Source organism: Bacillus sp. MMSF_3353 (genome assembly GCF_030733445.1).
GTDB classification, from domain to species: Bacteria; Bacillota; Bacilli; order Bacillales; family Bacillaceae_G; genus Bacillus_A; species Bacillus_A wiedmannii.
This window is the reverse complement of sequence record NZ_JASHJA010000010.1, coordinates 1-115,343: the sequence shown is the minus strand read 5'-3', so window position 1 is coordinate 115,343 and position 115,343 is coordinate 1. Positions and strand designations below refer to the sequence as shown.

104 protein-coding genes, 3 pseudogenes, 6 riboswitches and 1 other annotated feature (1 of these 114 running past the window's edge) are annotated in these 115,343 nt (G+C 36.0%); of the genes and pseudogenes, 72 read left to right on the top strand and 35 right to left on the bottom strand.

Going from position 1 to position 115,343, the window contains the following annotated elements:
* The 6 genes from purL to purD form a co-directional block, all read left to right on the top strand.
* Positions 1 to 249, top strand: partial view of a phosphoribosylformylglycinamidine synthase II gene (gene purL / locus RBB48_RS20320; RefSeq protein ID WP_046958904.1) — the end only. 1,971 nt of this gene lie to the left of the window's left edge; the window shows 249 of its 2,220 coding nt (coding positions 1,972-2,220); its start codon lies off the left edge, out of view; its stop codon occupies positions 247 to 249.
* Positions 234 to 1,649, top strand: a complete 1,416-nt coding sequence (gene purF / locus RBB48_RS20315) for an amidophosphoribosyltransferase (RefSeq protein WP_000879030.1) — start codon at positions 234 to 236, stop codon at positions 1,647 to 1,649. Before purL ends, purF begins: the two co-directional genes overlap by 16 nt.
* Positions 1,650 to 1,750: 101 nt before the next feature.
* Positions 1,751 to 2,791, top strand: coding sequence for a phosphoribosylformylglycinamidine cyclo-ligase (purM, locus tag RBB48_RS20310; RefSeq protein WP_001262447.1), 1,041 nt, complete (start codon positions 1,751 to 1,753; stop codon positions 2,789 to 2,791).
* A complete protein-coding gene (purN, locus tag RBB48_RS20305; protein ID WP_000088583.1) occupies positions 2,788 to 3,375 on the top strand; it encodes a phosphoribosylglycinamide formyltransferase in 588 nt (195 codons plus the stop codon). The genes purM and purN overlap by 4 nt, the downstream gene beginning before the upstream one ends.
* A gap of 24 nt (positions 3,376 to 3,399) precedes the next feature.
* Entirely contained in the window at positions 3,400 to 4,935 is a 1,536-nt protein-coding gene (gene purH, locus RBB48_RS20300; RefSeq protein ID WP_000745429.1) for a bifunctional phosphoribosylaminoimidazolecarboxamide formyltransferase/IMP cyclohydrolase, read from the top strand.
* Positions 4,936 to 5,080: 145 nt separating this feature from the next.
* Positions 5,081 to 6,352, top strand: coding sequence for a phosphoribosylamine--glycine ligase (gene purD / locus RBB48_RS20295; protein WP_306008003.1), 1,272 nt, complete (start codon positions 5,081 to 5,083; stop codon positions 6,350 to 6,352).
* A gap of 70 nt (positions 6,353 to 6,422) precedes the next feature.
* Here the strand turns inward: purD and RBB48_RS20290 are convergent, their stop codons facing one another.
* From RBB48_RS20290 to RBB48_RS20275, 4 genes are all read right to left on the bottom strand, one after another.
* Positions 6,423 to 6,905: a DUF4362 domain-containing protein gene (locus tag RBB48_RS20290; RefSeq protein WP_097889263.1), complete on the bottom strand. Its 483-nt coding sequence runs from the start codon at positions 6,903 to 6,905 to the stop codon at positions 6,423 to 6,425.
* Between the two features lie 107 nt (positions 6,906 to 7,012).
* Positions 7,013 to 7,177, bottom strand: coding sequence for a type II toxin-antitoxin system antitoxin (locus tag RBB48_RS20285; RefSeq protein ID WP_001085171.1), 165 nt, complete (start codon positions 7,175 to 7,177; stop codon positions 7,013 to 7,015).
* A 16-nt stretch (positions 7,178 to 7,193) separates the two neighbouring features.
* The gene (locus RBB48_RS20280; RefSeq protein ID WP_199695756.1) at positions 7,194 to 8,039 is read right to left on the bottom strand and encodes an SPFH domain-containing protein; all 846 of its coding nucleotides are present in this window, start codon (positions 8,037 to 8,039) and stop codon (positions 7,194 to 7,196) included.
* A 219-nt stretch (positions 8,040 to 8,258) separates the two neighbouring features.
* Entirely contained in the window at positions 8,259 to 8,636 is a 378-nt protein-coding gene (locus tag RBB48_RS20275; protein WP_000812332.1) for a YgaP family membrane protein, read from the bottom strand.
* Between the two features lie 338 nt (positions 8,637 to 8,974).
* On the opposite strand from RBB48_RS20275, the gene pcrB reads away from it, so the two are divergent.
* From pcrB to RBB48_RS20240, 7 genes are all read left to right on the top strand, one after another.
* Positions 8,975 to 9,664: a heptaprenylglyceryl phosphate synthase gene (gene pcrB / locus RBB48_RS20270; RefSeq protein WP_000272092.1), complete on the top strand. Its 690-nt coding sequence runs from the start codon at positions 8,975 to 8,977 to the stop codon at positions 9,662 to 9,664.
* 12 nt (positions 9,665 to 9,676) lie between these two features.
* Positions 9,677 to 11,926, top strand: a complete 2,250-nt coding sequence (pcrA, locus tag RBB48_RS20265; protein ID WP_306008002.1) for a DNA helicase PcrA — start codon at positions 9,677 to 9,679, stop codon at positions 11,924 to 11,926.
* A 15-nt stretch (positions 11,927 to 11,941) separates the two neighbouring features.
* Positions 11,942 to 13,951, top strand: coding sequence for an NAD-dependent DNA ligase LigA (ligA, locus tag RBB48_RS20260; RefSeq protein ID WP_048560180.1), 2,010 nt, complete (start codon positions 11,942 to 11,944; stop codon positions 13,949 to 13,951).
* A 16-nt stretch (positions 13,952 to 13,967) separates the two neighbouring features.
* Positions 13,968 to 15,158, top strand: a complete 1,191-nt coding sequence (locus RBB48_RS20255; RefSeq protein WP_097889266.1) for a CamS family sex pheromone protein — start codon at positions 13,968 to 13,970, stop codon at positions 15,156 to 15,158.
* 95 nt (positions 15,159 to 15,253) lie between these two features.
* Positions 15,254 to 16,024 carry a TSUP family transporter gene (locus RBB48_RS20250; RefSeq protein ID WP_048567196.1) on the top strand — a complete coding sequence of 257 codons (771 nt, stop codon included), beginning with the start codon at positions 15,254 to 15,256 and terminating at the stop codon, positions 16,022 to 16,024.
* 153 nt (positions 16,025 to 16,177) lie between these two features.
* Complete coding sequence (gene pruA, locus RBB48_RS20245) at positions 16,178 to 17,725, top strand: L-glutamate gamma-semialdehyde dehydrogenase (RefSeq protein ID WP_087982225.1); 1,548 nt, start codon at positions 16,178 to 16,180, stop codon at positions 17,723 to 17,725.
* 191 nt (positions 17,726 to 17,916) lie between these two features.
* On the top strand, positions 17,917 to 18,066 hold the full coding sequence (locus tag RBB48_RS20240) for a hypothetical protein (RefSeq protein ID WP_000521654.1): 150 nt from the start codon (positions 17,917 to 17,919) through the stop codon (positions 18,064 to 18,066).
* Positions 18,067 to 18,298: 232 nt separating this feature from the next.
* Here RBB48_RS20240 and RBB48_RS20235 read toward each other — a convergent pair whose 3' ends face one another.
* The gene (locus RBB48_RS20235; protein WP_088061531.1) at positions 18,299 to 18,862 is read right to left on the bottom strand and encodes a cysteine hydrolase family protein; all 564 of its coding nucleotides are present in this window, start codon (positions 18,860 to 18,862) and stop codon (positions 18,299 to 18,301) included.
* A gap of 242 nt (positions 18,863 to 19,104) precedes the next feature.
* Positions 19,105 to 19,211: riboswitch (SAM riboswitch) on the top strand.
* A 123-nt stretch (positions 19,212 to 19,334) separates the two neighbouring features.
* Here RBB48_RS20235 and RBB48_RS20230 point away from each other — a divergent pair.
* From RBB48_RS20230 to RBB48_RS20220, 3 genes are read left to right on the top strand one after another with little or no spacing between them, the layout of a single operon-like run.
* Positions 19,335 to 20,354, top strand: coding sequence for a methionine ABC transporter ATP-binding protein (locus RBB48_RS20230; protein WP_046953719.1), 1,020 nt, complete (start codon positions 19,335 to 19,337; stop codon positions 20,352 to 20,354).
* Positions 20,344 to 21,009, top strand: a complete 666-nt coding sequence (locus RBB48_RS20225) for a methionine ABC transporter permease (protein WP_001261880.1) — start codon at positions 20,344 to 20,346, stop codon at positions 21,007 to 21,009. The genes RBB48_RS20230 and RBB48_RS20225 overlap by 11 nt, the downstream gene beginning before the upstream one ends.
* A gap of 21 nt (positions 21,010 to 21,030) precedes the next feature.
* Positions 21,031 to 21,885, top strand: a complete 855-nt coding sequence (locus RBB48_RS20220; protein ID WP_000721587.1) for a MetQ/NlpA family ABC transporter substrate-binding protein — start codon at positions 21,031 to 21,033, stop codon at positions 21,883 to 21,885.
* Between the two features lie 167 nt (positions 21,886 to 22,052).
* Here RBB48_RS20220 and RBB48_RS20215 read toward each other — a convergent pair whose 3' ends face one another.
* The 4 genes from RBB48_RS20215 to RBB48_RS20200 all read right to left on the bottom strand — a co-directional run bounded on the left by RBB48_RS20215 (position 22,053) and on the right by RBB48_RS20200 (position 24,505).
* Entirely contained in the window at positions 22,053 to 22,520 is a 468-nt protein-coding gene (locus tag RBB48_RS20215) for an HXXEE domain-containing protein (protein ID WP_142310770.1), read from the bottom strand.
* Positions 22,521 to 22,581: 61 nt separating this feature from the next.
* Positions 22,582 to 22,773: a DUF3926 domain-containing protein gene (locus RBB48_RS20210; protein ID WP_098133544.1), complete on the bottom strand. Its 192-nt coding sequence runs from the start codon at positions 22,771 to 22,773 to the stop codon at positions 22,582 to 22,584.
* Positions 22,766 to 23,947 (bottom strand): ArsA family ATPase, encoded by a 1,182-nt coding sequence (locus RBB48_RS20205; RefSeq protein WP_088061535.1) that lies wholly within the window; start codon positions 23,945 to 23,947, stop codon positions 22,766 to 22,768. The genes RBB48_RS20210 and RBB48_RS20205 overlap by 8 nt, the downstream gene beginning before the upstream one ends.
* A gap of 75 nt (positions 23,948 to 24,022) precedes the next feature.
* Complete coding sequence (locus RBB48_RS20200) at positions 24,023 to 24,505, bottom strand: MarR family winged helix-turn-helix transcriptional regulator (RefSeq protein ID WP_098133545.1); 483 nt, start codon at positions 24,503 to 24,505, stop codon at positions 24,023 to 24,025.
* Between the two features lie 231 nt (positions 24,506 to 24,736).
* Here RBB48_RS20200 and RBB48_RS20195 point away from each other — a divergent pair, with 231 nt between their 5' ends.
* From RBB48_RS20195 to RBB48_RS20150, 10 genes are all read left to right on the top strand, one after another.
* A complete protein-coding gene (locus RBB48_RS20195; RefSeq protein ID WP_001254393.1) occupies positions 24,737 to 24,973 on the top strand; it encodes a YiaA/YiaB family inner membrane protein in 237 nt (78 codons plus the stop codon).
* Positions 24,974 to 25,114: 141 nt separating this feature from the next.
* Positions 25,115 to 25,405: an Asp-tRNA(Asn)/Glu-tRNA(Gln) amidotransferase subunit GatC gene (gene gatC, locus RBB48_RS20190; protein ID WP_000086999.1), complete on the top strand. Its 291-nt coding sequence runs from the start codon at positions 25,115 to 25,117 to the stop codon at positions 25,403 to 25,405.
* A 15-nt stretch (positions 25,406 to 25,420) separates the two neighbouring features.
* Positions 25,421 to 26,878 carry an Asp-tRNA(Asn)/Glu-tRNA(Gln) amidotransferase subunit GatA gene (gene gatA / locus RBB48_RS20185; RefSeq protein ID WP_306008001.1) on the top strand — a complete coding sequence of 486 codons (1,458 nt, stop codon included), beginning with the start codon at positions 25,421 to 25,423 and terminating at the stop codon, positions 26,876 to 26,878.
* Positions 26,879 to 26,892: 14 nt separating this feature from the next.
* The gene (gatB, locus tag RBB48_RS20180) at positions 26,893 to 28,320 is read left to right on the top strand and encodes an Asp-tRNA(Asn)/Glu-tRNA(Gln) amidotransferase subunit GatB (RefSeq protein ID WP_001047688.1); all 1,428 of its coding nucleotides are present in this window, start codon (positions 26,893 to 26,895) and stop codon (positions 28,318 to 28,320) included.
* Between the two features lie 470 nt (positions 28,321 to 28,790).
* Positions 28,791 to 29,696: a diacylglycerol kinase gene (locus RBB48_RS20175; RefSeq protein ID WP_000977669.1), complete on the top strand. Its 906-nt coding sequence runs from the start codon at positions 28,791 to 28,793 to the stop codon at positions 29,694 to 29,696.
* Between the two features lie 137 nt (positions 29,697 to 29,833).
* Positions 29,834 to 30,580 carry an HAD family hydrolase gene (locus RBB48_RS20170; protein ID WP_306008000.1) on the top strand — a complete coding sequence of 249 codons (747 nt, stop codon included), beginning with the start codon at positions 29,834 to 29,836 and terminating at the stop codon, positions 30,578 to 30,580.
* A 154-nt stretch (positions 30,581 to 30,734) separates the two neighbouring features.
* A complete protein-coding gene (gabT, locus tag RBB48_RS20165; protein ID WP_199695215.1) occupies positions 30,735 to 32,099 on the top strand; it encodes a 4-aminobutyrate--2-oxoglutarate transaminase in 1,365 nt (454 codons plus the stop codon).
* Between the two features lie 115 nt (positions 32,100 to 32,214).
* Positions 32,215 to 33,582 carry a sigma-54 interaction domain-containing protein gene (locus tag RBB48_RS20160; protein ID WP_097889274.1) on the top strand — a complete coding sequence of 456 codons (1,368 nt, stop codon included), beginning with the start codon at positions 32,215 to 32,217 and terminating at the stop codon, positions 33,580 to 33,582.
* Positions 33,575 to 35,026, top strand: a complete 1,452-nt coding sequence (gene gabD / locus RBB48_RS20155; RefSeq protein ID WP_088061545.1) for an NADP-dependent succinate-semialdehyde dehydrogenase — start codon at positions 33,575 to 33,577, stop codon at positions 35,024 to 35,026. Before RBB48_RS20160 ends, gabD begins: the two co-directional genes overlap by 8 nt.
* Positions 35,027 to 35,073: 47 nt before the next feature.
* Positions 35,074 to 35,397, top strand: coding sequence for a DMT family transporter (locus RBB48_RS20150; RefSeq protein ID WP_000263259.1), 324 nt, complete (start codon positions 35,074 to 35,076; stop codon positions 35,395 to 35,397).
* Positions 35,398 to 35,437: 40 nt separating this feature from the next.
* On the opposite strand, the gene RBB48_RS20145 is transcribed toward RBB48_RS20150, so the two are convergent.
* From RBB48_RS20145 to RBB48_RS20130, 4 genes are all read right to left on the bottom strand, one after another.
* Positions 35,438 to 36,667: an aminopeptidase gene (locus tag RBB48_RS20145; protein ID WP_306007999.1), complete on the bottom strand. Its 1,230-nt coding sequence runs from the start codon at positions 36,665 to 36,667 to the stop codon at positions 35,438 to 35,440.
* A gap of 116 nt (positions 36,668 to 36,783) precedes the next feature.
* Positions 36,784 to 37,866: a polysaccharide deacetylase family protein gene (locus tag RBB48_RS20140; protein ID WP_097889276.1), complete on the bottom strand. Its 1,083-nt coding sequence runs from the start codon at positions 37,864 to 37,866 to the stop codon at positions 36,784 to 36,786.
* Between the two features lie 248 nt (positions 37,867 to 38,114).
* Positions 38,115 to 39,218, bottom strand: a complete 1,104-nt coding sequence (locus RBB48_RS20135) for a polysaccharide deacetylase family protein (protein WP_097889277.1) — start codon at positions 39,216 to 39,218, stop codon at positions 38,115 to 38,117.
* A gap of 280 nt (positions 39,219 to 39,498) precedes the next feature.
* Positions 39,499 to 40,695, bottom strand: coding sequence for a NupC/NupG family nucleoside CNT transporter (locus tag RBB48_RS20130; RefSeq protein WP_306007998.1), 1,197 nt, complete (start codon positions 40,693 to 40,695; stop codon positions 39,499 to 39,501).
* A 202-nt stretch (positions 40,696 to 40,897) separates the two neighbouring features.
* Positions 40,898 to 40,999, bottom strand: a riboswitch (purine riboswitch).
* Positions 41,000 to 41,120: 121 nt separating this feature from the next.
* Here RBB48_RS20130 and rlmD point away from each other — a divergent pair.
* The 5 genes from rlmD (at position 41,121) to RBB48_RS20105 (ending at position 47,748) form a co-directional block, all read left to right on the top strand.
* On the top strand, positions 41,121 to 42,497 hold the full coding sequence (gene rlmD / locus RBB48_RS20125) for a 23S rRNA (uracil(1939)-C(5))-methyltransferase RlmD (RefSeq protein ID WP_097889278.1): 1,377 nt from the start codon (positions 41,121 to 41,123) through the stop codon (positions 42,495 to 42,497).
* A gap of 248 nt (positions 42,498 to 42,745) precedes the next feature.
* Positions 42,746 to 43,735 (top strand): tRNA dihydrouridine synthase, encoded by a 990-nt coding sequence (locus RBB48_RS20120; RefSeq protein WP_098133548.1) that lies wholly within the window; start codon positions 42,746 to 42,748, stop codon positions 43,733 to 43,735.
* A 182-nt stretch (positions 43,736 to 43,917) separates the two neighbouring features.
* A complete protein-coding gene (locus RBB48_RS20115) occupies positions 43,918 to 45,936 on the top strand; it encodes a GAF domain-containing sensor histidine kinase (RefSeq protein ID WP_097889280.1) in 2,019 nt (672 codons plus the stop codon).
* A gap of 490 nt (positions 45,937 to 46,426) precedes the next feature.
* Complete coding sequence (locus RBB48_RS20110) at positions 46,427 to 46,945, top strand: YehS family protein (RefSeq protein ID WP_097889281.1); 519 nt, start codon at positions 46,427 to 46,429, stop codon at positions 46,943 to 46,945.
* Positions 46,946 to 47,040: 95 nt separating this feature from the next.
* Complete coding sequence (locus RBB48_RS20105) at positions 47,041 to 47,748, top strand: M48 family metallopeptidase (RefSeq protein ID WP_088609260.1); 708 nt, start codon at positions 47,041 to 47,043, stop codon at positions 47,746 to 47,748.
* A 161-nt stretch (positions 47,749 to 47,909) separates the two neighbouring features.
* On the opposite strand, the gene RBB48_RS20100 is transcribed toward RBB48_RS20105, so the two are convergent.
* Complete coding sequence (locus RBB48_RS20100; protein WP_088609259.1) at positions 47,910 to 48,605, bottom strand: GNAT family N-acetyltransferase; 696 nt, start codon at positions 48,603 to 48,605, stop codon at positions 47,910 to 47,912.
* Between the two features lie 14 nt (positions 48,606 to 48,619).
* On the bottom strand, positions 48,620 to 49,729 hold the full coding sequence (locus RBB48_RS20095; RefSeq protein ID WP_097889284.1) for a mandelate racemase/muconate lactonizing enzyme family protein: 1,110 nt from the start codon (positions 49,727 to 49,729) through the stop codon (positions 48,620 to 48,622).
* A gap of 92 nt (positions 49,730 to 49,821) precedes the next feature.
* Here RBB48_RS20095 and RBB48_RS20090 point away from each other — a divergent pair, with 92 nt between their 5' ends.
* On the top strand, positions 49,822 to 51,093 hold the full coding sequence (locus RBB48_RS20090) for a transcriptional regulator (RefSeq protein ID WP_306007997.1): 1,272 nt from the start codon (positions 49,822 to 49,824) through the stop codon (positions 51,091 to 51,093).
* On the opposite strand, the gene nhaC is transcribed toward RBB48_RS20090, so the two are convergent.
* Positions 51,082 to 52,503, bottom strand: coding sequence for a Na+/H+ antiporter NhaC (gene nhaC, locus RBB48_RS20085; protein ID WP_088061563.1), 1,422 nt, complete (start codon positions 52,501 to 52,503; stop codon positions 51,082 to 51,084). The genes RBB48_RS20090 and nhaC overlap by 12 nt on opposite strands.
* Positions 52,504 to 52,779: 276 nt before the next feature.
* Here nhaC and RBB48_RS20080 point away from each other — a divergent pair, with 276 nt between their 5' ends.
* Entirely contained in the window at positions 52,780 to 53,895 is a 1,116-nt protein-coding gene (locus tag RBB48_RS20080; RefSeq protein ID WP_088061565.1) for a M20 peptidase aminoacylase family protein, read from the top strand.
* A 193-nt stretch (positions 53,896 to 54,088) separates the two neighbouring features.
* Positions 54,089 to 54,697, top strand: a complete 609-nt coding sequence (locus RBB48_RS20075) for an SAM-dependent methyltransferase (protein ID WP_088061567.1) — start codon at positions 54,089 to 54,091, stop codon at positions 54,695 to 54,697.
* Positions 54,698 to 54,746: 49 nt separating this feature from the next.
* Here RBB48_RS20075 and ahpF read toward each other — a convergent pair whose 3' ends face one another.
* Positions 54,747 to 56,273: an alkyl hydroperoxide reductase subunit F gene (ahpF, locus tag RBB48_RS20070; RefSeq protein ID WP_000599491.1), complete on the bottom strand. Its 1,527-nt coding sequence runs from the start codon at positions 56,271 to 56,273 to the stop codon at positions 54,747 to 54,749.
* 14 nt (positions 56,274 to 56,287) lie between these two features.
* Positions 56,288 to 56,851, bottom strand: coding sequence for an alkyl hydroperoxide reductase subunit C (gene ahpC / locus RBB48_RS20065; RefSeq protein ID WP_000924420.1), 564 nt, complete (start codon positions 56,849 to 56,851; stop codon positions 56,288 to 56,290).
* A gap of 589 nt (positions 56,852 to 57,440) precedes the next feature.
* Here ahpC and mtnK point away from each other — a divergent pair.
* From mtnK to RBB48_RS20050, 3 genes are read left to right on the top strand one after another with little or no spacing between them, the layout of a single operon-like run.
* Positions 57,441 to 58,670: an S-methyl-5-thioribose kinase gene (gene mtnK / locus RBB48_RS20060; protein ID WP_306007995.1), complete on the top strand. Its 1,230-nt coding sequence runs from the start codon at positions 57,441 to 57,443 to the stop codon at positions 58,668 to 58,670.
* Positions 58,671 to 58,682: 12 nt separating this feature from the next.
* Positions 58,683 to 59,726 (top strand): S-methyl-5-thioribose-1-phosphate isomerase, encoded by a 1,044-nt coding sequence (gene mtnA, locus RBB48_RS20055; protein ID WP_141542812.1) that lies wholly within the window; start codon positions 58,683 to 58,685, stop codon positions 59,724 to 59,726.
* A gap of 54 nt (positions 59,727 to 59,780) precedes the next feature.
* Positions 59,781 to 60,422, top strand: coding sequence for an L-fuculose-phosphate aldolase (locus RBB48_RS20050; RefSeq protein ID WP_000926561.1), 642 nt, complete (start codon positions 59,781 to 59,783; stop codon positions 60,420 to 60,422).
* A gap of 40 nt (positions 60,423 to 60,462) precedes the next feature.
* On the opposite strand, the gene RBB48_RS20045 is transcribed toward RBB48_RS20050, so the two are convergent.
* From RBB48_RS20045 to RBB48_RS20035, 3 genes are read right to left on the bottom strand one after another with little or no spacing between them, the layout of a single operon-like run.
* Complete coding sequence (locus RBB48_RS20045; protein WP_088061572.1) at positions 60,463 to 61,470, bottom strand: FecCD family ABC transporter permease; 1,008 nt, start codon at positions 61,468 to 61,470, stop codon at positions 60,463 to 60,465.
* Positions 61,467 to 62,507, bottom strand: a complete 1,041-nt coding sequence (locus RBB48_RS20040) for a FecCD family ABC transporter permease (RefSeq protein WP_002096896.1) — start codon at positions 62,505 to 62,507, stop codon at positions 61,467 to 61,469. Before RBB48_RS20040 ends, RBB48_RS20045 begins: the two co-directional genes overlap by 4 nt.
* Positions 62,508 to 62,555: 48 nt before the next feature.
* Positions 62,556 to 63,473, bottom strand: a complete 918-nt coding sequence (locus RBB48_RS20035) for an iron-hydroxamate ABC transporter substrate-binding protein (RefSeq protein WP_000732569.1) — start codon at positions 63,471 to 63,473, stop codon at positions 62,556 to 62,558.
* Between the two features lie 331 nt (positions 63,474 to 63,804).
* Here RBB48_RS20035 and RBB48_RS20030 point away from each other — a divergent pair, with 331 nt between their 5' ends.
* Positions 63,805 to 64,854, top strand: coding sequence for an NAD(P)/FAD-dependent oxidoreductase (locus RBB48_RS20030; protein WP_001070939.1), 1,050 nt, complete (start codon positions 63,805 to 63,807; stop codon positions 64,852 to 64,854).
* A gap of 263 nt (positions 64,855 to 65,117) precedes the next feature.
* Here RBB48_RS20030 and RBB48_RS20025 read toward each other — a convergent pair whose 3' ends face one another.
* Positions 65,118 to 65,486: a hypothetical protein gene (locus tag RBB48_RS20025; protein WP_046953739.1), complete on the bottom strand. Its 369-nt coding sequence runs from the start codon at positions 65,484 to 65,486 to the stop codon at positions 65,118 to 65,120.
* A 179-nt stretch (positions 65,487 to 65,665) separates the two neighbouring features.
* Here RBB48_RS20025 and RBB48_RS20020 point away from each other — a divergent pair, with 179 nt between their 5' ends.
* From RBB48_RS20020 to RBB48_RS19990, 7 genes and pseudogenes are all read left to right on the top strand, one after another.
* Positions 65,666 to 65,905 (top strand): helix-turn-helix domain-containing protein, encoded by a 240-nt coding sequence (locus RBB48_RS20020; protein ID WP_002006755.1) that lies wholly within the window; start codon positions 65,666 to 65,668, stop codon positions 65,903 to 65,905.
* Positions 65,906 to 66,140: 235 nt separating this feature from the next.
* Positions 66,141 to 66,665, top strand: coding sequence for a spore coat protein (locus tag RBB48_RS20015; protein WP_088061576.1), 525 nt, complete (start codon positions 66,141 to 66,143; stop codon positions 66,663 to 66,665).
* A 20-nt stretch (positions 66,666 to 66,685) separates the two neighbouring features.
* Entirely contained in the window at positions 66,686 to 67,135 is a 450-nt protein-coding gene (locus RBB48_RS20010) for a spore coat protein (protein ID WP_088061577.1), read from the top strand.
* A 163-nt stretch (positions 67,136 to 67,298) separates the two neighbouring features.
* Positions 67,299 to 67,967, top strand: a complete 669-nt coding sequence (locus tag RBB48_RS20005; protein WP_001004279.1) for an LSm family protein — start codon at positions 67,299 to 67,301, stop codon at positions 67,965 to 67,967.
* Positions 67,968 to 68,203: 236 nt separating this feature from the next.
* Entirely contained in the window at positions 68,204 to 69,469 is a 1,266-nt protein-coding gene (locus RBB48_RS20000; RefSeq protein ID WP_088061581.1) for an S-adenosylmethionine decarboxylase related protein, read from the top strand.
* A 209-nt stretch (positions 69,470 to 69,678) separates the two neighbouring features.
* Positions 69,679 to 69,840: pseudogene (locus tag RBB48_RS19995) on the top strand (ATP-binding protein); the annotation flags it as partial.
* Positions 69,841 to 70,060: 220 nt separating this feature from the next.
* Positions 70,061 to 70,441 carry a hypothetical protein gene (locus RBB48_RS19990; RefSeq protein WP_000424111.1) on the top strand — a complete coding sequence of 127 codons (381 nt, stop codon included), beginning with the start codon at positions 70,061 to 70,063 and terminating at the stop codon, positions 70,439 to 70,441.
* A gap of 27 nt (positions 70,442 to 70,468) precedes the next feature.
* Here RBB48_RS19990 and RBB48_RS19985 read toward each other — a convergent pair whose 3' ends face one another.
* A complete protein-coding gene (locus RBB48_RS19985) occupies positions 70,469 to 71,101 on the bottom strand; it encodes a cyclase family protein (RefSeq protein ID WP_046958871.1) in 633 nt (210 codons plus the stop codon).
* A gap of 84 nt (positions 71,102 to 71,185) precedes the next feature.
* A riboswitch (SAM riboswitch) is annotated at positions 71,186 to 71,298 on the bottom strand.
* Between the two features lie 149 nt (positions 71,299 to 71,447).
* Between RBB48_RS19985 and RBB48_RS19980 the strand changes: the two genes are divergently transcribed.
* Together RBB48_RS19980 and RBB48_RS19975 are read left to right on the top strand one after the other, a co-directional pair.
* Positions 71,448 to 72,557, top strand: a complete 1,110-nt coding sequence (locus RBB48_RS19980; RefSeq protein ID WP_000147454.1) for a PRK06851 family protein — start codon at positions 71,448 to 71,450, stop codon at positions 72,555 to 72,557.
* 121 nt (positions 72,558 to 72,678) lie between these two features.
* On the top strand, positions 72,679 to 73,461 hold the full coding sequence (locus RBB48_RS19975) for a nucleotidyltransferase domain-containing protein (protein ID WP_088061585.1): 783 nt from the start codon (positions 72,679 to 72,681) through the stop codon (positions 73,459 to 73,461).
* Between the two features lie 15 nt (positions 73,462 to 73,476).
* Here RBB48_RS19975 and RBB48_RS19970 read toward each other — a convergent pair whose 3' ends face one another.
* Both RBB48_RS19970 and RBB48_RS19965 read right to left on the bottom strand, forming a co-directional pair.
* Positions 73,477 to 74,778: an MFS transporter gene (locus tag RBB48_RS19970; protein ID WP_097889287.1), complete on the bottom strand. Its 1,302-nt coding sequence runs from the start codon at positions 74,776 to 74,778 to the stop codon at positions 73,477 to 73,479.
* Between the two features lie 142 nt (positions 74,779 to 74,920).
* Complete coding sequence (locus RBB48_RS19965) at positions 74,921 to 76,447, bottom strand: FAD-dependent oxidoreductase (RefSeq protein WP_306007994.1); 1,527 nt, start codon at positions 76,445 to 76,447, stop codon at positions 74,921 to 74,923.
* 580 nt (positions 76,448 to 77,027) lie between these two features.
* On the opposite strand from RBB48_RS19965, the gene desB reads away from it, so the two are divergent.
* Positions 77,028 to 78,113 carry a Delta(10) desaturase DesB gene (gene desB / locus RBB48_RS19960; protein ID WP_064477210.1) on the top strand — a complete coding sequence of 362 codons (1,086 nt, stop codon included), beginning with the start codon at positions 77,028 to 77,030 and terminating at the stop codon, positions 78,111 to 78,113.
* A 53-nt stretch (positions 78,114 to 78,166) separates the two neighbouring features.
* On the opposite strand, the gene RBB48_RS19955 is transcribed toward desB, so the two are convergent.
* From RBB48_RS19955 to RBB48_RS19945, 3 genes are all read right to left on the bottom strand, one after another.
* Entirely contained in the window at positions 78,167 to 78,859 is a 693-nt protein-coding gene (locus RBB48_RS19955) for an amino acid ABC transporter permease (RefSeq protein ID WP_000461606.1), read from the bottom strand.
* Positions 78,860 to 78,952: 93 nt separating this feature from the next.
* Positions 78,953 to 79,747, bottom strand: a complete 795-nt coding sequence (locus RBB48_RS19950) for an ABC transporter substrate-binding protein (protein ID WP_046953749.1) — start codon at positions 79,745 to 79,747, stop codon at positions 78,953 to 78,955.
* Between the two features lie 121 nt (positions 79,748 to 79,868).
* A complete protein-coding gene (locus RBB48_RS19945; protein ID WP_064477213.1) occupies positions 79,869 to 80,591 on the bottom strand; it encodes an amino acid ABC transporter ATP-binding protein in 723 nt (240 codons plus the stop codon).
* Between the two features lie 179 nt (positions 80,592 to 80,770).
* On the opposite strand from RBB48_RS19945, the pseudogene RBB48_RS31870 reads away from it, so the two are divergent.
* A pseudogene (locus tag RBB48_RS31870) lies at positions 80,771 to 81,151 on the top strand (HAMP domain-containing protein); the annotation flags it as partial.
* Complete coding sequence (locus tag RBB48_RS19940; RefSeq protein WP_426934240.1) at positions 81,143 to 82,093, top strand: methyl-accepting chemotaxis protein; 951 nt, start codon at positions 81,143 to 81,145, stop codon at positions 82,091 to 82,093. The pseudogene RBB48_RS31870 and the gene RBB48_RS19940, both read left to right, overlap by 9 nt.
* 30 nt (positions 82,094 to 82,123) lie before the next feature.
* On the opposite strand, the pseudogene RBB48_RS19935 reads toward RBB48_RS19940, so the two are convergent.
* Positions 82,124 to 82,306: pseudogene (locus RBB48_RS19935) on the bottom strand (BBE domain-containing protein); the annotation flags it as partial.
* A gap of 181 nt (positions 82,307 to 82,487) precedes the next feature.
* Between RBB48_RS19935 and RBB48_RS19930 the strand changes: the two are divergent.
* The 4 genes from RBB48_RS19930 (at position 82,488) to RBB48_RS19915 (ending at position 90,073) form a co-directional block, all read left to right on the top strand.
* Positions 82,488 to 84,152 carry a glycoside hydrolase family 13 protein gene (locus RBB48_RS19930; RefSeq protein WP_060486900.1) on the top strand — a complete coding sequence of 555 codons (1,665 nt, stop codon included), beginning with the start codon at positions 82,488 to 82,490 and terminating at the stop codon, positions 84,150 to 84,152.
* 205 nt (positions 84,153 to 84,357) lie between these two features.
* A complete protein-coding gene (locus RBB48_RS19925; RefSeq protein ID WP_000705549.1) occupies positions 84,358 to 85,995 on the top strand; it encodes a PTS transporter subunit IIBC in 1,638 nt (545 codons plus the stop codon).
* A gap of 4 nt (positions 85,996 to 85,999) precedes the next feature.
* Complete coding sequence (locus RBB48_RS19920) at positions 86,000 to 86,791, top strand: endonuclease/exonuclease/phosphatase family protein (RefSeq protein WP_075311954.1); 792 nt, start codon at positions 86,000 to 86,002, stop codon at positions 86,789 to 86,791.
* Positions 86,792 to 87,097: 306 nt separating this feature from the next.
* Positions 87,098 to 90,073 (top strand): YhgE/Pip domain-containing protein, encoded by a 2,976-nt coding sequence (locus tag RBB48_RS19915; RefSeq protein ID WP_306007993.1) that lies wholly within the window; start codon positions 87,098 to 87,100, stop codon positions 90,071 to 90,073.
* Between the two features lie 41 nt (positions 90,074 to 90,114).
* On the opposite strand, the gene topB is transcribed toward RBB48_RS19915, so the two are convergent.
* Positions 90,115 to 92,304: a DNA topoisomerase III gene (gene topB / locus RBB48_RS19910; protein ID WP_097889291.1), complete on the bottom strand. Its 2,190-nt coding sequence runs from the start codon at positions 92,302 to 92,304 to the stop codon at positions 90,115 to 90,117.
* A gap of 424 nt (positions 92,305 to 92,728) precedes the next feature.
* A riboswitch (TPP riboswitch) is annotated at positions 92,729 to 92,838 on the top strand.
* Positions 92,839 to 92,901: 63 nt separating this feature from the next.
* Between topB and thiM the strand changes: the two genes are divergently transcribed.
* Both thiM and thiE read left to right on the top strand, forming a co-directional pair.
* Positions 92,902 to 93,717, top strand: coding sequence for a hydroxyethylthiazole kinase (gene thiM / locus RBB48_RS19905; RefSeq protein ID WP_097858171.1), 816 nt, complete (start codon positions 92,902 to 92,904; stop codon positions 93,715 to 93,717).
* Between the two features lie 16 nt (positions 93,718 to 93,733).
* Positions 93,734 to 94,393 carry a thiamine phosphate synthase gene (thiE, locus tag RBB48_RS19900; protein WP_097889292.1) on the top strand — a complete coding sequence of 220 codons (660 nt, stop codon included), beginning with the start codon at positions 93,734 to 93,736 and terminating at the stop codon, positions 94,391 to 94,393.
* Between the two features lie 115 nt (positions 94,394 to 94,508).
* On the opposite strand, the gene RBB48_RS19895 is transcribed toward thiE, so the two are convergent.
* Positions 94,509 to 95,822, bottom strand: a complete 1,314-nt coding sequence (locus tag RBB48_RS19895; protein ID WP_000498712.1) for an anaerobic C4-dicarboxylate transporter family protein — start codon at positions 95,820 to 95,822, stop codon at positions 94,509 to 94,511.
* A 283-nt stretch (positions 95,823 to 96,105) separates the two neighbouring features.
* A riboswitch (cyclic di-GMP riboswitch) is annotated at positions 96,106 to 96,190 on the top strand.
* A 143-nt stretch (positions 96,191 to 96,333) separates the two neighbouring features.
* Here RBB48_RS19895 and RBB48_RS19890 point away from each other — a divergent pair.
* The 6 genes from RBB48_RS19890 (at position 96,334) to RBB48_RS19865 (ending at position 103,083) form a co-directional block, all read left to right on the top strand.
* A complete protein-coding gene (locus RBB48_RS19890) occupies positions 96,334 to 98,073 on the top strand; it encodes a methyl-accepting chemotaxis protein (RefSeq protein ID WP_306007992.1) in 1,740 nt (579 codons plus the stop codon).
* A gap of 61 nt (positions 98,074 to 98,134) precedes the next feature.
* Positions 98,135 to 98,236, top strand: a riboswitch (TPP riboswitch).
* A 100-nt stretch (positions 98,237 to 98,336) separates the two neighbouring features.
* The gene (locus RBB48_RS19885; protein WP_000082897.1) at positions 98,337 to 98,657 is read left to right on the top strand and encodes an MTH1187 family thiamine-binding protein; all 321 of its coding nucleotides are present in this window, start codon (positions 98,337 to 98,339) and stop codon (positions 98,655 to 98,657) included.
* On the top strand, positions 98,629 to 99,402 hold the full coding sequence (locus tag RBB48_RS19880) for an ABC transporter permease (RefSeq protein WP_142310767.1): 774 nt from the start codon (positions 98,629 to 98,631) through the stop codon (positions 99,400 to 99,402). Before RBB48_RS19885 ends, RBB48_RS19880 begins: the two co-directional genes overlap by 29 nt.
* A complete protein-coding gene (locus RBB48_RS19875; protein ID WP_088061610.1) occupies positions 99,399 to 100,397 on the top strand; it encodes an ABC transporter substrate-binding protein in 999 nt (332 codons plus the stop codon). The genes RBB48_RS19880 and RBB48_RS19875 overlap by 4 nt, the downstream gene beginning before the upstream one ends.
* Positions 100,394 to 101,143: an ABC transporter ATP-binding protein gene (locus tag RBB48_RS19870; RefSeq protein ID WP_098133561.1), complete on the top strand. Its 750-nt coding sequence runs from the start codon at positions 100,394 to 100,396 to the stop codon at positions 101,141 to 101,143. Before RBB48_RS19875 ends, RBB48_RS19870 begins: the two co-directional genes overlap by 4 nt.
* Before the next feature lie 395 nt (positions 101,144 to 101,538).
* The gene (locus RBB48_RS19865) at positions 101,539 to 103,083 is read left to right on the top strand and encodes an ABC-F family ATP-binding cassette domain-containing protein (protein WP_060486909.1); all 1,545 of its coding nucleotides are present in this window, start codon (positions 101,539 to 101,541) and stop codon (positions 103,081 to 103,083) included.
* A gap of 446 nt (positions 103,084 to 103,529) precedes the next feature.
* Here RBB48_RS19865 and RBB48_RS19860 read toward each other — a convergent pair whose 3' ends face one another.
* Positions 103,530 to 105,554, bottom strand: coding sequence for a glycosyl hydrolase family 18 protein (locus RBB48_RS19860; protein ID WP_306007991.1), 2,025 nt, complete (start codon positions 105,552 to 105,554; stop codon positions 103,530 to 103,532).
* A gap of 521 nt (positions 105,555 to 106,075) precedes the next feature.
* On the opposite strand from RBB48_RS19860, the gene RBB48_RS19855 reads away from it, so the two are divergent.
* The 8 genes from RBB48_RS19855 to RBB48_RS19820 all read left to right on the top strand — a co-directional run bounded on the left by RBB48_RS19855 (position 106,076) and on the right by RBB48_RS19820 (position 109,980).
* Positions 106,076 to 106,447 (top strand): DnaJ family domain-containing protein, encoded by a 372-nt coding sequence (locus RBB48_RS19855; RefSeq protein ID WP_060486911.1) that lies wholly within the window; start codon positions 106,076 to 106,078, stop codon positions 106,445 to 106,447.
* 10 nt (positions 106,448 to 106,457) lie between these two features.
* The gene (locus RBB48_RS19850) at positions 106,458 to 106,772 is read left to right on the top strand and encodes a thioredoxin family protein (protein ID WP_088061614.1); all 315 of its coding nucleotides are present in this window, start codon (positions 106,458 to 106,460) and stop codon (positions 106,770 to 106,772) included.
* Positions 106,773 to 106,785: 13 nt separating this feature from the next.
* Positions 106,786 to 107,037: a hypothetical protein gene (locus RBB48_RS19845; protein WP_060486913.1), complete on the top strand. Its 252-nt coding sequence runs from the start codon at positions 106,786 to 106,788 to the stop codon at positions 107,035 to 107,037.
* 125 nt (positions 107,038 to 107,162) lie between these two features.
* On the top strand, positions 107,163 to 107,306 hold the full coding sequence (locus RBB48_RS19840) for a hypothetical protein (protein ID WP_000817984.1): 144 nt from the start codon (positions 107,163 to 107,165) through the stop codon (positions 107,304 to 107,306).
* Between the two features lie 80 nt (positions 107,307 to 107,386).
* Positions 107,387 to 107,968: a TetR/AcrR family transcriptional regulator gene (locus tag RBB48_RS19835; protein WP_048541915.1), complete on the top strand. Its 582-nt coding sequence runs from the start codon at positions 107,387 to 107,389 to the stop codon at positions 107,966 to 107,968.
* 66 nt (positions 107,969 to 108,034) lie between these two features.
* Positions 108,035 to 109,267 carry an MFS transporter gene (locus RBB48_RS19830; protein ID WP_097889298.1) on the top strand — a complete coding sequence of 411 codons (1,233 nt, stop codon included), beginning with the start codon at positions 108,035 to 108,037 and terminating at the stop codon, positions 109,265 to 109,267.
* A gap of 56 nt (positions 109,268 to 109,323) precedes the next feature.
* Entirely contained in the window at positions 109,324 to 109,575 is a 252-nt protein-coding gene (locus tag RBB48_RS19825) for a helix-turn-helix transcriptional regulator (protein WP_074651450.1), read from the top strand.
* Positions 109,576 to 109,587: 12 nt separating this feature from the next.
* Complete coding sequence (locus tag RBB48_RS19820; RefSeq protein ID WP_097907917.1) at positions 109,588 to 109,980, top strand: hypothetical protein; 393 nt, start codon at positions 109,588 to 109,590, stop codon at positions 109,978 to 109,980.
* 44 nt (positions 109,981 to 110,024) lie between these two features.
* On the opposite strand, the gene RBB48_RS19815 is transcribed toward RBB48_RS19820, so the two are convergent.
* Positions 110,025 to 111,308, bottom strand: coding sequence for an MFS transporter (locus RBB48_RS19815; protein ID WP_000738835.1), 1,284 nt, complete (start codon positions 111,306 to 111,308; stop codon positions 110,025 to 110,027).
* A 107-nt stretch (positions 111,309 to 111,415) separates the two neighbouring features.
* Positions 111,416 to 112,729, bottom strand: coding sequence for an alkaline phosphatase family protein (locus tag RBB48_RS19810; protein ID WP_306007990.1), 1,314 nt, complete (start codon positions 112,727 to 112,729; stop codon positions 111,416 to 111,418).
* Positions 112,730 to 112,883: 154 nt separating this feature from the next.
* Between RBB48_RS19810 and RBB48_RS19805 the strand changes: the two genes are divergently transcribed.
* Positions 112,884 to 113,177, top strand: coding sequence for a YesK-like family protein (locus tag RBB48_RS19805; protein WP_306007989.1), 294 nt, complete (start codon positions 112,884 to 112,886; stop codon positions 113,175 to 113,177).
* Positions 113,178 to 113,270: 93 nt separating this feature from the next.
* Positions 113,271 to 113,477: a binding site (T-box leader), on the top strand.
* 46 nt (positions 113,478 to 113,523) lie between these two features.
* On the top strand, positions 113,524 to 114,954 hold the full coding sequence (gene proS / locus RBB48_RS19800) for a proline--tRNA ligase (protein ID WP_088061622.1): 1,431 nt from the start codon (positions 113,524 to 113,526) through the stop codon (positions 114,952 to 114,954).
* Positions 114,955 to 115,068: 114 nt separating this feature from the next.
* On the opposite strand, the gene RBB48_RS19795 is transcribed toward proS, so the two are convergent.
* A partial coding sequence (locus RBB48_RS19795) for an LPXTG cell wall anchor domain-containing protein (protein WP_306007988.1) occupies positions 115,069 to 115,343 on the bottom strand: 275 nt, incomplete at its 5' end.

Here is a 115,343-nt window from a genome sequence, read left to right as displayed (position 1 = left end):
GCTACTGTGAAATTAGACGGAGAAGCAACAGCGGCATTATTTGCTGAATCACAATCTCGCTTCGTTATAACTGTAAAACGTGAAAATAAAGAAGCGTTTGAGACGGCGGTAGAAGCAATTCAAGTTGGAGAAGTGACAAATACAAATGAAGTAACAATTCATAATGAAGAAAATGAAGTATTACTTACAGCAAATGTAGATGAAATGAGAAAGGCTTGGAAAGGGGCAATCCCATGCTTGCTGAAATAAAGGGGTTAAATGAAGAATGTGGCGTTTTCGGAATTTGGGGGCATGAAAATGCAGCACAAGTTTCGTACTACGGATTGCATAGTTTACAGCACCGTGGACAAGAAGGCGCAGGCATCGTCGTAAATAATGGTGAGAAAATCGTCGGTCACAAGGGGTTAGGTTTAATATCGGAAGTATTTTCAAGAGGTGAGCTAGAAGGCTTAAACGGAAAATCAGCAATTGGACACGTACGATATGCGACAGCTGGCGGAAGTGAAGTTGCTAACGTTCAACCATTATTATTCCGTTTTTCTGATCATAGTATGGCATTAGCTCATAACGGAAATTTAATTAACGCAAAGATGCTTCGTCGTGAATTAGAGGCAGAGGGAAGTATTTTCCAAACAAGTTCAGATACAGAGGTACTTTTACATCTCATTAAACGTAGTACGAAAGATTCTTTAATTGAAAGTGTAAAAGAGGCTCTAAATAAAGTGAAAGGTGCGTTTGCATATCTTTTACTAACTGGAAATGAAATGATCGTTGCGCTAGACCCGAATGGATTCCGTCCTCTTTCAATTGGAAAGATGGGAGATGCTTACGTTGTAGCATCAGAAACATGTGCTTTCGATGTAGTAGGTGCAACATACATTCGTGATGTAGAACCAGGTGAATTACTTATCATCAATGATGAAGGAATTCATGTAGATCGTTTTACAAATGAAGTAGATCATGCAATTTGTAGTATGGAGTACATTTACTTTGCACGTCCGGATTCTAATATTGCAGGTATTAATGTCCATGCAGCACGTAAAAACATGGGAAAACGTTTGGCGGCAGAAGCTCCTATTGAAGCTGATGTTGTTACTGGTGTACCAGACTCTAGTATTTCAGCGGCAATTGGTTATGCGGAGGCGACAGGAATTCCATATGAGTTAGGATTAATTAAAAATCGTTACGTTGGACGTACGTTTATTCAACCTTCTCAAGAACTGCGTGAGCAAGGGGTTAAGATGAAGCTTTCAGCAGTAAGAGGCGTAGTTGAAGGAAAACGAGTTGTGATGATTGACGATTCTATCGTAAGAGGAACGACGAGTAAACGAATTGTTCGTATGCTTCGCGAGGCTGGAGCGACAGAAGTCCATGTAAGAATTGCTTCACCACCTCTTAAGTATCCATGTTTCTATGGCATTGATATTCAAACAAGAAAAGAATTAATCGCAGCAAATAATTCAATAGAAGAAATCCGTCAAATCATCGGAGCAGATTCTTTAACGTTTTTAAGTGAAGATGGATTAGTAGATGCAATTGGACGTCCATATGAAGGGAAATACGGCGGTCTATGTATGGCGTACTTCAATGGAGATTATCCAACAGCTCTTTATGATTATGAGCAAGAGCTTTTAGAAAGTATGAAATAAGAAGAAAAAAGCTTCTACTTCTTTTGATGTAGAAGCTAGCTTCTTTCTTAAAATGGCCCGCCCTGAATAGGGAGAAATTAAAAGACGAGGTGTAGATAACGATGGCGAATGCATATAAGCAAGCAGGAGTAGATATTGAAGCTGGATATGAAGCGGTATCTCGCATGAAAAAACACGTACAAACAACAATGAGAAAAGAAGTACTAGGCGGTCTAGGCGGTTTTGGAGGTATGTTTGATTTATCAAAATTTGCATTAGAAGAACCTGTATTAGTATCTGGAACAGATGGCGTGGGAACAAAATTGATGCTCGCTTTTATGGCAGATAAACATGACACAATTGGTATTGATGCAGTAGCAATGTGTGTAAATGATATTGTTGTCCAAGGAGCAGAGCCGCTTTTCTTCCTTGATTATATTGCTTGTGGTAAAGCTGAACCTAGTAAAATTGAAAACATCGTCAAAGGTATATCAGAGGGCTGTCGCCAAGCTGGTTGTGCATTAATTGGTGGAGAAACAGCTGAAATGCCAGGAATGTATTCTACGGAAGAATACGATTTAGCTGGTTTTACAGTTGGAATTGTTGATAAAAAGAAAATTGTAACAGGTGAAAAAATTGAAGCTGGTCAAGTATTAATTGGCTTAGCATCTAGCGGTATTCATAGTAATGGTTATTCTTTAGTACGAAAAGTATTACTAGAAGATGGAGAACTATCTTTAGATCGCATTTACGGACGCTTAGAACTACCTCTTGGTGAAGAATTATTAAAACCAACGAAAATTTATGTCAAACCTATTTTAGAACTATTGAAGAAATATGAAGTATACGGTATGGCGCATATTACAGGTGGCGGATTCATTGAAAATATTCCACGTATGTTACCAGAAGGAATCGGTGCAGAAATTGAATTAGGATCTTGGAAAATTCAACCGATCTTCAGTTTACTTCAAGAAGTGGGAAAACTAGAAGAGAAAGAAATGTTCAATATTTTTAACATGGGTATTGGTATGGTAGTAGCGGTGAAGGAAGAAGAGGCAAAAGATATCGTTCGTCTTCTTGAAGAGCAAGGAGAAACAGCTCGTATTATTGGACGTACTGTACAAGGAACTGGCGTTACCTTCAATGGGGGCACGGCACTATGAGTAGATTAGCAGTTTTTGCTTCTGGAAGCGGCTCTAACTTTCAATCTCTCGTTAATGCGGTAGAAGAAAAAAGATTGGATGCAGAAATTAGTTTATTAGTATGTGATAAACCAGAAGCACGTGCTGTTGGACGGGCACATTATCATCATATTCCGTGTTTCGCCTTTTCAGCGAAAGCATATGAGTCAAAAGAAGCATTTGAAAAAGAAATATTAAAGAAGCTAGAAGAGTATGAGATTGATTATGTTATTTTAGCTGGATATATGCGTTTAATTGGGCCGACTTTATTAGGAGCGTACGGTGGGAAGATTATTAATATTCATCCGTCACTATTACCGAGTTTTCCTGGTAAAGATGCTGTCGGTCAAGCGTTAGAAGCAGGTGTGAAAGTAACTGGAGTAACAATTCATTATGTAGATGCAGGTATGGATACAGGTCCAATTATTGCGCAAGAAGCAGTAGTTGTTTCTGAAGGGGATACGAGAGAAAGCTTACAAAAGAAAATTCAACAAGTTGAACATAAATTATACGTAAATACAGTGAATCAAATTGTTCAGTCTGCGAAAGAAACAACTGTTAACTAACATACAACCAGGGGTGAAGGATAAATGAAAAAGCGTGCATTAGTAAGTGTTTCAGATAAAACAGGAGTAGTAGAATTTGTTAAAGGTTTACTAGAACAAGGGATTGAAGTTATTTCAACAGGTGGTACGAAAAAATTACTAGAAGAAAACGGCTTACAAGTAATCGGTATTTCTGAAGTAACTGGTTTCCCGGAAATTATGGATGGACGTGTAAAAACATTACACCCAAATATTCATGGTGGTCTATTAGCGGTTCGTGATAATGAAACGCATGTAGCGCAAATGAATGAGTTAGGTATGCAGCCAATTGATTTTGTTGTTGTTAACTTATACCCATTTAAAGAAACAATCGCTAAGCCTGATGTAACATTTGCTGATGCAATTGAAAATATTGATATCGGTGGTCCAACAATGATTCGCTCTGCTGCGAAAAATCATAAATTTGTATCGGTAATTGTAGATCCAGTAGATTACGATGTTGTATTAGCAGAACTGAAAGAGAACGGTGAAGTAAAAGAAGAAACAAAACGTAAATTAGCAGCGAAAGTATTCCGTCATACAGCGGCATATGATGCGTTAATCTCTAACTACTTAACAGAGCAAATGGGTGAAGAAAGCCCAGAAACATTAACAGTGACATTTGAGAAAAAACAAGATTTACGCTATGGAGAAAATCCACATCAAAAAGCAACCTTCTATAAAGCACCATTCGCTGTAACTTCTTCTGTTGCATACGCAGAACAATTACACGGTAAAGAATTATCTTACAACAATATTAATGATGCAGATGCAGCACTTAGTATTGTAAAAGAATTTACAGAGCCAGCAGTAGTAGCAGTAAAACATATGAATCCATGTGGTGTTGGAGTGGGTACTGATATTCATGAAGCATACACACGCGCTTATGAAGCAGATCCAGTATCAATCTTTGGTGGAATTATTGCAGCAAATCGTGAAATTGATAAAGCTACAGCAGAAAAGTTACACGAAATTTTCTTAGAAATCATTATTGCACCTTCTTTCTCAAAAGAAGCTTTAGAAGTATTGCAAAGTAAGAAAAACTTACGTCTACTAACTGTAAATATTGAAAAAGCGACAAGTGCAAGCAAAAAACTAACTTCTGTACAAGGTGGTCTTCTCGTTCAAGAGGAAGATACGTTATCATTAGATGAAAGTACAATTTCAATTCCGACAAAACGTGAACCATCAGAGCAAGAGTGGAAAGATTTAAAACTAGCTTGGAAAGTTGTAAAACATGTGAAATCAAACGCAATTGTTTTAGCGAATGATAACATGACAGTTGGTGTAGGCGCGGGACAGATGAACCGTGTAGGTTCTGCAAAAATCGCAATTACACAAGCTGGCGAAAAAGCACAAGGTAGCGCACTTGCATCTGATGCTTTCTTCCCAATGCCAGATACAGTAGAAGAAGCAGCAAAAGCAGGGATTACAGCAATCATTCAACCAGGCGGATCAATCCGTGACGAAGATTCTATCAAAGTTGCGGATAAGTATGGGATTACGATGGTGTTCACTGGCGTACGTCATTTCAAACACTAATAGAGGATATTTAAAAGGTCCGGTCAAGATAACTGTCGCATGTCGTCGTTGCTCTTGATCCTCCCTTTTAAACTTTTATTGATATGAAAACAAACTAGGAGCAGAGCTTCTAGTTTGTACTTATTTAAGTATTGGGGGATGAAATATGAATGTTTTAGTAATTGGCCGCGGTGGGCGTGAGCATGCTTTAGCTTGGAAGTTTGCGCAATCTGAAAAGGTGGAAAAGGTATATGTAGCACCTGGTAATGAAGGTATGCGCGATGTTGCAACACCAGTTGATATTGATGAAAATGATTTTGATGCATTAGTTTTATTTGCTAAAGAGAATAAGGTTGAATTAACTTTCGTTGGACCAGAAATTCCGCTTATGAATGGAATTGTTGATCGATTTAACGAAGAGGGACTTCGTGTGTTTGGCCCAAATAAGGCGGCTGCTGTTATTGAAGGTAGTAAGGCTTTTACGAAAGAATTGATGAAAAAATATGATATTCCAACTGCGGCATATGAAACTTTTACAAACTATGAAGAAGCAGTACAGTATATTCAAAAAGTTGGTGCGCCAATCGTTATTAAAGCTGACGGCCTAGCTGCTGGTAAAGGTGTAACGGTAGCAATGACGCTTGAAGAAGCATTACAAGCTGTGAAAGAGATGCTACAAGATGTGAAGTTCGGCGAAGCGAGCAAGAAGGTCGTTATTGAAGAGTTTTTAGATGGACAAGAATTTTCATTAATGGCATTTGTAAATGGAACAACTGTGCATCCGATGGTAATTGCGCAAGATCATAAACGAGCTTTTGATGGTGATAAAGGTCCAAATACAGGCGGAATGGGTGCGTATTCTCCAGTACCACAAATTTCGGAATCAGCAGTTCAAGAGGCGATAAAAACAGTATTACATCCAACTGCTAAAGCGATGATTGCAGAAAATCGATCGTTTACAGGGGTTTTATATGCGGGACTTATTTTAACAAATGATGGCCCAAAGGTAATTGAATTTAATGCACGCTTTGGTGACCCTGAAACGGAAGTAGTATTACCTCGCTTAGAAAATGATTTAGTTGATGTATGTAACGCTGTATTAAATGAAAGTGAATTAACGTTACAGTGGTCAGAGGAAGCGGTAATTGGTGTTGTACTTGCTTCGAAAGGGTATCCGGAAGCATATAAAAAAGGTGACATTATTAAAGGATTAGATGCACTGAACGATGTAATTGTTTTCCATTCAGGTACAGCGATGAAGCATGGTGACTTTGTAACAAATGGTGGCCGTGTACTATTTGTTGCTTGTAAGGCGGACAGTTTACAAGCGGCGAAAGATAAGGTGTATAAAGAAATCGGTAAAATTGAGAGTGATGGTCTATTTTACCGAAGTGATATAGGATATCGTGCAATTGGTCATGAGATGACGAGAAGCTAGTAATATTAAATGTTTTAGCGGTAAGAAAAGCGGAGAATGAGGTAGTTCATTCTCCGCTTTTCTTATTATTTTATTTAGGAACTTTTATAAGATCAATAATGTCAGGGCATTGTAATTGATAAGTTATTGCTGTTGATGAAACTTTCTTTGAAATTTTTCGGCAACTACTATTGGAATATTTAATTTTTTTGTTTTCTGTATTTCGGTCGCTTGTTTTTGAGTAATCAACATCATAATACAAAGATGTTGTCTCTCTTCCTTTTTTTACTGTTAAATCTATGATGAGAGGCTCATCTTTTTCGTTAAATCGAGTGATGCGAATGGAGTGACTCTTATTTGAATTATATTTTTTAATGAAGATATCTAATTTTTCGATATTGTAAACTGTGTCATTCTTTTGAATGACATCACCATATTTTTCGGCGGTTTCAAAACTATATTCTTTATTGGATGTATCAATTGTTGGTCGTTTATTTGAGCAAGCGACAAGATTGAATGAGAGTAGTGCAATAAATAATAAACTCGTTTTTTTATAGTAATGTTTTATAGGCAAAGCGAACCACCTCTATTAATAATGTTATATTTGTATTTTACAATATAATTACAAAGAAAACATCATCATTGTATTAAAAAATCCCACTGATTTCTCAGCGGGATTTTTTATGCATCTTTATCTTTTTTCAATTTTCCTTTTTGCTTTGCCATTTCTCGAAGTAAATACTCGATGTGTGCATTGACGCTACGAAACTCATCATTCGCCCATTTTTCGATGACTGCGTGTAATTCAGGATCAATACGTAATGGAAAGCTTTTCTTTTTAGCCATAATGATTTACAACCCTTTAGTATAGGCTTCCTGTATTAATAACTGGTTGCGCACCTTTATCTGAAACGATGGCAACTAATAAGTTGTTCACCATATTTGCTTTACGCTCGTCATCTAATTCAAGTACGCCTTCCTCATCTAACATATGGATTGAATCTTTCGCCATCTTCACAGCACCTTCAACAATCTCTTTTCTAGCAGCTAATACTGCTTTTGCTTGTTGACGTTGTAGCATTGCATGGGCAATTTCTGTTGCGTAAGCTAAATGTGTTAAACGAGTTTCTAATACTTCTACGCCAGCGATTTGAAGGCGCGCTTCTAACTCACGTTTTAATTCTTCAGAGATTTCTTCAGTATTTCCGCGTAACGTGATGCAAGTTTCATCTTGGAAATTATCATAAGGATATTTTGTTGCGACGTGGCGGATTGCTGTTTCACTTTGAATTTCTACAAATCGATCGTAATGTTCAACACCGAACATTGCTTTTGCAGAATCAACTACTTTATATACGATAACGGCTGCAATTTCAATTGGATTTCCCTCAATATCGTTTACTTTTAACTTCTTACTATTAAAGTTTTCAACACGTAACGATACAGTTTGACGGAATGCGAATGGAATTGTTAAAAATAAACCGTTTTGACGAATTGTTCCTAAATAATTACCGAAAAACGTAATAACTTTTGCTTGGTTTGGTTGAACAATACCAATACCTGTAGCAAGAACGGCGGCTAAAATAATAGTTAATGCCGCTCCTATGAAAATTTCTTGTACAAGGAAAAATACACCAATAGCGGCTAAAATTAAAATCCCAATAATACCGAGAAAACCATTTACATAAAAAACTTGTTTTTCTTTCATATGATCGCCTCCTGATATAAAAATGATATCACTTTTATATCATTTTATGCAAGGGCTTTACACCTAATTTTCTGAAATTATTGATTAGGTATTTCTTATGTATATTTTGAGGTCTGAAACGAGAATGTACGTTCTGTTTTATGGTAAAATAAAGAAGACTTAACCGCCCACTGCAGCAGCTAAGTCCCTTTGAGAGCATCTTGCATCGTGACAAATGATTCAAAGCGGTTTTGCCAGGATTATATCTTCAATCGCTGACTCAATCTCTTTGTCAGAAGCGTCAAAACTTCCATTTGACTGTGGTTTGTCGTGATTGGAAGTTTGATTCACTTCTTCTTTAGCATGTCCCTTTTCGGTAAAATTCATGCTAGGCATTTTAAATGCCCCCATATTCATGTATTTTCCGAATTTCCACATTTCAACAACGGGGCAGAAACGAACAATTCCCTCTGCGATTTTCATTGCACCAATCCATAGCAAGACGTTAGACCAAGTGCACCACGGCTTGCGTACAAGTTTAGCACTACTACAGCCGAAGAGGATAAGTCCGAGTGTAATTCGAATTAGGGCATTTATTGTACCGATGTTTTGCTTCATTAGAAAAACACTCCTTTTTATGAAAGTTGAAATAGATAATACTATTTCTCTTATTAGTATCCCGTGTGATTTTGGGGATATGTAATCCAACATTTGACGTTGAAAAAGATGTTGGAATGTGCGTGTGTGTAAGTAGCTTTTTTTGTTATAATGAAAGAATGCACAAAAGGAAGTTCAAAGTTAAATCCTCTCGTTTGAAAAACTATGGAAGAGGGAATTCCAAACTTAATTCTCCGTTTTAAACAAATATTTAAGATGAAGTTAAAAAAATCCTGATGAAAATAAACTGTTATTTTGAACAGAAATATATATAACTAGAGAAAAGAAAGGGTGTTTTCATGTACGATATTTCCGGGTGGAAACATGTATTTAAGCTTGATCCAAATAAGGAGTTAAGTGACGAACATTTAGAAATGATTTGTGAGTCTGGAACAGATGCTGTTATTGTAGGCGGAAGTGATGGAGTTACAATTGATAATGTATTACACATGCTAGTTAGCATTCGTAGATATGCAGTTCCTTGTGTGTTAGAGGTTTCTGATGTGGAAGCAATTACACCAGGATTTGATTTTTATTATATCCCAAGCGTTTTAAATAGCCGAAAGGTAGAATGGGTAACAGGTGTTCATCACGAGGCTTTGAAAGAATTTGGGGATATTATGGACTGGGACGAAATTTTCATGGAAGGGTATTGTGTTTTAAATCCGGAAGCGAAAGTAGCTCAGCTTACAGATGCGAAATGTGATGTAACAGAAGATGATGTAATTGCATACGCGCGTTTAGCAGACAAGCTATTACGTTTACCGATATTTTATTTAGAATATAGCGGTACGTATGGAGACGTTGAACTTGTTAAAAATGTAAAAGCAGAATTAAAACAAGCGAAGTTATATTATGGCGGCGGTATTTCTAATGCTGAACAAGCGAAGGAAATGGCACAATACGCTGATACAGTAGTGGTTGGGAATATTATTTATGATGATATAAAATCCGCGCTAAAAACAGTTAAAGCAGTAAAAGGAGAGTAGGTGCAGGCGTATATGAGTAAGACAGATAAGTTATTAAATGGTTTAAATCCGCAGCAACAAAAAGCAGTACAAACAACGAACGGACCACTTCTATTAATGGCAGGTGCAGGTAGTGGTAAAACACGTGTGTTAACACATCGTATTGCGTATTTACTTGGTGAAAAAGGTGTAGCGCCATGGAATGTACTAGCTATTACCTTTACAAATAAAGCGGCGCGTGAAATGCGCGAGCGTATTGATACACTTGTCGGACCAGAAGCAGAAAATATTTGGATTTCTACGTTCCACTCTATGTGTGTACGTATTTTACGACGTGATATCGATCGTATTGGTATTAATCGTAACTTTACAATCTTAGATTCAGGCGATCAGTTAACTGTAGTCAAAAAAATTATGAAAGAGCGCAATATTGATCCGAAGAAATTTGAGCCGCGCTCTATTTTAGCTGGTATTAGTAATGCGAAAAATGAATTGTTATCTGCAGATAAATATGCGAAAAAAATTACAATCGCTGATCCATATGAAAAATTAACGAGCGATGTATATACAGAATATCAAAAACGTCTTCTGAAAAATAACTCATTAGACTTTGATGATTTAATTATGACAACGATTCAGCTATTTGAACGTGTTCCAGAAGTACTAGAGTTTTATCAGCGTAAGTTCCAATATATTCACGTGGATGAGTATCAAGATACGAACAAAGCGCAGTACCTTCTTGTAAAACATTTAGCAGCACGTTTTAAAAATTTATGTGTTGTAGGTGACTCAGATCAGTCTATTTACCGCTGGCGCGGGGCTGACATTTCTAACATTTTGTCATTCGAAAAAGACTATGAGAATGCGCAAGTTATTCTGTTAGAACAAAACTATCGTTCGTCACAAAATATTTTAAATGCAGCGAATGCTGTTATTGAAAAAAATTCAAACCGTAAACCGAAAAAATTATGGACAGACAATCAAGTTGGAAGCAAAATCTCATATTACCGTGCTGCGACGGAAAAAGACGAAGCATACTTTGTTGCGAAAAAAATTCGTGACGATATTCAAATGGGAAAACGAAAATATACTGATTTTGCAGTGTTATATCGTACAAATGCGCAGTCTCGTATGGTCGAGGAGATTTTCCTGAAATCTAATATTCCTTACAAAATTGTCGGCGGTACGAAGTTCTACGATCGTAAAGAGATTAAAGACATTTTGGCGTATTTACGTTTAATTGGGAATCCAGATGATGAGATTAGTTTCGCGCGTATTATAAACATGCCAAAGCGCGGGATTGGTGCGACTTCTATCGATAAAATTATTAATTACGGTGTACAAAATGGAATTTCATTAACGGCTGTATTCGATGAGATTGAGCATGTTGGAGTAAGTGCAAAAATTACAAAGGCAGTAAAAGAATTCGCAGGTTTATTACACAACTGGGTAAATATGCAAGAGTATTTATCTGTTACAGAGTTGGTAGAGGAAGTTATTGAAAAAACAGGCTATCGCGATATGTTGAAAAACGAGCGTACTTTAGAAGCGGAAGGTCGTCTAGAGAACTTAGATGAGTTTTTATCTGTTACGCAAACATTTGAATCTCAAAGCGAAGATAAGAGCCTCGTTGCATTCTTAACAGACTTAGCGCTTGTTGCTGATATTGATCGTGTCGATGAAGATCCAACTGCTGGTGAGGAAGTTATTTTAATGACGATGCATTCAGCGAAAGGGCTAGAGTTCCCAGTTGTCTTTATTGTTGGGCTAGAGGAAGGAATATTCCCGCATACTCGTTCTCTAATGGAAGAAGATGAAATGCAAGAAGAACGTCGCCTTGCTTATGTAGGTATTACGCGTGCAGAAGAAGAGTTATATTTATCCAATGCACAAATGCGTACTTTATTTGGTAGAACAAGTATGAACGCTGCTTCTCGATTTATTACAGAAATCCCGGCAGAGCTAGTAGAATCGTTAAATGAAACAGCGCCAAAGCGTGAAACTTCGTTTGGCGCAAAAGGCAGAACGACAAGTACAAGTAGAATGACAACTACAACCACAACACGCTCTCGTTCAGCTTTCGCGCGTCCTGCAGCTAAGACAACAGGCGGCGAGCAAATTGGCTGGGCAGTAGGCGATAAAGCTTCCCACCAAAAATGGGGAGTCGGTACAGTTGTCAGTGTAAAAGGTGAAGGTGATGCAAAAGAATTAGATATTGCGTTCCCAAGCCCAATTGGTGTTAAACGTTTGTTAGCAAAATTTGCACCTGTGACGAAACAATAGGAAAGGAATGAGGATATGTCAAAAGAGATAGCAAAACAACGTATAGAAGAACTGCGTGATTTGTTAAATACATTTAACTATCAGTATCACGTATTAGACAATCCTTCTGTTTCTGATGCGGAGTATGACCGTAATATGCAGGAGCTTATAAAATTAGAAGCAGAGAATCCAGAGTTTATGAGTGAAGACTCTCCCTCCATTCGCGTTGGGGGAACTGTTCTTGATATATTTGAAAAAGTAACACATAAGTCACCGATGTTAAGTTTAGGAAATGCATTTAACGAAGGAGATTTACGTGATTTTGATCGACGAGTACGCCAAGGAATTGATGATGCGAATGTAAGATATATATGTGAATTAAAAATTGACGGACTTGCTGTTTCACTTCATTATGAAAAAGGACGCTTCATTCAAGGGGCAACACGTGGTGATGGTGTAACAGGTGAAGATATTACCCAAAATTTAAAAACGATTAAAGCGATCCCGCTCCGTCTAAATGAAGAAGTAACATTAGAAGCACGAGGCGAAGCTTATATGCCGAAGCGTTCATTCGTTAAGTTAAATGAAGAAAAAGAACAAAATGGTGAAGATGTATTTGCGAATCCGCGTAATGCGGCAGCAGGTTCAATACGCCAACTTGATCCAAAAATTGCAGCGAAGCGTAACTTATCTATGTTTGTGTACGGTCTTGCGAATGTAGAAGAAAAAACAATTCCATCACATAGTGAATCGCTTGATTTCTTAGGTGAACTTGGATTCAAAACAAATCCAAATCGACGTACATGTGAGACAATTGAAGAAGTTATAGCTTATGTAGAAGAATGGCAAGAAAAACGTCCGCATCTTGATTATGAGATTGATGGAATCGTTATAAAAGTAGATGATGTTGCTCTTCAAGAAAGTTTAGGAACTACAGCAAAGAGTCCAAGATGGGCGATTGCTTATAAATTCCCGGCTGAAGAAGTTGTAACAAGATTAACAGGCATTGAATTAAGTGTTGGTCGCACAGGGGTTGTAACACCGACTGCAGAGCTAGAGCCAGTGCGAGTGGCTGGTACTATCGTTCGTCGTGCTTCTTTACATAACGAAGATTTAATTCGTGAAAAGGACATTCGAATTGGTGACTATGTTGTAGTGAAGAAGGCTGGAGATATTATTCCTGAAGTTGTGAACGTTATTTTCGATAAGCGTACTGGTGAGGAAGAAGAATATCATATGCCAACGCATTGCCCAGCATGTGAGAGTGAACTAGTTCGTTTAGAAGAAGAAGTAGCACTTCGTTGTATAAATCCAACTTGTCCAGCTCAAATTCGAGAAGGATTAATTCATTTCGTTTCAAGAAATGCAATGAATATTGATGGACTTGGAGAACGTGTCATTACACAACTCTTTGATGCGGATTATATTCGTACATTTGCTGATTTATATTCGTTGACGAAAGAGCAATTATTGCAGCTAGAACGATTCGGTGAAAAATCAGCAACGAATTTAGTGCAAGCAATTGAGAATTCTAAAGACAACTCATTAGAGCGATTATTATTTGGCCTTGGTATTCGCCATGTCGGAGCAAAAGCAGCACGTACATTTGCAGAGCATTTCGAAACGATGGATGCACTTGTGAAAGCAACGGAAGAAGAACTAAAAGCAATTAATGAGATTGGTGAAAAAATGGCTCAATCCGTCGTGACGTATTTTGATAATGAAGACGTATTAGAGTTATTACAACAATTTAAAGAGTATGGCGTGAATATGGCATACAAAGGTATAAAAATTGCTGATTTACAAAATGTTGAGTCGTACTTCACAGGAAAAACTGTCGTTTTAACAGGTAAATTAGAAGTTATGGGACGTAGTGAAGCGAAGAAGAAGATTGAGGCATTAGGTGGAAAAGTCACAGGAAGTGTTAGTAAAAGTACGGATTTAGTTGTTGCAGGTGAAGCGGCAGGTTCGAAATTAGCACAAGCAGAGAAGCATAATGTTGAGGTTTGGAATGAAGAGAGGTTCTTACAAGAGCTAAATAAGTAAGAGGTGCAAACTTACCATGAAAAAAATAGCATTAGCGGTATTAAGCCTTGGCCTACTCGTAAGTGGGTGTAGTGCAGGTGCCGATAAAGATGAGAAATCGGGGAAAGCAAAAGAACAAGCAATCGTTCCAAAGTACGCTATCTCGGATGAATATTATAAGACGACTATTCCATTTGACGCAGGAGCAGCACGTGGTTTAGTTGTGCAAGGAGTAAATAATCGTCTTGATATAGATGAATTTGAAACGGGATTAATGCGTATTGCGAAAGAATCCTTTAGTACGAAAGATCATTTCTTTAAAGGTGGAGATGTTCTAGATGCTCAAGCTATACAAATGCTTGTTAAAAGAAAGCGTACAGATGTTGAGCAAAAGGAACTAGAGGACAAATTAAAAAAGGATGCAGTTAAATTTCCAAACATTGGTTTGAATCCGGCGTTAGGTGGAGGGTCTGAATCATTAGAGGAAAAAAATAAAAAAAATCCAATATATATTTCAAATATTTTAGAGCATGATTATTATGTGAAAAAAGACGAGAAAGATGAGAAAGGTGAGCGCCAAGGCATTGTAGTTGGCTTAGCGATGAACTCGGTTCATTATTATGAGGAAGAGCATGGTTATCCGCGTGAGGCTAAAATTGAGCAAGAAAAAATGTTAGCTGAAGGGAAAAAAATGGCGCAAGAAGTCTTGAAATTTATGCATCAAAAAAAGCCTGAAACAAAAAATCTTCCGATAACATTTGCAATTTATCGTCAGGCTCCAAAGGCTTCACTCGTGCCAGGTAACTTTGTTTCTTATGCAAATGTCGAAAAAGGCAGTGAAACGGTTGAGGATTGGAAACAAATTAATGAGAAATATTATTTGTTCCCATCTGAACAAGCGAAAACAGATAATAAACGTGAAGATCTGGCGAGAGTATCAAACTTTAAAGCGAAACTAGGAGATTATTTCCAAGGAGACTATACAGCTGTTATCGGTACTGGTATGTATAGAGATGATGAATTAAGAGAAATAAAGCTTGATATTCCTGTCCAGTTTAATGGGAAAGCAGAAATAATTGGTTTTACACAATATGTAGCCGGGCTTGTTATGGAATACTTCCCGAATTATATGAAAGTACAAGTAACGATTAAATCTGTAGAACGTCCAGAAGCGATTATTATACGTGAAGCGAAGCAAGATGAACCATTTGTGAAAATTTTAGATTAAATAGAAGGGCCGTTCCTTTGTGGAACGGCTTTTTTTCTTGGGTAATTTTGTTATAATTTAAAATGTTATAAATAATGGGGCAAGGGGTAAAGCACATGGACGAATTAAGTTTTCAAGTCATTATTTTATTAATTGCATTCGGCTTTTTAGCAGCTTTTATTGATTCAGTTGTTGGCGGTGGAGGATTAATCTCGCTTCCGGCACTTATGTTTGTTGGTTTGCCACCAGCTTCGGCAATTGCAACGAATAAATTAGCTGCAACGATGGGGACGTTTACGAGTGCAGTTTATTTTATTCGATCAGGAAAGGTCGATTTTAAAATTGTAGGAAAGTTAATCCCGTTAACTGTTATAGGAGCGGTCGCAGGCGCTTTAGTAGTAAAGTTTATTCCGCCGGATATTTTACGTCCGTTAGTGCTTGTGATGTTGGTGTTTATTGCCATTTATATTATTGCAAAAAAGGATTGGGGAAGTGTATCTACCTATAAGAAGATGACGAAAAGAAAAACATTAATATTTTTCTTTGTTATTTTAATGATAGGGTTTTACGATGGATTTTTCGGACCAGGGACAGGATCCTTTTTAATTTTTGCATTTTTATTAGTTGGTTTGGATTTTATTCAAGCGGCAGCATCTGGAAAACTTTTGAACTTTGTTAGTAATATCGTATCTTTAATTACTTTTTTATTTTTAGACGTAATTCATTTTGAATACGGTATTATTATGGGATTGTCGATGATTTTTGGCGCTTATTTTGGATCGAAGTTTGCAGTCCAAAAAGGTGTTGGATATGTAAGAACTTTATTTTTGTTAGTAACTATTTTATTGATTGGAAAAAACATTTTGGAATATACTCATATTTTGTAGAGTTATACGTATGTATAACTCTATTTTTTTATTATATTTTAAAAATTAATTAATTTTTAAAATATAAGTCTAGGAATATTTGAATAAATCTAAATTATCGTGTAGAATAATGTTGTAAAATGTAAACGTTTTTCTAAGGGGAGGCTAAAAAGAATGGTAGTAGCATACAAACATGAGCCATTTACAGATTTTTCAGTGGAGGCTAACAAATTAGCGTTTGAAGAAGGTTTAAAGAAAGTAGAATCTTATCTTGGACAAGACTATCCATTAATTATTGGGGGAGAAAAAATCACTACAGAAGACAAAATTGTTTCTGTAAACCCTGCAAATAAAGAGGAACTTGTTGGTCGCGTTTCAAAAGCAAGCCGTGAGTTAGCTGAAAAAGCAATGCAAGTAGCGGATGAAACATTCCAAACTTGGAGAAAATCAAAGCCAGAAATGCGTGCAGACATTTTATTCCGTGCTGCAGCAATCGTTCGTCGCAGAAAGCATGAATTCTCTGCTATTCTTGTAAAAGAAGCAGGTAAACCATGGAATGAGGCAGATGCTGATACAGCAGAAGCAATCGACTTTATGGAATATTATGGTCGTCAAATGTTAAAATTAAAAGACGGAATTCCAGTAGAAAGCCGTCCAATTGAATATAATCGTTTCTCTTACATTCCATTAGGAGTAGGTGTTATCATTTCTCCTTGGAACTTCCCATTCGCAATTATGGCAGGTATGACAACAGCTGCTTTAGTTTCTGGTAACACAGTATTACTAAAACCAGCTAGTACAACTCCTGTAGTAGCAGCGAAATTCATGGAAGTATTAGAAGAAGCTGGCTTACCAGCTGGCGTAGTAAACTTCGTTCCAGGTAATGGTTCTGAAGTTGGTGACTACTTAGTAGATCACCCTCGTACACGTTTCGTGAGCTTCACTGGATCTCGTGATGTAGGTATCCGTATTTATGAGCGTGCAGCGAAAGTAAACCCAGGCCAAATTTGGTTAAAACGCGTTATCGCTGAAATGGGTGGTAAAGATACAATCGTTGTTGATAAAGAAGCAGATCTTGAATTAGCAGCTAAATCTATCGTAGCATCAGCATTCGGATTCTCAGGACAAAAATGTTCTGCATGTTCTCGTGCAGTAATCCATGAAGATGTATACGATTACGTATTAAATCGTGCTGTTGAATTAACGAAAGAATTAACAGTTGCTAATCCAGCTGTTTTAGGTACAAACATGGGTCCTGTTAATGACCAAGCTGCATTTGATAAAGTGATGAGCTATGTTGCAATTGGTAAAGAAGAAGGTAGAATCTTAACAGGTGGCGAAGGAGACGATTCTAAAGGCTGGTTCATCCAACCAACAATCGTTGCTGACGTTGCAGAAGATGCTCGCTTAATGAAAGAAGAAATCTTCGGACCAGTAGTAGCATTCTGTAAAGCAAAAGACTTTGATCATGCACTTGCAATTGCAAACAATACAGAATACGGTTTAACAGGTGCTGTTGTTACTAATAACCGTGACCATATTGAAAAAGCACGTGAAGAATTCCATGTGGGTAACTTATACTTCAACCGTGGATGTACTGGTGCAATCGTAGGTTACCAACCATTCGGTGGCTTTAACATGTCTGGTACAGACTCTAAAGCTGGTGGCCCTGACTACTTAGCACTTCACATGCAAGCAAAAACTACTTCTGAAACTTTATAAGAAATAGTAGAAGAGATCTTCGCAGTCTGCGAAGATCTTTTTTTTTTTTTTTTTGAAAAAATTTCTATATGTGGATTAAGATAGATATAAGTAGAAAAACTAATAAAGTAATAAGGTTTACTTCAGTAAATAAGGTATATTATATTTGTTGAATAGATTCTCTTTAAAGACAAGAAAAGTAGGTGAACAAAGTGGGAAAATATCAATTGGATTACAAAAGTCAGGTATCTGTGGCAAAGTTTCATGAAAAACAGACGCCTGCCAAATTTGATAAAAAGCAGCAAATTGAAAAATTGCGTGCGGAGTATTTGAAAAAGAAGCAAAAACAAACAGATAAATAATATGTTACGTTTTTGATAGGAGAAACTAGTTTCAATTACCATATATTACCATTCGGTAATTAGAACTAGCTAAATCCTATTAATATCGGGATAAACATGTAAATAGAAACAAAACAACGAGAAAAGTTGACTTATTAGTCATATTTTTTAGTATTCATTTTAAGGATTTCCTGTATAATACAATTTGAAAGAAAATCTATGGTTTGACAAGAAACACTCTTTTCGGTTTTGCTCACTGAAGGGAGTGTTTTTTTGTAGCTACAAACTCCTCTGTACTCATTACAGTTGCATATACTCCATTTAAACTAGCCAAAATTGTGTTATGAATATAAACGGCTGGTATAGTAGCATTCTTAAAAGAAAGATCTTTTGTAGCACAAGCATCATGTATAACGGTACATGGAAAGCCGAAATCAAAAGCAGCCCTTACGGTAGCATCAATACACATATGAGTCATCATCCCGCATATGACGACGTGCTCAATGTCTAAACGTTGTAATTGTTCTAGAAGATCAGTTTCGCGAAAACTATTTGGATAATGTTTGAGTATAACGGTTTCTTCTCTAAGTGGACGTACGCTTTCATGAATATGTACACCCTCTGTATTGGGCAGGAAAAAAGTAGCGTCATCTTTTATTGCTACATGTTGGATATGAAAAATAGGTTCGTTTTTCGTTCTAAAGAGTTGTAGCAGCTGACGAGCATATTTGCTTGCTTCTATTGGATTACGCAATTCCATCTTTCCGTGTTGAAAATAATCATTTTGAATATCAACGAGTAAAAGAGCTGTTTTCATATATTTATCTTCCTCCGGTTTCATATTCAAATAATGGTATTCAATTTATAGAGGTGATTCTCCTTTTAAAAAAATATGAAGGAGAAGAATTTTACATAACTTTAAAAAGCAATATTATATTGTGATTTTTTATTTGAAAATTTTAATAGAGAAATAATTAATATTTTTCTGAAAAATGTATTGACTCTTATTATTCTGAGTTCTATAATGAGAATTAATTAAACGACAATTAAATCGATACATTCTTATCCAGAGAGGTGGAGGGACTGGCCCTACGATACCTCAGCAACGGGTTTTTTAATACCGTGCTAACTCCAGCAAGCCTTATAAAAGGCTTGGAAGATGAGAAGATGTGACCGAGTACATATAAGTGCTCTCCTTCTTATCTTTACGGTTGATAAGAAGGAGAGCACTTTTTATTTTACCTCGAAAGCTCTACTTCAAGTTTTTACAGCATATAGGAGGCGAAAAAATGATTTCTTTTAACAACGTAAGTAAAGTATATGAATCAGGTGGGCAATCTGTTCATGCGGTGGAGGATGTAACATTATCAGTTGAGAAGGGCGAAATTTTTGGCATTATCGGTTTTAGTGGCGCTGGAAAGAGTACGTTATTACGCCTAGTAAATATGTTAGAGAGACCAACGGCGGGAACGATTTCAATAGATGATAAAGATATTACATCACTATCGACGAAAGAATTACGGAAGCTAAGACAAAGAATCGGGATGATTTTTCAAAGTTTTAATTTATTTAATTCAAGAACAGTGTTTGGGAATATTGCTTATCCATTAAGGTTAGCGAAAGTACCAAAAAATGAGATAAAAGAAAGAGTAAATGAACTGCTAAAGTTTGTAGGATTAGAAGATAAAGCAAACTATTATCCAGAGCAACTATCAGGCGGACAAAAGCAGCGTGTTGGCATTGCAAGAGCACTTGCAACATCGCCAGACATTCTTATATGTGATGAGGCAACATCAGCTTTAGATCCAGAAACAACGACAGAAATTTTGAACTTATTAAAGAAAGTAAATCGAGAATACAATGTAACAATTCTTCTTATTACACATGAAATGCATGTTGTGAAAGAAATTTGTCACCGTGTAGCTGTAATGGAGAAGGGAAAAGTTATTGAAGAAGGAAAACTATTTGACGTTTTCACACAACCGAAAACAAAGACAACTCAAAACTTTGTACGCTCCATTATTAATGATCATTTACCGGAAAGTGTTCTAGGGAAAATTCAAAATGGTGGACAGATTTATCGCTTAACATTTACTGGGGAAGAGACAGGGCAGCCGGTACTATCATATATCGCGAAAAATTATAACGTCGATGTAAACGTACTGTATGGAAATATTATTGAACTCCAAAATGTGCTATTTGGAAATCTTCTTGTAGAATTGCAAGGTGAACAGAAGGAAATTCAAAAAGCATTACAACATCTAAGACTGCAAGTGCAGCTGAAGGAGGTAGAAGCTCATGCGAGTTGATTGGAGTATATTTTGGCCTCGCATAGTAGATGCGACGGGGGATACCCTCTTAATGGTAATCGTAACCCTTATATTTGCTACAATTCTTGGTATACCCCTAGGTTTACTGTTATATGTAACGAGGAAAGGAAACTTTTTAGAAAATAAATGGGTCTTTTCTATTCTTAATATCATTATTAATACAATTCGTCCGGTTCCATTCATCATCTTCTTAGTAGCTTTAAGCCCACTAACAAGAAGTGTTATCGGAACGACGATTGGAACAGCAGCAGCAATCTTTCCAATGACGTTAGTTGCGTCAATTGGTATTGCTAGAATGGTTGAAACAAATCTTGTTTCAGTTCCAAAGGGAGTCATTGAAGCAGCTCAAGCGATGGGTGCTTCACCATTTAGAATTGTTTTTGAAATTCTTGTACCAGAAGCGTTAGCGCCATTGATTTTAGGTGTTACGTTTATGACAGTTGGTTTAATTGAATTTTCTGCAGTTGCTGGGCTTGTCGGTGGTGGCGGTCTTGGTGACTTAGCGATGACATATGGTTATCAACGTTTTGATACATCAGTTATGTTCGTAACGGTCGTTTTACTTATTATTCTCGTACAGGTAGCTCAAAATTTAGGAAACTACTTTGCGAAAGTCTTTTTACGTAGATCATAAAAAGGAAGAGGGGAAAAGAAAATGAAGAAAATTTTAGCATTTGCATTATCAGCGATTGTAGGAATTTCAGCGTTAAGCGGCTGCTCAAGTGGAGACACGGGGGCAGGAGCAAAAGAGAAAGTAGTTCGCGTTGGCGTAACCGGAACAGATGGAGACGCTTGGGAAATTTTAAAGAAAAAAGCTGAAAAAGAGGGAATTAAAATTAAACTGGTTGAGTTCTCTGATTACACAACGCCAAATAAAGCGTTAGCTGATGGAGATATTGAACTAAACTCATTCCAGCACGTTGCTTTCTTAGAGCAATTTAAAAAAGAGCATAAGTTAGATATTACAGCTGTCGGTACAACGCAAATTGCACCAATGGGCTTATACTCTGAAAAATATAAGAAGGCAAATGAAATTCCAGATGGTTCAGAAATTGCGATTCCAAATGATCCAACGAACCAAGCTCGTGCATTAAAACTTCTTGATGCAGCTGGATTATTAAAGCTTAAGAAAGACTTTGGCTTATTCGGAGATCCAAGTGGCATTGCTGAAAATCCGAAGAAGTTAAAAATTACACCGGTTATCGCACAGCAAACACCTCGTGTATTAAAAGATGTTGCAGCTTCAGTTATTAATAACGGTGTTGCTGGTCAAGCTGGATTAGATCCAGCGAAGGATCCAATTTTCTTAGAAGATCCAAAGAATGAAAATGCGAAGCCATATATTAATATTTTCGCAGCTCGTACAAAAGATAAAGATGATCCAACACTGAAAAAAGTAATTGAACTATATCATTCAAAAGAAGTAACAGATGCAATTAAGAAAGAAACAAATGATGGTTCCATTTCAGTAGATCTTTCACTTGAGGAGCTTGAAAAAATCGTAAAATAATTATCGGGTTTAACGATTAACAGTAGGAACCCCTCCGCTGTTAGCTCGTTCAACATATAATCTACTTAACAAACAAAACCCTAATTCTGTACCTTCCAATTCTGTATAACGTAGAATCCAATGTTTGTTAAGTAGAGTGATGGACCAGGAGTTTTCCTGGTCTTTTTTTATGAATGAAAGTAGCTAGCGAATAGTAAGGTAATCCAAATTATAAAAGGGTAAGCAAATAAGCTGAAAATGAGTGTAATTACGAATTGTTTTTTATGAATGAGGTGTTTTTCGAATGAAAAAAAGAAAATAGAAAAAATCATAATGAAAACGGCTGATATTACGCCAGGATTATATGAACGATAAATGAAAAACAAAATAATATGTTGAACAGAGTTGAAGAATATCGCCCCCTGTATAAAAATAATCCAGTATATAGAAGACAAGAAGTTTAGTTGATATAGAAAGACGATAAGTAAGACAAAGATTGTTAATACGAAAATCGCAATGAAAAATTGTCGGCTTGTTATAAAATGAATTGAAAATTGATTAGCAAGATATTGTGGCATTTGAAAAGATTCTTCAAGGTTATGAACGAAAAATAATAAAGGAATGATCCAGGGTATAATAGTTGAATGTTTTTTCATCAACTTACATCACTCCAATAAAATATAGAAAGCCTAAAAAAGGCCCTCTATACAGGGATAGTTATTCAATTATGATACTTTTTAAATTATCCTCATGATGCTCTTGTTTTTTCGGATAAGTAGCTAGTTCCTCTTGCAAAATGTTTAGTGCTTGCTTAGCTGATTGCTGGATTGGGGCAGGTAACTCTTCTAATATATTCATACCGACTTTTATTTTTGTACGAATTACCTTCCTTAGTAGTTCCTTACGCATGCACTACACCTCCAAATCGAATGTTTAGTACATCATCTTCGAATTTTGCTCCTTGAATAGAAAGGTGTGTTAACGTTTTTGGTAATGTGATGTTCCGTTTCACAGAACCTGAACGAATGATAAGTTCATCACCTTTTTGATTTAATGAAAGTTCACTTTTGTTTGAGAAGGGAATGGAGAGAACGAAAATATACTCATCGCCATCTTTTTTTACATATTGAGTGCGACCGTTAAATTTCACTTCCGTAGGAGAAGAATCTGATTTAAATAAAGCATCTCCTACACGCTCTAACATAGACAAACCGACAACCTCTTGTTCAAACATAGGAGCTTCGTAAATAGGAAGCGGCTGAAAACTATCTTGAATCAATGTTTTATATTTCTTTTGAGTATCTTTCCATGCTTGAAAATAAGGATCGGTGACAGTGTTAGGGATGACGCGATTAATCATAATGGCATCCACGTTATAATCGTATAAGTTTAAATACGTAAAGCTGCGCTGAGCTTCTTTAATGACCATCTTTTCAGGATTTACAACGATGCGGATACTTGTTATGTCTCGGTTTGATAAAATATCTCTCATTTCTCCAAGTTGTTCAAGTGTATTCGTTAATTCGTCCATAATATCATCGGTTGGAAGGGGGACACCAAGAAGTGGTTGAGCTACAGGACGAACAACTTTTAAAACTTTTCTTTTAATAGGAAAGAGTTTTTCCATCCACCAGCCGAGCATATCTGGAAAGCTGAGCATTGCTAATGTTTCTCCTGTTGGAGCGCAATCAATGATGATAACATCATATGTGTTTTGTTTATAATAATCGAGTACGCGAAGTAAGCTAATTAAATCTTCCATACCAGGAAACATTGTTAATTCTTCTGTTGTAATATCATCAGCTGCTTTGGAAGTGAAGAGTAGTGTAATATATTTCTGTAATTTCCCCCAGCCTTTTTCCATCTCATAAATCGTATTAATTTCTTGTGCCCACAAATTTTCACGAATTGCTAATGGCTCAGAAGATAGCTTTATACCAAATGAATCTCCTAAACTATGAGCAGGATCTGTACTCATTACTAATGTTTTTAATCCTTGTTTTGCGCTTTGAAGTGCTGTTGCTGCTGAAATGCTAGTTTTTCCTACGCCGCCTTTACCTGTATACAAAATAATTCTCATTATTCTATCCCCTTTGTTTCGAGTATCGAATATTACGAGTACCGAAATAAAATGTTGAATAAAAACCCAACTAGGGTTTTATTCAATCGGAATGTTTTTCATTTTAGGTGTAGAAACCTTTTCTTCTGTTTTTTGCTGTGACGTAGCAATGTGATTCATGATCTTTTGGAAGATTTGTAGTAAGAATGCTTTTTCTGCTTCTGATAATGCTTCTGTCACTAGGCTAAAGTAATGGGCTGCATTTTGTTTTACTTCTTGAACGAGCATTACGCCGTTTTCTGTTAAACGAATTAATACAATGCGTCGGTCGTTTTCATCACGGTACCTTTCAACATATCCCTTTTTTACGAGGCGATTTACAACACCTGTCGTTGTACTCATCGGTATATCAAGAAGGTCAGCGATTTTTGTCATTGTAATATCTGTATTTCGCTCCATCCAAAGTAAACAAAATACTTCTGTTTTAGAAAGTGTTAAATCTAGGCTTACCCATTCTTCAGGATAAAAAAGTTTCTTGGCGTTATCTAGCAGTAAGTCTAAAAAATGTTCGTATTGCAACAATTATTTCCACTCCCGTATATTTCGAGGTTCGTAATATTTGTTTTTATTTTATGCAGAATTGAAATAAATGTCAATAGTTTTAACTGTTTTTTCAGATTAGACAGAAAACTAACTTTAAAATAGTATTCTTTTATGATAGATTTATAAATATAAAACTAGAATTTACATAAAAATCCATCATAGTAAATATACTTATCTATAATGGATGTACAGCTAACGAGGGGGAGAACAATGAGAAGACGTAATACGCAAGCGTTCACGTTTTTAGCATGGACTTCATTTGTTTGTGCACTTTCAGGTATGCTAATTGGAATTTATACGTTAGATGAAACGCTTAGTGTAAAAGGATATTATTTAATTGGAACATTATTTTTAACGATGTCTTGTTTTGTATTACAAAAAACAATTCGTGATAATGAAGAAGATAACGAGAGATTTCCGAAAAATAAACCGTTAGATAAAGAGTAAATCGTAAAGAAAGGCATTTGCCTTTCTTTTTTTATGTAAAAATGCAGTAAGTGCCGTGTGTTGACTTGCTTGAAGTACTGAAAATTTGGTATCATCAATAGTATTGTAGATTGAACGATATATTATGGAGGTGGCCTAGCCGTGTCAAGAATTTCCGTTGAGAATGTAAAGCACGTAGCACATTTAGCACGTCTTGCAATTACTGATCAAGAAGCTGAAAAATTTCAAAAACAACTAGATGCAATTGTTACATTTGCAGAACAGTTAAATGAATTAGATACAACTGATGTAAAACCAACAACTCATGTATTAACTATGAAAAATGTTATGCGTGAAGATGTACCAGAAAAAGGTTTACCAGTCGAAGAAGTATTAAAAAATGCACCGGATCACAAAGATAATCAAATCCGTGTTCCAGCAGTATTAGAATAGAGGAGGGGAATTTCGATGTCATTATTTGATCATTCCGTATCAGAGTTACATAAGAAGTTAAACAACAAAGAAATTTCCGTTACGGATTTAGTAGAAGAATCTTACAAACGTATTGCGGATGTTGAAGATAACGTAAAAGCTTTTCTTACATTAGATGAAGAAAACGCACGCGCGAAAGCGAAAGAATTAGACGCGAAAATTGGTGCTGAAGATAATGGTTTATTATTCGGTATGCCAATTGGTGTAAAAGATAACATTGTAACTAACGGTCTTCGTACAACTTGTGCGAGCAAAATATTAGCAAACTTTGATCCAATTTATGATGCAACAGTTGTGCAAAAGCTAAAAGCTGCTGACACAGTTACAATCGGTAAGTTAAATATGGACGAGTTCGCAATGGGTTCTTCAAATGAAAACTCAGGTTTCTACGCTACGAAAAATCCATGGAACTTAGATTACGTTCCAGGCGGATCTAGTGGTGGTTCTGCAGCAGCTGTAGCAGCAGGAGAAGTATTATTCTCTCTAGGTTCTGATACGGGTGGTTCTATCCGTCAGCCAGCTGCATATTGCGGCGTTGTAGGTTTAAAACCAACTTACGGACGCGTATCTCGTTACGGATTAGTAGCATTCGCATCTTCACTTGACCAAATCGGACCGATTACACGTACAGTAGAAGATAATGCATACTTATTACAAGCTATTTCAGGTATTGACCGTATGGATGCAACTTCTGCTAACGTTGAAGTAGGAAACTACTTAGCTGGTTTAACAGGCGACGTTAAAGGTTTACGCATTGCTGTACCGAAAGAATATTTAGGAGAAGGTGTTGGCGAAGAAGCTCGTGAGTCAGTACTAGCTGCTTTAAAAGTATTAGAAGGTATGGGCGCAACTTGGGAGGATGTATCTCTTCCACACTCTAAATACGCTCTAGCAACGTATTACTTATTATCTTCTTCTGAAGCATCTGCTAACCTTTCACGCTTTGATGGCGTACGTTACGGTGTTCGTTCTGATAATGTAAATAATTTATTAGACCTTTACAAAAACACACGTAGCGAAGGTTTTGGTGATGAAGTAAAACGTCGTATTATGCTTGGTACATTTGCACTTAGCTCTGGTTACTATGATGCATACTACAAGAAAGCACAACAAGTACGTACATTAATTAAAAACGACTTTGAAAATGTATTTGCTAACTACGATGTTATTATTGGACCAACAACGCCAACTCCGGCATTTAAAGTGGGCGAAAAAGTTGATGATCCAATGACAATGTATGCAAATGACATTTTAACAATCCCAGTAAACTTAGCGGGTGTTCCAGCGATTTCTGTTCCATGTGGATTCGGTGCTAACAACATGCCACTTGGTCTACAAATCATTGGTAAACACTTCGATGAAGCGACAATTTACCGCGTTGCACATGCGTTTGAGCAAGCAACAGACTATCATACAAAAAAAGCAAGTCTGTAAGGAGGCGAGCATAGATGAATTTAGAAACAATTATTGGTTTAGAGGTTCACGTTGAGTTAAAAACAAATTCGAAAATTTTCTCTGCGAGTCCAACAGAATTCGGAGCGGAGCCAAATACACAAACAAGTGTAATTGACTTAGGATACCCAGGGGTACTTCCTACTTTAAATAAAGAAGCAGTTAACTTTGCAATGAAAGCTGCAATGGCATTAAACTGTGAAATCGCAACGGAAACGAAGTTCGACCGTAAAAACTATTTCTACCCAGATAATCCGAAAGCTTACCAAATTTCTCAATTCGATAAGCCAATTGGTGAAAATGGTTGGATTGAAATTGAAGTAGACGGTAAAAAGAAACGTATCGGTATTACACGTCTTCATTTAGAAGAAGATGCTGGTAAATCAACGCATACAGCTGATGGTTCATTAGTAGATTACAATCGTCAAGGTATGCCTTTAATCGAGATCGTATCTGAGCCAGATATGCGTACGCCAGAAGAAGCATATGCATACTTAGAGAAGTTAAAATCAATCATTCAATACACTGGCGTATCTGATTGTAAGATGGAAGAAGGTTCCTTGCGTTGTGATGCGAACATTTCCCTTCGTCCAGTTGGACAAGAGAAGTTCGGTACAAAAGCGGAACTGAAAAACTTAAACTCATTCACTTACGTACAAAAAGGTCTTGAGCACGAGCAAGTGCGCCAAGAGAAAGAATTGTTATCTGGTGGTATCATCCAACAAGAAACACGTCGTTATGATGAAGCAACGAAGAAAACAATCTTAATGCGTGTGAAAGAGGGATCTGACGATTACCGTTACTTCCCAGAGCCAGACTTAGTTGAACTTTACATCGATGATGAGTGGAAAGAAGAAATTCGTGCTTCGATTCCAGAACTTCCAGATGCACGTAAAGCTCGCTACGTTGCAGAAATTGGCTTACCAGCTTATGATGCACACGTATTAACATTAACGAAAGAGATGTCTGATTTCTTTGAAGCAGCAATTGAAGATGGAGCAGATGCGAAACTAACATCAAACTGGTTAATGGGTGAAGTGCTTGCATACTTAAACAAACAACAAAAAGAATTAAAAGACGTTGCATTAACGCCTGCTGGTTTATCTAAAATGGTTCAATTAATTGAAAAAGGTACAATTTCTTCTAAAATCGCGAAGAAAGTATTTAACGAGTTAATTGAAAAAGGTGGAGACCCAGAGGAAATCGTTAAAGCAAAAGGTCTTGTTCAAATTTCTGACGAGGGTACACTTCGTAAAGTTGTAACAGAAATTCTTGATAATAATGAGCAATCTATCGAAGACTTTAAAAACGGTAAAGACCGTGCAATTGGCTTCTTAGTTGGTCAAATTATGAAAGCTACAAAAGGACAAGCAAATCCGCCGCTTGTTAACAAAATCTTACTTGAAGAGATTAATAAGCGATAATAATAGTAACTTGTAAAGATTAAGCAGAAAAACACCCGTACATGGGTGTTTTTCTAGGTTAATCAAACGTTTGTTTAAATGAGAGAAGATCGTTTAAACAAACGTTTGATTAACTGTCAAAAGTGTAAAAATGTTTGTATAGCAACTATGGTATGATAGTTGCAAAAAGGTGGGAATAATGATAAATCTAGACATAGAGGTTTTTTTCATCTCATGAAATAATAGATAATTATTATTCGTTATATGTAAATTGTTGTGAGGAAATAGATGGACATAAATTTTTTGTCAAATAAAACAAAACCATTGAAATGAATATTTACTTTTGATGGACTACACGAATCGGGTTCTTACTGCCTGTTTGAGCGAGATAAAAGAAGGATAGGAAGATGAGAGGAGGTAGGCATGGGAATACTGAATAGAAGTTCGGTATGTTCTTTTTCAATATATAAAGAAATTTCCTGTGCTAATAAATGATGAAGCGAGCAAGAATTATTTATAATCCTACTTCTGGGCGAGAGCTATTTAAGAAGAGCTTACCGGAAGTATTACAAAAATTAGAACAAGCTGGATATGAAGCGTCTTGTCATGCGACAACTGGTCCTGGAGATGCGACTGTGGCAGCGAGGCAAGCTGCGGATCGTAAGTTTGATGTTGTTATCGCAGCTGGTGGTGATGGTACATTAAATGAAGTGGTGAACGGCTTAGTAGGACATGAACATCGTCCAAAGTTTGGAATTATTCCAGTTGGAACGACAAATGATTTTGCGCGTGCGATCGGTGTACCTCGTGCTATTGAAGAGGCTGCGGATATTATTTGTGAAGGGAAAACAGTTCCGTTAGATCTTGGTAGAGCGAATGATACATATTTCATTAATATCGCTGGTGGCGGCCGTATTACAGAATTAACATATGAAGTGCCAAGCAAGCTAAAGACGGTATTAGGCCAACTTGCTTACTATTTAAAAGGAATCGAAATGTTACCGTCATTACATCCAACATATGTTGAAATTGAGTATGATGGGAAATTACTACAAGAAGAAATTACGATGTTTTTAATTACGAATACTCGTTCAGTGGGCGGCTTTGAAAAGGTAGCACCATATGCATCGATTAACGATGGATTATTTGATTTATTAGTACTGAAAAAAGGTTCTATTGCTGACTTAATTAAAGCAGCAACACAAGCGCAGCGTGGTGAACATATTAATAACCCAAAAGTGCTATACACACAAGCAAATCGAATTAAAGTGCATTCACCAGATAAACTAATGATTAACTTAGACGGTGAATACGGTGGAGATGCACCGATGGAATTCGAAAATATATATCATTGTCTTGAACTATTTGTTCCTGAACAACAAGAGGATGCCCTGTAAAGGCATCCTTTTTATTATATAGAGGAATTGTAAATTGGAAGTTAGTTTGATTTTTATGGTATTTTTACAATTCGTTTATTTTATATCCATACTTTATTGATACACTGGAGGAGATAAGAAACGAGAGGTAGGATGCTATGGAGAAGGTAAAGGCAATACTATTTGATAAAGATGGGACATTAATGGATTTTCATTCAATTTGGATAAAAGTGGCTGAAGAGCTTGTCGCTGAATGTATAAAATTATATCAACTCCGACAGTCAATGCAGCAGGCTTTATTAAAAGAAATCGGTGTGGATGGGGCATTTGTTCATCCTAGTAGTGCAATAGCTGCTGGAACAAGCCTCGATGTAGCAAAGGGGCTTTGTAAGTATATTACGTCATCTAAGGAAGAGGAAATGCATGAGTGGGTAAGTGAAAAATTATTTTCTCTTATGTATGAACACCGCTCCTATATGAAAATGACGGCGGATTTACCGAGGATTTTACAAGGTTTAAAGGATAGAGGATTTATTTTAGGTGTTGTGACAGCTGATGATTTTGCACCAACAGAATTATTTTTGAAACAATATCAATTAGAGTCCTTTTTTGATTATGTTGTAGCTTCAGATACATTTCCGGCACAAAAACCAGATAAAAGAATTGTAGAATCTTTTTGTGAGAAGTTTCATTTAGAAGCATGTGAAGTAGCCGTCGTTGGAGATACACCAACTGATTTATATTTAGCGAGAAATGGTGGCAATTGCTATGCAATTGGAGTACTGTCTGGTACAGGAGATCGTCAAACGTTAGAACCACTTGCAGATTTAGTAGTACAATCTGTTGGGGAGTTTATTTCTCATTCGGGTGAGTTGATTTGGGAACAAGGAAAGTCTAATGTGTAAGAAAAATAAGTCTATAAAGACTCTTAATGAGTCCTTATAGACTTATTTTTTATGCCGACATAGAAGGTATGCAGGATGAATGCTGGGAAAGAACGTTGGCATACATTTTGCAATGAAAAGAGAAAACAATGTAAAGAAAAGGATGGGGTACGTAATGAACACAAAAAAATTTGCTAAAGTAAATGAACAAATTCCTGGACCGAAAGCAGCGTCTTTATTAGAACGCCGCCAAAATATAGTACCAAAAGGAGTAAGTAACGGCATCCCAACGTTTGTACAATCTGCAAATGGTGCTCTTGTAACAGATGTTGATGGCAATCAGTACATTGATTTCGCGGGAGCAATCGGAACAATTAACGTAGGGCATTGTCATCCAGCTGTTAAAGAGGCGCTCCATAAACAAGTAGATCAATACATTCATACTGGATTTAATGTCATGATGTATGAGCCATATATTGAATTAGCAGAAAAACTTGCGTCATTAGCGCCGGGAAGTTTTGATAAGCAAGTACTATTTTTAAATAGTGGTGCAGAAGCAGTTGAGAACGCTGTGAAAATCGCTCGTAAATATACAAAAAGACCTGGTATTATTGCATTTTCTAAAGGATTCCACGGGCGTACATTAATGACAATGACGATGACAAGTAAAGTAAAACCATATAAATTTGGATTTGGTCCATTTGCGCCTGAAGTCTATAAAGCACCATTCCCGTACGAATATCGCCGCCCAGAAGGATTAACGGAAGAGCAGTACGATGACTTTATGATTGAAGAGTTTAAGAATTTCTTCATATCAGAGGTAGCACCAGAAACAATTGCAGCCGTTGTAATGGAACCTGTTCAAGGGGAAGGCGGATTTATCGTTCCAAGTAAGAAGTTTGTGCAAGAAGTACGCAATATTTGTTCAGAACACGGCATCTTATTTGTAGCGGATGAAATTCAAACAGGATTTAGTCGTACAGGAAAATATTTTGCCATTGATCATTATGATGTCGTTCCAGATTTAATTACGGTATCTAAATCATTAGGCGCTGGTGTACCGATTAGTGGTGTTATTGGGCGCAAGGAAATTATGAATGAGTCTGCGCCGGGAGAGCTTGGTGGAACGTATGCAGGAAGCCCACTAGGATGTGCAGCAGCATTGGCAGTACTTGATGTAATAGAAAAAGAGAATTTAAATGATAGAGCAATAGAATTAGGAAAAGTTGTAATGAATCGATTCGAAGAGATGAAAAATAAATATAATTGCATCGGTGATGTGCGTGGTTTAGGAGCAATGTGTGCATTCGAGCTTGTTCAAGATCGGAAGACGAAAGCACCTGATAAAACGTTAACAGCTAATTTGTGCGCAGAGGCAAATAAACGCGGATTACTCCTACTATCAGCAGGGACATACGGTAATGTTATTCGTGTGTTAATGCCATTAGTTATTACAGGTGAGCAACTTGAAGAAGGATTAAATATAATTGAAGAATCATTGCAAGTCTGTTATGAGAAAGCAAATACTGCTCGTGTTTAAAAGTTAAATAATAAATCGCAAACATTCTAGCTGACTCTATATAAAATACAGAAAATTCACTTTATAATAAAGGTAGTGAAGTGAATCGATGGATTGGAAGTTAGGGGTGGCTAGGATGGTTGGAGAAAAGGAACGAGTGTTAATGGATTTACAAGATGTATTTGAATATGCGTTTGACGAAATTTTTGTGACTGACGAAAAGGGAATCGTTGTGCGTGTAAATAGTACATGTGAAAGGCACTATCAACTAGCTGCTAAAGAGTTGGTAGGTAAGCATGTGAAAGAATTGCAGAAGGATGGTATCTTTTATCCATCGGCAACGTTAGAAGTAATTGAAAAAAAGAGACCGATTGAACTCGTTCAAACGACAAAATCAGGAGAGTATTTACACGTTCGTACAAGGCCTGTTTTTGATAATGAGGGAAATTTAAGAAGAGTAATTAGTTATTCACGTGATCTGACAGAGCTCTACCAATTACGTCAAAAGGTAGAGGAAATGGATAATCAGTTAAAAACATATAAAAAAGAATTAAGAGAAACATATGAACATGAAGGACTTATTTTTAAAAGTATCGCTATGCAAAAAATAGTCGAGACAATCAAGAAAGTATCCGTGGTAGATAGTACAGTTCTCGTTTTAGGTGAGACAGGAGTAGGGAAGAGTCGATTAGTACGTCATTTACATGAAGTGAGTAACAGGAAGAATGAAAGTTTCTATGAAATTAATTGTGCGGCATTGCCAACGAATTTAATTGAATCAGAGCTTTTTGGATACTCAGGTGGATCTTTTACAGGTGCGAATCGTGAAGGGAAAAAGGGATTATTAGAATCAGCTCATAAAGGAACTCTTTTCTTAGATGAAATTGGCGAAATGCCACTTGAAATTCAAGCGAAACTTTTGCAAGTGTTGCAAGAAAAAACGTTTCGTCCTATTGGCGGAAGAGAATTAAAAAAGGTGGACGTTAGAATTGTAGCGGCTACAAATAGAGATTTAAGTATGATGGTGAAACAAGGAACATTCCGGAAAGATTTATATTATCGTCTAAATGTCATTCCAATTGTAATTCCACCACTCAGGGAAAGAACTGAAGACATTTTGCCACTCATTTATCATTATTTACAGCACTTTAACGAAAAATATGGCCGGAATGTAAAATTAGCGCCTAGCACATTGCAAATGTTTGTTGGTTACCCGTGGGAAGGAAATAATAGAGAGATTGAAAATGTGATTGAGCGAATTGTTATAACTGCTGATGATATCGTTACGATAGAAGATTTGCCAATAGCGATGCAAGAATCAACGGTTGAACAGTCCGGCCAAAGTCTCTATAAAATGTTAGAAGAAGTAGAACGGAATATTATTTTGAAAGCATATAAAACATATGGATCGAGTTATAAAGTAGCGGAGTTTTTAAAAATAAGTCAATCTGCTGCCACTAGGAAGATAAAGAAACTTATAGAGGAGGAAGAAAACATTGGATAAAAAAGCGACGTTTGTAAATGTAGAGAAAAAGGCGATGTATATAAATGGTGAGTGGATTACATTGCAAGAACAAATCGAAGTAAATAATCCAGCAACGAAGGAAATATTTGCGACGGTACCAAAGGGCGGGGTAACAGAGGCAAAGCAAGCTGTTGATGCTGCTCATGAAGCTTTTAAATCATGGTCTAAGTTAACAGCAGCAGACCGTGCAGTGAAGTTAAAAAAATGGTTCACACTTATCGATGAAAATAAAGAAGAGATTGCAGCGATTATGACGAGAGAACAAGGAAAGCCGTTTGTAGAAGCACTTGGTGAAGTGAATTATGCCAATAGCTTTGTTGAATGGTATGCAGAAGAAGGTAAACGCGTATATGGCGAAATGATTCCTGCTTCTCATCCGAATAAACGTATTTTAGTTATGAAACAACCGGTTGGAGTTATGGCCGCTATTACACCTTGGAACTTCCCGGCTGCTATGATTACGAGAAAGGTAGCCCCGGCGCTTGCAGCGGGATGTACGGCAGTTGTAAAACCGGCAAGCCAAACACCGTTAACTGCTTTGAAATTAGCTGAATTAGCCCATGAAGCGGACATTCCAAAAGGCGTAATAAATATTGTAACAGGTAGTGCGAAAGCAATTGCTGATACGTGGATGGAAGATGGGCGTGTTCGAAAAGTTTCCTTTACAGGATCAACTGAGATTGGGAAAGAATTAATGGCTAGTGCTGCACAAACGATGAAAAAGGTTTCACTTGAGTTAGGTGGTCACGCGCCGTTTATTGTTATGAATGATGCGGACTTAGATAAAGCGGTAGAGGCGGTAATCGGTTCGAAATTCCGTAACGCAGGACAAACGTGTATATGTACAAACCGAGTATTTGTTCAGGAAGAAGTGTATGAAGTATTTGCAGAGAAGTTTCAAAAGGCAGTAGGGCAGTTAAAAGTAGGAGACGGTTTCGGTGATGGAACGACTGTAGGACCACTTATTGACGAGAATGCAGTTTCGAAAGTACAGGAACATATCGAAGATGCTATTCAAAAGGGTGGAACAGTCTTATTTGGTGGTCATAAGGTTGCAGAGCTAGATGGACACTTTATGCAACCAACTGTAATTGGATTGGCGAACGATACGATGCTTTGTATGAATGAAGAAACATTCGGACCAGTAGCACCAGTTGCGAAATTTAAAACGGTTGAAGAAGTAATCGAACGTGCAAATAATACACCATATGGCTTAGCTGCTTATATTTTCACAAAAGATATTAGTCAAGCATTCCAAGTTAGCGAGGCATTAGAGTATGGTATTATCGGATTAAATGATGGACTTCCATCAGTTGCACAAGCACCGTTTGGTGGCTTTAAAGAAAGTGGTATTGGCCGTGAAGGAGGGCATTTCGGTATCGAGGAATATTTAGAAATTAAATATATTTCATTAGGACTATAAGTAGTATACTAGAATCTCTATAAGGTAACAGAGAAGGAGATTCTAGTATGGTATATTGGTTATTATTACTTGTTACAATTATTTTTGAAGTAGCTGGAACAATTGCGATGAAACTATCAAATGGTTTAACAAAGCTCGTTCCAAGTGTACTTATTTTCGTATTTTATGGAATTTGTTTCAGCGTATTTGCTATCGTTGTCAAAAAAATTCATTTAAGTATTGCTTATGCGATTTGGTCTGGTGTAGGAACATTACTTATTACAATTATTAGCGTGTATTTCTTCAAAGAGCACATTAACTTATTCCAAGCATTTTGTATTCTTTTTATTGTTTTAGGAGTAATTGGACTTAAGGTTTCATCGGCATCATAAAAGGCTATCTTCCGGTGTGGAAGATAGCCTTTTGTTTTTATTAAAATGCCCAGTTACCTTTACGGAAGATTGGTTCATGTCTTCCGTCATCTGTAATACCATCGATATCAAGCTCAGCGGATCCGATCATGAAGTCGTTGTGTGTAATACTAGTGTTTGCTCCATTTTCGGCAAGTTCTTCTTTAGACATTGTTTTTCCGCCAACTAAGTTGAAAGCATAAGCACTTCCGATTGCAAGGTGGCAAGATGCGTTTTCGTCAAATAGTGTATTGTAGAATAAAATATTTGTATTTGAAATTGGTGAATCATGAGGTACTAAAGCAACCTCGCCTAAGAAGTGAGAGCCTTCATCTGTTTCTACTAAATGTTTTAAAGCCTCTTCACCAGTTTCAGCTTTATAGTCTACGATACGTCCGTTTTCAAATGTTAACGTGAAGTTATCGATAATATTACCTGCAAATGCTAACGGTTTTGTGCTAGATACTTGGCCGTTTACACTTGTTTTAAGTGGCATTGTAAATACTTCTTCAGTTGGAATGTTCGCCATAAATGGTACGTTCTTTTCATTTAAGCTACCAGCACCAGCCCATACATGCTTTTCTGGAAGTTCGATCGTTAAATCTGTTCCAGGAGCTGTATAGTGAAGGGCTTTATAATGCTTTTCGTTTAAGTAATCAACTTTTGTATGTAACGTTTTATCGTGTTCTTTCCATGCTTCCACAGGATTTTCTAAATCCGCACGAGTAGCTTTGAAAATAGCATCCCATAGTTTTGCTTCTTGTTCTTCTGGTGCAACGTCAGGGAATACTTTCGCAGCCCATTCTTTCGTAGGAACAGAAATGACACACCAGCTTACTTTATCAGCTTGTACGTAATCACGGTATACTTTCATTGCTTCACCAGCTACTTTATGAGCTGTTGCGATACGCGTTGATTCTACACCTTTTAATAAATCAGGGTTTTCTGCATAAATAGACATAAATGCAGCACCTTCTTTTGCTAATTCTTCACGAGCATGTGCTTTCCAAGATGGGAACTCAGCGAATGCTTCTTCAGGGGCTAGGTCGAACTTTAAGCGTGTTAACGTCTCATCATTCCAGTCCACATATACGTGTTTTGCACCAGATTTATATGCTTTTTCTGTAACGAGGCGTACAAATTGTACAGCTTCAAGAGGTGCACTAATTGATAATGTTTGTCCTGGTTGAATATTAACACCAACATTGACTGCAAGGGCAGCATATTTCTCTAACGTTTGTTCAAATGACATATGTATAATCTCCTTTAATTTGAAAGATTTCTTACTATATATAATACAAGAAAATTCAAAAAATATATATAAATATAGCGTAAAAAGAGAGCTCAAAATATATTGAGCTCTCATCGTTATTTAATCGAAGAAGCAAATTGTTCTACAGTCGTCGAATTGTGTATGCGAACACGCTTCATTTTTAGTAATTCATCGGGTTCACCTTTCGTAATGAACTTTCCGGGTTTTGTTGTCGTCGCAAATTGATAATATTTCTTCGTTTCTGCAACAACTTTATCATCCACATGACCGAATGGATAAGCAACTGCAATAACAGGCTTACCTGTTATTTTCTCTAGCTTTTCCTTTGATTCTTTTAATTCTTCTTCATAGTTTGTAATCTTAGGTAAGTCTGCATGTGTTGCAGTATGAGATTGCATAGAGAAAATGCCGGAATCAACCATTTCTTTTATGTCAGATGTAGAAAGTGATCCTTCTACATCAACGTTATCAACAATCATATATTCTGTTGCTGTAGGTTTAAACGTATCGTCTTTTAGTTTTTGTAAAACATGAAATGCATTCATATTATTTTTCATACCGTCATCAAATGTAACAAAGATAGGTTTATTTACTTTATTAATATCGCCCCAACGTTCAAAAGTTAGTAATGTATAGCCGTTGTCTTTTAAATATTTCATTTGGGCTTCAAAATTAGCAGGTGATACGAATAAATCTTTAATGCCTTGTCCGTGATAATCATCGATTGCATGGTACATAAGAACGGGAATCTTTTGCTCGAAAGTAATAGTAGATTTTGTGAGTGGAATGTTTTTCCCATCTTCTTTCATTCCTATTGCTTCAATTTGAAACTCACCGCGTTTTCCTTCAAATTCTTTTATGTCAAAAGGAAGTGTAAATTGTTTCTCCTTTTCTTTAGAAGAAAAAGATTTAGCACTTTCCTTCCCATCAGCTGTGCGCCAAATTTTATATTGTACCTCACTTAAAGTATCTTTTATATCTGTCATATGAATAGTAGTGTTTGTAGATTCGTGTGTAATCGGATGATAAGAAATTTTACCTTGTTCTTGCACAGTCTCTTCTTGTTTCTTAACTTCTTGAACCTTTTTCTCTTTTTTAGGTTCCTGGTTTACATTGCTACTTTTACAGCCAGCTAAAATGGCAGACGTACATAAAGCGATTGCTGCGTATTTTCTCATAAAATCACCTTCTATTGTGTATTATGTTGCATACTTATATTTAAAATCCCCACCGCTGTAAGAGAGGTGGGGACATACCCTTGTTCATCATATCATTTTAGTAATGAGATAGGTTAGTGACTTATTTCTATCATCTTTTAGTAAAGTTTACTTTATCCCGCTATTTGTGGGCAGTAAGACTCCACCTCAGAATTCAGCAAAAGCAAAGAGGTTAGGTGGGGGTGAACAAAACCCCTACTGATCAAGTTTTACTTTATAAGAGATATGAATTTTTCCATTGATGTATTAGGCCCTACAAAGTGGCGTTTAATTAAGTACTGTTCGTTTGGCATCCCTTTTGTAATGTGATTACCGTGATCAGTAGTTACTGCGAACTCATAATGTTTTTTTGTTTCTTCAACAGCTGGGTCATTATAAGAACCTACTGGATAGGCGAGAGCGATGACCTTTTTACCAGTAAGGGCTTCGATTTTTTCTTTCGAACTACGTAATTCCTCATCATAATTGCTTGAATGAGCCATCATCGTATGATTAGCAGTATGTGATTGAATAGAAAAAATGCCTGAATCCATCATTTGTTTTATCTCATCTGTTGATAGACGATTGGGTTTGTCTATCTCATTTGCAGTAAGGAATTCAGTAGCCATAGGTTGAAATCTATCATCTTTTAATTTTTGTAAAATATGAAGAGCGTTCATATTATTTTTTCGACCATCATCCATCGTTACAAAAACAGGTTTATTTACACGATTTATATCATTCCAACGTTCAAATGTAAGCATCGTATAACCGTTATCTTTTAAATATTGCATATGTTTTTCGAATTGCTCAGGTGGTACGTATAAGCCGTAATCCCCATCACTTGGTCCAGGGTATTTTTCAATCGCATGGTACATTAATACGGGTACATGTTGCTGGAATGTAATTTTAGATGTTACTAGAGTTGTTTCAGTATGATCTTCTTTGATTCCTACTGTTTCAATTTGAAATTCGCCACGTTTTAAATGAAATGATTTTAAATGTAGTGGGAGGGCAAAGTCACGTTCTTTTTCTTGTGAAGTAAAAGTTTGTTTGCTTTCAGGACCATCAGCAGTACGCCAAATATTGTAACGCACTTGTGTGAATGAATCTCTTAAGTCCTTTGTATAAAGCGTGGTGTTTTGTGCGTTATATTCATACGGATCCCATGTAATAATTCCTTGTGTTAAAGGCAGTTCAACCGCTTTCGCTTTTTTTTGTTCAACTGTTTGTTTCGCCGTTGCTTCTTTTATTTGTTTATCACTAGTGCTACTAGTGTTACAACCTACGAGAATAGCAGAAGAAAGTAAAGCGATATATGTATATTTTTTCATTCTATCATCCTTCTATTGTGTTTTAATTATCATCACTTATGTCTTGAAATTATCATTCGTATAAGTGACAATAATTCAAATTTTCGATTTTAAAAATTTGAATTATACCCTTGTACATCATATCACTATAGAATATAGAGGGGAATACATTTTTGGAATAATTCGGAAAAAACCCTTATATTTTTCTGGTGAGGTTTACATAAAAATACATATAGAAGAAAGTAAAAAAACTCCACCTAAATTTCCTTTTGGAAAAGGAGAAGTAAGGTGGAGTTTTTTATTAAATAAACAATCCAGCGATTGTTGCAGATAAAATAGAAGCAAGTGTTGATGCAAATAACATTTTCCAACCAAATTTAGAAACGATGCTTCCTTGTTTTTCAGAAAGGGCACGGATTGTACCAACAATCGCACCAATTTGGCTAATACTTGCGAAACTAATTAAGAATACTGTAACGATTCCGACTGTACGTGGAGATAATGTTGATGCAACATCTTTTAAATCAAGGATTGCTACAAACTCGTTTAATACAATTTTCGTACCCATAATACCACCAGCTGGGATAATATCTTGAGTTGGAATACCCATTAAGAATGCGAATGGAGAAAGTATATAACCGAAAATTTGTTGTAAAGTAACAGCATATCCCATTGCACCTGAAGCGGCACTAATTACGTAGTTTACAACTTCCATCACACCGATGAAGGCAATCATTAATGCGGCAACGATACCAGCTACTTTTAAACCATCAAGCGCACCGTTAATCATTGCACCGATAAAGCTGTCACCGAATAAAGTTCTATCAAATTTTTGAATCACTTCATCTTCTTTCTTCGTATCAACTGGTGTTAATAGCGAACAAACGATTAAGCTTGAGAATAAGTTTAGCGGAAGAGCTGCTAGTACATATTTCGCATCTAACATCATTACGTATGATGCTGTAACAGAAGCAGAAACGGAACTCATTGCAGAACAACAAATGATAAACATACGGTTTTTGTTAAAATGCTGTAAATCGTTTTTAATAACGATTAACGCTTCACTTGAACCGAAGAATACAGAGTTTACTGCGTGGAATGACTCAACGCGTGGTAAACCAGTAATTTTTGAAATTGCACCGCCGACAACGCGAACGATGAATGGTAAAGCACCTAAATAACTAAAGATAGAAAGTAGTGCTGAGAAAAATACGATAATTAATAGTACGTTTAAGAAAAAGACAAAATCTCTTTGAATTCCATTAAAGAGAAAATCGACACCTGTCGTACCAAGTTTAATTAGTTTGTTGAAAACTTTACCAATGAAAATAATGATTTGTTGACCAATCTTTGTGCCAAACATAAACCAACCGATTAAAATTTGAAAACCAATCATAATAGCAATTGCACGGAAGTTGATTTTACTTCTATTGTTTGACAAAGCAAAGCATAAACCTAAAACGACAAGAATACCGATAATGCTCATTACATATTGCATGTAGTTGCCCCTTTCAGAAGTTCGTATAAAGTTTGTACATAAAACGCTCGTTATATTACAAAAAATAAAACAAAGAGGTTTTATGTCATACGTAAGATGTCTGACCTTTTAGAAAAATAAAAATAAAAAAAGACCCATATGGATTCACTTTCATCTATGAGAGAAAGCTAATCAATATGAGTCTTTTTTTGCACATAGGCTAATATTCATTAGTTTTCCCCATAGTCCAGCAATTTAAGGTTGCCGGGTAGAAACTCTCGATCCATATTATCGAATATATATGAGGTAACATCGTCCGTATTAAATTAGTAGTAGCGTAACATTAACGGAGAACTATCGTCAATAGCTTTTTTTCTTCCGATAGAAATAGACCATATAAGTATGATAAAATGTAACGCAGTGTTATGAAAAAGAGAGGTCGGAAAATGAGTACAAAAATGACGCCACCAGTTGAGAAAAATGAGTTTATAGATGTAGTATTTGAAGATTTAACACATGATGGTGCCGGTGTTGCGAAAGTAAAGGGCTATCCTATTTTCGTTAAAAACGGATTACCAGGTGAAGAAGCACAAATTAAAATTATTAAAGTGAAGAAAAACTTCGCATTCGGTCGTTTAATGAAGCTTCATGCAGAGAGCCCATATCGTAAAGATGCAGAATGCCCAGTGTACAATCAGTGCGGCGGTTGTCAACTTCAGCACTTAACATATGAAGGACAATTACAAGCGAAAGAAAAACAAGTACGTGACGTTATGCAGCGTATTGGCGGATTAAGCGATGTTCCTGTGCACCCTGTACTTGGCATGAAGAACCCATGGGTATACCGTAACAAAGCACAAGTACCAATTGGAGAACGTGAAGGTGGACTTGTCGCTGGTTTCTATCGCCAAGGAACACATGACATCATTAATATGGAATCATGTTTAATTCAGGCAGAAGAAAACGATACATTAATCCAGGAAGTAAAACGTATTTGTGAAAAACACGGTATTTCGGCATACAACGAAGAGCGTAATAAAGGAACACTTCGCCATGTAATGGCTCGTTACGGACAAGTAACAGGGGAAATTATGCTTGTCTTCATTACTCGTACAGCAGAATTACCAAACAAGAAAGCAATCATTGAAGAAATTGCTGCAAAATTCCCAGAAGTAAAATCGATTGTTCAAAACGTAAACACGAAACGTACAAACGTAATCTTCGGAGACACAACGACAGTACTGTACGGATCAGAATACATTTATGACTTTATCGGTGACATTAAGTTTGCAATTTCAGCACGTTCATTCTATCAAGTAAATCCAGAACAAACGAAAGTGTTATACGATAAAACGTTAGAATATGCAAAATTAGATGGCAACGAAACAGTAATTGACGCCTATTGTGGAATTGGATCAATCTCCTTATTCCTAGCGCAAAAAGCGAAAAAAGTGTACGGTGTTGAAATCGTCCCAGAAGCAATCGAAGACGCAAACCGAAACGCAGCACTAAACAACATGACAAACGCTGAATTTGGCGTAGGAGAAGCAGAAGTAGTTATTCCAAAATGGTACAAAGAAGGCATAATCGCCGACACAATGGTCGTAGATCCACCGCGTAAAGGTTGTGATGATGCACTACTAAACACAATCATCGACATGAAACCAAAACGCGTCGTATACGTATCATGTAACCCAGCAACATTAGCACGTGACTTAAAAGTACTGGAAGAAGGCGGATATAAAACGCAGGAAGTACAACCTGTTGATATGTTCCCGCATACGACTCATGTGGAGTGTGTAGCTTGGCTGAAGTTGGTATAATAGGAAAGCAGTTGATATAGGAGAATCTATACCATCTGCTTTTTGGTTTATCCCGCTTTAATGGGCAGTAAGACCCCCACCTCAAAATTCAGCGAAAGCAAAGAAGTTAGGTGGGGGATCAACTGCCCATAAAAGTCCGATTGGTTCAACTAATAATCAGTGGGGAATGAAGAAAAACCCCACTGATTAAAGTTTCACTTTATTGAGAGTTTGAAATTGTATTCATAGTGAGAGGATTTGAATTTGAAATGATAGATAATTTTTGGCATGATTTACCACGACCATTTTTCGTACTTGCACCAATGGAAGATGTGACAGACGTTGTTTTCCGTCACGTAGTAAGTGAGGCAGGTCGCCCAGACGTATTCTTCACAGAGTTCACAAACTCGGATAGCTATTGTCATCCAGAAGGTATGAAAAGTGTACGTGGCCGTTTAATTTTTACAGAAGATGAACAACCAATCGTGGCGCATATTTGGGGAGATAATCCTGAATATTTCCGTCAAATGAGTATTGGTATGGCAGAGTTAGGATTTAAAGGTATTGATATTAACATGGGTTGCCCTGTACCGAACGTAGCATCAAGAGGAAAAGGTAGTGGTCTTATTCTACGTCCAGACGTTGCGGCAGAACTTATTCAAGCAGCAAAAGCAGGCGGACTACCTGTCAGCGTAAAAACACGACTGGGCTTTAAAGAGTTAAGCGAATGGGAAGATTGGTTAACGCATATTTTCAAACAAGATATCGCAAACCTTTCTATTCATTTACGTACAAGAGAAGAAATGAGCCAAGTCGATGCGCACTGGGAACTAATTCCGGAAATTAAAAAATTGCGTGATCGTATTGCACCAAATACGCTAATAACAATCAATGGAGACATTCCTGACCGTCAAACCGGACTGGAACTTGCTGAAAAATACGGCATTGATGGTGTTATGATTGGACGAGGTATCTTTAAAAATCCGTTTGCTTTCGAAAAAGAGCCAAGAGAGCATAGCAGTAAAGAACATTTAGATCTTTTAAGACTACAACTCGATCTTCAAGATCAATATGCAGAAGTATTACCACGCTCCATCACAGGACTACATCGCTTCTTCAAAATTTATGTAAAAGGCTTCCCTGGAGCTGCTGAACTAAGAAATCAATTGATGAGCACAAAATCAACTGATGAAGTACGCGCATTACTTGATAAGTTTGAGGCGAGTGTGAATGTGGTAGAAGGTAGTGAAACAGTGTAACTTTTGAAAGTTACACTGTTTCATTTTAATTAAGGTGAACCGTATCATAAGTAAGTGAGGTATTCTATGTAAAAAGGGGTAAGAAAAGAATACAGGAGAAAAGTGAAAATGGTAGGTTGGTCTTGATTTTCAATGATAGTATCATGTTTATTTTATTATGCCTATAATTGGAGGCCATGTGAATGTTAAGTGATCAGGCGAGATATTCTAGGCTCGCGAATATAACAAAAATAATAAATACAAAATTAGAACTACGTGAAGTATTGCAGCGTGTAACAATGGCGATATCAGAGGAGATTGTTAAGTGCAACGCTGTTGGAATCTATTTACCCCAGGAAGATGGAACATTTAGAGGGTTTGCAGGAAAACCAGAGACAATAAATGGCGTAACGCTCGATACTCAGGTAATTGATCCTGAAATAGACTTACTGGCAAAAGAAGTTATTGAAACCCAAAAAACCATTTATATTCCTGATACATCAAAGGATCATCGGCCGGATCCGAGACCAGTTGCTGCGTTCAAAATTAAGTCCTTATTAGCTCTACCTATCTCATTTGGGCAAGAGTTATTTGGTCTGGTTTTTTTATTTGATTATGGAATTCCAATGAACTTAACAAATTCAGAAATTCAAAGTGTTGAAGCTTATGTAAATATGGCTGCGGTTGCAATTCAAAACGCAAATAATTTAACGCAAAAGGAAAACCTTATTGCCGAGAAGCAGCTGTTACTAAATGTTACCCGTGATTTATCAATGTGTTCCTCGATACAGGAGAGTTTTGATAAATGTTTTTTTTACTTAGGACAGATTTTAGAGAGTAACAGCATGGCAGCCCACCTTTTAGACCCCCTAGACAAAACAACGATTAAAACAACGAAGTTAAGCAAGGACTGTGATTGGACAGAAGTGGATTGGATGGAGAAAAGCTATGAAGCTAAGATCCAAGAGGTTATTCAAACAAAAAATATAGATAGTAAGGGTCTACTGATGATTCCATTGGTTTCAATGGGAGAAGTATTAGGGGTAATCGTCGTTGACAAAGAGGGAAAAGCTCATAATTATGATAATTCCCAGATGCAACTGGCAAAATCTATCGTTGATGCCACAGCGCCTACGTTTTCAAACTTGTTATATATGGATCGACTTGAAAGCATGGTGGAAGAGCGAACGAAAGAACTAGCTGTTGCTAATGAAAAAATTACAAGTGTGATTGAAAGTATTACAGATGGATTTTTTACTTTGAATAATACATGGGAATTTACGTATGTAAATAAGCATCAATATTTTCCACAAAGAAAAACAGCAAAAGATGTATTAGGCAAGAATATATGGGAGATTTTCCCGAATAGCATTGACGAAGTCATGTATAAGGAACTTCATCGTGTAATGTCAGAGCGAACTACAGTGTATTTTGAATTTTTTTCTGCCCCTGATGAATATTGGTACGAAGTTATTGCATACCCGTATGATGATGGTATTTCTTGTATTTTTAAAAACATAACGGAAAAAAAGCAATATGAGCAGGAATTGAAAAGGTTATCGAACATAGATTTAATAGGGAAAATGGCAGCAGGTATCAGCCATGAGATTAGAAATCCAATGACAACAGTACGAGGATTTTTGCAGTTATTAAAAGAAGAGCCCACCTATGAGAAACATAATAAGCACTTTAATTTAATGATTGAAGAACTTGACCGTGCCAATTCTATTATTACTGAATTTCTCTCAATGGGTAATACAAGGAAATCGGATTTGCAGATGTTAGATTTAAATTCAATTATCCGCGATATTATTCCTTTAATAAAGATTGATACGCATAATCAAAATAAATATATTCAAGTCGATACAAATGACATTCCGGAATTACTTTTAAATCGTAATGAGGTACGGCAATTATTAATAAACTTATACCGTAATGGGTTAGAAGCGATGGACAAAGAGAAAGTTCTAACCATTAGCACCTATAAAGAAGGTCGAGATTGTGTCGTGCTTGCAGTGCGGGACCAAGGAACAGGTATCAGGCCTGAAGTATTAGAGAAACTAGGTACTCCATTTTACACGACCAAAAATAATGGAACTGGATTGGGGTTAGGTGTATGTTATGCCATTGCTGCCCGTCATAATGCAAAAATAGAAATTCAAACAGGATCGGAGGGCACTACATTTTTTGTTAAATTTAATTATAAAAATAATGAACAATAACCTCATTTAGATTAGTTACGGTGAACCGTACCACAAATAAAAAGTAAAACCTAAGTAAACATAATCAATCTATTTCACCTGAATTTTGCGTAACATTCACGTTTGAGTTGCCTACTAAATTAGAGTTGCATAAAAAGAAATGGACTAACCTATATTAGGTTAGTCCATTTTTAAGTGTGTTAATTAATAGTAAATCCCCATCCTTTTTTGCTTTATTAATATCATCCTTAAATGAAGGAGCTATCCCACTACCAACTAAAATACTTTTTACAGTATTTGAAGGCGTTTCTATTGATAGGATCTTTCTTAATTTCTAATACAATAAATTCGTTATTAGAAGTATCTTAATAATAAATAAAATCATCCCCACAACCATTAATCCACCTAAGGCTACAAAACCTCCCCCTAAAATGTTAAAGTAGTAACTTAACGACATTAATTTACACATGCTAAAAGCATTACTATAATCAACATTTCAGGAGGCAAAACAATGGCAATGAGCAACAACGATATATTAAAAAGAGTAAGGTACGCTTTAGATATAAGAGATATAGATATGGTAGAAATCTTTAAACTTGGTGGTATGGAAGTAACGAAAGAAGATGTAGTTGATATGCTTACAAAAATAAAGAGAGCACCTCAGTATGAAGCTGAAAATGATGATGTGGTCGAAGATGAGTACGTAAAAACATGCGATATGATGATGTTAGAGGCATTTTTCAATGGATTTATTACTTTAAAAAGAGGGAAGCAAGATCCGAAACCAGGACAACCGGCACCTGTACAAAGCAAAGAGAGTGCGAATAACCTTCTTCTAAAGAAAATGAAAATTGCACTATCTTTAACGAGTGAGGATGTACTTGATATATTAGATAGCGTAGGCGTTACGGTAACAAAGGGAGAACTAGGAGCCCTATTAAGAAAAAAAGGCCATAAAAATTACAAAGAGTGCGGCGATAGATACGCAAGGAATTTCATTAAGGGATTAGGTGTAAAGTATAGAGGGTAATGAGTCGGTTAACGCGGTAAATGATATAATAGGTAGAGTAGGGCGTTCGTATCCTACTCTTTTTTATTTGTAAAAATAATACGCTAGGTGATGAAATGGTACATACATATTTAGGTGAGACAATTAATTTTCATATAAATTATAAAAAGAAAAAGTCCGTGCGTCTTTTTGTAGATTCGTATGGAAATGTGGAAGTGCAGGCTCCGAAAGGGACACCTGTTGAATACTTAGTCCAGCTGCTGGAGGAGAAGTGGGATTGGATTCAGAAAACACGTAAGGAAATGCAGGAGCGAGCGCTTGGACCACAGGAAAAGGATTATGATCAAGGAGAGGGTTTTCTGTATTTAGGAAGTACGTATCCGATACAGATCTCCCAAGATACAAGTATTACGCAAGACAATGCAGTGTTTGAAGGAGATAAGTTACACATTTATGTGAAAGAGCTTAAGGATGAGAAAATCCAGCAGGCTTTAAAACGATTTTACTATAAGCAGTGTAAGTCATTAGTAGAGAAGAGTATTAAAGTGCATCAAAGTAACTTCAAAACAAAACCACGTTCTATTCGTATTACAGATAGTAGTCGCACGTGGGGAACTTGTGATTCAAATTTACAGCTAACATTTAATTGGAAGTTAGCGATGGCACCACAGCAAGTAATTGATTATGTAGTTGTTCATGAAATGTGCCATATGGTTCATTTGAATCATGATCGCTCTTTTTGGCGTCTTGTCGGGAAAATAATGCCTGATTATAAGGAAATGGAGAATTGGTTAGCGTTATCTAGTTGGAAGATGACGGTTTAGTGGTGAACTTTATATAGGTTACGGTTATTGTCAATACTTGTCGGTAAGTCGATATATTTCAAAAATCGCTGATATATTTGGAGTTGCAATCGATATGTTCAATCAAGAGAAAGTAAAAGGAGATGTCACAGCAGACATCTCCTTTTTTTCAGGTATATAAATCATCGTCCAAACTTCACAACAAAATCTCCGTCTACTTTCTCCATTCCATACCCATGATAACCGTTCGAAAGTAAAGCCTGCTGTCCAACAGCGTCACTCATCGGAACACTCTTAACATCCGTCCAATTTCTTTCCTTGCCTCCACGCAATTCCTTCACAAAAACATACCGCATACTCCCGCCATATTTTGCCTTCAATGCAGCAATCTCCATCCCTTGCGCAAACTTATCTTTTAAACTTGGAATGTTAAAAGGAGCAACGGTGCAGCAAACATAGTCGTACTGGCCATCTTCTTTTTGTAATTCGTCCATGATGACTGTCGCTAATATTTTTTGGATCCCATTTCCTCGGCTGTTCGGGTGAACATTTGAAATTTCTTGATAGATGACGCGATGTAGTTCGCTTTCTGCTATGCCAATATCAAGTCCTAAATGTTCGTCGTCGATAGGAGGAACGAGTAGGGCACGAAATGCGATGAGTTCGTTTTCGATAAAAGCACCGATCATCATGCCGTTTCCTTCTAGAATGTATTGAAATTCTTCTAGCGAGAGTGGCTGTAAGCGACTTTTATCCTCTAGCGCCTCAACTACAACGTTTTGTAGTGATAAGGTTTGTTCAATGTTCTCTAGTGTTAGTAATGTAACGTGAAATGGTTCGTTATTTTGTTTTAATGATCCTTTGTATAGAACTGTCATGCGTTAGTCCTCCTTTAGCGTACAACGTCTTGAAAGACGGTTAGTTCTTGTAATGTATTTTGGTTTATTTCAATGCCAAGTCCTGGCTTTTCGTTTAAGCGAATAAATGGTACGTCGTAATGTAAGTTTCCGATGTCTTTCATGAACTTTAATGGACCTGTTAGCTCGACGCTCGTAATAATTTTTTTCGAGAAAGCGACATGGAATCCTGCGGAAGAGGCAACGGATGATTCGACCATGGATCCAACTTGGCATTCAATGCCTGCCATTTCTGCTTGATGAGCGAGTTTTACAGCGGGATATATGCCGCCGCATTTCATTAGTTTTATATTTACTTTATCAGCCGCGTCTAATTTAATGATTTGGCGCATTTCACGAGAACCTTTTAATCCTTCATCAATCATAAGCGGAAGGTCTGTTTTAGAACGAATGTGAGCCATTGCGTCAATATCGTCTGCGACAACAGGCTGTTCAATCCAGTCGATGCTTAAATGACCTAATGAACGAAGTGCCGCTAATGTGTTGGCGCTATTTTTCCATCCTTGGTTTACATCAACGCGAATCGCAATATCATTTCCTACACGTTCACGTACAGCTTCAATTCTTTTTACATCCTCTTTTACATTCGTACCGACTTTCATTTTGAAAGATTGGTAACCTTTTTGAATCATGGAAGCAGCTTCTTCAGCCATGTCTTCAGGTTCGGCGATACTTAAGACGTGAGTGACAGGGAAGTCTTCATGGTAGCGTCCGCCAATTAATTGATATACAGGTTGATTTAGTTTTTTGCCCATTATATCAAAACAAGCAATATCTATTGCGGCTTTTGCAGTAGGAACACCGTAAATGGTATTGTTCATCATATCGTGTATTTTCTCGATATTCATTGGATTTTGCCCGATGAGCGCAGGAGCAAGTGTATGTTTTAAAGTATGGAAAGTACTTTCCCATGATTCGCCTGTAACGTGATCATCAGCAACGCCCTCACCGTAACCGATAATGCCTTCATCTGTTTCCATTTTGAGGATAATAGAAGGCATGTCAGAATAAGAACCATAACTAATAACAAACGGATCGCGAAGTGGTAAACGAATTGCGTAAAGATGAATAGCTGTAATTTTCATTAGGTAGAGACCCCTTCCTGTTTACAATAGTTTTGTACATTTGATATAGTTGACGTTAAATAGTCGTTAATTAATGATAAGGAGTTAAAGAAATGATGATAAAAATTGCAGTTGTCGGTTCAAAAGAGTTTATGGAGAATCTTTTACCTATTGCTCATAAACTAGAAGAAATAGAGATTGATCCATATATTTACCTTCATCCGGCGGAATCTTCTGAACTTTTAAAGCGTTTAAAGCCTTGTGATTTCATCTTTTTCTCAGGTGCTTTACCTTATTATATGGCAAAAGAAATAAGAGAACAATTACGAATTCCAAGTACGTACTTACAGCAAGACGAGACAACTGTCGCATCTTCCATTCTTTCTGTCATGTATCACCAACGTATTCAACCACATAAAATTTCAATTGATTTAGTAGACCGCTCATTCATTACAAATGTGTTCCATGATATCGGTATAAAAGAAAATCCACAAGTGTTAGATTATGAAAATATGCTGTGGAGTAAAGATGAAATAAATAGAGTTATTGATTTTCATGTAGCTAAATATCAATCTGGAGATGCTCATTTAGCTTTAACTAGTATTCACGCTGTCTATGATGAACTTCAAAAAATAGGTATTCCTTCAGAGCGTATGATAGATCCGAAGCAATCCATTATACATGGGTTAAAAGATGCGAAAATAAAAGCTGAGTTAGCAAAAAGCCATTCAGCTACTGTTGGTGCTTGTATGATTTCTTCTTTAGAATTACGAGAAGGTTTGCTTGAGCAATTAGATGCTATTTCAAAAGAACTACGGGGTTCATTTAAAAAAGTTGATGAAATGACGTTCATTTTGTATACGACTCGTGGTGATATTGAATCGATTATAAAAAAAAATATGATAAATAATTTATTTGCGAGTATAGAAGGAACAATAGCTATTGGATTTGGTTACGGAAAAACTGTGAAAGAAGCGGAGCAAAATGCTAAAATTGCTCAAAGTTTCGCGAAGAATAATCCAATAGACCACTGTTTTTATATACTAACAAGTGATAAAGAACTATTTGGTCCGTTCCCGAAAGAACAGAGAGTACAAAGTTTGAAGAATGACAACCCAGAACTCATGAAAATAGCGAAGGAAACGAAACTTAGTCCAGCCAACTTGTCAAAAATTATTCAATTTAGTCAATCACATCCATCATTGAAGTTTACAGCAGCGGATCTTTCTGAATACTTACAAGTGACTCGCCGATCAACAGAAAGGTTATTAAAGAAACTAGTTGATTATGGGTATGCTCATATTTGCGGCGAGGAAATGCCCTATCAACAAGGGCGCCCTCGCGCAATATATGAAATGAATTTACCGGTATCTCTAAGCTTCTAGTTGAGCCTTTTGTTTTTTTAGTAGTTCCGCTTTTTCAATGTCTGATAGTTTCGTAATTGTGAGACCAGTTATGCCGTAAATGATTGAAATAATAGGTACGATGAAATTCAATATAGCATAAGGAGCATATTCGAATGCGCCAACTCCAAGTGTTGCGAGTATAAATACACCACATGTATTCCAAGGTACGAAAACAGAAGTTAATGTTCCGCCATCTTCTAATGCTCTGGATAAATTTTTAGAATGTAGTCCTTTTTCTGTGTATGCATTTGCGTACATTCTTGAAGGAACAACAATCGAAATATATTGTTCAGAGCAAGTAAGGTTGGTTGCAAAGCAAGATGCGATAGTAGAAGCGATAAGTCCTTTTGCTGATGTCGCTAATTTTAAAATTTGATTTACAATTGCGCGAAGAATACCAGTATGTTCTAATACTCCTCCAAAGGTCATAGCGACAATTGTCATCGAAACTGTATTCATCATCGAATTTAAGCCACCGCGGTTAAAGAGTTCGTCTACTAGCTTGTTGCCAGTGTCTATGACAAATCCATTTTGGAGTGCACCGACAGACGCGGAGACAGAACCACCTTGAATAAAGACTTGTGATAAAAATCCTAAAATTATACCTACGAGAATAGCTGGTATAGCAGGAACTTTTTTAGCGACCAATACCATAACGACTACAGGTATGATTAGTAGGAAAGGGGAGATAACAAAGTTTTGTTGCAATACTTGTAACGTTTGATCGATACCTTTTGCATCAATATTGTTAGCGCCAAAATTTCTTCCTAAGAATGCATAAACGATAAGAGTAATAATTAAACCTGGAATTGTAGTAAATAACATATGACGAATATGTGTGAATAAATCTGTATTTGTTAATCCTGCGGCTAAGTTTGTTGTGTCTGAAAGCGGTGACATTTTATCGCCGAAGTAAGAACCGGAAATGATAGCACCGGCAACCATTGGAGCTGGGATTCCCATACTTAGGCCAATTCCCATTCCTGCAACACCAATTGTTCCCATTGTAGACCAAGAGCTACCGATAGCTAATGCAACAATAGAACAAATAATTGTAATTGAAACTAAAAATAGTGATGGAGTTAAAAGATTTAAACCGTAATAAATCATTGTTGCGACGATTCCGCCGCCAATCCAAGCACCAATCGTTAAACCTACTAGAATAATGATAACGATAGCGGGTAATGCGAGGCGAATTCCTTTATACATTGCTTCTTCAATGTCGTGCCATTTGTAACCGTAACGCCAAGCGACGATAGAAGCAACGGTTGTACCGATAATAAGTGGGACGTGAGGGCTTTGTTTTAATACAACAATTGTAACCATCATAACTGCAACTGTAATGATAATAGGGATTATTGCTACGCCAAAAGGTATTTCTTTTTTCATAAATTGCCTCCTCATTATGTATGTTTGTATTTTTAGAATTGTCGCAAAATAGACGTTATTAAATTATAATAACTAAAAATTGATATGAGCGTCAATAAAAAACAGAAAATAAGGAATGTTCTATCGTTATAAAGTGAGTGGAAATAAGTTGTCGATCGTATTTAAAAATAAATAATTGACTTTTTTCTTAAAATTCAATATGTTCATAAAAACATCTGTTTTTCATAAGTATAATTAACCTGAATGGTTTTGGAATTTGGGAAGGAGAATGTAGCTTTGAAAACATTAGAACTACAAGAGCGGTTAACTGAAATTTTTCAGCATTTACATGAAAACCCTGAAGTGAGTTGGAAAGAGTATGAAACGACAGCGTATATTACTAACTTTTTAAAAGAAGAAGGAATTTCATATAAAATATTTGATGATTGCCCAGGCGTGATTGCTGAAATTGGAAGCGGAAATCCAGTTATTGCAATTCGTGCCGATATGGATGCACTTTGGCAAGAAGTGGACGGAGAGTTTAAAGCGAATCATTCATGTGGTCACGATGCTCATATGACAATTGTGATGGGGCTTATTTTACAATTGAAAAATATGAGATGGGATAGTGGAACGGTTAGATTTATTTTTCAGCCGGCAGAGGAAAAAGGAAATGGTTCTTTAAAGATGGTAGAGAAGGGTGCCGTGGATGATGCTGACTTCTTATTTGGTGTTCATCTAAGACCGATTGAAGAACTACCTTTGAAACAAGCTGCCCCATCTATTCGTCACGGAGCAGCAGGATTTTTAGAAGGAACGATTCATGGAGATGATGCACATGGGGCACGCCCACATCAAGGGATAAATGCAATTGATGTCATTTCTATGATCAATATCGGTTTGAAAAATATATGGCTACCACCGCAAAGCTCATATTCAGTGAAGATGACAAGGTGCCAGGCTGGCGGGGATAATTTGAATATTATTCCGGGTAACGGCCATTTTAGCTTAGATGTTAGGGCAGAGAGTAATACATTATTAGAAGAATTGAAGAAAAAAATAGAACATGTAATAGAATCGGCCGCATCTATGGGATCGAAAACTTCATACAAATGGATCGACCTTGCACCAGGAGCTGAAGTGTCAGAAGAAGCTGAGCGCTTTATGCGAAAAGGCATTCTTGAAGTGTACGGGGAAGAGGGATGCACTGGACCACTGTATACGACAGGAAGCGATGATTTCCATTACTACACAGTGAAGAGACCACATTTAAAAGCTGTCATGCTTGGACTAGGTGCCAACCTACAACCTGGATTACACCATCCGTATATGAAGTTCGATCATAGTTGTATTATGGATGGAGTAGAAATATTGAAACAAACTGTATTGAAAGTATTAGAGGACAGGGGCTAGATAGCTCCTGTTTTTTTGTAGGAATGTGTCGTTAAGTCGATATATTGAAAAAATCGTTGATATATTCTAAGTTACGATAGATATATTCAGAAAATCATTCATATAATTTCACGTATCAGTTAACTTGATGCAAAATGAGTCTTCAGTACATGGTGTATAATAATAAGTACCATTTTCTAATAGGAGAAGACGAATGAACGAACAATATTACGATGCAGTATTACATATAAAAACTGTCGGTGAGCAAAAGGGTTTTAACAAGTCTATGCATTATCACCGTTATGAACCGACGCCATATAGCGGATTAGATGAGTTATTGAATCAATATGAAATAAGAAGTAGCGACCGGGTTGTAGATTTTGGATGCGGAAAAGGACGATTAAATTTTTACATGCACCATAAGTGTGGTGCTTCAGCAGTTGGAATTGAAATGAATGAAGAGTTTTATAAAGAAGCAATGGATAATTTTGAGCGCTATGCACGAAAGGTAAGAAACAGTAAAGATAAAATTGGGTTTGAATGCTGTTTAGCGCAAGAATATGAGATTGATCCACGTGATAATCGGTTTTATTTTTTTAATCCATTTTCTGTACAAGTGTTTATGAACGTAGTAAATAACATTTTGCTTTCGGTAGAGGAAACAGAGAGAGAAGTAGATATTATTTTATACTATCCTTCTGAAGATTATATTTTCTTCTTAGAGAACCAGACTACGTTTGAGCTGAAGAGAGAAGTAAGGTTGCCAGGTGCTTATGAGAAGAATGGGAATGAGAGGTTTTTAGTTTATACATTAAGATTATAAAAAAAGCAGGTGCCAAGGCACCTGCTTTTTTTTACTCACGTCTATATAATTAGTTACGGATTAAGTAATCAAATGCACCTAAAGCTGCGTTTGCACCTGAACCCATAGAGATGATGATTTGTTTGTACGGATTATTTGTACAGTCACCTGCAGCAAACACTCCTGGTACGTTTGTAGCGCCGTGCTTGTCTGTTACGATTTCACCGCGAGCGCGTTCAACTGTTTCGCCTAACCAGTCTGTGTTTGGCACAAGACCGATTTGTACGAATACACCTTGTAATTCAACGTGATGAACTTCTTCAGTTTCACGATCGATGTAAGAAATACCGTTTACTTTATCAGTACCAGTGATTTCTTTCGTTTGAACGTTTTTCAGAACAGTTACGTTTGGTAAGCTGTTAAGACGCTCTTGTAATACAGCATCAGCTTTTAATTCTGGCATGAATTCAAGAACAGTTACGTGCTTAACGATACCTGCTAAGTCGATAGCTGCTTCAATACCAGAGTTACCTCCACCGATAACTGCTACGTCTTTTCCGATGAATAATGGACCGTCACAGTGTGGGCAGTATGCTACACCTTTATTTTTGAACTCAGCTTCACCTGGTACGCCAACGTTACGCCAGCGAGCACCTGTTGAAACGATTACGCTTTTACTTTTCAGAATAGCGCCGTTTTCAAGTTCCACTTCAATAAGTTCTTTTTTCTCTAAACGTTTTGCACGTTGTAGATTCATTACATCGATGTCGTATTCTTTTACGTGCTCTTCAAGGCTTGCTACTAGCTTAGGACCTTCAGTGCGTTTTACGCTGATGAAGTTCTCAATGCCCATAGTATCCATTACTTGACCACCGAAGCGCTCAGCAACGATACCAGTGCGGATGCCTTTACGTGCTGCATAAATTGCTGCACTTGCACCAGCAGGGCCGCCACCAACAACAAGAACATCGTATGGATCTTTATCAGAAAGCTCTGATGCATCTGGACCGTTACCCATTTTAGCTAAAATTTCTTCAAGTGTCATACGACCGCTTCCGAAAGATTCGCCGTTTAGGAAAACTGTTGGTACTGCCATGATGTCTTTGCTTTCTACTTCCTCTTTGAATGCAGCGCCATCAATCATAGTATGTGTAATACCAGAGTTTAGAACGCTCATTACGTTAAGAGCTTGTACAACATCAGGACAGTTATGACAACTTAGGCTGATATAAGATTCAAAATGATATTCGCCTTGAATGTTTTTAATTTGATCGATTAATTTTTGTTCAACTTTTGGAGCGCGTCCACTTACTTGTAGTAAAGCTAACACTAATGAAGTAAATTCGTGTCCTAATGGAATACCAGCGAATACGACACCAGTGTCTTCACCAGGGCGATTTACGCTAAAGCTTGGTGTTCTCTCTAATTCGACTTTTTCTACTGTAATCTTAGATGACATAGTAGCTAATTCGTCTACTAGAGCTAACATATCTTTAGATACGTCGTCGTCTCCAGCGCTTACTTTAAGTAAAATATCGTTCTCCATTAACTGAAGGTATTGGGATAGTTGTGTTTTTATATCTGCATCTAGTATCATTTTGATCGAACTCCTTAGATTTTGCCTACAAGGTCAAGGCTTGGTTTAAGTGTTGCAGAACCCTCTTGCCATTTAGCTGGGCAAACTTCACCTGGGTTGTTACGTACGTATTGAGCTGCTTTAATTTTGTTAACAAGAATGCTTGCGTCACGGCCGATACCGTCAGCATTGATTTCCATAGATTGGATAACGCCGTCTGGATCGATGATGAATGTACCACGAGCAGCAAGACCTTCTTCTTCCATTAAAACGTTGAAGTTTGTAGTGATTGTGCGAGTTGGGTCACCAATCATAATGTATTCGATTTTGCCGATAGTTTCTGAGCTATCATGCCATGCTTTGTGAGTGAAGTGAGTGTCTGTAGATACAGAGTATACTTCAACGCCTAAGTCTTTAAGAGTTGCATATTGGTTTTGTAAGTCTTCAAGTTCAGTTGGGCAAACGAATGTGAAGTCAGCTGGGTAGAAACAAACTACACTCCATTTTCCTTTTAAACTTTCGTCAGTAACTTGGATAAATTCTCCATTATGGTAAGCATTAGCTTTAAACGGTTTTACTTCTGTGCCGATTAATAACATATTAAAATTCCTCCTAAATGTTGGTTTTGAGCATCAAAAAATAGTGTGCTCATAAAATATATTTTTTAATTAACTATAATAATTCTAATTCGATATTAATTATCATATAGAAGTGGTTATTTTGTCAAGAGAATAAACCAACTTTATATCAATTTAATTAATATTTATTCTCAATTAAGGTTGTTAGAGAATTAAAAGGTAGTTTTCATGTAATCGATTTTCAACGAGTATGTAAAAGAGTAGTGCGTATGTTAGAGACATGGTGTAAGTATAAATTGTTAGGAAGGGAATATTTCTTAGAAGTTGTGGATTTGAAAAGGGATTGCTTATTTCTATTTTACAAAGAATTGTGCGATAAATAAAATAAAATGAATTAGAATCTTTTTGAACATTTTTTGTCATCTAAAATATATAATTAGGAAGCATATTGCAGTGATATAGAAACATTGACTCAAGATGTTAACAAGATATAATAAAATCTAGATATACCTTTCAAAAAGAAGAAGATATAATATAGGATAAAAATTTTTCAACCTATTATTTTTTATAGCTTTTAGAAAACGCTTACAATTAGTGTGGAGGGGAAACCATGTCTAAGTTCACAAAGTATTTTTTAATGGAAGCTAACGATGTGATTGTATATGTGAAAGAGAAATTATGTGAGTTTGAGGATGCAAAGGGGTTACAGTGTAAAGAAATAGGCGATGGTAATTTAAATTATGTATTCCGCGTTTGGGATGAGCAGAAGAATATTTCTGTCATTGTAAAGCAAGCTGGGGATACAGCAAGGATTTCAGATGAGTTTAAGTTGTCGACGAATCGTATTCGTATAGAATCAGATGTTTTGCAGTTAGAGGAGGAGTTAGCACCTGGGCTTGTTCCAAAGGTATATTTGTTTGATAGTGTGATGAATTGTTGCGTAATGGAAGATTTATCAGACCACACAATATTACGTACAGCACTTATAAATCATCAAATATTTCCGAGGCTTGCTGACGATGTAACGACTTTTTTGGTAAACACACTTTTATTAACATCGGATGTTGTAATGAATCATAAAGAGAAGAAGGAGCTTGTAAAAAACTATATAAATCCTGAATTATGTGAGATTACAGAAGACCTCGTATACGCTGAGCCATTTACAAATCATAATAAGCGTAACGAGTTATTTCCGCTAAATGAAGGATGGATTAGAGAGCATATTTATAGTGATAAAGAGCTTCGTATGGAAGTAGCAAAACGTAAGTTTTCTTTTATGACGAATGCACAGGCACTTATTCATGGTGATCTGCATACTGGTTCCGTTTTTGTGAAAAATGATTCCACGAAGATTATTGATCCTGAGTTTGCCTTTTATGGACCGATGGGATATGACGTTGGGAATGTAATGGCGAATTTAATGTTTGCTTGGGTGAATGCAGATGCGACTATGAAGCCTGGGGCTGAGAAAGATGCGTATATGGGTTGGCTACAATCGACAATGGTAGAGGTAATTGATTTATTTAAGAAGAAGTTTTTAAATGCTTGGAATATTCATGTGACCGAGATTATGGCGAAGGAAGAAGGCTTTAACGAAGTATATTTACAATCTGTATTAGAGGATATAGCTGCAGTGACGGGCCTTGAGTTAATTCGTCGTATTGTTGGGCTAGCGAAAGTAAAGGATATTACTTGTATCGAGAATGAGGAAGCACGTGCCAGAGCAGAACGTATTTGTCTTCAAGTAGCGAAGAAATTTATTTTACGGGCTAATCAATATAAAACAGGCACAAGTTTTGTAGAAACGTTAAAAGAACAGTCAATGCACTACGCGAAGTAAGGGGAGAAGATGATGGAAGAGCAATTAATACCCATTCAGTGGAAAGATGATTCTTTAATTTTATTAGATCAAACATTATTACCGAATGAGGTTGTCTATGAATCTTTCAAGACAGCTGAAAGCGTGTGGGATGCCATTCAAGTAATGAAAGTAAGAGGAGCACCAGCGATTGGTGTTTCGGCAGCGTATGGTGTGTGTTTAGGAATAAAGGAAGTTATTCAAAGTAAGATGGAAGACTTTATAGAGGAAGTCAAAAAGGTATGTGCATATTTGGCAACATCAAGGCCAACAGCAGTAAATTTATTTTGGGCACTTGAAAGAATGGAGACAGTCGCGACAGAGAACTCACATTTATCAATCGGCCAGTTGAAAGATAGATTACTAGAAGAGGCAAAAGAGATTCATAGAGAAGATGAAGAAATTAACCGTCAAATCGGAGAACATGCATTAACGTTATTCCATGATGGAATGGGAGTGTTAACACATTGTAATGCTGGTGCGTTAGCGACGACTAAGTATGGGACTGCGACAGCTCCAATGTACTTAGCGAAAGAAAAAGGATGGGACTTAAAAATCTTTTCGGATGAAACACGTCCTAGATTACAAGGTTCAACGTTAACAGCATTAGAACTACAGCGAGCGGGGATTGATGTTACTGTCATTACGGATAATATGGCAGCTATGGTCATGTCACAAGGGAAGATTGAGGCGGTAATCGTTGGGTGCGACCGTGTGGCAGCAAACGGTGATGTAGCAAATAAAATTGGGACATTAGGCGTATCTATTTTAGCAAAATACTACAACATTCCGTTTTATGTAGCAGCACCAACACCGACAATCGACTTAAAAACACCGACAGGAAAAGAAATTCCAATCGAGGAAAGAGATGCTTCTGAAGTGATTAATCGCTTCGGACAATATTCTGCTCCGAAAGAAAGTAAAGTATATAATCCGGCATTTGATGTCACACCACATGAAAATGTAACAGCGATTATTACGGAAAAAGGGATTGTAAAAGCACCGTTTACGGAGAACTTAAAAAAGCTATTTCAATAAGTAGATAGATTTAAAAAGTCAGTCATCATAAGCTTCATACTTAGGGGGATGTATATGTTATTACAAAAAGAAAGAGAAGAAATTGTAGCGTATGGAAAGAAAATGATTTCTAGCGGTTTAACAAAGGGGACAGGCGGCAATATTAGTATTTTCAATCGTGAACAAGGTCTTGTTGCGATTAGCCCAAGTGGTTTAGAGTATTATGAAACAAAACCTGAAGATGTAGTTATATTAAACTTAGATGGTGAAGTGGTAGAGGGAGAGAGAAAACCGTCAAGCGAGCTCGATATGCACCTTATATATTATAGAAATCGTGAAGATATAAATGCGCTTGTGCATACACATTCACCTTATGCGAAGACAATTGCATCATTAGGGTGGGAGCTTCCTGCTGTATCATATTTAATTGCTTTCGCAGGCCCGAATGTACGCTGTGCACCGTATGAAACATTTGGTACGAAGCAATTAGCAGATGCTGCTTTTGAAGGCATGATTGATCGCCGTGCCGTTTTACTTGAGAACCACGGTTTAATTGCAGGTGCAAATAACATAAAAATGGCGTTTACTGTTGCAGAAGAAATTGAGTTTTGTGCGCAAATTTATTATCAAACGAAAAGCGTCGGAGAGCCGAAGCTATTGCCAGAAGATGAGATGGCGAATTTGGCGAAGAAGTTTGAAGGGTATGGGCAGCAGTAAATGAAGAAACACCCTCAAGATTTCACTCTTGAGGGTGTTTCTATGCCTTCTTAAGCAACAAATACATAAAGTAAGGAGCACCAATTAAAGCAACGACAATACCTGCTGGGATGCCATTAGGATCAACGATGTTTCGTCCGATTGTGTCTGCTAATAGCAATAGCCATCCGCCGATTAAAACGGCGATAGGCATGAAAATTTGATGTCTTGGACCTACTAAAGATTTCGCGATATGAGGAGCCATTAGTCCGATAAAGCTAATTCCTCCTGTTACGGAAACAGCTGCAGCTGCAAGCGCAACGGCTGCAACTAATAAGTATCTGCGTTCTTTTTCAATTTCAATTCCAACACCGATTGCGACTGGCTCGTTTAATGCTAGAATGTTTAATCGATTTGCTTTATAGAAAACGAACGGAATTAATACGATTAACCATGGGAGCATTGCTAAAACGAAGATCCAGTCATCTCCCCAAATATTTCCGGCAATCCATTTTGAAATAAAGTCCACTTTCATACGATCAGCGGATGAAATAAGGACAATCATCATTCCAGATAGTGCAAATGCAAAACCGATACCAGTTAATGTTAATCGTATTGGCTGAAGTCCAGTTGATTTACTATATGAAAATACGTAAATTAGAACAGCTGTCAGAAAAGCCCCGATAAATCCAACGACAGGTAGTAAATAAAGGAATGAACCTACATCTATTGGAAAGTATAAAAAGAAAATAGCAACAGCAACACCGGCCCCAGAGTTGATTCCGAGAATACCAGGTTCAGCTAAATCATTTCGAGTAATTCCTTGCAGAATAGCCCCTGATAAAGCGAGAGCCATACCAGCTAATAATGTAATAACAATTCTAGGTAGTCTTAAAGAGTATAAAACAAACTCCTCTTTAAAAGTCCCCTGTCCCATTAATGTTGGGAGTAGTCGATCATAAGATAAAGATGCTGAACCAAGTCCCATTCCAACTACAATGGTGGTGATGGTCAGTATTAGTAAAGCGAGTATAATAAGACGTTGTTTTCTTAGAATAGATTGCATCATGAGAATGTTTTTCCTCCTTTACGTACAACGAATAGGAAGAATGGCAGCCCTACAATTGCGACAATAGCGGCAACTGGTGTTTCGTATGGAGCGTTAATAGTACGTCCGATTGTATCTGCAAGTAGCATAAAGGAAGCTCCAGCAATTGCTGACATCGGTATAACAAATCGGTAATCTGGACCGACAATTGGGCGTACCATGTGAGGTACCATTAAACCGATAAATGCCATATTTCCGACAAGCGCTACAGAAGCACCAGCAAGTAAGATAATAATGATAAATAGAATGGTTTTAATAACAATAATTTTTTGACCTAATCCAATAGCCACTTCTTCACTGAAACTAAGAACTGTCAATTTTTTTGCTAGTAAGATAGCGATAAAGATACTAATTGAAATGACTGGAATAATAATTTTTAATTGACTCCAAGTAGTTCCAATTACGCCCCCAGCAGTCCAAAGTGATACATCTTGTGAAATTTTGAAGTAAATGCCGACTCCTTCTGAAATTGCGAGTAGAAATGCTGAAACGGCAGCACCGGCTAATACAATTCGAAGAGGGGATAGCCCGCCTTTTTTCACCATACCAATTCCAAATACCATAATTGCGCCAATTGCAGCACCAATAAAGCAAGCAAATGTTAAGTAAAGATAGCTGATGGAAGGATTGAAAGCAAGTGTCAGTGCAAGCGCAGCATTTGCTCCACCAGATAGCCCTAATAATCCAGGATCTGCAAGTGGATTTCGTGTTAATCCTTGCATAATTGCTCCAGAAACAGCAAGTCCAGCTCCTACAAAAATAGCAGCAACTTCACGTGGCAAACGTATTTCGCGAATAATAGATATTTTGTCCCCTTTAGCGGAGGAAGTAAGTGCTAACCATACGTCTTTTATTGAAGTATCTGCAGCACCTAATACCATTGCTACCATAAAAATAAGAAAGAATGCAATTATGCTCAAAATTAGTTTGTATGTAAAAGCTATAGAACGTGGATTGTCGTGATCTTTTGTCATTCGTTTCACATCTTTTCTGTTCATAGAATAAAGGAAGAGGAATTCTTAAATTAAGAATTCCTCATGTTTGTATTATTTACCAAGAAAGCTTTTCTTGAAGAAGTCTAGTTGGAAATCTAATGTAAGTGGATCATTGAAATAGAATTCCATCATGTTTGCTTCGTATACGCGATTATTTTTTACTGCTGGGATGTTTTTATATGATTCTGTCTCTTGGAATGAGTTATCAGTATCTTTGTTTTTACTTACGATTAAGTAATCACCAGCAAACTCAGGTAATACTTCAGTAGATAATGCGTAGTAACCTTCTTTTAATGCTTTTTCTTTTACTTTTTCAGGCATTTTTAATTTCATTTCTTGGTATAGAATTTCTGTTCCACGGCCCCAGTTTTCGCCGTATACATAAAGCTGTTTGTTGAAGTTTTCTACAACAGAAACTGTTGCATCTTCACCGATTTTTGCTTTAATTTCTTTACCAGCGTCCTGTGCACGTTTCTTGAAGTCATCAACCCAAGTTTTTGCTTCTTTTTCTTTGTTTAATAATTTACCGATTTCTAAATGCTGTGTTAAGTAATCAACTTTTCCGTAAGTGTACGTTACAGTAGGAGCGATCTTCTTTAACTTATCAACATTTTTAATATTTGATAAACCAATGATTAAATCTGGATTTAGTTCAGCGATTTTTTCAACGTTTTCATCTGATACTTCAGCAACATCTTTAAGTTTGCTATCAAAGCGTGGGTTTTGTTTAGACCATGAATCTACCCCAACAAGATTTACATCTAATGACATCACGTTACCAGCGAATGATGATAAAACAACAACACGTTTTGGATTTGCAGGAACTTCTACTTTACCATTTTCAGATTGGTATGTAATTGTTTCTGATTTACTACCTTTTGCATCGTTCTTTTTGTCTGTAGAGCCATTGCTACAAGCGCTCATAACAAGAACGAAAAGAACTGTTAGTGAAATAAATAACTTTTTCATTGTCTTTCTCCTTTAACATAGATGATATTTGTATATAATAATTTGTTTAACTGCAATCTTTTTGAAAGAGTAGTGGTAATGCAAAATGCTTATTAAAAATCTTGAATATGAGATTCTACAATATAGTATTAACCATATTAATAAAAGAAGATGTAATCTCAAATTTACTAATTATTAACAAAATGATAATGATTATCACTATTGATTCTTTAAATAATATAATTTTATATAGGTGTATTGTCAATAGTAATTTTGATTGTAAATTTTGCGGAAACAGGTTATATTTTATTGAGAATGATAATCAACGACTAGTAGCTGAGGAGTGACACGAATGAATCAAGAAGAATTGTTTGATGTAACTGTGATAGGCGGAGGGCCTGCAGGGCTTTATTCAGCTTTTTATAGTGGACTCAGAGAGATGAAAACGAAAATAATAGAATTTCAACCACAGTTAGGTGGAAAAATACATGTTTATCCAGAGAAGATGATTTGGGATGTAGGAGGGCTGCTGCCAGTTACAGGTGATAAATTAATTGAACAACTTGTGCAGCAAGGGCTAACATTTAAGCCAGAAGTGGTATTAAATACAAAAGTAGAATCGATTATTCGTAACGAAGATGGCACTTTTACGTTAAAAGCAAGCACTGGAGAAGAACATTTTTCAAAAACAGTTATCGTCGCAACTGGAAGTGGTATATTGAAACCTCAAAAGTTATCAATTGAAGGTGCTGAGCGATTTGAAGTATCTAATTTAAATTATACAGTGAAATCTTTAAAGCGTTTCAAAGGTAAGACGGTCATTATTTCCGGCGGAGGAAATTCTGCTGTTGATTGGGCAAATGAATTAGAACCAATTGCGAAAAAAGTGTATGTAACATATAGAAAAGAAGAATTATCTGGTCATGAAGCACAAGTAAAACAACTGCTGAACAGCTCGGCGGAGTGTTTCTTTAATACATCGATTACAAAACTCATTGCTGGTGATAATCATGAAGCGATCGAATATGTAGAATTAACGAATCATGAAACAAGTGAAATTTCACATTTACCTATTGATGAAGTGATTATTAACCATGGATATGAACGTGACATTACGTTATTAGAAAATAGTGAGTTAGACGTTGCAATTATAGATAATTATTATATTGCAGGTAATGCGAATAGTGAGTCCTCTGTAGATGGATTATATGCTGCGGGAGATATTTTAAAGCACGAAGGGAAATTACACTTAATTGCGGGAGCATTCCAAGATGCTGGAAATGCTGTAAATAAAGCGAAACAATTTATTCAACCAGATGCAAGTGAGTACGGAATGGTTTCTTCGCATAATGAAGTATTTAAGAAGAGAAATCGTGAATTGATCAAGCAGATGATGAAATAATAAAGTTAAACTGTAATCAGTGGGGCTATTCCCAGCTGAGTATGGCCGCGCACTAATAGCGGGATAAAGAAACAAGTAACCCCCATTTACTTCTCTTCTCGAGTGACGAGAGAAGAGAAGTAAATGGGGGTTTTCCTGTTTACTATATTTTCAATCATTGTAATGACACCGGTTTCATCAGTTCATGTGATATGAACGTTTTATTTGTAAATCTTCCTAGAAAACAATGAATCTATGTTTTACTGCCGCAGAACAGTATTACATTATGCTGTCCCTTTAGCTCGTTCGTTAGGAAATGGCATATTTAATATGGAGGCAATGTACTGTTTTCCATGCATTCGAGCTAATGATTCTAATATTTGACGGACGCGTTTTGTAAGATGTCCTTGTTCCTTTATAGCTTCACAATATGCGTCATAGAAAGCGTATTTAGCCCAAAGGAAATCATCTTGTTGGAATAAAAAATGATTTTTGTACCATTCCCCAATTGTATGGTAACAATTGTTTTCATGTATTGCTGCGCTTTGAGAAAGAATACGATCAGATAAAGATGTAGTTAAATGAGAAATTGTGTTTTCTGTTTCAAATTGTAATGTTTTTTCTAACATTGTAATGATGTGACGAGTAGCCATATGTTAACTCTCCTTTGTGTAAATGGGTAATACCATTCTATATTTAAAAAATCCTTACTATATTATTATACAATATATGGAATGCATCCACCTTCTTTTTAAATTGCATTTACAAAATCTTTTTTATTTGTTTACAAAAATAAAGTAAGATACAGTATATATGAAAAAATAATAAAGGAATGAACGCGTTGTATATAACAGTAGAAGAAGCTGCGGAGTATTTGAATTTACCAAAGTCGTATATTGAAGAGCTAATTCAGCAAAAGAAAATTCGTGCACTATTTGATGGAGAGCAATATTTATTAAATAAAGAACAATTCAATACACATTTAGAACAAATGGAGAAATATAAGCAATTAGTGGAAGATATATTGAATGAACCAATTCCAGAAGATATGGATGTTAAAGACGAAGATTAAACTATGGGAAATCCCGTATGAAGATATGCAGAAATGTATCTTCATACGGGATTTTTTGTTTAAAGATATTAAAAGCCTAAGGAGCGTTTAGCATTTCTTCGAATTTTGATAGGTAGTAGTCTACCATGTTAAAAGCATATTTTTTTCTAGCTAGGACAAACATAGAGAACGTAACCTGTACAGATACATATACTATCAGTGCAAATGCTTATAAATTAATGGAAGGGGTTTTCTCGTGAGTTTATTTCATTGTGATTTTTTGAAAGACTTAATTGGATCTTTTGTGAGAGTAAACAGGGGTGGTCCAGAATCTCAAAAAGGAACAATAATATCAGTATGTCCGGACTACTTCGTATTGCAGAATGAAAAAGGTGAGCTTTATTACTATCAACTTAGTCATCTAAAAAGTATTACAAAAAATGCGAAAGACTGTGGATCAAGTGATTGCGATTGGGAAGATTGTGCATGTGCAGAAGACTTTGAAGCACTACTTCAAAGCTTCAAATATTGCTGGGTGAAAATTAATCGCGGTGGTCCAGAGAAAGTAGAAGGCATCTTACAAGATGTTTCGTGTGATTTCGTAACATTGATCGTAAAAGAAGAAATTATATTAGTTGCAATAAAGCATATTAAAAGCGTTAACTATAATGCATTAGCATGCGGAGAGAGCGATGAGAGCGACGATAGTAGTAGTAAGGAAAGTAGTAGCAATAATTCAGGTCGCGCTCGTGCACAAAGACAATCAAGTAGAGGAAGATAATAAGAAAGGGGGATACGAAATTGGAGAGCATATTATGCTGTGAGCAAATTAAGTGTTTAGTCGGTGAGACTGTAAAAGTAAATCTTCGTGGACCAGAGAGTCGAGTGGGGGTACTTGTATCGTTAGGAAGAGATTACCTTACATTACAACTTCCTCTTGGTGAATTAGTATATTACCAACTAAAGCATGTGAAGAGTCTAGTTAAGAAAGTGAAAGAAAGTAAATGTGGCGATTGCTATGTTTCAAGTTTCTGCTCTGATGATGATACTTTTGTCGATGTATTACGTGACTTGAAGTATAAGTGGGTAAAGATTAATCGTGGCGGTCCAGAATGTGTAGAAGGTTTGTTAAGTGAGGTACACCATGACTGTATTACACTAGTAAACTGCGATGAAGTTATTTATGTAATTAAGTCTCATATTAAGAGTGTGAGCCAAGTAGTGAAATGTAAAAAGAATGAAGAAGAATAATGTTTGATAAATAAGAGGGGCATTATGGTTGAAGGTGAAGAACGATTTCTTATTTCGGATAGTATGAAAAGGAAGTCTTTACTATTAAGACGGAACATTGCCCCTGATTATTTTTTTGAATGGAGAATAGGAAAGCAAAAAATTTATAGGAAGGAGGATATAGATGAATGAGTTAAACAAAAGTATTGGAGAAAATATATATGTTAAACTAATCGGTGAAAAAAGATTTAAAGGTGTATTAATAGACGTAGGAAATGATATTGTTGTTCTTTACAATGGACAAGACTACGTATATATATCTTTATACCATGTACAATATTATAAATTTTTAAGACCATATGATGAGGAAATATCAAAACCAGATGTTGACTCTGTAATTAAGAGGGAATCGCCTTCTATTTCTTTAAGAAAAGTATTAAGCACTTCTAAAGGGATTTTTACAGAGGTTTATGTAGCAGGAAATGCTCCAATACATGGTTATGTTACAAGTGTAATGAACGATTATATTGTTTTTTATAGCCCAGTTTATAAAACAGTATATATATCTTTAAAGCATTTGAAATGGTTAATTCCGTATAAAGAAAACCAAGTCCCGTACGCCCTCAATAAAAATGAACTCCCCGTGAATCCATTAAATATTACGTTAGCTAGAACATTCGAAGAACAGCTTATTAAAATGTCCGGCAAAATCATGGTGTTCGATTTAGGTGAGGAATCTAATAAAATCGGAAAGATGGCAAAGATTGATGAAGGGCATATTGAAATATTAAAAGCACGTGATGCAAAAATGTATGTGAATATTCAACATGTGAAATCTGTCCATTGTCCGTAATCTAGTTGAAAGGGCTGGCTTTTTCTTTTATATGCAGAAGAAAAGGTCGAGCCTATTTGTTTAGCTCGATTTGAATATGAGAGGGAAAATGAATTGAATATAAATGTGTTAGTGTGACCTTTGAAGAGGAAATCTTGTGCAAAATTATAAAAAATATGTACGAGCCATTTTTTATATATTCAATTTATTTTTTTGTGGGAGAACTGCTCAACTAATATATTAAAGGGGTTTTGTTTGTGGAGCAGTTTCCAAATTCGTTATCGATTACATTACTTGGTAGTGCTGGTGGAGCAGCAAAAGCAGTTTTAGCAATTTTAAATCAAGCGATAGCAAATGAAAAAGACCCGATTTATGAAGCGATAAAGAATGTTACATTTCATTTGGTTGACATAAAACAAAAAGATAGGGCTTATTATGGTGAGTTGTTTCCAAATTTGAAAGATCAATTGTTTTTATATGAAATTGACCTTCAAGATGTAGTGAAATTCAAACAACATTTGAAAGAAAAAAGCACGGGTGTTGTTATTGATGTTTCGGGGGCAGATACAATCAGAGTATTAAGTTGTTGTAATGAACTTGGAATTTGTTATATTAATTCAGCTTTGGAAAATGAGGAAGTAGATCAGGACGATAGTTTAATCGGTTTTCAGCTTACGGAAAGATATACGAGGTTTGAGAAGGAGAAAGAGAAATTTACAAATACAAAAGCAATTATAGGCTCAGGTATGAATCCAGGTGTTGTTCAATGGATGGTTGTTGAACTTATGAAGGAACGTCCAAAGGAAAAGCCAAGAGCATGTTATATAGTAGAACATGATACGTCATTTTTAAATGATACAGCACTTATAAAGCCTCATACACTTTATGCTTCATGGGCAGTAGAGCGATTTCTAGATGAAGCGATATGGAGTTATCCGATGTATATGAGTCATCATCGTCCTCTTTATTTTTATGAAGATGTATATGCTTCAGAGTATAAAGTAAAGTTAGGAGAGAAAGAGTTTTATGGCTGTTTAATGCCACATGAGGAAGTTTTAATTTTAGGAAAAAACTTCAATATGGAAGTGGGTTTTCTTTACCGAATTAATGAGTATACGACTAATGTAATTAGACAGAACTTAGATCAAGTAGAAGATTTATGGAGTTGGAATCGTAAAGTATTTAATCCAGCCGAAGAAGAGATTGCCGGCGAGGATCTAGTAGGTGTATTACTCGTTTATGAAAATAGTGAGACATATATGTATAACGTGATGAATAGCAGTCAAGTTTTTCATAAATATAAAACGAATGCGACTTACTTCCAAGTAGGATGCGGAATTTATGCTGGCTTGTGTAGTTTACTGTTCGATAACTTTAAACAAGGTGCCTATTATGTAGAGGAATTATTATTAAATACAGAGAGTAAGTACGGAGAATATTTGAATTTATATATGAAGGATTTTGTAGTGGGCGGAAATGACTTTACGGATGGATTGCTACATGATCGGGTAAGATGGATATAAGTTGTGACGAAAAGGAAGGGGAAATCTCCTTCCTTTTCGTATGATAAGGTTACATCTTACCCTGAAAGCAATTTCATACTTATAATTTAAGGAGATAATATGTAGAGCTTTTGTATTGAGTATGAGGAGTATTTATATGAACAAATTTAAAAGCTTGATATATGAGGAAAGAGAAGCTTTTAAATTATTTAAAAAAATTAACGGATTTGTTAGAGAAAATCGGTAAAGCTTTTTACAAAACAAAGGAGAATGGTACGGGACTTGGGTTAATGATTACATATAAAATCATTGAGGAACATCAAGGAAGTATCGCGATTCAAAGTAGCATGGGAATAGGAACGAAAGAGGAAATTTTTTTACCGACAGCATAATGTGCTAGAGAAAAAATTCAGAAAAGTGTTCTTGTTGTGTAAATATAAACATTTTATAAAATGTTTCAAGAAGGGTTTTTTTTATAAAATACTTCGTTTATAATGGAGGAAAATATCGACATGAGATTTGTTATTCATGTAACGGTTCGGTAGTGTTAGAGAAAGAAGGGGTGCACGCGCATCCTTTTTTCTATGCAGATATTATGAAAGAGGTGGTATGATGGAATTAACATTAAATTCGACTGTATGTTTACACACGATTCAATTTCGAAAAGAGCAAAAGAATTATATTGTAAAAGATACAATTACAGGAGAAAAATATGAAATGCCGCCACTTTGGATTGATGCATTGGCAATGATGCGTGACGGTTTTTTATTGGGGGAAATTGAGGAGAAATTAAAAGAAGAGTATCCAGACGAAGAAATAAATATGTTAGCATTTACGAGGCAACTGTTAGAGCTAGAGCTTGTCGGAATGGTAGATGGCGAAGAAATAGCTTGTACAAAGAAGAAAGAGAAAGATTATTTAGCTTGGTTACGTCCTCGTGTTGAGCAATTCTTTCTTAGTTTAAATAAAAAAAATAGAAGCAAAGGTCAATGATGATCTTTGCTTTTTTGTATAGTTTGTTTAAAAAATTACAGCGAATGCCCTTGCGAAAGCACCGTCGCTATCTTTAATTTTTAAAGGTGCCGCTGAGAAAAAGAAACGTTTCGTGTTAATTGCATCTAAGTTTGTTAAGTTTTCGATTAAATAAATATTATTCCCAAGTAGTATGTGATGAATTGGCGATGTTTCTGTCGTTACCTCATCAGGAGAGATGAAATCTAAACCGACAGATTTTACTTTTAATTGAACTAGTTCTTCAGCTAATTCTTCAGAAAGATAAAAAGCTTCTTTCTCATATGCTTCTGTATTCCATTTCGTAGATAGATTGGAATGGAAAATGACAATATCACCTTCTTTTATGTCAGCATTGTGTAATACTTCTTTAGGTAGTTTTCGTTCTTGTACATGAGTTACATCAATAAGAACAGCTTCGCCTACAAATTGATCTAGAGGTAATTGATCAATAGTCGTTGCGCCTGAAATGAAATGAGCAGGAGCATCACAATGCGTGCCAACATGAACGACAGAATGAAAATCTGTAACTTGATAGCCTGTCTCTTCAACGCTTGTAATGGCTCCTAAATTGATTTTTGGTGTTCCAGGGAATTGGGACATATTGTTTTCAAATGTTTGTGATAGGTCAATTACTTTCATTTTAAATACCTCCAATATATGTTTTGAAATAAAAAAACTCACCTTTCATAATCAAGAAAGATGAGTTTTGTACACAATAGTTACGTTTTATCTTTCAAAATGCAATGCATTTTGCAGGAATTAGCACCTATTCAGTTTGTATAAACTGAGGTTGCTGGGCGTCAAAGGGCCGGTCCCTCTGCCTCTCTTGATAAAGACATATTAAGTTTTCGTTTCTGAATATTCACTACTTTTAAATTGTAATTCATTTCCTTTTTTCGTGCAATACAAAATAGGTATTCACCCAAATAAAGTTGCTCGCATATTGTAGCTTATGTAAATAGAATGCTGCGAAGGAGTGAGTGCAGTGACAGGGAATGTATTGAATTATTACGCTGGTGGAAATACAGCTAGAGGATTTCATAATTTATACGATGAGAATTTAAAAGGGCTAAACAGGTTATTTATTTTAAAGGGTGGTCCTGGAACCGGGAAATCTTCTTTAATCAAAGCAATAGGTCGCGAGTGGGTTGAAAAAGGATATGATATTGAATTTTTACACTGTTCTTCTGATAATAAATCGGTTGATGGTGTAATTATCCCGAAGTTAAAAGTAGGAATTGTTGATGGAACATCACCGCATGTTATTGAGCCGAAAATGCCAGGAGTTGTCGAAGAGTATATTAATTTAGGGGTTGCTTGGGACTCAGATAAATTAAGAAAGCAGAAGGTGGAAATTGAACGATTTGTTTCAGAAGCAAGCAAGGCTTTTCAAACTGCTTACGCTTGTTTTAACGAGGCACTAGTTATACATGACGAGTGGGAGAAAATATATATTAATAATATTGATTTTAATAAAGCAAATGAACTAACCGATCAGCTGATTCAGAAGTTATTTACAGATAAAGGCGGGAAACAATCGCTTGTGAAACATCGGTTTTTAGGGGCAGCTACACCGAAAGGAGCAGTTGATTTTGTTCCTAATTTAACAGAGGGATTACCACATCGTTATTTTATAAAAGGACGCCCAGGATCTGGGAAATCAACAATGCTTAAAAAATTAGCTAAGGCAGCAGAAGAAAAAGGATTTGAAGTTGAAGTATATCATTGTGGATTTGATCCAAATAGTCTTGATATGGTTATCGTAAGAGAATTAGGGTTTGCAATTTTTGATAGCACCGCACCACATGAATATTTTCCGAGCCGCGAAGGTGATGAAATTATAGATATGTATGCCTTGATTGTGACACCAGGGACAGATGAGAAGTATGCGACAGAAATTCGTGACGTGTCGATTCAATATAAAGCAAAAATGAATGAGGCGATGTCTTTCTTAGCGAAAGCGAAATCAGTTCGTGATAAATTAGAACGAATATATATTGCTGCTATGGATTTTTCAAAAGTAGATGCATATAAAGAGGAGATTCAAAAAGAGTTTGAACGAATTGCGGTTAGTGTAACAGAAAAGAACAAGTAAAAAATAAAGGATTTTAGTAGGCTGTCGGGAATTTTCTGACAGCTATTTTAGTATGTAGTAAAATTAGCAGTATATTTGTCGAATTTCCAAGGAAATAATCAAAAAATGGAGAGGGTATGAAATGAGAGAGAAAATTAGAGTGGAGTTAGCAAGAATTGAACAAGAGAATGATGTGAAAATTTTATTTGCAGTGGAATCAGGGAGTCGTGCTTGGGGATTTCCATCGAAAGATAGTGATTATGATGTTAGATTTGTTTATATGCATCCGGTAGAGTGGTATTTATCAATTCATGATAAACGAGATGTAATTGAGTATCCGATTAGTGATGATTTAGATATAAGCGGGTGGGATATTAAAAAGGCGTTACAGTTATTCGCAAAGTCAAACCCAGCTTTACTCGAATGGATTCGATCACCGATTTTCTATTCGAAAAACTCTCATTTTCCAGAACAGCTTCAGCAAATGAGTGATAAGCACTTTGATCCAAAAGCAACGATATATCATTACTTACATATGGCTTCAAAAAATTATCGTGAATTTTTGCAAGGTGAGAACGTAAAATTGAAAAAATACTTTTATGTATTGCGTCCGATTTTAGCTTGTAAGTGGCTAGAGGAGAAAACAACTTTACCACCTGTAGAATTCGATCGATTGATTACAGAATTATCGTTAGAACGTAGCGTATTAGATGAAATTGAACAGTTGTTAATAAAGAAAAAGGCAGGTACTGAATTAGATGTTGGATTAAAAATTGAGGTGTTGAATCAATTTTTAGAAGAACAAATTCATTACTATCAGCAATATGTAAAAGGAATTGAAAAGGGATCAGGAATCGATATTGAGAGTTTAAATACATTGTTTCGAGATATGTTGTTTGAAGTATATGAAAAAGGGCACAAGTGAGTTTGTGCTCTTTTTTTATTTTGTAGGAATAAAGAAAACAGATATAGCTGCAAGAAGACCCGCGAATGAGAATAAGTAAAAATTCCATGCTAAGTCATATTGCATTGTCATAATAATACCGACAAGAATAGGACCAGCAATCGCACCAACTCGGCCAAGTCCAAGTCCCCAGCCTAAGGAGGTAGCTCGGATATGGGATGGGAAGTATTGTGTTACATATGCATTTAATATTTGAGTAATACCGACTGATCCAATTCCAGCAAGGCCGATTAAAAGATAAATGATTGTAACAGATGGTTTAATTGTTAATAGTCCAATACATATAGCTGCCATAAGATAGGAGATGCTAATAACAATTTTAGCCCCTATACGATCCGCGATTGCTCCAGCAAATAATGCACCGATAGCGGCAGTAATATTTAGCATAAGTAAAAATGATAGACTAGATCCAAGAGGGTATCCTGCTTGGCGCATCATCTGCGGTAACCAAGTGTTTAAACCGTATATTAAAAACATTCCCATTATATAAGTAATCCAAAAAAGCAGCGTCGCTTTTATGTACTCTTTTGAGAATAATGTAAGAAATCCATTTTTCTTTCGTATATTAGGTGGGGCTTGATGAGTTTCCTCTTTTGCATTGAATTCAATTTGAAAACGATTAAGGATTTGTTCCACTTCTTCTTGTCGATTACGTGATAACAAAAATTGAATGGATTCAGGTAAATAACGAATGATGAAAGGAATGAGGAGTAGTGGAATCATTCCGATGCCAAACATAATTCTCCATCCGAAATCTTCTAACATAAACATAGACAAAATAGCACCTAACACGATACCTAAAGGATAGCCAGTAAACATAAGAGCATAAATAAAAGATTGTCGCTTTTTTGGTGAATATTCAACAGTAAGTGCTGAAGCTGTTGGAATAACACCGCCTAATCCGATTCCTCCGATAAATCGAGATAAACCAAATAATTCAGGGGAAGGAGCAAGTGCAGCAAGGCCCATTGTGATGGAGAAAAGTGCTAAACAGCATATAAGCGTCCATTTTCGTCCAATTAGATCTGTAATGGTTCCAACTAGAATAGCGCCAATAAACATCCCAAATAAAGCATAGCTAGCAATTGTACCAGCGTGTGCCGGTGAAAGTGCCCAGCTTTTGTCTTCTAGGAGCTTTGGCAGAACGGCACCGTAAATACCTAAATCATATCCATCAGCTAGAATGGCTAGCCAACAAATAAAAACAACAAGTTTTGTAATAGAGCTTGAAAAGATAGTTTTTGTAGATTCTAGATGAGGTGGAGCTGAAGTTTGCATAGTATTCCCTCCTTTTATTTATAGATAAATATATTATTTTATTTGATGTTAATATTTCCCTTCTTATATCGAAGTTTATCTGAAAAGGTTTTATAACAAATAAAGAAGTTCAACAGGAATCCTGTTGAACTTCTTTATTTGTTTACTCATTATCAACTCGTTTTAACGGTTGATCTGCTGGACCTTCCATAACATCTCCCCCAATTGAAAAGCGGGAACCATGGCAAGGGCAGTCCCAAGTACAATCACCATTATTCCATTCAACTTCGCAGCCGAGATGTGTACAAGTTGTATCGACAATATGTAATTTCCCATCTTTGTCCTTATAAGCACCTGCTCGTTTCCCATTAACATGTACGACAGATCCTTCACCAACTTCAAGATCTTCTGGCTTACGTAATGCGGTTTCAATCTTTCCTTCAATTAAATGTTTCGCAACATCAATGTTCTGGGAGAGGAATGTTTTTATATCTGGATTTGCATGGAAGCGTGATGGTGCATACAGCTCCTTATAGGGATTGTGGACTTTTAGAATGGAGTCCTTCAGTAAATGAGCGGCAGCAGTTCCAGTTGTCATTCCCCATTTACGATATCCAGTTGCAACAAATATATTTGGATTTCTTTCGTTAATATGTCCGATATAAGGAAGCTTATCTAGCGTGATTAAATCTTGTGCTGACCATCTATAGGGAACTTCATCTACTCCAAACGTTGCTTCCGCAAAAGAATACAGTGCTTCGTAATGAAGCATCGTGTTTATTCCTTGTCCTGTTTTATGACTTTCTCCGCCAATTAAAATTAATTGTTCTCCATTGTTTGTTGTATAGCGTAAGGAGCGTTTTGGATCATCAATACTTAAATACATGCCACCTGGATAATCTGTTTTTGCTTTAATGGCAAGAGCATAAGAGCGTTCTGCGTACATTCGTGTAAAGAAAAAGCTATTCGCATCATAAAAAGGAAAATGTGAACAAGAGACAACATATTCACAAGTGATGCGATGTCCGCTCTTTGTAATGATTTGTGGATAATCACCCTTTTCCACATCAATAGCTGTTGTTTGTTCATAAACTTTTCCACCCATCTCTACAAACTTTTCTAAAAGTGTTTTCAAATAAAGGAGGGGATGGAATTGTCCTTGGTTTTTCATGACAAGTGCAGATTGTACTGGAATCGGAATCGATAGAGATTGAACATAGTCACAAGGTATATTTAATTTTTGATAGGCTTCATATTCTTTTGATAAACTTCTTAATCCATTATCAGTAGTTGTATATAAATATGAATCTTCATTTGAGAAATTACAGTCGATTTTATATGTTTTCACCGTCTCATTTATAAATTGTAGAGCATGATTATTTGATTCATAGTAAAGCCTCGCTTTTTCCAAACCAAAATGATTTATTAATTCATCATAAATAAGATCGTGTTGTGCTGTTACCTTTGCTGTTGTATGCCCAGTCGTTCCATTTAAAATAAGACCAGAATCAATTAAAACAACATCGATGCCTTCTTTCGCAAGTAAATAGGCAGTAGTAATACCTGTAATACCGGCACCGATAACGGCAACTTTTGTCTTTATATTTTCAGATAAAGGGGGAAAAGCAGGGATTTGAGTAGATTCAATCCAATAAGATAATGGGAATTGTGGAAATGTATCGCTTGTCATTATAGAAACCTCCCGATTTTAGAACAATTTTCCTTTTAATATTTCCATAAGATATGAAATTCATGTGTGCTGTTTTAGAGAGAGCCTATTTTTATTAAAAGAAAGATAAAATTATTTTAATATAATTTTGGTGTTGTCGGTATGAAGAGATAGGAGTTGTGCAAAGCTAGATTCAGGTGAGTTTATTTGTTGTTTACACAGAGAGTTCTTGAATAAGATAGAGTCTATAGTATGTCAGCATATATATATGCATAATGGGTAAAACCTTATAAAATCTATGTTTTTTCTTTAGTGGAATAAAGTATGATTATAAAAATATAACCAACTTTTATTACTAGGTCATAAAAGTTGTTGACAATATGGAAATTCTATTGATATGATTCATCATGTGGAAAGGTTGATAGAGAGTAAAAAGAGAAATGTTTTTCATTGATAATAAAAGCGAAAAGATAAGTGACGATAGAGTGAGTATATTTTCCTTATACATAGATGCTTTTTAATCAGCTAGTAAAATCAATCTGGAAGCAAGAATTGATATATGTAAGTTGCGCAAGACGCGGCATAAGAAAGGGGCAAAAGGATGAAGGAGCTTCATACGTTTGGGTGGTATGCAGCACGTGTATCACCACATTTGCCGAAAAAAGCATTTAAACCAGTTCCTACACGTTTATTTGGTGGACTGGCTTATTTGCTTGTGGCATTGGCGGGGTTAATATCGATTGGTGTATTTGAATTGAATGTGTGGGCGAATCTAGGAATTGCGATTGTTCTTGGATTATGTTTTGCTTCACTTGGATTTTTAGGACATGAAATTTTACATGGAACTGTTGTAAGAAAAGCATGGCTTCGTGATTTTTTAGGCGCGATAGCATTTATGCCATTATCAACTGGCCCGAAGCTTTGGAGAAAGTGGCATAATGCAACGCATCATGTTCATACACAACATGAAGAAAATGATCCAGATGCATGGCCTACACTTGAGAAACTGAAAAAGAGTAAGTTTTTAAGGTGGGTATATCGCATGCCTCTTCATGTTCGTTCATTCTTTAGTTTTCTGTCACTAACCATTCAATTTACGTTACATTCGACTCGAATGTTCTTTCATTTTATAAAGGAATTTAAGTCATCCAATCAAAAATCTGTATGGCTTCAACTTCTTTTGCCTTGGACTGTTTGGATTAGTTTATTGTTTATTATGGGACCTGGAAAATGGTTATTTGCATATGTAATTCCATTGTTAATTGCTAACTTTATTGTAATGGCATATATCGCAACAAATCATCGCTTAAATCCAATTGTTCCAGTAAATGATCCGTTAGCGAACTGTTTATCAGTAACAGTGCCGCGCTGGGTAGACGTTTTACATTTCAATTTCTCATATCATACAGAACACCATTTGTTCCCTGCTATGAGCTCTAAATACTATCCGTTAGTAAAAGAGAAAATTAAAGAAATGTGGCCGGAACGCTATCATGAGATGCCAATGACAAAAGCTTTGGCAGCGCTATGGAATACACCACGTGTGTATTATCAAGGAAGTGAGTTAGTGGATCCGCATAGAGAGCATTTCTATGGTTCTTTAGGAAATGGACTAGATCCTCATAATATTTCATATCGTGAGGAACATATAGAGGAAGAAGAGAGTATTAAAAAAGTAAATCAATAAAAATTGATATATTTTGCAGTGAAAAAGCAAGCCATTTCAGGCTTGCTTTTTTTTTATAAAGAGACTTCTTTTTTATTCTTTTTGCTAAATTGAACTGAATTTGTTTCTTTTCTTTGTAATCGTTTCTCTAAAAGATTAACAAAATAAGTAAATAGAAGAACAAGTACGAGGTAATATAAACCAACGATTATGTATGTATCTAATTGTTGGAAGTTACTTGCAGCAATTGATAAACCTGATCCCCATAATTCGGACAATCCTACATATGCAACGAGAGAAGAGTCCTTTAATCCAATAATAAACTGATTTCCTAAAGGAGGAAGAGATTGACGAAATGCTTGCGGTAATACAATACGGCGCATTGCTAAAGGATAAGGCATACCTAAAGAACGAGCGGCTTCCAATTGTCCACGGTCGACAGATTGAATGGAACCGCGGAAAATTTCAGTAATATATGCACCGTTATGGATTGCTAAAGCAATTGCTCCTGCCCAAAAAGGAGTGAAGACAATAATCGATGTAATACCGAAATAGAGAATGGCAATTTGAACAATTAAAGGTGTACCACGAATAATGGCGATATATACATGAGCAATACTATTTAAAATCTTATTGTTAGAGATTCGAAAAAAAGCGAATAGTAATCCAATTAGTGAACCAAGTAATAGGGATGTTAGTGTTAATTGTAATGTGACAATAGTAGCCTTTAAGAGTGTGGGATAAGTAGACATAAAAATTTCAAACATATGTGTCACCTCATATTGTATGGATTTTGGTAGGGAATGAAATACCCCACATAAAAAGTGGGGCATAATGTATGAAACATTTGACTAGCTAATTTACTTCGTTTTTTCCTCTTCGCCGAGAATATTACGCCCAAACCATTTTTTACTGATTTTTTCATACGTACCATCTTTAATGATTTCATCTAAAGCTTTATTTACTTTCTCAACCATTTCTTTATCATCTTTACGAATAGCAATTCCCATTTCATCAAGATTTAATGGTTTTCCAGCTTCTTTTATATTTGATTTACCTTCTTTGATCATACGTAAACCAACCATTTGATCAGTGATTACTGCATCAATACGTCCAGGCTCTAAGTCCATAAGTGCAGTAATATCGCTGTCATATTCTGTGATTTGATCTGTATGTTTTGCAACAAGGTCTTTAAAGGTACTAGCCTTTACAACACCAATTTTTTTACCTTTCAAATCTTCTGGAGAAGAGATAGATGTATTCTTTTTAGCCACAAAAATTTGGGCACCAGAACGATAATAAGGATTTGAGAAACTAACAGCTTTTAAGCGTTCTTCTGTAATTGCCATACTGCCCAATATAGCATCATATTTTTTCGATTGTAGACCTTGAATTAGCGTTTCCCATGGATTTGTAATAGGAGTGGGTTTCATATTCATTTTTTTCGCAAGTGCCTCACCAATTTCCACATCAAAACCGGCAAGCTTTCCGTCATTTTCTTTATAGTTAAAAGGTTTATATAAGCCACTCATCGCATAACGAAATTCTTTTTTACCATTTGAAGAAGTAGTAGCACTTTCCTTACTACAGGCTCCTAGTATGAAGGATGTACATAATGTAATACTCGCAACAATGGTTAATAATTTTCTTTTCATAAAACCCCTCCTATATATTGATCATACGGATGGTTTTAAGTATGTTACTGAGATATTTTATTTGGACAATTAGTTGTGCACCGTATGAATGTATTTCTTTTCATTTGAAACAGAAGTTACATTATAAAACGTTGCGTAAAAATTGTTTTGCTCGTTCATGTGATGGAGCTGAAAAGAATTGTGCTGGCGGAGCGTCCTCTACAATCTTTCCGTCATCCATAAATATGACGCGATCAGCTACATCTCTTGCGAAATTCATTTCATGAGTAACGATAACCATGGTCATTCCTTCTTCAGCAAGTTCTTTCATAACTTGCAATACTTCTCCAACAAGTTCAGGGTCTAAGGCTGAGGTAGGTTCATCAAATAGCATAATTTTAGGATTCATGGCAAGAGCTCGTGCAATGGCAATGCGCTGCTTTTGACCACCTGACAGGAGGTGGGGAGTTACATCTGCTTTATCTTGTAGACCGACTTTTTGCAAAAGCTGATTTCCAATTTCCTTTGCATTTGTTGTTTCTAATTTTTTTACATGGATAGGTGCTTCTATGATGTTTTCTAGTGAGGTCATATGAGGAAAGAGGTTAAAGTGCTGAAAAACCATTCCGACATTTTCACGGACTTTGTTTAAATTTGAATGCTGTGGATCAATTCGTTCACCTTGTAAGTGAATTTCACCTTCATCGTACATTTCTAAAAAGTTAAGACAGCGAAGTAATGTACTTTTACCGGAACCACTGGCACCAATTAAAACAACAACTTCTTTTTCTTTTACTTGTAAATCAATTCCTTTTAAAACATCAAGCGAGCCGAATGATTTTACTAGATTTCGAACCTGAATCATACAAAACCCCCAGTCAAAATATATTTTACAAATGTTGCCCCTTATTTCTGTTATTAGTCATAAATTGTCAGAATCCTTTATTTTTTTCGGGTAATTTGATATTCAAAGAAATAATGATTTTAAAAATCCCTATATCTTTATATAACTAAAATATGGATAATAATATATAGGTAGTACTTATGTTGCTTATAAAAAGGGGGAAAGAAGAGATGGAAAAAGAAAGGAAGACATTTTCCTTTGGCTTACGTACACAACTTATGCTATTTACTACAGTTTTAGCTTTTATTACATATTCAACAAGTATATTTTTTATTTACGTGATATACGATTATTTTCAAAGTTATGTAAGTCAAACTGTTTATAATATTATCGTTATGTTATTAGGTGTAGTATGGTCTGGAATTTTAGCGTATGGAGCAGCAATCTTTTTAATTAAACCACTTCGAAAGTTGGAGGAGGCTGCAAGGAAAGCGGCCGATGGCGATATTCGTGAAGATGTCCCGTTACCAAAAACAGATGATGAGATTAAATCTTTAAGTGTTGCATTTAATATGATGCTAGGGAACTTAAGAGGTATGGTAAAAAATATTGATACTACATTTTCGTATACAAATAATCAAGTTCAGCAAATTAGAAGGCAAACAGGGGAAGCAACAAAGCAAGCACGAGGTGTGTCTGAAACCCTTGCAGAAATTTCTTCTGGCGCCGAGCAATCAGCAGCTTCCATTCAGGCGATTGTTTCTGCTGTTGATACAACAACTTCTATTGCGAGTGAAGTAGAAGAAAAAGCAAAACAGTCTGACGAGCTGTCTTTAGAAATGGTTCAAGCTTTAGGGCAAAGTACACGAGTCTTTACTTCTTTAATTCAAGGTATTCAAACATTGGCAAAAGAAAATGAAAATTCGATGCAAAATGTAAAGAAATTAGAAGAACGAATGAAACAAGTAGAACATATTGTTTCTGTTGTGAGTGAGATTGCTAGTCAAACGAATTTATTAGCACTGAATGCTTCTATTGAGGCAGCTCGTGCTGGAGAGCATGGAAGGGGCTTTGCAGTTGTAGCTGAAGAAGTACGTAAACTTGCCGATGAAAGCGATCATTCTGCAAGAAATATATCGCAGTTATTACGGAATATGCAAGAAGAAGTGCAACAAGTCGCATTGAAAATGACAGAGCAAGTGAAAACGGCTAAAGAAGAGGCGAAACGTGGGGAAGCTACTGAATTAATTTTAAAAGAAATGTCATCAAGTATTATGGAAGTTGCCGATGCAACGAAGCAAATTAGTGGCTATATGAACGAACAAGTGAGTCACATTCATCAAACCGGAGCACAGACGAAGGCTGTAGCAGCAATTGCTGAGGAAACATCAGCTGGTTCACAAGAAGTAGCACGTGTGACGTTGCAACAATCTAAAAATATGGTAGTAATCGATCAATTGTTAAAGGATTTAGAAAAGCAAGCAGCAGACTTGAAACAAACAATTGAACGATTTTCAATGTAAAAAGGAAGAACAGCATTCTGTTCTTCCTTTTTACGTATGAAAGGGTGGGATACTTTGTTGAAAACGAAAAACATTGCAAGGATCATATATGGTTTTCACTTTACGCAATCTTTGAAAGTTAGGGCCGTAATAACTAGTTTGCCAATTTTTAATGTCGATATCGGGCCAATTGATAAAGCTGTCTCGTAAATCTTTAACCGAGCATATGTAACGTGCGTGGACAAGAGCAGGTGAGGAATGAGATTTGCTTTTGTGAGAAATAAATAAAGCATAAGAATAAGGAATCTACATAGAGTTCAATGAAAACAGTTGCAAACTATTCATATTTTGTTATGATAGTGTTACGAAAACGTTTGCATAAATTTCTGATGGGATGCAAAAGGAGAGAATGACTATGAAAAAGACATGGTGGAAAGAAGCGGTTGCGTATCAAATTTATCCGCGTAGCTTTATGGATTCAAATGGTGATGGTATTGGAGATTTACAAGGTATTATTGCAAAACTGGATTATTTAAAAGATTTAGGTATAGATGTAATTTGGATTTGTCCAATGTATAAGTCACCTAATGATGATAATGGCTATGACATTAGTGATTATCAAGATATCATGGATGAATTTGGTACGATGGAAGACTTTGATGCTTTACTAGATGAAGTTCATAAGCGTGATATGAAGCTTATTATTGATTTAGTTATTAATCATACGAGTGATGAACATCCATGGTTTATTGAGTCACGTTCATCTAAAGACAATCCGAAGCGTGATTGGTATATTTGGCATGATGGTAAAGATGGTGCGGAACCAAACAACTGGGAAAGTATTTTTAATGGTTCGGCATGGGAATATGATGAAGTAACAGGACAATATTATTTACACTTATTCTCGCGTAAACAACCAGATTTAAACTGGGAGAATAAAGAGGTTCGCGAAGTGTTATACGATACAGTTAATTGGTGGCTTGATAAAGGAATTGATGGTTTCCGAGTGGATGCAATCAGCCATATTAAAAAAGAAGATGGTTTCAAAGATATGCCAAATCCAAAAGAACTAAAGTATGTACCATCTTTTGATAAACATATGAATGTGGATGGTATTCAACCTTTATTAGAAGAGTTAAAAGAAAATACGTTTTCTAAGTATGATATTATGACTGTTGGTGAAGCGAATGGCGTTAAGATTGAAGATGCTGAGCTTTGGGTTGGAGAAGAGCAAGGTAAGTTCAATATGGTATTCCAATTCGAACATTTAAGTTTATGGGATGCAGAAAAGAAGAAAGATCTTGATGTTGTAGGTTTGAAAAAGGTATTAACGAAATGGCAAAAAGGGTTAGAAAATAAAGGATGGAATGCTTTATATATTGAGAATCACGATAAGCCACGTATCGTTTCAACTTGGGGAGACGATAAACAATATTGGCGTGAAAGTGCAACAGCTCTTGGAGCAATGTATTTCTTTATGCACGGTACACCGTTTATTTATCAAGGACAAGAAATTGGGATGACAAATGTTCAATTCCCAAATATTGAAGATTATGATGATGTAGCAATTAAAAATTTATATCGAGAGAAAATTGCAGAGGGCGTATCACATCAAGATATGATGGAAATTATATGGGCTTCTTGCCGCGATAATTCACGTACACCTATGCAGTGGAACGATGAGATGAATGCTGGCTTTACAACAGGTGCATCTTGGTTTGGTATGAATCCAAACTATAAAGAAATTAATGTTGAAAAGCAAAAGAATGAAGAGAACTCTATTTTCAATTTCTATAAGAAAATGATTGCCTTGAAAAAAGAGCACGATGTACTGAATTACGGTACGTATGATTTACTTTTAGAAGATGATCCGCAAATTTATGCATATACTCGTACATTAAACGATGAAAAAATCGTTGTAATTAGTAATATCTCAAAAGAGGTAGCTGTGTATAATGAAGGTTCATTTGCACTAGAACGCAAACGTTTGCTTTTAAATAACTATAAAGTTGCGGAAAATGAACAAGTAACTTCAATCACGTTAAAACCTTATGAAACAAGGGTTTATCGCATTTCATAATAAAAAAGGATGCTCTTAGAGCATCTTTTTTTATGAAAAAAAATAAATTTCTATTGCAAAGTGAAAACGCTTTTATTAGAATAGATTTATGAAAACGGTTGCGTAAAGATAAAAATAAAGTAACGTAAGTAATCGTTTTCATAATAGAAACAGAAATTATCATTTAAATCATTATGTTGTTATAAATAAAGGGGAGGAAGAACAGATGAAAATTACGTCTTTTGATTTTTGGCAAAAGTTCGGGAAAGCATTATTAGTTGTTGTAGCTGTAATGCCAGCAGCTGGTTTAATGATTTCTATCGGTAAGTTAATTGGGATGTCTGCTGGGGATATTAACGCAGTTCATACAATCGCTCGCGTAATGGAAGACATCGGTTGGGCAATCATTACAAATCTACACATCTTATTCGCAGTAGCAATTGGGGGATCTTGGGCGAAGGATCGCGCAGGTGGTGCATTTGCAGCGCTATTAGCATTCGTCTTAACGAACAGAATTACAGGAGCTATATTTGGCGTAAACGCTGAAATGTTAGCGGATTCAAAAGCGACAGTTTCTTCAGTATTAGCAGGAGATTTAGTTGTAAAAGATTACTTTACTTCTGTACTTGGTGCACCAGCATTAAACATGGGAGTTTTCGTAGGGATTATCACAGGTTTTTTAGGAGCTACTCTATATAACAAATATTATAACTATAATAAACTACCACAGGCATTAGCATTCTTTAACGGAAAACGATTCGTACCATTCGTTGTAATTGTTTGGTCTACAGTCACTGCAATTGTATTATCACTTTTATGGCCGTTCATCCAAAGTGGATTAAATGAATTCGGTCGCTGGATTGCAGCATCTAAAGATAGTGCACCAGTTGTTGCACCATTTGTATATGGAACGTTAGAGCGTTTACTATTACCATTCGGTTTACATCATATGTTAACGATTCCGATGAACTACACAGAGCTAGGCGGAACATATACGATGTTAACTGGTTCAAAAGTTGGGCAAATTGTAGCAGGACAAGATCCTTTATGGCTTGCATGGATTACAGACTTAAATAATTTACTAGCAAATGGAGATACGAAAGCATATAACGATTTATTAAATAACGTTGTACCAGCTCGTTTCAAAGCTGGACAAGTTATTGGCTCAACAGCAGCGTTAATGGGTATTGCTTTCGCGATGTTCCGTAATGTTGATAAAGAAAAACGTGCAAAATATAAACCAATGTTCTTATCGGCTGCATTAGCAGTATTCTTAACAGGTGTAACAGAACCAATTGAATTCATGTTCATGTTTATTGCTCCAGTATTATATGTTGTATATGCAATTACAACAGGACTTGCATTCGCATTAGCAGATTTAATTAACTTACGTGTTCACGCATTTGGATTTATTGAATTAATTACTCGTACACCGATGATGGTTAATGCAGGACTAACAAGAGATTTAATCAATTTCGTTATCGTTTCATTAGTGTTCTTCGGTCTGAACTTTACATTATTCAATTTCTTAATTAAAAAATTCAATTTACCAACACCAGGACGTGCAGGTAACTATATTGATAATGAAGATGAGTCATCAGAAGGAACAGGAAATGTACAGGATGGTTCATTAGCAACAAAAGTTATTGATTTATTAGGTGGTAAAGAAAATATTGCTGACGTAGATGCTTGTATGACGCGTTTACGTGTAACAGTAAAAGATTTAGATGTTGTTGCACCAGAAGCACAGTGGAAACAAAATGGTGCTTTAGGACTTATCGTAAAAGATAAAGGTGTACAAGCAGTATATGGTCCGAAAGCTGACGTATTAAAGTCAGACATTCAAGATATGTTAGGTGCGTAATAAGATGAAATTGCTAACTTTAAACTGTCACTCTTGGCAAGAAGAGAATCAAATGGAAAAGATAAAATATCTTGCTAAAGTCATTCAAGAAGAAGAGTACGATGTCATCGCATTGCAAGAAGTAAGTCAGTCGATACAAGCTGAAAATGTATGCGGTAACAAGAAAGAAGATAATTTTGGACTTTTACTATTAGAAGAGTTAAAAGCGTTACATGTAAAAGATTACAATATTACTTGGGATTTCTCTCATATTGGTTATGATGTGTATGAAGAAGGATTAGCGATTATAACGAAGCATAATGTTGTAAAAGAAGATACGTTCTTTATTTCAGAAAATAAGGATACAACGTATTGGAAAACACGCAAAATTGTAAGTGCGACAATTGCTTATAATGATAAGAATATAACGTTTTACTCTTGCCACCTCGGTTGGTGGAATGATGAAGAAGAATCATTCAAAGATCAAGTTAATCGTTTGATGGGGCGTGTAGATAGTAATGAACTTTCCTTCTTAATGGGTGATTTTAATAATAACGCTCGTTTACAAGGTGAAGGTTATGAATATATGATGCAAAAAGGTTTGTATGACACATATGAACTAGCAATAGAGAAGGATGAAGGAACAACTGTCCAAGGTGAGATTGCTGGTTGGGATGAAAATAAACATAACTTACGAATCGATCTAATATTGTGTAACCAAAGTGAAAAAGTTCGTTCTTCAAAAGTCATTTTTAATGGTACGAACAGAAATGTAATTTCAGATCATTTCGGTGTAGAAGTACAAGTAGATATATAATAGAAGAAATCCTCACAGATGATGGAAAGCTGTGAGGATTTTTTTGAGGAATACAAGTATTGCCAAGATAAAATACTTGTATTTTTTATGACATTTCCTATATATTTGTTATTATTGAATGTAAAACTAATTTGGTCATTTTGTATGCATACTTTTTTTACTTCGTTATATAATGAAGTAAGTGAAATATTTAATGGGAAAAATAGTGTATTTTCGTTTAATCCACGATGTAGAAAGTGATATAATTGCAAAATGTATGTATCATTTTCTAAAGAAGGAAAAATATATAATTAGGTGATAACTTCTATGAAACAAATTTGGCGTATTTATAAGACAGATTTACGGAATGTAGCTAAACATTGGGCTGCAATTGTTATTGTTTTAGGATTAATGATTTTACCATCGTTATATGCATGGTTTAACATTAAAGCTTCTTGGGATCCATATGGAAATACAAAAGAGGTTCCCATTGCCGTTTCTAACCAAGATGCAGGCTCTAATTTAAGAGGGAAAGATATCAATATCGGGGACGAGATTGTAGATTCTCTAAAGAAAAACAATAATCTTGGTTGGAAATTTGTAGACCAAAAGCAGGCGATTTACGGAGTTGAGCGTGGGGATTATTATGCAAGTATTACAATCCCAAAAGACTTCTCTGAAAAAATTGCAACTGTTCTGGATGAAAATCCACAAAAGCCAGAACTTGATTACTATGTAAATGAAAAAGTAAATGCGATTGCACCGAAAATTACAGCAAAAGGTGCATCAGGTATTACGGAAGAAATTAGTAAAAACTTCGTTAAAACAGCAAACGGTGAGATTTTTAAAATCTTCAATGACCTTGGAATCGATTTAGAAACAAACTTACCAAGTATCGAGAAAGTAAAAGACCTTGTCTTTAAGTTAGAAGCGCAGTTCCCAGAAATGAATACATTAATGGATAAGGCGTTAGATGATGCAACTCGAGCAGAGGATATTGTGAAAGTAGCGCAAAAAGAGTTACCGGTTGTAGAAAGTGTTATGAATGATGGGCAGGAAGCATTAGGGAATTTAGATAAGTTCTTCGCGAGAAATAATGAAACATTGAATCGTGCTCCGGGAACTATTAAGAATAATTTAATTGTAACGAAGCAGGGATTGGATGCTGCAGCGAAAATTACGGATTACTTAAAAAATCCTTCATTTGATTTTAATCTGACACTTCCAGATCCAGCTAAATTACCAGTGTTACCTAATATAACTCTTCCACAAATACCGCAAATACCAGAAATTCCAGCGTTACCGCAAGTGAATGGTGATGGGTATAAGAATATTGCTAAAAATATTGATCAAACTGTAAATAATGTTTTCAGCTCAATACGTGTTGGAACAACTTACGCACAAGGTGTTATAAACGGGTTACAAAATGGTAATTTTGATCCGGAAAAAGCGAAACAAGATCTTAATAATGTTTCTGAGACGCTGCAAGGACGTGCGGATAGTGTTTCATATGTAATTGATGTCTTTACTAAATTTAAAGAGTCGGCATCAACTGATTTTGGAAAAGAATTCTTCCAAAAGAGAATAGAAAGATTAACAAACCTTAAATCAGCTATTGAAAATGCAAATGGTGGCGTTAAAGATATTGCCAATATTATTGGTACAGGGCAAGAAGTGAAACAAGATGTAAGAGATGCTACTAATAAAAAGTTAGATTCAATAAATAACTTGGTAAATCAAGCAGAAGCAGATTATAATGCAACATTCGTAACTGATTTTGAAAAAGCAGTAAGTACAGCCGAGCAATTGAAAGATAAGGCTGAAGGTGTAAAAGAAGATGCGCAACAACTTAGAGGTAATTTAAATCAAGATATAAAAAAAGCGAATGAGTTAGTAAATCAAACCAATGAGGCATTAGACAATGGTAGAGAAAAGTACGATAAGGCTGTAAGTGATTACAGCAGATTAAAAACAGAACTTGGAAAAGCAAGAGAAGACTTAAGCAACGCAGGTGTTAATGGATTAGACTCTACAAAAGTAGCCTTAAATGATTTAAATGGACAGTTCAAAGCAGCATGGAATTTATTTAACGACATGATTCCAGTTCTGGAAAGTACAAATAAAGTTTTAGCAGATGTAAATAGTGATAAGAACACGAATAACACGATTTCTAAATTGAATAAAGTAAAAGATGGTCTTCAAAAAGGAATCGATTTAACTGATAAAGGAATTGACTCTATTAATAAAGGGCAAAAACCAGCAGCAGATGTGATTGAAAGTATTAATGAAGTATCTAAAAGTGTTTCGGGCCAAATTGGTGACATTTTAGCTAAATATGACTCAGAAATCACTCCAAATTTCAATGCAGCTATTGCTCGTACAAAAGAGATGTCTAAAAACACATCTCAAATTTTAAAAGAAGCAGACAAAAAGCTTCCAGATGTTAAAAAGCTACTAGAAGATTCATCAAAAGGCTTAGTAGACGGTAAAAAGAAATTAACAGACATTAAGGCTGACATGCCGGAAACTGAGAAAAAGATTAAAGACTTAGCAAATAAAATTCGTGATTTTGAATCTGAAGAGGATATAAAAGACATCATACGCTTATTGAAAAATGATGTTGAAAAGCAAAGTGATTACTTCGCGAATCCAGTCAATTTAAAAGAGAATAAGTTATTTGCGATGCCAAACTACGGTTCAGCGATGTCACCATTCTATACAGTGCTTGCATTATGGGTAGGCGCATTATTAATGGTTTCATTATTAACAGTAGAAGTACATGAAGAAGGCGCGAATTATAAGAGCCATGAAATTTACTTCGGACGTTTATTAACATTCTTAACGATAGGTCTTTCACAAGCGTTTATCGTATCGATGGGAGATATATTCTTGCTCGGTACGTACGTAGTCGATAAGTTCTGGTTTGTGTTATTTAGTTTATTTATTGGTGGAGTCTTCGTTTGTATTGTATACTCACTTGTTTCTATTTTCGGAAACGTTGGGAAATCGATGGCGATTATTTTACTTGTACTGCAAGTAGCAGGATCGGGCGGAACATTCCCAATTCAAATGACACCAGCGTTCTTCCAAGCAATTTATCCGTTCTTACCGTTCACATATGCAATTAGTGCAATTCGTGAAACAGTAGGTGGAATGCTTTGGGATATCGTAACGCGAGATTTACTTGTGTTAAGTGCTTTCGTAGTAATTATGATTGTTGCTGCGTTATTACTGAAAACACCAATTAACAAATCGAGTGAAAAGTTTGTTGAGAACGCTAAAGGAAGTAAAATTATTCATTAAAAATAAAAGGTTCCTACCGATAGTGGTAGGAACCTTTTTGTTTAATCGAATTTTAACTTCTTTAATGCTTCTGCGAACGGATTGTTTAATGGTTCTTCTTCTTTGTTCTGCTGTTTCATATATTTTTGAACGTCGCGTTTATCAGCTTTGCTTCCAGATTCCTTTTTACGTCTTTCTTGGAATGTGGATAATTTCTCACGATAGCCACATTTACATGCAAAGATTTGTCCTGCACCTTCACCACGTAATTCTAACTTCTTCTTACATTGCGGACAACGAGCGTTTGTTGTACGAGATACATTTTTACGATGACCACATTCACGGTCTTGGCATACAAGCATTTTTCCTTTTTTGCCGTTTACCTCTAGCATTGGTTTACCGCAGTCTGGACAAGACTTTGTTGAAATGTTGTCATGTTTATATTTTTTATCACTCGATTTAATTTCAGAAACAATTTCTTTCGTATAGTTCTTCATTTCTGAAATGAATACTTCTTTTTTCAGTTTACCCTTTGCAATTGCTTCGAGTTTTTGCTCCCATTCACCAGTTAGTGTAGGAGATTTCAGTTCTTCTGGCACTAAATCAAGTAGCTGACGGCCTTTTGAAGTAATGTGAATATCTTTACCACGTTTTTCAAGTAAGAACGAATTGAATAACTTGTCGATAATATCTGCGCGTGTCGCTACAGTACCTAATCCACCAGTTGATTTTAACGTATCAGCAAGTTGTTTGTTTTGCGTATCCATATATTTTGTAGGATTCTCCATTGCTGAAAGTAAAGTTGCCTCGTTAAAACGTGCAGGTGCTTTCGTTTGACCTGATGTTTGCATAATTAACTTTACAGTTAATGTATCGCCTTTTTCAATGCGAGGTAGAAGTTGCTCCTTTACGTCATCCATTACATCATCATCTTCAAAGCGGTTTTCATATACTTCTTTCCAGCCGGCATGTAAAATTGTTTTTCCTCGTGCAATGAACGTTTCATTGTCAACTTTTGTGCGTAACGTTAGTTGTTCGTATTCGAATGCTGGGAATAAAATGGCTAAGAAACGTTTTACAACTAAATCATAAATTTTACGTTCTTTATCTGTGAAGGCGGAGAAATTAACGTATCCTTCTGTCGGAATAATTGCGTGATGATCGCTTACTTTACTATCATCAACAAATGATTTATTAGCCTTGATAGGCTTTTGTAATACTTTATGTGCTAAAGGACGGTATTCTCCAACGCCACATGCTTTTAGACGCTCTGGAAGTGTTCCAACGATATCAGATGAAATATAGCGTGAATCTGTACGAGGATACGTTAGAACTTTATGTTGCTCATACAATTTCTGCATAATGTTTAATGTTTCTTTCGCAGAGTAACCGAACTTTTTATTTGCATCACGTTGTAATTCAGTTAAATCGTAAAGACTAGGAGAGAATGACTTCTTCTGTTTTTTATCAATTTCCACAACGGTAGCATTATGCTTATCTAAACCTTTTACAATACCATCAATTTTTTCTTTATTAAAACTGCGGCTATTACCATTTGCATCTTGCCAAGTTAGTTTTAACTGATTCGTTGTTTGTGCTTCGATACCGTAGTAAGTTTGAGCTTTGAAGTTCTTTATTTCATCTTCACGATTAGCGATCATAGCGACAGTAGGTGTTTGTACACGGCCGCAATTCAGCTGGGCATTAAAGCGAGTCGTTAAAGCGCGAGTCGCGTTAAGACCGATGTACCAGTCAGCTTCTGAACGTGCGACAGCCGAAGCGTATAAATTGTCATATGCTTTACCTGGTTTTAAATTTGCGAAGCCGTCTTTAATTGCTTTATCAGTAACAGATGAAATCCATAAACGCTTAATAGGTTTTTGTATTTTAACTTTATCGATAATCCAACGTGCGACTAATTCGCCTTCGCGTCCAGCATCTGTCGCTACAATAATTTCATTTACATCTTTTCTAAGTAGCTGACTCTTCACAGCATTAAATTGTTTCCCTGTTTGTTTAATAACCGTTAATTTCAAGCGCTCAGGTAGCATCGGTAAATCTTCTAAATTCCACTGTTTATATTTCACATCATAGCTTTCTGGATCAGCTAATGTAACGAGATGACCTAAAGCCCAAGTTACAATATATTTACTACCTTCAAGGTAGCCATTTCCTTTTTTATCGCACTTAAGTACACGCGCAATATCACGTGCAACGGAAGGCTTTTCAGCGATTACAACGCTTTTTACCATATTTAAAACATCCTTTCAAATTTCCATACGTTAACTATAGCATACATCTTCTTGAGATTCAGTTTCGCTCCAGATTTGAACGTTTTTTAGTGGGATAACATCTGTTTGAGGGTGAATGATGGCGACAGAACATAATATGCGCCATGATGAGACTATGAGAAATAGATACTTATTTATCCCGCATTAACGGGCAGTAAGACCCCTGCCTCAAAATTCAGCGGAAGCCAAGAAGTTAGGTAGGGGATCAACTGCCCATAAAAGCCCGATTGGTTCAACTAATAATCAGTGGGGGATGAACAAAGCCCCCACTGATTAAAGTTTCACTTTATTATGCGTATTGTTTTATCAGTTGCTTCTATATGAAATAGAAAAGTAAAGAACTTGTTATTTTACTAGAATAAGAGTAGACTTTGAAGTAGATGAATAATAAACGCATGGGAGTTTGTGGATGCAAACTGAGAGTATGACTAATCCGTCATTGACCATTTGAACCTGTTGGATAATGCCAGCGTAGGGAGAGTGTAAAAGCACATGTTCAGGCACTTTGCGTACGCGCAAAGTGCCTTTTTGTGTATCTCCCATCACTATAGTTAGGAGATGAAAAGGATGAATATGAAAGAAATTAGTAAAGTAGTGGATTTGGTGAGAGAGTCTAATCCACTCGTGCATAATATTACAAATGTTGTTGTAACAAATTTTACAGCAAACGGTTTATTAGCATTAGGAGCATCACCTGTAATGGCGTATGCAAAAGAAGAAGTAGCAGAAATGGCTAGCATTGCGGGAGCCCTTGTTTTAAATATGGGTACACTTCGTCCTGAAGAGGTAGAAGCGATGTTACTTGCTGGTAAATCAGCAAATGTGAATAATGTACCAGTACTATTTGATCCAGTTGGTGCAGGAGCAACATCGTATCGAACAGAAGTTGCGAGACATATTCCGGCTGAAATTGATTTAGCGATTATCCGCGGAAATGCAGCTGAGATAGCGAACGTTATTAATGAGAGATGGGAAATTAAAGGGGTAGACGCTGGTGTTGGAAATGGCAATGTCGTAAGTATTGCAAGGCAGGCAGCGGATGAATTAAATACAGTAGCGGTGATTACTGGAAAAGAAGATGTTGTTACAGATGGAGAACGAACGATCCTTATTCGAAATGGTCACCCTATTTTAACGAAAGTTACGGGAACTGGTTGTTTACTAACTTCTGTAATAGGAGCATTTGTAGCAGTAGAAAAGGATTATGTAAAGGCAGCAGTAGCGGCATTAACGTTTTATGGTGTAGCTGCGGAACTGGCAGCTGCTAAGACAGTGGAAAAGGGACCTGGTAGTTTCCAAATTGAATTTTTAAATCAGTTAGCGAATACCACTTCGGGTGATATTGAGAAGTATGGGAAGATTGAGCTTATATAGTAAGGAGGGGAACTAGATGCCCTGTATTACAAAGGCTGAAATGTCTAGATTATTATCAGTATATTTTATTATGGGAAGTAACAATTGTGCGAAGGAGCCACTACAAGTATTGAGAGATGCACTTGAAGGCGGTATAACAATTTTTCAATTTCGTGAAAAGGGGGAAGGGGCTTTAACGGGAGAGAAACGTATTTGTTTCGCGAAAGAACTACAAGCAGTCTGTAAAGAGTACGGTGTACCATTCATCGTAAATGATGATGTGGAACTAGCTATGGAGTTAGATGCAGATGGCGTGCATGTCGGCCAAGATGATGAAGGAATTACTTCTGTTCGTGAAAAAATGGGTGATAAAATTGTTGGTGTATCTACACATACAATTGAAGAAGCACGCTGGGCAATTGAAAACGGAGCTGATTATTTAGGTGTTGGCCCTATTTTCCCAACGAGTACAAAAAAAGATACGAAAGCAGTTCAAGGAACGAAAGGTTTAGCTCATTTTAGAGAACAAGAAATTACAATACCGATCGTTGGGATTGGTGGCATTACAATTGAAAATACCGCCGGGGTTATAGAAGCCGGTGCGGACGGTGTTTCTGTTATTTCCGCGATTAGTTTAGCTGAATCTCCGTATGAAAGTACGAAGAAGCTAGTTGAGGAAGTAAATAGGGGTTTGTAGGAAAACGGAACTTCACAAAAATAGAAAAGAACATAATGGACAGTTAAAAATATTTAAACAAACGTTTGATTAAAAAAGCACAAACCCTTTAAAATTGTCGGTTTGTGCTTTTTCTTTAAAACATAATTGATATTAGGAGCATTCCAATTCCGATAGAGGTGAATGTTGCGATTAGGCCTGGAATCATAAAGCTATGATTTAAAACATATTTACCAATACCTGTTGTACCAGTGCGATCGAAGTTAATGGCAGCAACGATTGTTCCATAGTTTGGAATGAAGAAATATCCATTTACTGCAGGGAACATTGCGATTAGTAGTGCTGGTGGAATACCGAGTGATAATCCAAGAGGCATTAAAGCACGTACTGTTGCTGCTTGGCTATATAGTAAAATAGATAGAATGAATAATGCGATGGCAAATAGCCATGGTGCACTTGTTACTAGGTGCTGAATTGATCCTTGAATCATATTTAAGTTTCCGTTAAAGAAAGTATCTCCCATCCAAGCGATACCGAAAATAGCAACAACAGCTGTTGCCCCCGCTTTAAAGACGTTACCAGACACGATGCTTTCTACATTTGGTTTGCAGAAAATAATAATAAGAGCTGCGATAGTTAACATAACCATTTCAATTGTGTTTGGCATGGAAAGACGAATTAACTTCCCGTCAACCATCCATCCTGGACGAAGTGCTTCAAATGAACCGAGAAGTACGACAAGGAAAGTTCCTACTAAGAAAAGGATAACGGATAGTTTAGCGCCTTTTAAACCAACAAATTCTTTCTTCTCTTCAATTTTAGGAATCATTCCTTCTTTTAAACGTTTCAAGTATTCAGGGTCTTCATTTAATTCTTTCCCCATTTTGCTAGCAACAAATGCAGCTACCATACAAGCGATGAAGGTAGAAGGAATACTTACTTTTAAAATATCTAATAAGGTGATTTTATAGTCAGCTAGCATTGCTAAAAGTGCAACTGTTGCAGCTGATATAGGGCTAGCTGTAATTGCTTGTTGGGAAGCGATTACGGCAATTGACATTGGTCGTTCCGGTCTAATCCCAGATTCGCGAGAGACTTCTGCGATAACAGGAAGTACAGAATAAGCAACGTGACCAGTTCCTGCGCACAGTGTAAATAAATAAGTAACAATTGGAGCAAAGAATGTAATGCGCTTTGGATTTTTTCGCAATGCTTTCTCAGCTAGATGAACAAGGTAGTCCATTCCTCCAGCAGCTTGCAGTGCACCGGCAGCTGTAATTACTGCTAAAATCATAAGCATTACATCAATAGGAGGAGCTGTAGGTTGTAAGTGGAAGACAAAAACAAGTATTGCCATACCAACGCCACCCATTACTCCTAGACCAACTCCGCCTAGGCGTGCGCCAATAAAAATGCAGAGTAGTAACGTAAGAAATTGTAGCCAAAACATGATAAACTACCTCCGGAATTCATTAGTTAAGATATATTTGAATAATTTAATTTGAACGAAAATTAAAACAAATAACCAAAATAATCCTTGTGTTATATACATTTTTTATTATATAACACAAGAAATGTAACATTCACGAACTTTGTTAAATTATTTCGAAAAAATAATACCTTGAAACTTTACATTTGCATCTCTAAATAGGTAGACATTTTAATTCTTATGTTGTAATCTTTGATAGAGAATAATTTAATTCTCATAGAACTCCCATATCGTTCAACTCGTTCAGCGAGAAAGGCAAACTGATGGAAACATTAGGACGCAAAACTACAGGAGCTAAGGTCGAAAGGCTATGCTAGCCAGTTACCGGACGGATAGGGTTGGTCTTGACCAATGCTCTTTTCATTGGTCTTTTTTTTGTTTATAAACAAATGAGAGCCGTTATCATTTATTAATAAAGTGTATATTTTAATAGCGTTACTTTATAGTAAGTTAATTAAGAAAGGTGATGTTAATGAGAAGATATTGGCATAAGCTATCATTTCTTCAAAAAAATGTATTGTTAACTGTGTTAGTTATTTTGACGCTTGTCGGTACTATGGGAGCGTTAAGTTTTAACATGTTTCAAAATAGCATGATGTCTATATTTGAAAGGCATTCTTTTGAAACAGGAGATACGGTATTACATAAATTAGACGCAGAAATATTGAGAGATGTTGCAAAAGACCCAACGGCAGAAAGAGAAAAGAGAGAGAAGTTAACAGAGAAATTAGATGAATCAACGGAAGAATTGAACAGTGTTGGACAAACCTATATTGTTGGAGCGAAAAAAAATGAAAAAGGTGAGCTACAAATCATTGATTTATCTACAGGTTTAGCAAATGTTGTTGAAGTAAGGCCGGGAGAATATTATAAACAACCAGACCTTTGGATGAAAGCATATGATAAAGTAATGAGCACAAAAAAAGCAAACATGACAGAAGTATATGAAGACGCATTAGGAACATGGGTAACGATATTAGAGCCAATTAAGGATGGAGAAGGTAATATTGTGGCACTTGTTGCAGCTGATGTAGATGCTTCTATTGTTCCTAGTACAAAAGAAAAGTTCATTATACAAGGTTTAATGTTTATTTGTATTTCTGTTTTAATTGCAACTTTTATTCAATTCTTAATTGTGCGTAACGCACTTGCTCCATTGCGGGATTTACGTGAAGGATTGCGCAGAGTCGGTGAAGGTGATTTAAGTATTAAATTAGAGGAAAGACCAGATGATATTGGTATTATTAATGCTTATTTTAATAATACCATTGAGAAGTTTAAAGGAATTATAGATAAAGTGAAGCAGACAGCAGAACAGGTTTCCTCATCTTCGCAAGAATTGTCAGTGAGTACGAAAGAGAATAGCATGGCAGTCCAAGGAATCGTAAGTTCTATAGTTGAGTTAAGGGCTGGCGTTCAATCACAAGAAACTTCAGTACCAAAGTATTTAGGTATTGTATATGAAATGGAAGATAGGATGGAAGAGATAACTAATATTGCAAAACAAATGGCGAAAGAGTCTGAAGGTACGACGCATCATTCAGTAAAAGGAAATGGTGTTATTGAACAGACGATTAATCAAATGAACATAATACAAAATGCAGTACAAGATTTATCTTCTATCATTCATTCTTTGGAAACAAGATCAAAAGAAATTAGTGATATTGTAAATGTAATTACAGGTATTTCAAATCAAACGAATTCGCTAGCTTTAAATGCTTCTATTAAAGCTTCACGTGCTGAGGCAACCGGAAAGGGATTTGCCGTTGTTGCTGATGAAGTGCGTAAATTAGCAGAGCAGACGGAAGCATCAGCAAAAGATATAGCGAAATTAATAGGGGAAACACAAGTTGAAACGGAAGAAGCTGTTGTTTCAATACAAAAAGCTTCAAAAGAAGTAGAATCCGGAATTAAACTTTTTCAAAGTAGTGGTGCTTTCTTTGAAAAAATTTCAAAATCAGCACAATCTATTACAAATCAAGTTAGAGTTGTTTCTAGCAATTCAAGTGATATATTGCAAAATAGCCAAAATATTGTTCGTGTTGTAAATGAACTATCAATTATTGCAAATAAGTATGCAAATAGTAGTAATAATATTGAAGAAAGTATGAAAGAACAGGAAATGTCTGTACAAGATATTGCTGAATTAGCTAGTTCTTTAAGCTGGCTTTCACAGGAGTTACAAGAGTTAATAGGGGAATTCAAAAGTTAAATGAAATGATTATACGTGCTTTTGTTTGTTCAATAAAATAAATCATGCTACAATGAAAACGAATTAAGGACCGGGGAGCCAATTGGCTGAGAGGATGTAAACAAACATCGACCCTCAACCTGATCTGGATAATGCCAGCGTAGGGAGTTACTTAAAGTGATGTAGCATATGTTATTCTATAATAACTTGCATACAAGGCTTTCCTACGCAGTAGGAAAGCCTTTTCTTGTTTTAATATTTCATTTTATAAGGGGGATTTTACTATGTCACAACAAGTTACAATTTCATTTTCAGTAGTACCACAAGCGAAGAACAAAGATGTGTATTCTGTTGTTGATAAAGCAATTGAAGTTGTACAACAATCGGGAGTTCGTTATGAAGTAGGGGCAATGGAAACAACGCTGGAAGGAGAATTAGATGTACTTCTTGATATCATTAAACGTGCGCAACAAGCTTGTGTGGATGCTGGAGCAGAAGAAGTGATTACTTCTATTAAAATCCATTATCGTCCAAGCACTGGTGTAACGATAGATGAAAAGGTTTGGAAGTACCGTGATGAATATGCAAAACCAGAAGCAATCTAAAATAATTACAACAATTTGGCTTATCCTTCTCATAGCGATATGGGAAGGATCTGTTTCATTATTTAAAATTGAACCGTGGATTTTACCGAAGCCTTCTGCCATTGTTAAAGAATTAATTGGAATGAAAGATTTACTATTACCGAATACGATGCAAACGTTACAAGAGGTTCTAATCGGACTGTTTTTTGCGATTTTAATTGGGACAAGTATTGCAATTATTATGGATGTTATCCCTTTATTTCGTATTTTAATAAATCCGTTGCTTGTTATTTCGCAAACGATTCCAATCGTTGTACTTGCACCGTTATTTATTATTTGGTTTGGATATGGAATGCTACCGAAAGTAATGGTAGTAATACTCGTTTGTTTCTTCCCGATTGCGCTCAGCATTTTAGAAGGTTTTCAAACGGTAGATAAAAATATGTTGAAGTTGTTGCAAACGATGAAGGCAACGAAATGGCAAGTTTACCAGAAAGTAAAGTTTCCAGCAGTGCTGCCATACTTTTTCTCAGGTTTAAAAATTGCAGTTACATATAGCGTAATGGGAGCAATTATTGGGGAATGGCTCGGTGCAAGCGAAGGGTTAGGAGTTATGCTTACAAGAGCTACAAAATCCTTTCTAACAGCCCGAGTATTTGGTGTGGCGGCAATTATTGTTATGGTGACATTATGTCTGTATTTTATCGTGGAGTTTATGGCAAGAATAACAGCACCATGGATATATAGAAAGGACGGCAGAAAATGAAAAAAGGTTTAAAAGTTATGCTGGCTGCCTTATTAGCAGTAGGTGTAGCTGGATGTAATCCGGCGAAGAAAGAAGAAAGTGCAAGTAAAGATCAAAAAGTAAAAGTAGTATTAGATTGGTTTCCGAATACGAATCATACTGGCCTATATGTAGCGCAAACGAAAGATTATTATAAAAAGCAAGGATTAGATGTAGAGATTATTCAGCCAGGTGATAATGTGACAGCGGAGCAAATGATAGCTTCCGGAAAAGCTGACTTCGCAATAAGCGCACAAGAAAATGTAACGTTGGCTCGTGTGGAAGGTATTCCTGTTGTATCTGTAGGAGCAATCATCCAACATAATACTTCAGCTTTTGCATCACTTAAAAAAGATAATATGACGTCACCAAAAGATTTTGAAGGTAAACGTTACGGCGGCTGGGGAGGACCAGCAGAAGAAGCGACGTTGAAGACAATCATGGAGAAGCATCAAGCTGATTTTAATAAAGTTGAAAAAATCATCTTAGGACAAACAGATTTCTTTAAATCAATCGGTCGTGATGCAGACTTTGAATGGATATATTACGGATGGGATGGAATTGAAGCGAAGCGCCAAGGAAAAGAGTTAAATACGATTATGGTGAAAGACTTAGACCCAGCGCTTGATTTCTATAGTCCTGTTATTATTACGAGTGAAAAACATACGAAGCAAGATAAAGACTTTGTGAAAAAGTTTATGAGTGCAACGACAGAAGGTTATAATTTTGCAATTAAAGAACCGAAAGAAGCTGCTGATATTTTAATTAAAGCAGTTCCAGATGTGAATAAAGAATTAGTACAAGAAAGTCAAAAATGGTTAAGTACGAAATATCAAGATGATGCAAAAACGTGGGGAGTACAGAAGGAAGAAGTTTGGACGAATTACATGAATTTCTTATATGATAACAAAGTTATTAAGAAGAAAATTGATGTGAAAGATGCCTTTACAAATGAGTTCCTTCCAAGTGAAAAATGAGTGGATTACAAATAAAAGAGATTGTAAAAGCTTTTGATGGAAAGAATGTATTAGCAAATATTAGTGCTTCTATACGAGAGGGAGAGTTCGTTTCCTTTGTAGGACCGAGTGGTTGCGGGAAAAGCACATTATTAAATATGATTGCAAATGTTGAGAAACCAACAAGTGGAAATGTAACGTATAAGGATACGCACGTACAAGAGCAAAATGTTGTAAGTTATATGCCGCAGCAGGATTTATTACTACCTTGGCGATCAGCTTTGCAAAATATAGTTCTTCCATTGGAAATCGAAGGGAAACCGAAAAAACAAAGGCTGACAGAGGGAATGGAAGCATTAAAGCAATTTGAACTAGATGAATATGCAGACCATTATCCAGATGAATTGTCTGGTGGTATGCGTCAAAGAATTAGTTTTTTGCGCACATATTTATGTGAAAAGCCAATTATGCTACTTGATGAGCCTTTTGGAAAATTAGATGCCTTTACAAAAATGGAAGTACATAGCTGGCTTTTAAACTCTTGGCACCAAGAGAAGCAAACAATCGTTATGGTTACACATGACTTAGATGAGGCAATCTTACTTTCGGATCGCGTATTTATTTTATCTCAAAGACCAGCATCAATAGTTGGAGAGGTACAAGTGAAATTACCTAGACCAAGAACGATGGATATGTTAACATCACTTGAGTTAAAGAAGGATAAGGAAGAAATTCTGAGAGTATTAGCTCCTTATATGAAAAAATAGAAAAAGCTCTTACCAGATTTAAATATAATTGCTGGTAAGAGCTTTTTTTTATAGAACATGAAAAGAATGAGAAGGAACAAAAGAAAAAATAGAGAATAGAATATAACAGAGTAGTTTATACTCTTAATATAACAAATGTTAAAGGAGTGAAAGGATAAAATGACTTTATCAACTGTTCTTCAAATGGTTTTAGCTTGATACGGGAGAAGTCTGCCCATTTTTAACGATTAAGCTAAATTGAAGACAGCAGGTAAAGAACCTTAATCCTTTTTTACGATAATATGTAATGGGTAAGGTGTATTCACCTTACCCATTTTTTATATGCACAATTAAATAAGGCTTTTTACTATTGCTCTCTATTTAGCTTATGAACCATAAGTAGAGGAGAGAAAAAAATGAGTATATTAACAGTAGAAAATTTAAGTCATTCATATGGTGAGAAAACCATTTTATATAATGCGTGTTTTCGACTATTAAAGGGCGAGCATGTTGGGTTAGTTGGGAAAAATGGAATTGGAAAATCAACATTGTTAAGGATTTTAACAGGAGAACTTATACATGATGACGGAAACATTGAATGGTTTCCACATGTGAAGATAGGTTTTTTACAGCAGCATATGGATTTACAAGAGGGGATAACAATTGAAGGATACTTACAAAGTGCATTTTCTAATTTGTATAGGATTGAATGCGAAATGTTAAAAATTGCTGAAGAAATGAATGGAGCAGGAGAAGTAGAAAAACTGTTAGTAAAGTATGGAGAATTACAAACTATATTGGAAAGCTCTAATTTCTATCAAATTCATACAGAAATTGAAGAAGTAGCAATCGGTTTAGGTTTATTTGAAATAGGGTTGAAAAAGGATGTTTCAAAGTTAAGTGGAGGACAGCGAACAAAGTTATTACTTGGGAAGCTCCTTTTAGAAAAAGCTGATGTTTTATTGCTAGATGAGCCAACAAATTATTTAGATACAGCCCATATAGAATGGTTGCAATCGTATTTGAGACTGTATGAAAAAGCTTATGTGATCATTTCACATGACGAAGTATTTTTGAACAGTATTACGAATGTTATTTATCATCTAGAAGAACGGAAAGTGAAGCGGTACGTAGGAAATTATGAAAAATTTGTGCAAAGTTATCAATTGCAAAGGAAACAATTACAATCGGCGCATGCGAAACAGCAAAAAGAAATTGCTCAGTTAGAAACATTTATTCAAAAAAATAAAATTCGAAAAGCGAAACAGGCCAAAAGTCGAGAGAAAGTATTGGAGAAAATGCAAAGGATTGAAAAGGTTAATCATGTACCTCGATCCCGTTTTGATTTCAATGTTTATGAGGAGCCAGTTAGTCGCATATTACAGGCTGAAAAACTAAGGATAGGATATAGTTCTCCGTTATGTCCAGAATTGAATTTGCAAGTAAAAAAAGGAGAAAAGATAGCGATTGTTGGTCATAATGGGATTGGAAAAACGACAATGTTAAAAACGTTATTAGGTCAAATAAAGCCGCTAAGCGGTTCAATTTCTATTGGAGAACGAGTAAATCCTGCTTATTTTGCGCAGGAAGAGTTTGCTTCAGAAACAACACCATTAGAAAAAGTTTGGGCAGAACGACCAGATATGACAAAGAAAGAAGTACGCCAAGCATTAGCAAAGTGTGGATTGAAAGAAGAACATGTATTAAAACCTATTCGTTTATTAAGCGGCGGGGAACAAACGAAAGTACGTTTATGTGAACTTATCGTAACGAAAAGCAATGTTTTAATTTTAGATGAACCGACTAATCATTTGGATATAGAAACAAAGAAGTCTTTGCAGGAAGCGTTACAACAATATAAAGGAACAGTTTTACTTGTCTCACATGAGCCTTCTTTCTATGAAGCATGGATAACAAAAGTATGGAATATAGAAGAATGGGATGCTGAACGATATGAATAAAGAAAAGGCATTAGCTTGTATAAGCTAATGCCTTTTCTTTGTGATTAACATGATTTTCGAGAACTCTTACATGAGAATTGTATGAAGAAGCACTCTTATGGTGCGCTTATAAGCGTGCTTTTTCTTATGTTATGTTTATATTTAGATGCCTTTCCCTAATAGGCGACTATCTTTCTTTGTATATATAGATAGTTTGAAATGGAATGAAAATAATTCCTATATGTAAAGGATAATGTGATTAGTATGGGAAGACAATAGAACTTAAAGGAAATTCATGTAAAATTCAGATGAACTTCACACGAACTTCATATTAGAAACCAAATATAATTATAATAGGTTATTGCAATTATAATTGGTGATTTTTCATAACATTAAAAGTTTGAATTTAGGATAGAGCACTCAAACCTAAATTCAAACTTTAGTGAAATAATTAATGGAGGTTACGCTTAGTTTTCGCTAATGGATGCATTTACAAGTTCGGCGGGAGTGCCTGTTCCTGCCCCTCCGATTGTAACGGATCCACCAGGAGGAATTTCACCATTCCATCCTGCATTCGTAATTACGTAATGATTATTTATTTTACTACTAATTTTAGAATCCCAAACTTGTGTTAAATTGCCGTTATAATCAAATTCTAATTTCCAGTTTTTAATAGGGGTCGTTCCACTATTTTTAATTACAATCGAGAAGTTGTAACCACTTCCCCAATTTGAAGTGACTGAAAAGGTAGCATTACCATTTCCACCAGGGGGTGTTGTATCAGTATCATCTGTTTTTACAATGATAGAAGTAGGCTGTGATTTATTCCCGGCAGCATCTTTTGCAATTATTGAAAATGTGTATTCGGTATTAGATTTTAAGTTTTTGATTGTAATGCTATTTGTTGTTGTACTCCATTTCTCTTCTCCGGCAGTAATTTCATATTCCGTAACTCCTACGTTATCAGTAGATGCAGTCCAGTTTAATTGAACGGAGTTTGAATTTTTATTTGTAACAGCAATATTTTTTACGTTTGTTGGGGGCTCAGTATCTTTTTGAGTAATAGGTCCACCAAGTAATTCTTTTACTAACGTATCAAGCAATTTTGGTCCACTGCAACTATATTTTGGACTTGTACGGCAATCCCCGCTTAGTTCCCAAAACATTGCGCCACTTAGACCCTTTGTCTTTATATAGTCTGTTTTATATTTCATAGATTCGTTGTCATCATAGCTAATAAACGTGCCTGTAGTCGCATTATATAAATAAGGTACTTTCGCTACATCGTTCCAGTGGCGAACAAAACCATTTTTATTAACATAATTAGCTGTTAAATCACCATAATCGTACACACCTGTGTCACCGGTAGAATAATCATCCCAAGTACCTTTAGAAGCGAGCTTTCCGTCACTACCTGGTTTACAAGGTTGGTATTGCCCATTATTTTCTTTTCCGCAACTTTTCCATCCACGTCCGTAAAAAGGTACACCTAATACGAGTTTATCCGCTGGAACCCCTTCATTTGTATAAATGTCTATCGCACCATCTACATAAAATTTTGTATCCGCTGCTGGGTCATTTGGATCTTTGTATAGTGCTGCATTATGGTTAGAAGTAGCTTCCCATCCACCGTGGAAATCATATGTCATAATATTAATCCAATCAAGTATTTGAGAGATCTTCTTTAGCTCTGTATGATCCGCATAACGTTGGCTTGCACCTGATGCGATTGTTAGTAAATATTGTTTCCCATCTTCTGCAGTAGCTTTCGTTAATGCATTTCGAACATCTTGAAGGAGTAGGGTGAAGTTTTGCTTATCTTCAGGACGATAACTACCACCAGGAATCGTTTCAACACCCGGATATTCCCAATCTAAATCAACGCCGTCAAATCCATATTCACGAAGAAAAGCTACTGTAGATTCAGCGAATACTTTTCTTGTTTTTTCATCAGCTGCCATATCAGAAAAGCGGTTAGACCAAGTCCAGCCACCAACTGAAATAATTGTTTTTAAGTGAGGATACTTAGCTTTTAATCGTTTCAGTTCTCCGAAATTTCCACAACGGGCGTATTTATCACAATCTTCCCAAGTTGTACCTGATCCCGGATAAGATTTTGTGACATCAGCCCATGGTTCACCGAGTACGAGAGTGCCATTAGGAACCTCTTTATTTTGCAGTGGTACACCAGACTCTTTACAGTTCCACGTTTGTTTATTTGGATTATCGGGGTGAGTAGAAGGGTTTCCATGTTTTCCATTCCAGCAAATATCAGCGAAAGCATAGTTTAAATGAGTTAGCTTTGATGCATCAATGTCTGCAACTTGATAATTACGTCCGTAAATGCCCCATGAAGGAAAATACCCAACAATTTTTTGACCTTGCTTTGGTGAATCTGCTAATGCAACATTTGGAGTAATAAAGTTTGTAAGAAAAAGAGGTAAGAAGAGTAGTAGGGATAGTAATAGCAGTGTGAATTTTTTGGAGCTCATAGTCATTTCTCCTTTCAAAATAAAAGATATATTTAAAGGCATGCGCCAATAAACCAAAGTGAATCTAGACGTATGAAACGTCTAGATAAAGTGAAACTTTAATCAGTGGGGGGCTTCATCCCCCACTGATTATCAGCCCTCACCAATCGGACTTTTATGGGCAGTTGATCCCCCACCTAACTTCTTTGCTTTCGCTAAATTTTGAGGTGGGGGTCTTACTGCCCATTAAAGCGGATAAAAATGATAAGACATCACGAAGTCTATACAAGGGAGCTGGGGGTGATTAAATCGTAGCAAATGTAAGATTTAGTGTAAACGCTTTATTTGATTCAAAAAGATTTTCTCAATATGAAATGGCTCTAACACAGACTACACATGGAAATAAAATATTGATTAGGGAGGAAAAGGCTTCTTGTAATTAAATTTGAGAAAAAATTGTATGAAGTCAATTTGTAATAGCGTAGCAAGATGAGAAAATATCATGTGAAATAATAGTAAAAATATGTAAAGGAGCGAATGGTGTGGATGTCTTTTTGAACATTGCTGAAGAAAAAATTCGACAAGCAATACGGAATGGAGACCTTGATCATATTCCGGGAAAAGGAAAACCACTACAATTAGAAGACCTTTCAATGGTACCTCCAGAACTTAGAATGAGTTATAAAATCTTAAAAAATGCGGGTATGATTCCACCAGAAATGGAACTACAAAAAGATATATTAAAAATAGAAGACTTAATTGCGTGCTGTTATGATGAAGCAGAGAGAAAAAAATTACAAGAAGAGTTAACGGCAAAAATGCTGCGTTTTCAGCAGGTAATGGAAAAGAGAAAGATTAAAGAGAGTTCAGCTTTTCGTATGTATCAGGATAAAGTATTTCGTAAATTACGCTAAGAGGGATAAGATGAATAAATTTGAAACGATAGAAGAATTAGCGACACATATTGAAGAACAACAATTAGTACTGCTCTTTATTAAAACGGAAAATTGTGGTGTTTGTGATGTTATGCTAAGAAAAGTAAATGGTCTATTAGAGAATTATGATTACGTAGAGAAAGTGGAAATATTACTACAAGACATGCAAGAGATTGCGGGGCGTTATGCAGTGTTTACAGGGCCAACAGTTTTATTATTTTATAATGGAAAAGAGATCCTTCGTGAATCGCGCTTCATTTCACTTGAAAATTTAGAGAGAACCATTCAATTATTCGAAGATTAAGGGAGGCTTTTATATGGAATTTATTATTGTCATACTATTATTTGTTGTAGTTGGAACGATCGTAACGGCAGTTCGATCAAACAAAAAGAAGGTAAATCTTACGAAACAAAATAACATTCATAATTCATCTAACAGTTCGTCACCATTATTTTTCTTTGCTGGATCTGATAATGATAGCTCGCATGGAGGTTCACATGATTGTGGAGGATCTTTCGGTGGAGATAGCGGAGGCAGCTGCGATGGCGGCGGAGGTGGCGGTGATTGATGAAAATGCGCCTTATATAGGCGTATTTCTTTTTAAACAAACGTTTGATTAGTTGGCTTACATATGCATAAAAACAGTTAAACAAACGTTTGATTAATATTTTTAACGTACTAAGGGGAATAGAAATGAAAAGGGAACCGAAAGTGAAAAATAAGGGGAAAGTAGTGTTATTTTTATTAGCTGCGGGAGGCGTATTTCTTGTTAAATTAGGATTTAAAATTGGAATAATACATATGATTCGAACGTGGTTTGAAAGTACGTTTTCTTAAATAAGGAATATAGCCTCTTGTAATAGAGGTTTTTAATTTGTTATTATTAGACTGAACGGTCGGTTTAAAGAGGTGTAAATATGAGAAGAAGTGCAGAAGAGATAAAGAAAGAAATTGCATATAAAGCAGAAAGTCTGTTTTCACAGAAGGGTTATGCAGCTACATCTATGGAAGAGATTTGTGAAATTACAAAGCGAAGTAAAGGAAGCATTTATTATCACTTTAAAAGTAAAGAAGAATTATTTTTATTTGTAGTGAAACAGCATACGTATGATTGGCTTGAAAAATGGAATGAAAAAGAGAAGTTGTATAGTACGAATACTGAAAAACTATATGGTCTCGCGGAATATCATGTCGAGGACATACAGCAACCCATTTCAAATGCAATAGAGGAATTCTCTATGAGCCAAGTTGTAAGTAAAGAGATTTTGGATGAACTATTGGCTTTAACTAGAGAATCATATGTTATGTTTGAGAAACTAATTGAAGCAGGTATACAGTCTGGAGAGTTTCGTGAAGATAGTACGCGCGACCTTATGTATATTGTGAATGGATTATTATCAGGGCTTGGAGTACTTTACTACGAGTTAGATTATAAAGAGCTGCAACGTATTTATAAAAAGGCAATAGATGTATTGTTAAAAGGAATGGCAGCTGAATAATAAGTCAGTTGCTTTTCTTACAAAACAAATTAGACCGAACGGTCGGTTTATGAAAGGGGAATGAAAATGAACGCTTTATTTAAAAACCGAGCATTTATGCTCGTTATGGCATCTGATATTTTACAACAATTTGCAATTTGGATCAGAAATATGGCTCTTTTGTATTTCATAATGGAGCGAACGAATAATGATCCAGTTTCAGTTTCGTTGTTATCGGTTATGGAATATGCACCTATTTTTATTTTCTCGTTTATCGGTGGGGCGCTAGCTGATCGCTGGAATCCGAAAAGAACGATGGTTGCTGGAGATGTGTTAAGTGTACTGTCTATTGTAGGAATTGTCTTGTTGTTAAAGCTGGATTATTGGCAGGCTATATTTTTTGCAACACTCATTTCCGCGATCGTAGGCCAATTTTCTCAGCCATCATCTTCGCGTATATTTAAGCGCTACGTAAAAGAAGAGCAGGTAGCAAATGCGATTGCATTTAACCAAACATTACAGTCATTATTTATGATTTTTGGACCAGTGGTAGGATCACTTGTGTATACACAACTTGGTTTATTTACGTCACTATATAGCTTAATCATTTTATTTTTGTTATCTGCTATTGCTCTTTCGTTTTTACCAAAATGGGTGGAACAAGAGCAAGTGGCGAGAGATTCATTAAAAAATGATATAAAAGAAGGATGGAAATACGTTCTTCATACGAAAAATTTACGTATGATTACGATCACTTTCACCGTTATGGGCTTAGCTGTTGGATTAACGAATCCATTAGAAGTGTTTCTTGTAATAGAGCGTCTTGGAATGGAAAAGGAAGCAGTTCAATATTTAGCCGCAGCTGATGGGATAGGTATGTTAATCGGTGGTATTGTTGCTGCAGTTTTCGCTTCAAAAGTGAACCCGAAAAAGATGTTTGTATTCGGTATGAGCATATTAGCAATGTCATTTTTAGTAGAAGGGCTATCTACATCATTTTGGATTACTAGTTTCATGAGGTTTGGAACAGGTATTTGTTTAGCTTGTGTTAATATCGTTGTCGGTACGCTTATGATTCAACTTGTACCAGAAAATATGATTGGAAGAGTAAATGGAACAATTTTACCACTGTTTATGGGGGCAATGTTAATCGGAACTTCACTAGCTGGAGGATTGAAGGAGATGACCTCACTAGTTACTGTATTTTGTATAGCAATGGCACTTATTTTATTTGCGATAGGGCCAGTTCTACGCATGCAAATAAATAAAGAAGATGTCGCTAATAAAGAGGAACTAACAAATTCGTTAGCTTCGAAATAATCATTGTAAGGGAGCAGGATTGCTCCCTTTTCTTGTGGCAATCTTTTGACAATGACATGCCCCAACTATATACTGATGATGTAAAAACGAGTTTACAGGTTAGGAGAAATGGTGTGAAAAATCAAATCTATGAATTACGCACTGAAAACAATATTTCACAAGGTGCATTGGCTGATAAGTGTAAAGTTTCTAGACAGACGATAAATGCAATTGAGAATAATAAATATGATCCAAGCTTAGCGTTAGCATTCCGTTTAGCTGAAGTATTAGGAACAACTGTTGATAAACTATTTTTGTACAAGTTGTAGGGGGAGTAGTTGTTGGGGAAAGAGAAAATAAGCCTTGTAGTTACGGCATTAGTAGCTATAAGTACGTTAGTGTTTGCACTTTATTATTGGTTAACTGAACTTCAAGTAAACTGGTATGCACTATTTATTTGTAGCATCGCATTACATTATATGTTTAAAAGTTTGGCATCGCATAATGTGGAAGGGACAACGGAGGAGAAAGAAGATGTAGAAAAACATGTATTAAAAATAAGTGCAAATGTTACGTATTATGTACTTGTTGTATTAATTTTTGGTTTGTTTTTCGCATCGGTAGGTTTTAATAAATGGATTGATTTTCATAACATACCGCTTTTGTTTGCGTTATGCGCTGCGATAGTTGTAAAGCCGGCTGTAGAATTTTTAATTGTAAGATGTTATCGCTAAAAATAAAGAAAAGATCCTCTTCTCATGAGAAGAGGATCTTTTTCTTATAGCGTTTTAGTTTTTGGACTAGGTGGTGTAACGGACGTATCATTTTCGGGAACTCTAGTTAGTAAGAATCCACCGATAACGAACAGTACAATAATACTAAGGACACCAGCGTTGGTTTTTCCTGTTAATTGCGTTGTAACACCGACTAATACTGGACCCATAATTGCCGCGAATTTACCAAAGATATTATAAAATCCGAAGAATTCATTTGCAGATTCTTTTGGTACTAGTTTTGCAAAATAGGACCGACTAAGTGCTTGAATACCACCTTGAGAAGTGGCAACTAACATTGCTAAAATCCAGAAATCGAGTGTCGTTTTTAAGAAATAAGCATATATGCAGATAATGATATAAATAATAATACCGACGTATAGCATTTTTTTACCTGTAAATGTTTCTGATAACTTTCCGTATAATAAGGCGAATGGACAAGCTACAATTTGTGTGACAAATAAGATGATTAATAGATTCGTTGCACTAATACCGAGATCTGTTCCGTAAGCGGTAGACATAGTAATAATTGTATCGACCCCGTCAATGTAGAAGAAGTAAGCGATTAGGAACATAAATACAGTTTTATATTCTTTAATATTTTTAAAAGTATCAGCAAGGCGTTTGAAGCTCATTGCAATTGGTCTTGGATGACGTTCAATATAATGTGTTTGCTCTACATTTTTTAGCATTGGAATTGTAAATAATCCCCACCAAAGAGCTGTTATTGCGAACGAAATTTGACTAGCAATGCCGACTGATAAAGGGATAGTTCCTTTTTGAGCAAGAATAATAAGAGCGATACAACCGATAAAAGGAATTGTGCTTCCAATATAACCTAATGCAAAGCCTCTTGTAGAAATTCGGTCCATTCTATCTTTAGAGGTAACATCTACTAAAAATGCATCATAAAAAATGTTTGCTCCCGCAAAACCGACTAATGCGAGCATATAGCAGCCTAGTAATAAGTACCACTGAGATGTTGGGACGACTGCTAGCATACTTGTAAATACGATACCGAGTCCAAAGAAGAATGTGAAAAATCGTTTTTTAAATCCTTTATAATCAGCAACTGTGCCGAGAATAGGAGCAAGTATAGAAATTAAAAGTGTAGCGAAAGAGTTTGCATATCCCCAATATGCCGTTGAAGTTGCACCAGATAGTCCGGCTTCTTTTGCAGCTGCTTTAAAGTAAATTGGGAATAATGCAGTTGTAATGACGAGCGAATATACCGAGTTCGCCCAATCGTATAATATCCAGCTTTTTTCTTGTCTGGACATTTTTTTCATATAATGTTCCCCCTTAAATTGTTCTACTAACAGTGTACAAAAATAAAAATTATAAAAAGAGAAACAGTGATGATTTTTACATAACTTTTACATATATACACAGTTCTTTACAATTGAAGTAAATCCTCTACAATTGATCCGTCTGTTTCACCTAAGTGTAAACCGAGTAGTCTAGCGATAGTTGGACCTTCATCAATAAGTCTCATGTACGGAATGGTAACGCCGCTTTTTATCCCTTTCCCAGCAGCGATAAAAATTGTTTCATAGTTAGGTTTTGTTGGAGAGTATCCATGCGTACCAAATGTATATTTTTTACTGGGCGTAACATCTTTTTCAGTAATTTCTTTTATAAAATCGCCTGTATAGTTTTCAGTGAAATAATATCCTTCTTGTGCTTCCAACATAAATAAACAATTACCATCTGCACCGCAGTCTTTTGCAGCTTCATCATGAAGCATAAATTCAATACCGTTTTGTTTATTTTGAAGTAACTCTTCAAGTAGTAGTTGTACTTTTCGAATTGTATCCGTATCATTTTTGTCTTTCACATATACATAGGCAGAGCCGTCGCAACTTTGGCAATAGACCTTCCAGTCTACTAATTTTCCTTTTGAATTTATAGATATAAGCCCATTTTGATGAAATAGTACATTTAATTGAATGGCTTTGTTTTCACTTAAAGCGCTATGATCACCGAGAGCGATAATTGTACTTTCTTCGTATAGGTCACTGTCTTTTAAAGCTTGAATAATTTTTCCTAGCCGTTCATCATGTCTATGGATAGCAGCTATTGTTTCGTTAGATTCAAAGCCGTGATAGTGTCTTTGAGTGTCTAAATCGGTGAAATGTATAAACATGACATTAGGCTTCTTCGTCTGGATTGTATGCACAGCAGATGCAAGTACGAAATCATCGAGTTCAGGCTGTGATAAGCCATTTCTTATATGACCAAAACGCTGATTCAAATCTAATTGATATAGTGGGCTACCGCTAAATAATGAAACTAAGATTTGATTTTGCCACGGTCTATTTGGAAAAATTTCAGGTAAATTGTAATCAATATTTGCTCTGCCGGTAACAGGCCATAGAAGGGCAGCTGTCGTTAAATTTGCTTTATGTGCTTCATCGTATAACGTTGTTCCTTTAATGGATTTTCGGTACCAATGCCAATCTGGTGACTCGCGTCCAGGTTGAAGTAACGTATTGCTAACTACGCCATGTTTATTAGGGTAGTTTCCAGTAACGATTGTTGAGTGACTTGGATATGTTACAGAAGGATAAATAGGTTCCACTTTTCTCGCTATCGCGCCCTTGTTTATTAATGTTTGAAAATTAGGGAGTTTTTGTAATATAGGAAAATCTAAAGCTGATAAGCAATCGAAAGATAAAATAATGACGTGATTTGTTAATGCTTTATCCATAAAGTTCCCTCCTGATTATATAAAACCTATTCTTATATATTACTATTAATACCTAGTAATAAAAATATATTTCTAGGTAAAAATTTATTATTTATTTTCAGAAAAATTAAACATATAATTAAGTATAAGGGAATGAATGGAAGGAGGGAATACTATGGATTGGCTAGATGGATTTAGTATCTTTTACATAATTGGCGGAATTACGATTATCCTTGTATTTACTATTTCGTATTTACTAAAGAAACGGTTTCCAAACAAACAGTTCGATATTATATTTGCACTTAGTTTAATACTTCTTTGCTTAGTATCCTTTCCCGTTACAATGATGGTGATTGGTGGATGGGAAGGAATGGGATATGGATTTATTGGTTTCTTCGTTCTACTTGGTACACTTATCGGTATGATTGCACATCAACTGGTAAAAATCTCGCGAAAAAGCTACGTATAAAACTGCAGAAAATGAAAAGAATATATAAAAATGAGAAAATTAGCTATTGTTTAAAAAAAGAATTTGTATTATGATAATCAACAAATTTATTTCGTTATAACGATGAAAAAGGACTAGTACATGTTCAACCTTTTTAGCAGAGAGAGAATCCGCTAGGCTGAAAGATTCTTAAAAAGGCGATATGGAACCTACCTTTGCGTTCTGCATATGCAGCGGGAATTTCCCGTTATCAAAAAGAGAGCATGCACAATTTTTGTGCATGAATCAGGGTGGTAACGCCGGCAAAGCTCGGTCCCTATTTAGGGACACGGGCTTTTTTGTATTTTCAAAAGGAGGAAGATTGACTATGGCAAAAGAACAAGTACAAGCGATTACGAAGATGGAAGAGGATTTTGCACAGTGGTACACAGATATTGTAAAAAAAGCAGAACTTGTTGATTATTCAAGTGTAAAAGGATGTATGATTCTACGTCCGTACGGTTATGCCTTATGGGAAAATATGCAGAAAGTTATGGATGAAAAGTTAAAAGCAACTGGTCATGAAAATGTATATATGCCAATGTTTATCCCAGAGAGCTTATTGCAAAAAGAGAAGGATCATGTAGAAGGATTTGCTCCTGAAGTAGCATGGGTGACACATGGCGGGGATGAAAAATTAGCGGAGAGACTTTGTGTACGCCCTACATCTGAAACTTTATTCTGTGAGCATTTTTCAAAAATTGTGCAATCCTATAATGATTTGCCAAAGCTATATAATCAGTGGTGTTCAGTAGTTCGTTGGGAGAAAACAACGAGACCATTCCTTCGTACAACGGAATTCTTATGGCAAGAGGGCCATACAATTCATGAAACAGCAGAAGAATCGCAAGCTGAAACGTTACATATTTTAAATCTATATGCTTCTTTCTGTGAAGATTATTTAGCGATACCAGTAATTAAAGGGCAAAAAACAGAAAAAGAAAAGTTTGCAGGAGCAAAGGCAACTTATACGATCGAAAGTTTAATGCATGATGGGAAAGCACTTCAAACAGGAACATCCCATAACTTTGGAACGAATTTCTCTGAAGCATTTGATATTAAATTTTTAGATCGCAACGGTAAGTGGCAATATGTACACCAAACATCTTGGGGTGTATCAACAAGAATGATAGGTGGACTTATTATGGTTCATAGCGATAATAATGGTCTTGTAATGCCTCCTAAAGTTGCACCAGTGCAAGTTGTTATTGTACCAATTGCGCAGCATAAGGAAGGAGTTTTAGCGAAAGCAACAGAGTTACAAGAACATATTCAAAAGGTTGCACGAGTAAAAATAGATGCTAGTAATAAAACACCAGGCTGGAAATTTAATGAGTATGAAATGAAGGGTATTCCAATTCGATTAGAAGTTGGTCCTAAAGATATTGAAAAGAATCAAGTTGTACTTGTAAGAAGAGATACGAAAGAAAAAGAATTTATATCAATAGATCAATTAGAAGAGCGTATTCCAGCACTACTTGAGGAAATTCATAATTCTTTATTTAATAAGGCAAAAGTATTTCGCGATGAGAATACGTATAGTGTGACGAATTTCGAAGAGATGAAAAAAGTAGCTGATGAAAAGCAAGGATTTATTAAGGCAATGTGGTGCGGAGAATTAGCTTGTGAAGAGAAACTAAAAGAAGAAGTTGGAGTATCTTCTCGCTGTATGCCTTTTGAGCAAGAGCATTTAGCTGACGAATGTATTTGTTGTGGTAAAGAAGCTAAACAAATGGTGTATTGGGGAAAAGCGTATTAATGCTTTTTTGATAGATGATAAAAAGGACTTTGGGCTGCATAATAAAATGCAATCCAAAGTCCTTTTTAGTTTTGCAATTTGTTTCATGTATGTTTTAGATGGAAGGATGTGTTTTTATTTTGCGTTTTTACGGCGAATAAATAGTAACATACCGATTAGGAATGTTGAAAGTCCCATTAAAATAGATGCAGGATAATGTGTTGCCGTATTAGGTAACTTATCGCCTTGTTCTTTCGCATTATCTTTTACATTGCCACCTTGAGAGCCATTGCCACCCTGAGAACCGCTATCGTCTTTAACGCGGTTGCCGCCTTGAGAGCCATTGCCACCCTGAGAACCGCTATCGTCTTTAACGCGGTTGCCGCCTTGAGAGCCATTACCACCTTGAG

What these genes read in the sequence shown, in the direction of transcription:
- RBB48_RS20105 (WP_088609260.1), top strand. Translation starts at nt 47,041, where the DNA reads ATGGTACATACATATTTAGGTGAGACAATTAATTTTCATATAAATTAT.
- RBB48_RS19830 (WP_097889298.1), top strand. Translation starts at nt 108,035, where the DNA reads ATGAACGCTTTATTTAAAAACCGAGCATTTATGCTCGTTATGGCATCT.
- RBB48_RS20100 (WP_088609259.1), bottom strand. Translation starts at nt 48,605, where the DNA reads ATGACAGTTCTATACAAAGGATCATTAAAACAAAATAACGAACCATTT.
- RBB48_RS20090 (WP_306007997.1), top strand. Translation starts at nt 49,822, where the DNA reads ATGATGATAAAAATTGCAGTTGTCGGTTCAAAAGAGTTTATGGAGAAT.
- RBB48_RS20195 (WP_001254393.1), top strand. Translation starts at nt 24,737, where the DNA reads ATGAGAAGACGTAATACGCAAGCGTTCACGTTTTTAGCATGGACTTCA.
- RBB48_RS20095 (WP_097889284.1), bottom strand. Translation starts at nt 49,729, where the DNA reads ATGAAAATTACAGCTATTCATCTTTACGCAATTCGTTTACCACTTCGC.
- mtnA (WP_141542812.1), top strand. Translation starts at nt 58,683, where the DNA reads ATGGAAGAGCAATTAATACCCATTCAGTGGAAAGATGATTCTTTAATT.
- RBB48_RS20110 (WP_097889281.1), top strand. Translation starts at nt 46,427, where the DNA reads ATGGCAATGAGCAACAACGATATATTAAAAAGAGTAAGGTACGCTTTA.
- RBB48_RS20285 (WP_001085171.1), bottom strand. Translation starts at nt 7,177, where the DNA reads ATGGCTAAAAAGAAAAGCTTTCCATTACGTATTGATCCTGAATTACAC.
- RBB48_RS20235 (WP_088061531.1), bottom strand. Translation starts at nt 18,862, where the DNA reads ATGAAAACAGCTCTTTTACTCGTTGATATTCAAAATGATTATTTTCAA.
- RBB48_RS19840 (WP_000817984.1), top strand. Translation starts at nt 107,163, where the DNA reads ATGAAAAGGGAACCGAAAGTGAAAAATAAGGGGAAAGTAGTGTTATTT.
- RBB48_RS20220 (WP_000721587.1), top strand. Translation starts at nt 21,031, where the DNA reads ATGAAGAAAATTTTAGCATTTGCATTATCAGCGATTGTAGGAATTTCA.
- RBB48_RS20280 (WP_199695756.1), bottom strand. Translation starts at nt 8,039, where the DNA reads ATGAAAGAAAAACAAGTTTTTTATGTAAATGGTTTTCTCGGTATTATT.
- RBB48_RS19985 (WP_046958871.1), bottom strand. Translation starts at nt 71,101, where the DNA reads ATGAAAGTAATTGACCTATCACAAACATTTGAAAACAATATGTCCCAA.
- RBB48_RS19890 (WP_306007992.1), top strand. Translation starts at nt 96,334, where the DNA reads ATGAGAAGATATTGGCATAAGCTATCATTTCTTCAAAAAAATGTATTG.
- RBB48_RS20230 (WP_046953719.1), top strand. Translation starts at nt 19,335, where the DNA reads ATGATTTCTTTTAACAACGTAAGTAAAGTATATGAATCAGGTGGGCAA.
- RBB48_RS19870 (WP_098133561.1), top strand. Translation starts at nt 100,394, where the DNA reads ATGAGTGGATTACAAATAAAAGAGATTGTAAAAGCTTTTGATGGAAAG.
- RBB48_RS19920 (WP_075311954.1), top strand. Translation starts at nt 86,000, where the DNA reads ATGAAATTGCTAACTTTAAACTGTCACTCTTGGCAAGAAGAGAATCAA.
- thiE (WP_097889292.1), top strand. Translation starts at nt 93,734, where the DNA reads ATGCCCTGTATTACAAAGGCTGAAATGTCTAGATTATTATCAGTATAT.
- RBB48_RS20050 (WP_000926561.1), top strand. Translation starts at nt 59,781, where the DNA reads ATGTTATTACAAAAAGAAAGAGAAGAAATTGTAGCGTATGGAAAGAAA.
- RBB48_RS19975 (WP_088061585.1), top strand. Translation starts at nt 72,679, where the DNA reads ATGAGAGAGAAAATTAGAGTGGAGTTAGCAAGAATTGAACAAGAGAAT.
- pruA (WP_087982225.1), top strand. Translation starts at nt 16,178, where the DNA reads ATGGTAGTAGCATACAAACATGAGCCATTTACAGATTTTTCAGTGGAG.
- mtnK (WP_306007995.1), top strand. Translation starts at nt 57,441, where the DNA reads ATGTCTAAGTTCACAAAGTATTTTTTAATGGAAGCTAACGATGTGATT.
- RBB48_RS19915 (WP_306007993.1), top strand. Translation starts at nt 87,098, where the DNA reads ATGAAACAAATTTGGCGTATTTATAAGACAGATTTACGGAATGTAGCT.
- RBB48_RS20120 (WP_098133548.1), top strand. Translation starts at nt 42,746, where the DNA reads ATGATAGATAATTTTTGGCATGATTTACCACGACCATTTTTCGTACTT.
- RBB48_RS20225 (WP_001261880.1), top strand. Translation starts at nt 20,344, where the DNA reads ATGCGAGTTGATTGGAGTATATTTTGGCCTCGCATAGTAGATGCGACG.
- RBB48_RS20115 (WP_097889280.1), top strand. Translation starts at nt 43,918, where the DNA reads ATGTTAAGTGATCAGGCGAGATATTCTAGGCTCGCGAATATAACAAAA.
- topB (WP_097889291.1), bottom strand. Translation starts at nt 92,304, where the DNA reads ATGGTAAAAAGCGTTGTAATCGCTGAAAAGCCTTCCGTTGCACGTGAT.
- purH (WP_000745429.1), top strand. Translation starts at nt 3,400, where the DNA reads ATGAAAAAGCGTGCATTAGTAAGTGTTTCAGATAAAACAGGAGTAGTA.
- RBB48_RS19845 (WP_060486913.1), top strand. Translation starts at nt 106,786, where the DNA reads ATGGAATTTATTATTGTCATACTATTATTTGTTGTAGTTGGAACGATC.
- RBB48_RS20045 (WP_088061572.1), bottom strand. Translation starts at nt 61,470, where the DNA reads ATGATGCAATCTATTCTAAGAAAACAACGTCTTATTATACTCGCTTTA.
- RBB48_RS19885 (WP_000082897.1), top strand. Translation starts at nt 98,337, where the DNA reads ATGTCACAACAAGTTACAATTTCATTTTCAGTAGTACCACAAGCGAAG.
- ligA (WP_048560180.1), top strand. Translation starts at nt 11,942, where the DNA reads ATGTCAAAAGAGATAGCAAAACAACGTATAGAAGAACTGCGTGATTTG.
- RBB48_RS19850 (WP_088061614.1), top strand. Translation starts at nt 106,458, where the DNA reads ATGAATAAATTTGAAACGATAGAAGAATTAGCGACACATATTGAAGAA.
- RBB48_RS20210 (WP_098133544.1), bottom strand. Translation starts at nt 22,773, where the DNA reads ATGCGTAAGGAACTACTAAGGAAGGTAATTCGTACAAAAATAAAAGTC.
- RBB48_RS20130 (WP_306007998.1), bottom strand. Translation starts at nt 40,695, where the DNA reads ATGCAATATGTAATGAGCATTATCGGTATTCTTGTCGTTTTAGGTTTA.
- RBB48_RS19990 (WP_000424111.1), top strand. Translation starts at nt 70,061, where the DNA reads ATGGAATTAACATTAAATTCGACTGTATGTTTACACACGATTCAATTT.
- purD (WP_306008003.1), top strand. Translation starts at nt 5,081, where the DNA reads ATGAATGTTTTAGTAATTGGCCGCGGTGGGCGTGAGCATGCTTTAGCT.
- nhaC (WP_088061563.1), bottom strand. Translation starts at nt 52,503, where the DNA reads ATGAAAAAAGAAATACCTTTTGGCGTAGCAATAATCCCTATTATCATT.
- RBB48_RS20005 (WP_001004279.1), top strand. Translation starts at nt 67,299, where the DNA reads ATGAATGAGTTAAACAAAAGTATTGGAGAAAATATATATGTTAAACTA.
- RBB48_RS20160 (WP_097889274.1), top strand. Translation starts at nt 32,215, where the DNA reads ATGGTTGGAGAAAAGGAACGAGTGTTAATGGATTTACAAGATGTATTT.
- gatA (WP_306008001.1), top strand. Translation starts at nt 25,421, where the DNA reads ATGTCATTATTTGATCATTCCGTATCAGAGTTACATAAGAAGTTAAAC.
- RBB48_RS20135 (WP_097889277.1), bottom strand. Translation starts at nt 39,218, where the DNA reads ATGAAAAAATATACATATATCGCTTTACTTTCTTCTGCTATTCTCGTA.
- RBB48_RS19940 (WP_426934240.1), top strand. Translation starts at nt 81,143, where the DNA reads ATGATGCTAGGGAACTTAAGAGGTATGGTAAAAAATATTGATACTACA.
- RBB48_RS20175 (WP_000977669.1), top strand. Translation starts at nt 28,791, where the DNA reads ATGATGAAGCGAGCAAGAATTATTTATAATCCTACTTCTGGGCGAGAG.
- RBB48_RS20250 (WP_048567196.1), top strand. Translation starts at nt 15,254, where the DNA reads ATGGACGAATTAAGTTTTCAAGTCATTATTTTATTAATTGCATTCGGC.
- RBB48_RS20215 (WP_142310770.1), bottom strand. Translation starts at nt 22,520, where the DNA reads ATGAAAAAACATTCAACTATTATACCCTGGATCATTCCTTTATTATTT.
- RBB48_RS19865 (WP_060486909.1), top strand. Translation starts at nt 101,539, where the DNA reads ATGAGTATATTAACAGTAGAAAATTTAAGTCATTCATATGGTGAGAAA.
- RBB48_RS19875 (WP_088061610.1), top strand. Translation starts at nt 99,399, where the DNA reads ATGAAAAAAGGTTTAAAAGTTATGCTGGCTGCCTTATTAGCAGTAGGT.
- RBB48_RS19880 (WP_142310767.1), top strand. Translation starts at nt 98,629, where the DNA reads ATGAATATGCAAAACCAGAAGCAATCTAAAATAATTACAACAATTTGG.
- RBB48_RS20255 (WP_097889266.1), top strand. Translation starts at nt 13,968, where the DNA reads ATGAAAAAAATAGCATTAGCGGTATTAAGCCTTGGCCTACTCGTAAGT.
- RBB48_RS19970 (WP_097889287.1), bottom strand. Translation starts at nt 74,778, where the DNA reads ATGCAAACTTCAGCTCCACCTCATCTAGAATCTACAAAAACTATCTTT.
- gatB (WP_001047688.1), top strand. Translation starts at nt 26,893, where the DNA reads ATGAATTTAGAAACAATTATTGGTTTAGAGGTTCACGTTGAGTTAAAA.
- RBB48_RS20040 (WP_002096896.1), bottom strand. Translation starts at nt 62,507, where the DNA reads ATGAACAGAAAAGATGTGAAACGAATGACAAAAGATCACGACAATCCA.
- RBB48_RS20025 (WP_046953739.1), bottom strand. Translation starts at nt 65,486, where the DNA reads ATGGCTACTCGTCACATCATTACAATGTTAGAAAAAACATTACAATTT.
- RBB48_RS19815 (WP_000738835.1), bottom strand. Translation starts at nt 111,308, where the DNA reads ATGAAAAAAATGTCCAGACAAGAAAAAAGCTGGATATTATACGATTGG.
- RBB48_RS19810 (WP_306007990.1), bottom strand. Translation starts at nt 112,729, where the DNA reads ATGGATAAAGCATTAACAAATCACGTCATTATTTTATCTTTCGATTGC.
- RBB48_RS20075 (WP_088061567.1), top strand. Translation starts at nt 54,089, where the DNA reads ATGAACGAACAATATTACGATGCAGTATTACATATAAAAACTGTCGGT.
- RBB48_RS19895 (WP_000498712.1), bottom strand. Translation starts at nt 95,822, where the DNA reads ATGTTTTGGCTACAATTTCTTACGTTACTACTCTGCATTTTTATTGGC.
- purN (WP_000088583.1), top strand. Translation starts at nt 2,788, where the DNA reads ATGAGTAGATTAGCAGTTTTTGCTTCTGGAAGCGGCTCTAACTTTCAA.
- RBB48_RS19930 (WP_060486900.1), top strand. Translation starts at nt 82,488, where the DNA reads ATGAAAAAGACATGGTGGAAAGAAGCGGTTGCGTATCAAATTTATCCG.
- RBB48_RS19825 (WP_074651450.1), top strand. Translation starts at nt 109,324, where the DNA reads ATGCCCCAACTATATACTGATGATGTAAAAACGAGTTTACAGGTTAGG.
- purF (WP_000879030.1), top strand. Translation starts at nt 234, where the DNA reads ATGCTTGCTGAAATAAAGGGGTTAAATGAAGAATGTGGCGTTTTCGGA.
- RBB48_RS19965 (WP_306007994.1), bottom strand. Translation starts at nt 76,447, where the DNA reads ATGACAAGCGATACATTTCCACAATTCCCATTATCTTATTGGATTGAA.
- ahpF (WP_000599491.1), bottom strand. Translation starts at nt 56,273, where the DNA reads ATGATACTAGATGCAGATATAAAAACACAACTATCCCAATACCTTCAG.
- RBB48_RS19945 (WP_064477213.1), bottom strand. Translation starts at nt 80,591, where the DNA reads ATGATTCAGGTTCGAAATCTAGTAAAATCATTCGGCTCGCTTGATGTT.
- RBB48_RS20170 (WP_306008000.1), top strand. Translation starts at nt 29,834, where the DNA reads ATGGAGAAGGTAAAGGCAATACTATTTGATAAAGATGGGACATTAATG.
- RBB48_RS19805 (WP_306007989.1), top strand. Translation starts at nt 112,884, where the DNA reads ATGGATTGGCTAGATGGATTTAGTATCTTTTACATAATTGGCGGAATT.
- purM (WP_001262447.1), top strand. Translation starts at nt 1,751, where the DNA reads ATGGCGAATGCATATAAGCAAGCAGGAGTAGATATTGAAGCTGGATAT.
- RBB48_RS20035 (WP_000732569.1), bottom strand. Translation starts at nt 63,473, where the DNA reads ATGAAAAAGTTATTTATTTCACTAACAGTTCTTTTCGTTCTTGTTATG.
- rlmD (WP_097889278.1), top strand. Translation starts at nt 41,121, where the DNA reads ATGAGTACAAAAATGACGCCACCAGTTGAGAAAAATGAGTTTATAGAT.
- RBB48_RS20020 (WP_002006755.1), top strand. Translation starts at nt 65,666, where the DNA reads ATGAACGCGTTGTATATAACAGTAGAAGAAGCTGCGGAGTATTTGAAT.
- pcrA (WP_306008002.1), top strand. Translation starts at nt 9,677, where the DNA reads ATGAGTAAGACAGATAAGTTATTAAATGGTTTAAATCCGCAGCAACAA.
- RBB48_RS19860 (WP_306007991.1), bottom strand. Translation starts at nt 105,554, where the DNA reads ATGAGCTCCAAAAAATTCACACTGCTATTACTATCCCTACTACTCTTC.
- RBB48_RS20030 (WP_001070939.1), top strand. Translation starts at nt 63,805, where the DNA reads ATGAATCAAGAAGAATTGTTTGATGTAACTGTGATAGGCGGAGGGCCT.
- RBB48_RS20150 (WP_000263259.1), top strand. Translation starts at nt 35,074, where the DNA reads ATGGTATATTGGTTATTATTACTTGTTACAATTATTTTTGAAGTAGCT.
- RBB48_RS20140 (WP_097889276.1), bottom strand. Translation starts at nt 37,866, where the DNA reads ATGAGAAAATACGCAGCAATCGCTTTATGTACGTCTGCCATTTTAGCT.
- gabT (WP_199695215.1), top strand. Translation starts at nt 30,735, where the DNA reads ATGAACACAAAAAAATTTGCTAAAGTAAATGAACAAATTCCTGGACCG.
- RBB48_RS19925 (WP_000705549.1), top strand. Translation starts at nt 84,358, where the DNA reads ATGAAAATTACGTCTTTTGATTTTTGGCAAAAGTTCGGGAAAGCATTA.
- ahpC (WP_000924420.1), bottom strand. Translation starts at nt 56,851, where the DNA reads ATGTTATTAATCGGCACAGAAGTAAAACCGTTTAAAGCTAATGCTTAC.
- desB (WP_064477210.1), top strand. Translation starts at nt 77,028, where the DNA reads ATGAAGGAGCTTCATACGTTTGGGTGGTATGCAGCACGTGTATCACCA.
- proS (WP_088061622.1), top strand. Translation starts at nt 113,524, where the DNA reads ATGGCAAAAGAACAAGTACAAGCGATTACGAAGATGGAAGAGGATTTT.
- RBB48_RS19835 (WP_048541915.1), top strand. Translation starts at nt 107,387, where the DNA reads ATGAGAAGAAGTGCAGAAGAGATAAAGAAAGAAATTGCATATAAAGCA.
- thiM (WP_097858171.1), top strand. Translation starts at nt 92,902, where the DNA reads ATGAAAAGGATGAATATGAAAGAAATTAGTAAAGTAGTGGATTTGGTG.
- RBB48_RS19955 (WP_000461606.1), bottom strand. Translation starts at nt 78,859, where the DNA reads ATGTTTGAAATTTTTATGTCTACTTATCCCACACTCTTAAAGGCTACT.
- RBB48_RS20275 (WP_000812332.1), bottom strand. Translation starts at nt 8,636, where the DNA reads ATGAAGCAAAACATCGGTACAATAAATGCCCTAATTCGAATTACACTC.
- RBB48_RS19950 (WP_046953749.1), bottom strand. Translation starts at nt 79,747, where the DNA reads ATGAAAAGAAAATTATTAACCATTGTTGCGAGTATTACATTATGTACA.
- RBB48_RS20145 (WP_306007999.1), bottom strand. Translation starts at nt 36,667, where the DNA reads ATGTCATTTGAACAAACGTTAGAGAAATATGCTGCCCTTGCAGTCAAT.
- pcrB (WP_000272092.1), top strand. Translation starts at nt 8,975, where the DNA reads ATGTACGATATTTCCGGGTGGAAACATGTATTTAAGCTTGATCCAAAT.